Annotated in this window: 97 protein-coding genes and 1 riboswitch; of the genes, 77 read left to right on the forward strand and 20 right to left on the reverse strand. The window is 31.1% G+C overall.

Features of this window, described 5'->3' with window-relative positions; genetic code table 11:
- Positions 1-123: 123 nt before the first annotated feature.
- The gene (gene rpmB / locus L988_RS02135; RefSeq protein ID WP_047381107.1) at positions 124-381 is read right to left on the reverse strand and encodes a 50S ribosomal protein L28; all 258 of its coding nucleotides are present in this window, start codon (positions 379-381) and stop codon (positions 124-126) included.
- A 159-nt stretch (positions 382-540) separates the two neighbouring features.
- Here rpmB and L988_RS02140 point away from each other — a divergent pair, with 159 nt between their 5' ends.
- The 14 genes from L988_RS02140 to L988_RS02205 all read left to right on the forward strand — a co-directional run bounded on the left by L988_RS02140 (position 541) and on the right by L988_RS02205 (position 15523).
- Complete coding sequence (locus L988_RS02140; protein WP_047381110.1) at positions 541-2880, forward strand: endonuclease MutS2; 2340 nt, start codon at positions 541-543, stop codon at positions 2878-2880.
- On the forward strand, positions 2856-3539 hold the full coding sequence (ispD, locus tag L988_RS02145; RefSeq protein WP_047381112.1) for a 2-C-methyl-D-erythritol 4-phosphate cytidylyltransferase: 684 nt from the start codon (positions 2856-2858) through the stop codon (positions 3537-3539). The genes L988_RS02140 and ispD overlap by 25 nt, the downstream gene beginning before the upstream one ends.
- 17 nt (positions 3540-3556) lie before the next feature.
- Positions 3557-4381, forward strand: coding sequence for a nitrilase-related carbon-nitrogen hydrolase (locus tag L988_RS02150; RefSeq protein ID WP_047381113.1), 825 nt, complete (start codon positions 3557-3559; stop codon positions 4379-4381).
- A 21-nt stretch (positions 4382-4402) separates the two neighbouring features.
- A complete protein-coding gene (locus L988_RS02155) occupies positions 4403-5473 on the forward strand; it encodes a hypothetical protein (RefSeq protein ID WP_047381115.1) in 1071 nt (356 codons plus the stop codon).
- A 12-nt stretch (positions 5474-5485) separates the two neighbouring features.
- The gene (cysS, locus tag L988_RS02160; RefSeq protein ID WP_047381117.1) at positions 5486-6910 is read left to right on the forward strand and encodes a cysteine--tRNA ligase; all 1425 of its coding nucleotides are present in this window, start codon (positions 5486-5488) and stop codon (positions 6908-6910) included.
- On the forward strand, positions 6898-7269 hold the full coding sequence (locus tag L988_RS02165) for a Mini-ribonuclease 3 (RefSeq protein WP_047381120.1): 372 nt from the start codon (positions 6898-6900) through the stop codon (positions 7267-7269). The genes cysS and L988_RS02165 overlap by 13 nt, the downstream gene beginning before the upstream one ends.
- A gap of 16 nt (positions 7270-7285) precedes the next feature.
- Positions 7286-8320, forward strand: a complete 1035-nt coding sequence (locus tag L988_RS02170) for a rod shape-determining protein (protein WP_369797055.1) — start codon at positions 7286-7288, stop codon at positions 8318-8320.
- The gene (locus L988_RS02175; RefSeq protein ID WP_047381122.1) at positions 8320-9237 is read left to right on the forward strand and encodes a hypothetical protein; all 918 of its coding nucleotides are present in this window, start codon (positions 8320-8322) and stop codon (positions 9235-9237) included. The genes L988_RS02170 and L988_RS02175 overlap by 1 nt, the downstream gene beginning before the upstream one ends.
- Before the next feature lie 193 nt (positions 9238-9430).
- The gene (gene hemA, locus L988_RS02180; protein WP_047381123.1) at positions 9431-10426 is read left to right on the forward strand and encodes a glutamyl-tRNA reductase; all 996 of its coding nucleotides are present in this window, start codon (positions 9431-9433) and stop codon (positions 10424-10426) included.
- A complete protein-coding gene (gene hemC, locus L988_RS02185) occupies positions 10426-11325 on the forward strand; it encodes a hydroxymethylbilane synthase (protein WP_047381125.1) in 900 nt (299 codons plus the stop codon). The genes hemA and hemC overlap by 1 nt, the downstream gene beginning before the upstream one ends.
- Positions 11318-12796, forward strand: coding sequence for a uroporphyrinogen-III C-methyltransferase (gene cobA, locus L988_RS02190; RefSeq protein WP_047381127.1), 1479 nt, complete (start codon positions 11318-11320; stop codon positions 12794-12796). Before hemC ends, cobA begins: the two co-directional genes overlap by 8 nt.
- 1 nt (position 12797) lies before the next feature.
- The gene (gene hemB, locus L988_RS02195; protein ID WP_047381130.1) at positions 12798-13769 is read left to right on the forward strand and encodes a porphobilinogen synthase; all 972 of its coding nucleotides are present in this window, start codon (positions 12798-12800) and stop codon (positions 13767-13769) included.
- A 1-nt stretch (position 13770) separates the two neighbouring features.
- Entirely contained in the window at positions 13771-15078 is a 1308-nt protein-coding gene (hemL, locus tag L988_RS02200; protein WP_047381131.1) for a glutamate-1-semialdehyde 2,1-aminomutase, read from the forward strand.
- On the forward strand, positions 15068-15523 hold the full coding sequence (locus L988_RS02205) for a bifunctional precorrin-2 dehydrogenase/sirohydrochlorin ferrochelatase (protein WP_047381133.1): 456 nt from the start codon (positions 15068-15070) through the stop codon (positions 15521-15523). The genes hemL and L988_RS02205 overlap by 11 nt, the downstream gene beginning before the upstream one ends.
- Before the next feature lie 24 nt (positions 15524-15547).
- Here L988_RS02205 and L988_RS02210 read toward each other — a convergent pair whose 3' ends face one another.
- The 10 genes from L988_RS02210 to L988_RS02255 form a co-directional block, all read right to left on the reverse strand.
- Complete coding sequence (locus L988_RS02210; protein WP_197053368.1) at positions 15548-16288, reverse strand: tRNA1(Val) (adenine(37)-N6)-methyltransferase; 741 nt, start codon at positions 16286-16288, stop codon at positions 15548-15550.
- A 53-nt stretch (positions 16289-16341) separates the two neighbouring features.
- Complete coding sequence (locus L988_RS02215; protein ID WP_047381138.1) at positions 16342-16686, reverse strand: DUF1667 domain-containing protein; 345 nt, start codon at positions 16684-16686, stop codon at positions 16342-16344.
- 1 nt (position 16687) lies between these two features.
- The gene (locus L988_RS02220; protein WP_047381139.1) at positions 16688-17941 is read right to left on the reverse strand and encodes an NAD(P)/FAD-dependent oxidoreductase; all 1254 of its coding nucleotides are present in this window, start codon (positions 17939-17941) and stop codon (positions 16688-16690) included.
- Positions 17941-19368, reverse strand: coding sequence for an NAD(P)/FAD-dependent oxidoreductase (locus L988_RS02225; protein ID WP_047381141.1), 1428 nt, complete (start codon positions 19366-19368; stop codon positions 17941-17943). The genes L988_RS02220 and L988_RS02225 overlap by 1 nt, the downstream gene beginning before the upstream one ends.
- Positions 19369-19504: 136 nt before the next feature.
- The gene (glpK, locus tag L988_RS02230; protein WP_047381142.1) at positions 19505-20998 is read right to left on the reverse strand and encodes a glycerol kinase GlpK; all 1494 of its coding nucleotides are present in this window, start codon (positions 20996-20998) and stop codon (positions 19505-19507) included.
- A 47-nt stretch (positions 20999-21045) separates the two neighbouring features.
- A complete protein-coding gene (locus L988_RS02235) occupies positions 21046-21801 on the reverse strand; it encodes an MIP/aquaporin family protein (protein ID WP_047381144.1) in 756 nt (251 codons plus the stop codon).
- Positions 21802-21906: 105 nt separating this feature from the next.
- On the reverse strand, positions 21907-22473 hold the full coding sequence (locus L988_RS02240) for a glycerol-3-phosphate responsive antiterminator (RefSeq protein WP_047381145.1): 567 nt from the start codon (positions 22471-22473) through the stop codon (positions 21907-21909).
- A gap of 138 nt (positions 22474-22611) precedes the next feature.
- Positions 22612-24456, reverse strand: a complete 1845-nt coding sequence (locus L988_RS02245; protein ID WP_047381147.1) for a fructose-specific PTS transporter subunit EIIC — start codon at positions 24454-24456, stop codon at positions 22612-22614.
- Positions 24457-24470: 14 nt separating this feature from the next.
- Positions 24471-25385 carry a 1-phosphofructokinase gene (pfkB, locus tag L988_RS02250; protein ID WP_047381149.1) on the reverse strand — a complete coding sequence of 305 codons (915 nt, stop codon included), beginning with the start codon at positions 25383-25385 and terminating at the stop codon, positions 24471-24473.
- On the reverse strand, positions 25382-26125 hold the full coding sequence (locus L988_RS02255) for a DeoR/GlpR family DNA-binding transcription regulator (protein ID WP_047381151.1): 744 nt from the start codon (positions 26123-26125) through the stop codon (positions 25382-25384). Before L988_RS02255 ends, pfkB begins: the two co-directional genes overlap by 4 nt.
- A 149-nt stretch (positions 26126-26274) precedes the next feature.
- Here L988_RS02255 and L988_RS02260 point away from each other — a divergent pair, with 149 nt between their 5' ends.
- The gene (locus L988_RS02260) at positions 26275-26889 is read left to right on the forward strand and encodes a CoA pyrophosphatase (RefSeq protein ID WP_052191644.1); all 615 of its coding nucleotides are present in this window, start codon (positions 26275-26277) and stop codon (positions 26887-26889) included.
- A gap of 37 nt (positions 26890-26926) precedes the next feature.
- Here the strand turns inward: L988_RS02260 and citX are convergent, their stop codons facing one another.
- The 4 genes from citX to L988_RS02280 are packed head-to-tail and all read right to left on the reverse strand — an operon-like array spanning position 26927 to position 30535.
- On the reverse strand, positions 26927-28276 hold the full coding sequence (gene citX, locus L988_RS02265) for a citrate lyase holo-[acyl-carrier protein] synthase (protein WP_047381154.1): 1350 nt from the start codon (positions 28274-28276) through the stop codon (positions 26927-26929).
- 6 nt (positions 28277-28282) lie between these two features.
- On the reverse strand, positions 28283-29317 hold the full coding sequence (gene citC / locus L988_RS02270) for a [citrate (pro-3S)-lyase] ligase (protein WP_047381156.1): 1035 nt from the start codon (positions 29315-29317) through the stop codon (positions 28283-28285).
- Positions 29314-29832, reverse strand: a complete 519-nt coding sequence (locus tag L988_RS02275; RefSeq protein WP_047381158.1) for a hypothetical protein — start codon at positions 29830-29832, stop codon at positions 29314-29316. Before L988_RS02275 ends, citC begins: the two co-directional genes overlap by 4 nt.
- A 31-nt stretch (positions 29833-29863) precedes the next feature.
- Positions 29864-30535, reverse strand: a complete 672-nt coding sequence (locus L988_RS02280; RefSeq protein WP_047381160.1) for a chorismate mutase — start codon at positions 30533-30535, stop codon at positions 29864-29866.
- A 107-nt stretch (positions 30536-30642) separates the two neighbouring features.
- On the opposite strand from L988_RS02280, the gene accD reads away from it, so the two are divergent.
- The 5 genes from accD to recR are packed head-to-tail and all read left to right on the forward strand — an operon-like array spanning position 30643 to position 34468.
- Positions 30643-31548 carry an acetyl-CoA carboxylase, carboxyltransferase subunit beta gene (accD, locus tag L988_RS02285; RefSeq protein ID WP_047381163.1) on the forward strand — a complete coding sequence of 302 codons (906 nt, stop codon included), beginning with the start codon at positions 30643-30645 and terminating at the stop codon, positions 31546-31548.
- A 26-nt stretch (positions 31549-31574) separates the two neighbouring features.
- A complete protein-coding gene (locus L988_RS02290) occupies positions 31575-32525 on the forward strand; it encodes an acetyl-CoA carboxylase carboxyltransferase subunit alpha (RefSeq protein ID WP_047381165.1) in 951 nt (316 codons plus the stop codon).
- 34 nt (positions 32526-32559) lie between these two features.
- Entirely contained in the window at positions 32560-33525 is a 966-nt protein-coding gene (gene pfkA / locus L988_RS02295) for a 6-phosphofructokinase (RefSeq protein WP_047381170.1), read from the forward strand.
- Between the two features lie 16 nt (positions 33526-33541).
- On the forward strand, positions 33542-33862 hold the full coding sequence (locus L988_RS02300) for a DUF496 family protein (protein ID WP_047381172.1): 321 nt from the start codon (positions 33542-33544) through the stop codon (positions 33860-33862).
- A 12-nt stretch (positions 33863-33874) separates the two neighbouring features.
- Positions 33875-34468 carry a recombination mediator RecR gene (gene recR, locus L988_RS02305; RefSeq protein WP_047381174.1) on the forward strand — a complete coding sequence of 198 codons (594 nt, stop codon included), beginning with the start codon at positions 33875-33877 and terminating at the stop codon, positions 34466-34468.
- 45 nt (positions 34469-34513) lie between these two features.
- Here the strand turns inward: recR and L988_RS02310 are convergent, their stop codons facing one another.
- Positions 34514-35623 carry an alanine--glyoxylate aminotransferase family protein gene (locus L988_RS02310; RefSeq protein WP_047381178.1) on the reverse strand — a complete coding sequence of 370 codons (1110 nt, stop codon included), beginning with the start codon at positions 35621-35623 and terminating at the stop codon, positions 34514-34516.
- 229 nt (positions 35624-35852) lie between these two features.
- On the opposite strand from L988_RS02310, the gene L988_RS02315 reads away from it, so the two are divergent.
- Genes L988_RS02315 through L988_RS02325 form a run of 3 tightly spaced genes read left to right on the forward strand, consistent with a single transcriptional unit; the run spans position 35853 to position 40981 of the window.
- On the forward strand, positions 35853-36488 hold the full coding sequence (locus L988_RS02315; RefSeq protein WP_047381181.1) for a helix-turn-helix transcriptional regulator: 636 nt from the start codon (positions 35853-35855) through the stop codon (positions 36486-36488).
- A gap of 37 nt (positions 36489-36525) precedes the next feature.
- The gene (gene ppdK / locus L988_RS02320; protein WP_047381183.1) at positions 36526-39096 is read left to right on the forward strand and encodes a pyruvate, phosphate dikinase; all 2571 of its coding nucleotides are present in this window, start codon (positions 36526-36528) and stop codon (positions 39094-39096) included.
- A 1-nt stretch (position 39097) separates the two neighbouring features.
- Positions 39098-40981: a fructose-bisphosphatase class III gene (locus tag L988_RS02325; protein ID WP_047381185.1), complete on the forward strand. Its 1884-nt coding sequence runs from the start codon at positions 39098-39100 to the stop codon at positions 40979-40981.
- Between the two features lie 35 nt (positions 40982-41016).
- Here the strand turns inward: L988_RS02325 and htpG are convergent, their stop codons facing one another.
- The gene (gene htpG, locus L988_RS02330; protein WP_047381187.1) at positions 41017-42834 is read right to left on the reverse strand and encodes a molecular chaperone HtpG; all 1818 of its coding nucleotides are present in this window, start codon (positions 42832-42834) and stop codon (positions 41017-41019) included.
- 165 nt (positions 42835-42999) lie between these two features.
- Here htpG and L988_RS02335 point away from each other — a divergent pair, with 165 nt between their 5' ends.
- The 4 genes from L988_RS02335 to putP all read left to right on the forward strand — a co-directional run bounded on the left by L988_RS02335 (position 43000) and on the right by putP (position 46289).
- Complete coding sequence (locus L988_RS02335; protein ID WP_047381193.1) at positions 43000-43725, forward strand: ThiF family adenylyltransferase; 726 nt, start codon at positions 43000-43002, stop codon at positions 43723-43725.
- A 1-nt stretch (position 43726) separates the two neighbouring features.
- On the forward strand, positions 43727-44230 hold the full coding sequence (locus L988_RS02340; RefSeq protein ID WP_047381194.1) for a flavodoxin: 504 nt from the start codon (positions 43727-43729) through the stop codon (positions 44228-44230).
- A 10-nt stretch (positions 44231-44240) separates the two neighbouring features.
- Positions 44241-44537: a rhodanese-like domain-containing protein gene (locus tag L988_RS02345; RefSeq protein WP_047381195.1), complete on the forward strand. Its 297-nt coding sequence runs from the start codon at positions 44241-44243 to the stop codon at positions 44535-44537.
- 318 nt (positions 44538-44855) lie between these two features.
- The gene (gene putP / locus L988_RS02350; protein WP_047381196.1) at positions 44856-46289 is read left to right on the forward strand and encodes a sodium/proline symporter PutP; all 1434 of its coding nucleotides are present in this window, start codon (positions 44856-44858) and stop codon (positions 46287-46289) included.
- 16 nt (positions 46290-46305) lie between these two features.
- Here putP and L988_RS02355 read toward each other — a convergent pair whose 3' ends face one another.
- The gene (locus L988_RS02355) at positions 46306-46785 is read right to left on the reverse strand and encodes a methylated-DNA--[protein]-cysteine S-methyltransferase (RefSeq protein ID WP_047381197.1); all 480 of its coding nucleotides are present in this window, start codon (positions 46783-46785) and stop codon (positions 46306-46308) included.
- 116 nt (positions 46786-46901) lie between these two features.
- A riboswitch (cobalamin riboswitch) is annotated at positions 46902-47070 on the forward strand.
- A 27-nt stretch (positions 47071-47097) separates the two neighbouring features.
- Here L988_RS02355 and L988_RS02360 point away from each other — a divergent pair.
- The 47 genes from L988_RS02360 (at position 47098) to L988_RS02590 (ending at position 105049) form a co-directional block, all read left to right on the forward strand.
- Complete coding sequence (locus tag L988_RS02360) at positions 47098-48993, forward strand: TonB-dependent receptor (protein WP_047381280.1); 1896 nt, start codon at positions 47098-47100, stop codon at positions 48991-48993.
- A 63-nt stretch (positions 48994-49056) separates the two neighbouring features.
- The gene (locus tag L988_RS02365) at positions 49057-49911 is read left to right on the forward strand and encodes an ABC transporter substrate-binding protein (RefSeq protein WP_047381199.1); all 855 of its coding nucleotides are present in this window, start codon (positions 49057-49059) and stop codon (positions 49909-49911) included.
- Complete coding sequence (locus L988_RS02370) at positions 49908-50867, forward strand: TIM barrel protein (protein WP_047381200.1); 960 nt, start codon at positions 49908-49910, stop codon at positions 50865-50867. The genes L988_RS02365 and L988_RS02370 overlap by 4 nt, the downstream gene beginning before the upstream one ends.
- 126 nt (positions 50868-50993) lie before the next feature.
- Positions 50994-51920 (forward strand): stage 0 sporulation family protein, encoded by a 927-nt coding sequence (locus tag L988_RS02375; protein ID WP_047381281.1) that lies wholly within the window; start codon positions 50994-50996, stop codon positions 51918-51920.
- Positions 51921-51929: 9 nt separating this feature from the next.
- Entirely contained in the window at positions 51930-52604 is a 675-nt protein-coding gene (locus tag L988_RS02380; protein ID WP_047381201.1) for a tRNA1(Val) (adenine(37)-N6)-methyltransferase, read from the forward strand.
- A gap of 42 nt (positions 52605-52646) precedes the next feature.
- Positions 52647-54629 (forward strand): excinuclease ABC subunit UvrB, encoded by a 1983-nt coding sequence (gene uvrB / locus L988_RS02385; protein ID WP_197053931.1) that lies wholly within the window; start codon positions 52647-52649, stop codon positions 54627-54629.
- A gap of 9 nt (positions 54630-54638) precedes the next feature.
- Positions 54639-55838 (forward strand): exodeoxyribonuclease VII large subunit, encoded by a 1200-nt coding sequence (gene xseA / locus L988_RS02390; protein WP_047381205.1) that lies wholly within the window; start codon positions 54639-54641, stop codon positions 55836-55838.
- Entirely contained in the window at positions 55839-56459 is a 621-nt protein-coding gene (locus L988_RS02395) for a lipopolysaccharide assembly protein LapB (protein ID WP_047381207.1), read from the forward strand.
- Positions 56460-56474: 15 nt separating this feature from the next.
- The gene (gene dprA, locus L988_RS02400) at positions 56475-57539 is read left to right on the forward strand and encodes a DNA-processing protein DprA (protein ID WP_047381209.1); all 1065 of its coding nucleotides are present in this window, start codon (positions 56475-56477) and stop codon (positions 57537-57539) included.
- A gap of 63 nt (positions 57540-57602) precedes the next feature.
- Positions 57603-59897, forward strand: coding sequence for a type I DNA topoisomerase (gene topA / locus L988_RS02405; RefSeq protein WP_197053366.1), 2295 nt, complete (start codon positions 57603-57605; stop codon positions 59895-59897).
- A gap of 52 nt (positions 59898-59949) precedes the next feature.
- Positions 59950-61260 (forward strand): methylenetetrahydrofolate--tRNA-(uracil(54)-C(5))-methyltransferase (FADH(2)-oxidizing) TrmFO, encoded by a 1311-nt coding sequence (trmFO, locus tag L988_RS02410; protein ID WP_047381211.1) that lies wholly within the window; start codon positions 59950-59952, stop codon positions 61258-61260.
- 12 nt (positions 61261-61272) lie between these two features.
- Positions 61273-62175, forward strand: a complete 903-nt coding sequence (locus L988_RS02415; RefSeq protein ID WP_052191646.1) for a tyrosine-type recombinase/integrase — start codon at positions 61273-61275, stop codon at positions 62173-62175.
- Positions 62176-62215: 40 nt separating this feature from the next.
- Positions 62216-63328, forward strand: a complete 1113-nt coding sequence (gene yqeH, locus L988_RS02420; protein WP_047381213.1) for a ribosome biogenesis GTPase YqeH — start codon at positions 62216-62218, stop codon at positions 63326-63328.
- A gap of 21 nt (positions 63329-63349) precedes the next feature.
- Complete coding sequence (locus tag L988_RS02425) at positions 63350-63826, forward strand: hypothetical protein (RefSeq protein ID WP_052191647.1); 477 nt, start codon at positions 63350-63352, stop codon at positions 63824-63826.
- 21 nt (positions 63827-63847) lie between these two features.
- Positions 63848-65239, forward strand: a complete 1392-nt coding sequence (locus tag L988_RS02430; protein WP_047381215.1) for an NAD(P)/FAD-dependent oxidoreductase — start codon at positions 63848-63850, stop codon at positions 65237-65239.
- Positions 65240-65253: 14 nt separating this feature from the next.
- Complete coding sequence (ftsY, locus tag L988_RS02435; protein ID WP_047381216.1) at positions 65254-66414, forward strand: signal recognition particle-docking protein FtsY; 1161 nt, start codon at positions 65254-65256, stop codon at positions 66412-66414.
- A 134-nt stretch (positions 66415-66548) separates the two neighbouring features.
- A complete protein-coding gene (pta, locus tag L988_RS02440) occupies positions 66549-67547 on the forward strand; it encodes a phosphate acetyltransferase (RefSeq protein WP_047381220.1) in 999 nt (332 codons plus the stop codon).
- 93 nt (positions 67548-67640) lie between these two features.
- On the forward strand, positions 67641-68846 hold the full coding sequence (locus L988_RS02445) for an acetate/propionate family kinase (protein ID WP_047381221.1): 1206 nt from the start codon (positions 67641-67643) through the stop codon (positions 68844-68846).
- 174 nt (positions 68847-69020) lie between these two features.
- Positions 69021-72602, forward strand: a complete 3582-nt coding sequence (gene nifJ, locus L988_RS02450) for a pyruvate:ferredoxin (flavodoxin) oxidoreductase (RefSeq protein ID WP_047381222.1) — start codon at positions 69021-69023, stop codon at positions 72600-72602.
- A 124-nt stretch (positions 72603-72726) separates the two neighbouring features.
- Positions 72727-73515, forward strand: coding sequence for a glycosyltransferase family 2 protein (locus L988_RS02455; RefSeq protein ID WP_047381223.1), 789 nt, complete (start codon positions 72727-72729; stop codon positions 73513-73515).
- Complete coding sequence (locus tag L988_RS02460) at positions 73472-74497, forward strand: glycosyltransferase family 9 protein (protein ID WP_047381226.1); 1026 nt, start codon at positions 73472-73474, stop codon at positions 74495-74497. Before L988_RS02455 ends, L988_RS02460 begins: the two co-directional genes overlap by 44 nt.
- A gap of 2 nt (positions 74498-74499) precedes the next feature.
- Complete coding sequence (locus L988_RS02465) at positions 74500-75510, forward strand: glycosyltransferase family 9 protein (protein ID WP_047381228.1); 1011 nt, start codon at positions 74500-74502, stop codon at positions 75508-75510.
- A 3-nt stretch (positions 75511-75513) separates the two neighbouring features.
- Complete coding sequence (locus L988_RS02470) at positions 75514-76185, forward strand: lipopolysaccharide core heptose(II) kinase RfaY (protein ID WP_081990282.1); 672 nt, start codon at positions 75514-75516, stop codon at positions 76183-76185.
- 1 nt (position 76186) lies between these two features.
- The gene (locus tag L988_RS02475; RefSeq protein ID WP_047381229.1) at positions 76187-77185 is read left to right on the forward strand and encodes a glycosyltransferase family 9 protein; all 999 of its coding nucleotides are present in this window, start codon (positions 76187-76189) and stop codon (positions 77183-77185) included.
- A gap of 5 nt (positions 77186-77190) precedes the next feature.
- Entirely contained in the window at positions 77191-78264 is a 1074-nt protein-coding gene (gene recA, locus L988_RS02480; RefSeq protein ID WP_047381230.1) for a recombinase RecA, read from the forward strand.
- Complete coding sequence (locus L988_RS02485; protein ID WP_052191648.1) at positions 78254-78796, forward strand: regulatory protein RecX; 543 nt, start codon at positions 78254-78256, stop codon at positions 78794-78796. Before recA ends, L988_RS02485 begins: the two co-directional genes overlap by 11 nt.
- A complete protein-coding gene (locus L988_RS02490) occupies positions 78790-79530 on the forward strand; it encodes a lysophospholipid acyltransferase family protein (RefSeq protein ID WP_047381231.1) in 741 nt (246 codons plus the stop codon). The genes L988_RS02485 and L988_RS02490 overlap by 7 nt, the downstream gene beginning before the upstream one ends.
- Before the next feature lie 171 nt (positions 79531-79701).
- The gene (gene pflB, locus L988_RS02495) at positions 79702-81942 is read left to right on the forward strand and encodes a formate C-acetyltransferase (protein WP_047381232.1); all 2241 of its coding nucleotides are present in this window, start codon (positions 79702-79704) and stop codon (positions 81940-81942) included.
- A 32-nt stretch (positions 81943-81974) separates the two neighbouring features.
- Positions 81975-82700 (forward strand): pyruvate formate-lyase-activating protein, encoded by a 726-nt coding sequence (pflA, locus tag L988_RS02500; protein ID WP_047381234.1) that lies wholly within the window; start codon positions 81975-81977, stop codon positions 82698-82700.
- Between the two features lie 101 nt (positions 82701-82801).
- The gene (tsaD, locus tag L988_RS02505; protein ID WP_047381236.1) at positions 82802-83812 is read left to right on the forward strand and encodes a tRNA (adenosine(37)-N6)-threonylcarbamoyltransferase complex transferase subunit TsaD; all 1011 of its coding nucleotides are present in this window, start codon (positions 82802-82804) and stop codon (positions 83810-83812) included.
- Positions 83813-83969: 157 nt separating this feature from the next.
- Positions 83970-84905: a tRNA dihydrouridine synthase DusB gene (gene dusB / locus L988_RS02510; protein ID WP_047381237.1), complete on the forward strand. Its 936-nt coding sequence runs from the start codon at positions 83970-83972 to the stop codon at positions 84903-84905.
- 17 nt (positions 84906-84922) lie between these two features.
- Complete coding sequence (gene mutS, locus L988_RS02515; protein WP_047381240.1) at positions 84923-87547, forward strand: DNA mismatch repair protein MutS; 2625 nt, start codon at positions 84923-84925, stop codon at positions 87545-87547.
- A gap of 8 nt (positions 87548-87555) precedes the next feature.
- Positions 87556-90312, forward strand: a complete 2757-nt coding sequence (gene lptC / locus L988_RS02520) for an LPS export ABC transporter periplasmic protein LptC (protein WP_047381242.1) — start codon at positions 87556-87558, stop codon at positions 90310-90312.
- Positions 90313-90321: 9 nt separating this feature from the next.
- Positions 90322-91047, forward strand: coding sequence for an LPS export ABC transporter ATP-binding protein (lptB, locus tag L988_RS02525; RefSeq protein ID WP_047381244.1), 726 nt, complete (start codon positions 90322-90324; stop codon positions 91045-91047).
- Between the two features lie 38 nt (positions 91048-91085).
- Positions 91086-93692, forward strand: coding sequence for an alanine--tRNA ligase (alaS, locus tag L988_RS02530; protein ID WP_047381245.1), 2607 nt, complete (start codon positions 91086-91088; stop codon positions 93690-93692).
- Between the two features lie 15 nt (positions 93693-93707).
- Positions 93708-94127, forward strand: coding sequence for a Holliday junction resolvase RuvX (gene ruvX, locus L988_RS02535; RefSeq protein ID WP_047381246.1), 420 nt, complete (start codon positions 93708-93710; stop codon positions 94125-94127).
- A gap of 16 nt (positions 94128-94143) precedes the next feature.
- Positions 94144-95364, forward strand: coding sequence for a protein translocase subunit SecD (secD, locus tag L988_RS02540; protein WP_047381248.1), 1221 nt, complete (start codon positions 94144-94146; stop codon positions 95362-95364).
- Positions 95365-95368: 4 nt separating this feature from the next.
- Entirely contained in the window at positions 95369-96307 is a 939-nt protein-coding gene (gene secF, locus L988_RS02545; RefSeq protein WP_047381249.1) for a protein translocase subunit SecF, read from the forward strand.
- A 58-nt stretch (positions 96308-96365) separates the two neighbouring features.
- Positions 96366-97475: an alanine racemase gene (alr, locus tag L988_RS02550; protein ID WP_047381252.1), complete on the forward strand. Its 1110-nt coding sequence runs from the start codon at positions 96366-96368 to the stop codon at positions 97473-97475.
- A 12-nt stretch (positions 97476-97487) separates the two neighbouring features.
- Positions 97488-98672, forward strand: a complete 1185-nt coding sequence (locus tag L988_RS02555) for a class I SAM-dependent rRNA methyltransferase (RefSeq protein WP_047381256.1) — start codon at positions 97488-97490, stop codon at positions 98670-98672.
- Between the two features lie 17 nt (positions 98673-98689).
- Entirely contained in the window at positions 98690-99223 is a 534-nt protein-coding gene (locus L988_RS02560) for a CvpA family protein (protein WP_047381258.1), read from the forward strand.
- Between the two features lie 9 nt (positions 99224-99232).
- Positions 99233-100312 carry an LptF/LptG family permease gene (locus L988_RS02565; RefSeq protein ID WP_047381261.1) on the forward strand — a complete coding sequence of 360 codons (1080 nt, stop codon included), beginning with the start codon at positions 99233-99235 and terminating at the stop codon, positions 100310-100312.
- Positions 100309-101388 carry an LptF/LptG family permease gene (locus tag L988_RS02570; protein ID WP_047381264.1) on the forward strand — a complete coding sequence of 360 codons (1080 nt, stop codon included), beginning with the start codon at positions 100309-100311 and terminating at the stop codon, positions 101386-101388. The genes L988_RS02565 and L988_RS02570 overlap by 4 nt, the downstream gene beginning before the upstream one ends.
- Before the next feature lie 8 nt (positions 101389-101396).
- The gene (locus L988_RS02575) at positions 101397-102620 is read left to right on the forward strand and encodes a pitrilysin family protein (protein ID WP_047381266.1); all 1224 of its coding nucleotides are present in this window, start codon (positions 101397-101399) and stop codon (positions 102618-102620) included.
- Between the two features lie 9 nt (positions 102621-102629).
- Complete coding sequence (gene dut, locus L988_RS02580; protein ID WP_047381268.1) at positions 102630-103070, forward strand: dUTP diphosphatase; 441 nt, start codon at positions 102630-102632, stop codon at positions 103068-103070.
- Between the two features lie 9 nt (positions 103071-103079).
- Complete coding sequence (gene rodA, locus L988_RS02585; protein ID WP_047381270.1) at positions 103080-104183, forward strand: rod shape-determining protein RodA; 1104 nt, start codon at positions 103080-103082, stop codon at positions 104181-104183.
- A 2-nt stretch (positions 104184-104185) separates the two neighbouring features.
- Positions 104186-105049, forward strand: coding sequence for an RluA family pseudouridine synthase (locus L988_RS02590; RefSeq protein WP_047381272.1), 864 nt, complete (start codon positions 104186-104188; stop codon positions 105047-105049).
- An 11-nt stretch (positions 105050-105060) separates the two neighbouring features.
- On the opposite strand, the gene ftsZ is transcribed toward L988_RS02590, so the two are convergent.
- Entirely contained in the window at positions 105061-106020 is a 960-nt protein-coding gene (gene ftsZ / locus L988_RS02595) for a cell division protein FtsZ (RefSeq protein WP_047381295.1), read from the reverse strand.
- A gap of 87 nt (positions 106021-106107) precedes the next feature.
- A complete protein-coding gene (locus tag L988_RS02600; protein ID WP_047381274.1) occupies positions 106108-106722 on the reverse strand; it encodes a histidine phosphatase family protein in 615 nt (204 codons plus the stop codon).
- Positions 106723-106812: 90 nt separating this feature from the next.
- Between L988_RS02600 and kdsB the strand changes: the two genes are divergently transcribed.
- From kdsB to L988_RS02615, 3 genes are all read left to right on the forward strand, one after another.
- Positions 106813-107550: a 3-deoxy-manno-octulosonate cytidylyltransferase gene (gene kdsB / locus L988_RS02605; protein ID WP_047381275.1), complete on the forward strand. Its 738-nt coding sequence runs from the start codon at positions 106813-106815 to the stop codon at positions 107548-107550.
- Between the two features lie 14 nt (positions 107551-107564).
- Positions 107565-109124, forward strand: coding sequence for a SpoIID/LytB domain-containing protein (locus L988_RS02610; protein ID WP_047381297.1), 1560 nt, complete (start codon positions 107565-107567; stop codon positions 109122-109124).
- Positions 109125-109220: 96 nt separating this feature from the next.
- Positions 109221-109856: a TetR/AcrR family transcriptional regulator gene (locus L988_RS02615; protein ID WP_047381278.1), complete on the forward strand. Its 636-nt coding sequence runs from the start codon at positions 109221-109223 to the stop codon at positions 109854-109856.
- Positions 109857-109937 lie beyond the last annotated feature (81 nt).

The raw sequence follows: 109937 nt of genomic DNA on the forward strand, positions 1-109937 counted from the left end.
GAAATCTCCTATTATTTAGCTATTTTTTATTTTTTGTAATCTACCAGCTGAGTAGTTACATTTGAACCAAAAAATAAAAAAAAGACAGGCTTTGTTGTTTAAAGCTGTCTTTTTTTATAAGCATTATTTGCTTAATATTTTTCTAAGTCTAGCGCTTAGAGTATTAGCATTTGCTTTAAGGATTTGCATAACTTCAACTTCGTTAGCAGCCTTTAGAGATTTTAAAGTTTTAGTACAAACTTTAACTTTAACAGTAACACCGTTGATAACGATCTTAGTTGTTTGTAAGTTTGGTCTCCAAATTCTTCCAGTTACTCTGTGTGAGTGAGAAATTTGATTTCCGAAAGTTATTCCTTTTCCAGTAATTTCACATCTTTGCATTCTATTACACCTCTCTTTCGTTATAAACATGCAAATAATTATACCATTATCGAAAGAAAATATCAAGGTATTTTTTAAATTATTTGGAATAGTTTATAAAAAGTATTAAATATGCTATAATATTTGAGTAAAATATATATAGAAAAGGTGATATGTAGAATGAATATTCATAGCTATAAAGTATTAGAATTCAGTAAATTGAGGGAAGAACTGACTCAATATGTAACAATTGAAGAAAATCAAGAGAAAATTTTAGAGTTAGAACCGTTTAAAGATATAAATTCATTGAGAAAAGAGTTGGATATCGTTAATGATTTTATGGATTTTTTAAAGTTTGATGGTGGCTTTGATCCTGCAGGAATGAAAGATGTTAGAAATATAACAAGAAAATCTCAATTAGTAGGAATGTATTTAGAGCCAGAAGATTTGTGGTCATTAAATATAAATTTAAGAATTTTCAGAATATTCAAGGGAAGATTAGAAACTTTAGAAAAATATAAAAATCTTAGAGCAAGATTTGTTTCTATTCCGACTTTGAAAAATTTTGAAGATCTTATAAATAAAGCGATTGATCCAGAGAGAAATATAAAGGATGATGCATCAATCGAATTGAGAGAGTTAAGATTCCAAAAAAAGAATATGGTAACAAATATAAAGAGAAAGTTTGAAGATTTATTTACAAATCCAAACTTTGCAAAAGCAATCCAAGAAAAGATTATAACAACAAGAGATGGAAGAAGCGTAATACCTGTTAAAACTGATTTTAAGGGGCTTATAAAAGGAATTGAACATGATAGATCATCTAGTGGGTCAACTGTCTTTATAGAGCCTATATCGATTGTCTCGTTAAATAATAAAATGAGAGAGTTAGAAGTTAGAGAGAGAGAAGAGATTAGAAAAATTCTTTTAAGATTAACAGATCAAGTGAGATTAAACACTGCAGTTATAAATGAGATTGGAGCTGCAATAATGTACTTAGATATACTGAACGCAAAATCTCAGTATGGAGTAGAAAAAAAGTGTAGTATTCCAGAGGTAAATAATAAAGAGATGGTATCTTTAGTGAAGGCTAGACATCCGTTTATAAATCAAAATATAGTTGTGCCTTTAACATTTGAAATAGGAAGAGAGTATAATACTCTTTTAATAACAGGACCAAATACAGGAGGAAAAACAGTTGCTTTAAAAACAGCTGGATTATTAACTCTTATGACATTGGCAGGGATACCAATTCCAGCTGATGAAAAAACAAGTATTGGTTTCTTTGGAGGAGTTTATGCTGATATAGGTGATGAGCAAAGTATTGAGCAATCACTATCATCATTCTCGGCTCATTTGAAGAATATTCAAGATATACTAAACTCTGTAACAAAAGCGTCTTTAGTTTTATTAGATGAGTTAGGTTCTGGAACTGATCCGATGGAAGGATCAGCTTTTGCAATGGCTGTAATTGATTATCTAAAAGATAAAAAATGTAAGTCGATGATAACAACTCACTATAGTGAAGTAAAAGCTTATGGTTATAACGAGATTGATATAGAAACAGCATCGATGGAATTCAATGTAGAGACGTTATCGCCAACATACAAACTGTTAATAGGAGTACCCGGAGAGAGTAATGCTTTAACAATAGCTAGAAGACTTGGAGTATCTGAAGTTATTATAGAAAAGGCGAAGAGCTATATAAGTGATGAGGATAAAAAAGTAGAAAAAATGATTTCTAATATCAAGGATAAATCATTAGAGTTAGAGGCTAAACAGATTGAAGTTGACGCACTAAAGGCTCAAGCTCAAAAAGATAAAGAGGAATACGAAGAAAAATTAAGAGTTTTAGAAAAAGAGAAGAATCAAATCCTAAAAGAGGCTTATGAAAAAGCAGAATCTATGATGAGAGATATGCAAAATAAAGCAGCAGCTCTAGTTAATAAAATTCAAAAAGAAGATAAGACGAAAGAGGATATGAAAGAGGTTCAAAAGAAACTTAATATGCTTAGAACATCTTTACAAGAAGAGAAGAGTGAGAATGTTGAGGTAAAACCAAAGGTTGCAAGAAAAATTGATTATAAAGTTGGAGAAAGAGTATTTGTGAACAGTTTAAATCAATACGCTATAGTTAACAAGATTAACTTAAATAAAGAAACACTTAATATTCAAGCGGGAATTTTAAAATTAGAGGTTTCGATGGATGATGTTAAAGTTGTTGTTGAACCAAAGAAAAAAGAGTATAGACCAATAAATGCACATACAAAAACTAAGGTAAAAAATGAGGTTGATTTAAGAGGAAAACTTGTAGACGAAGGAATTTATGAGCTAGAAACTTATATGGATAGAGCATTAATGAATGGATATACAGAGATATATGTAATTCATGGTAAAGGAACAGGAGCTTTAAGAAACGGAATTATGGAGTTCTTAAAAACATCTAGATACGTTAAAAACTTCAGAGCTGGAGGACATAACGAAGGAGGAATAGGATGTACTGTGGTGACTCTAAAATAACTTTGATTCTTGCAGCAGCAGGAGTAGGAAAGAGAATGAATTTAGGGTATCCTAAGCAATTTTTAGAGATAGATGGAAAACCACTTTTTATTATTGCTTTAGAAGTAGCTCAAAAAAGTGATTTAATAGAAGATATAGTAATTGTAACAGGAGAAGACTCTATAGAATTTGTGAGTAAAGCTTGTGAAGAATATAAAATTTCAAAAGTTAGAAAAGTGGTAGCAGGTGGAAAAGAAAGACAATATTCTATAGAAAATGCGTTGGAATATTGTGAAGATAATAGTATAATAGCTGTACAGGATGGAGTTAGACCATTTTTAAAAGAGAGATATTTCTCTGAAAGTTTAGAGATTTTAGATAAGGATATAGAATTATCTGGAGTTGTTGTGGGAGTGCCATTAAAAGATACTATTAAAAGAGTAGATTTAAGTGGAGTTGTTGTAGAAACTCCAAAAAGAGAGCAATATATAGCAGTTCATACACCACAAATTTTCAGAGGTAAAGTATTGAAGGAGGCTTATAACAAAGCTAGACACGATAACTTTTTAGGAACGGATGACTCATCTTTAGTGGAAAGATTAGGTAAAGAGATAAAAGTTATTATAGGAGATTACGATAATATAAAAATTACAACGGTAGAGGATTTAAAATTTCTTTAAATGATAAGGAGAGATAGATGAACGTATTTTTGGCTCAAATAAAACCAATGTTGGGGAATACAGAGAAAAATTTAAGTAAAATGGTAGAGGTAATAGAAAGAGAGATAGAAAAAGGAACAGAGTTAGTGGTGTTTCCAGAGCTATCTTTAACAGGGTATTTATTAGAAGAAATGGTATATGATGTAGCTATAGAGAAGATACCTGAGATACTAATAGAACTATCTAAGAAAATCTCTATAATATTTGGAGCGGTTGAATTAGGAGAAGATTTATATCACTATAACACAGCATTTTACTTAGAAGATGGAGAACTAAAGCATAAACACAGAAAGGTTTATCTACCAACTTATGGTCTTTTTGATGAGGGAAGATATTTTAGAGAGGGAGATAGCATAAGAGCTTTTAATACAAAGTTTGGAAGAGTAGGGATGTTAATATGCGAAGATATATTCCATCAAAGTAGTTCGTATATTTTAGGTCAAGATGGAGCACATACCATTTTTGTTATAGCAAACAGTCCAACAAGATTTACAAATAAAGGACTAGAGATTGGAAATCTTTGGGAATCGATTTGTAAAACAACATCTGTAAGTAACGCGTGTTTCACTTTAATGGTAAATAGAGTTGGAGTAGAGGATGGAGTTAACTTCTGGGGAGGAAGTTTAGCGATAAATCCATCGGGTGATACAATAAAAAGATTAGAGTATTTTAATGAGGATGGAGCTAATATCTTAATAAATAAAAGAGAAGTAGCAAAGGTTAGATTTGCATCGGGATCGAGTAAAAATGAAAAAATAGATTTAGTACTAAGTGAATTAAAAAGAATTAAAAAAAGTAGATAGATTTATTGAAAGGGAGTACCGATGAATAGAACTTTAAAAGTAACACTGAGTATCTTTTGTGGATTATCTATTTTAGCAGGAATTTTTTATGCTACAAAAGAAAATCCAAGGGTTTATTTAAGCGATAGAATAAACTTAGCTTATGTAAATGAGGATATAAACCATAAAGATTTTGAAAATCTAATAGAACTTTTAAATAAAGCTGATTTTAATGTTGACGATAGTATGAAAGAGGGATTAAAATATATAAAAGGACTTTACATATTGTCGGATAGTAGTTTTATATCTGATAAAAAAACGGCTGTTGGAATAGTTGACTTTGGATATCTTTATCCTTTGATGAAATTTAGAGTAGAAACATATTTTGATAAAGCAGATGATATGTATCTATTAAAAGAGGAGTATAAAAAGAAATATTTCAATGGAGAGAGACTTTATTTAAAAATAGAAAAGGGAAATTTCTTAGTTGCAACAAGAGAAAAGGATATAGAGAAAGCATTAAAAAGTGAAAGATATTTTAATCAAAATATAATAAAGATATTGGATAGAGAAAATAACAATAACTTAGGAATGTTAATTTTAAATCTTGGAAAAAATCCTTTAGGAGGATTTGATGAACTTGTTTTAACAGGAGATGTAAATTTAAAAAACGAAGTAATATTAACTGCTAATATTGGTGGAAAAAATGATATTATAAAGAGTTTTAATGGAATTGAAGACGATAATTTATCAGGTGACAGAGTTGTTGAAAAAAATAAGTTATACTTAAGAAGTTCAAGAGATGCAGAGTTAAGATCATTTTTATTTTTCTTAAACTATTTCTTCAGAAATAGTTTTATAGATGGTGTTGCTTCAAAAGTAAATATAAATGTTCCTAAAGATGATAAGAGATTGGAGAGTTTACCAAAAGAAAATCTTATTGATGTAAATATCTCTTCGAAGCAGTTTATTTATAGTTATCTAGATATTAAGATCAAAGATAAAGAGATAGGGAAAGTTGAGTTGAAAGGATTAGCACAGGATAATAGATTAAAAATAAGTACAACTTTAGATGAAGAAACAACTCTTAATCTATTAAAGGCAGTTAAATAGGAGGCTAAAAAGATGATAAAAATATATAACACGCTTAAAGGCGAACTAGAAATATTTAAACCTCTAAAAGAGGGAGAGGTATCGATGTATGTTTGTGGTCCTACAGTTTATAACTATATTCACATAGGAAATGCAAGACCAGCAATATTCTTTGATACGGTTAGAAGATATTTTGAATTTAGAGGATATAAAGTAAAGTACGTTCAAAACTTTACTGATGTTGATGATAAAATGATAAAAAGAGCTAACGAAGAGGGAATAACTCTTGAGGATGTAGCTAAAAAATATATCGATGCTTATTTTGAGGATACAGCAAAAGTTAATTTAAAAGAAGAGGGAATGATTAGACCAAAAGCTACAGAGCATATCGGTGATATGATAAAAATCATAAAAACTTTAATCCAAAAAGGATACGCATATGAATCTCAAGGAGATGTATACTTTGATGTAAATAGCTATAAGAGTGAGTATGGAGAGTTATCTGGACAAAGTATAGATGACTTACAAAGTGGTGCAAGAATAGATGTATCTGAGATAAAGAAAGCTCCATTAGATTTTGCTCTTTGGAAAGCTGCAAAAGAGGGAGAACCGTTCTGGAACTCGCCTTGGGGGAAAGGTAGACCAGGTTGGCATATAGAGTGTTCAGCAATGTCTAACAAATACTTAGGACCAACGTTTGATATCCATGGAGGAGGACAAGATCTTATATTCCCTCACCATGAGAACGAAATAGCTCAATCAAAATGTGGAACAGGTGGAGAGTTTGCTAGATACTGGATACACAATGGTTACATAAATGTAAAAGGTGAAAAAATGTCAAAATCTCTAGGAAACTTCTTCCTTTTAAGAGAGGTTTTAGAGCAATTCGAAGGAAGAGTTGTTAGATTCTTTATTCTGAGTTCTCATTATAGAAAACCGATTGATTTCTCTGACAATGAATTAATTCAAAGCAAAGCAGGATTAGAGAGAATAGAGAATGCTGTAACTAGAGGAAAAGAGAAGTTAACATCTAAGCCAGTTGATGGTGGTTCTGATTTAACAGAACTAGCTCAAATGTTGGAAATATCAAAAGATAAATTTGTAAAATGTATGGACGAGGACTTCAATACAGCGGGTGGAATCGGAGCTATATTTGAACTTGTAAAAGAGTTAAATAAAGCTGCTGAAGAGGAGAAAATATCAAAAGCTGGATTTGAAGCTATTGAAGCAACAGTTGAATATATAAGAGATGTAATGGAAAATGTGTTTGGAGTTTTACTAAAAGTAGAGGTTCAAGTAGGAAATATGACAACTGAATTGATAGAGTTCTTATTAGAATTAAGAAGAGAAGCTAGAGACAATAAAGATTGGACTTTCTCAGATAAAGTAAGAGATAGACTTTTAGAGATGGGAATAAAAATAAAAGACGGAAAGGAAAAAACAACATGGTCAATTTAAATGTGCGTGAAGCAAATGGATTAGTTTTAGCATATTTAGGTGACTCTGTATGGGAACTTTCTATAAGAACATATTTTATAAATAAAGGTTATAATATAAAAAATCTAAATAGACTTGTTAAAGAACACGTAAATGCACAAGTTCAAAGCAAATATTTGAAAAATATAATTGATGACTTAGATGAAGAGAAGTTAGGACTTGTAAATAGAGCTAAAAATAGTAATATAAAAACATTCCCTAAGTCATGTACTGTCATGGAGTATAAAGAGGCTACAGCATTCGAAGCTCTAATTGGTGCTTTGTATGCCGAAGGAAAATTTGAAGAGATAAAAAAAATAGTTGAAAAAAACTTAGATTAAGGAGAAGTGATATTAAGTGGGATTCAAATTGAAACTACCTGGATTTAGCAGAAGTATAGGAATAGATTTAGGAACAGCAAATACATTAGTATATAGTAAAAAACATGGAAAAATAATATTAAATGAACCATCTGTTGTTGCAGTAGAAAGAGAAAGCAGAAAAGTTCTAGCTGTTGGAAATGAAGCTAAAGATATGCTAGGAAAAACACCAGACTCAATAGTTGCAGTAAAACCTTTAAGCGAAGGAGTTATTGCTGATTATGATATAACAGAAGCAATGATAAAATATTTTATAAAAAAAGTATTTGGAAAATACTCTCTATTCATGCCAGAAGTTATGATTTGTGTACCGATTGATGTTACAGGAGTAGAGAAAAGAGCGGTTTTAGAAGCTACTTTATCAGCAGGAGCTAAGAAGGCTTACTTAATAGAAGAAGCAAGAGCAGCAGCTTTAGGTTCTGGAATTGATATATCAGCACCAGAAGGAAATATGATTGTTGATATCGGAGGGGGATCTACAGACGTGGCTGTAATCTCATTAGGTGGAACAGTTGTAAGTAAAACAATTAGAACAGCTGGAAATAATTTTGATATGGATATAATAAAATATATTAAGAAGACTCATACTTTATTAATTGGAGATAAAACAGCTGAAAGTATAAAAATGCAAATAGGAACAGCTATTCCTTTAGCTGAAGAGGAAACTATGACAATAAAAGGAAGAGATTTAATAACAGGTCTTCCTAAGTCAGTTACAGTTGGTTCAGAGGAGATTAGAGAAGCTATAATGGATTCTTTAATGGAGATTGTAACATGTGTAAAAGATGTATTAGAGAAAACTCCACCAGAGTTAGCTGCTGATATAATTGATAGAGGAATAGTTATGGCAGGAGGAGGCTCTCTAATTAGAAACTTCCCTGAGCTTATATCTAAACACACATCATTGAATGTAAGATTAGCAGATTCACCATTAGAAAGTGTTGTAAAAGGTGCAGGAATGGCATTAGATCAAATCTCTGTATTGAGAAAAATTGAGAAGGCCGAAAGATAATGTTTAAAGATTTTAGCTCAAATAAAAAAGCTATCGATTTTCTTCAAAAAGAACTTAATTTTGGTAGAGAGGCAGGAACGTATCTATTTTATGGTGCTGATAGAGAGCTTTTAAAAAAGTTTGCAAAAGCTTTTGCAAAGAGCTTAAATTGCAGTAATTATATAGATGACTTTTGTGGAGTATGTGAGAGTTGTATCAGAATAGAGAGTGAAACTCATGGTGATTTAGAGGTTTTAGACGATATAACAGGAATTAAAATCGAAAAAATAAGAGAGCTTGCATATAAAGATTCTACGACTTCATACGAAGGAAAAAGAAGAATATATCTTATTAGAGATATTGAAAAGTTAAGAAAAGAATCAGCGAATGCTTTATTAAAACTTATAGAGGAACCAAATTCAGGAAGTTTCTTTATATTGATGTCATCTGGTTTAAACATATTACCAACTATAAAATCGAGATCGATTCTAGTAAATTTTATTCGTGAAACTTATTTAGAGATTGGAGTAGAGGAAGATGAATATAATTTCTTTTTAGGAAAATCAAAAGAGCTTGATTTTTATAAAAATTCAACTTCAATAGATTTGAAAGAAGGGTGTTCGTTTGAAAAAATAGGAAGTAATATAAAAAATTATATAGATACAGATGAATTTTATTATAAAGTTGAAATGTATAAATCGATAAGAGATTTTATAAATACAAAAGAGTATCTAACTTTAGTAGATAAGCTATATTTTATAGATGAGATTTTATTAAGTACAAATGACAGAGAGTTAATAAGAGATGTTTTAACTTACACTTTATCTTTAGTTGGAAATAGAAATAAAAATTTAGAAAAATTATTAGAATTAAAAAATATGGCAAAAAGCTCTATAAATTTAAAAAATCTGCTGACAATATTTTATACAAACATTTAAGAGAGTGATTAGAAATCACTCTCTTTCATTTATATTATTTATGTATCGTGCATACTTGTTATAATACTTATTGATGGTTTACATATTTTTCATTCAAAAATAATATGATTTTTTCGAAAATAGGCTTAAAATAATTTAAAAAAAGTATTATAATATATATGTAATTAATAAATCATGGAGAGAAGGAATCTAGATGTATTTTAAAAATTTTATTGTTTTTGGTATAACACATCAAAGTTTAGATTTATGCCAAAGAGAAAACTTTATACAAAATGATCCGACATCTTTAGTTGAACGATTGTTCAAGGATGGGAAGATTGTGGGATATGTAAACCTGTCTACCTGCTTAAGAGTAGAATATTATCTTCATTTAGATAAAAACTACTCATTAGAAAAGTTTAGAAAAGATGTTGGTCTAGAAGATATCTTTATAAAACAGGGGCATGAAGCTGTAAATTATCTGTTTAGAGTTACCTGCGGATTTGAATCTGTGATAAAAGGTGAGGACCAAATTCTAGCTCAGATAAAGAAAGCTCAACTTACAAGTATGGAAAATAAAATCTCGAGTTCGAATATAAATGTGATTTTTAATAAAGCTATTGAACTTGGAAAGAAATTTAGAAATAAAAGTAAGATATGCCATAATGCACTATCTTTAGAAGCGATATCATTGAAGTTTATAAAAAATAAAGTTACCGACTTAAAAGATAAAAAGATTTTGATATTAGGAGTCGGAGATTTAGCAAGAGATATAATGGAACTTATAACAAAAGAGGAGTATAGTAGTCTAACAATTACAAATAGAAGTTATCATAAAGCTTTAGAAGTGAGTAATATATACAATGCGGATGTTATTAGTTTTGAAAATAAATTAGAAGAGGTAGCAAAAAGTGATATAATAATATCTGCAACATCAGCACCTCATGCCATTATAAAGAAAGAGGAAATACTTCCACTTTTAAATGAGGATAAAGAGTATATATTTTTAGATTTAGCTGTTCCAAGGGATATTGAAGAGGAATTAAATGATTTAGGAAATATAAATTTATACAATATAGATGATGTTTGGGGAGTTTATTATGAAAATTTAGAAAATAGAGAGAATTTATTAACTAAATATGAATATATGCTTAGTGAACAGATGATAAACTTAAAAAAATGGTTTGAATACAAAGAAGGGATTGCATAATGAAAGAAAAAATCGTAATTGGAAGTAGAGGAAGTATATTGGCGTTAGCTCAAAGTGAAATGATAAAAGGAAGATTACAAAATAATTATCCAGAGCTAAAGTTTGAGATAAAGGTAATTGTGACGAGTGGGGATAAGGATTTAGTAAGTAACTGGAACAACAGTGATAAATCACTTAAAAGTTTCTTTACAAAAGAGATCGAGCATGAATTGTTAGATGGGACAGTAGATATAGCTGTACATTCAATGAAGGATATGCCGATAATATCACCATCAGGATTAATATGTGGAGCTACACCAGACAGAGAAGATAATAGGGATGTAATTGTATCTAGAACTGGAAAAAAATTATTGGAGTTACCAATTGGAGCGATAGTAGGTACAAGTTCTTTAAGAAGAACTATGGGATTGAAAACTCTAAGACCAGATTTAGAGATAAAGCAATTGAGAGGAAATATCCACACAAGATTAAAAAAACTTGATGAGGGACAATATGATGCTATCCTTTTAGCAGCGGCAGGACTTAAAAGAGTTGGACTAAAAGATAGAATAACTGAACAGTTAGATTGTGAACTAATGATGCCGGCACCAGCTCAAGGAGCTTTACACATTCAGTGTAGAGAAAATGATGAATATATAAGAACTATTTTAAAGAGTATTCATAATCCTGAAATAGAGGAGATTGTAGATATAGAAAGAGAGTTCTCAAAGATTTTCGATGGAGGGTGCCATACTCCAATGGGGTGTTCGGGAGAAAGAGTTGGAGATAAAATATCTTTAAAAGGTGTTTACTGCCATGAGGATATAATGTATAAAGCTGAAGTTTTAGAGGAGAGAGTTTTAGGTAAAGAGATTGCTCATAAATTAGCTGCGAAAATAAGGGAGAAAATAAATGGTTAATAAAAAAATGGGGAAAGTATACATAATAGGTGCAGGCTGCGGAAATATAGATTTATTGACACTAAAAGGAAAAAGATGTATAGAGGAAGCAGATTGTGTAGTTTATGATAGATTGATAGATCCAAAGGTTTTAAAATTAGCTAAGCCATCAGCAGAGATGATCTATTTAGGAAAAGGAAATACGGAAGGTGGAGTAATCCAAGATGAAATAAATAAGACTTTGGCTTCAAAAGCTTTAGAGGGTAAAGTGGTAGCGAGAGTTAAAGGTGGAGATCCTTTTGTATTTGGTAGAGGTGGAGAGGAGATAGAGGAGATAGTAAAACACTCTATTCCATTTGAAATTGTTCCAGGAATAAGTTCATCAATAGCTGTACCTGAATATGCAGGGATCCCTGTGACTCATAGAGGGCTAGCAAGGTCATTCCATGTATTCACAGGTCATACAATGGAAAATGGCGAGTGGCATGACTTTTCGACAATAGCAAAATTAGATGGAACTCTTGTATTTTTAATGGGAATTAAAAATTTAGATTTAATCACAGGAGATTTAATAAGTAATGGTAAAAATCCAGATACACCAGTGGCAGTTATAGAAAAAGGAACGAGTGAGAACCAAAGAGTTACAGTTGGAACTTTAAAAGATATAGTAGAAAAAGCAAAAGAGGAAAAAATTGTTCCGCCTGCAATAACTATAATTGGTGATGTTGTTAATATGAGAGAAACATTTAAGTGGTTTGAAAATCAATCACTTTCAGGAAAGAAAGTTTTAGTGACAAGAGATGAAAAACAAGCTACAGAGTTTTCTGAGAAATTAAGAGTTAAGGGAGCTACAGTAAGAGAGTTACCTTTTATAAATATTGAGAGTGCAGAATCTTTTGATGAAAGAGAGTTGAAAGAGTATAGTGCAATTTTGTTTAACTCACCAAATGGAGTTAAATACTTTATGGAAAAGGTAAAAGATATTAGATCATTAGGGCATTTGAAAATTGGTGTGGTTGGAGCTAAGACAGATGAACTATTAAGGGAGTATAAAATAATACCTGATTTTATACCAGAAAAATATATGGGTACAGAGTTAGCAAAAGAGGTTGTTAATTTTACGAAGGATGGAGATAAAGTTTTATTTGTAACTTCAGATATCTCTCCAGCAAAGTGTGAGAAATGGAGTGAAGACTACAATAGAGAGTTTCATAAGTTAGTAGTTTATAAAACTGGAAAAAATATTCATTCAAAAGATAAAGTGGAGTCTATGCTAAATGAAGTGGAGTATATTACATTTTTAAGTTCATCGACGGTTGAGGCTTTCCATGAAAGTATAGAGGGAGATTTATCGCTTTTAGATAGCAAAAAACTTGTATCGATAGGTCCTGTAACAACAAAGACTATGTTAGAGTTAGGTTATAAAGTATCTTTAGAAGCAAAAGTTTTTGATGTAGATGGTGTTATATCTATAATAGGAGATGAAAAGTAGTATGTTTAATAGAACCAGAAGATTGAGAGTTTCTCAAACTATGAGAGATTTAGTTAAAAATATAGATTTTTCTTTGGATAATCTAATCTATCCTTTGTTTATAGAGGAGGGAGAGAATATAAAAGTTGAAATTTCATCTATGAAAGGACAGTTTAGAATATCTATAGATAGATTAGAAGAGGAGTTAAAAGAGCTAAAAGAGTTAGGAATAAAATCACTGCTTCTTTTCGGAATACCGAAGAAAAAAGATTTAGTTGGTAGTGAAGGATACAATGAAACAGGAGTTGTTCAAGAAGCTATAAGATTCATTAAATCTAAGTATCCAGAATTTTTGATAGTGACAGATGTTTGTCTTTGTGAGTATACTTCTCATGGGCACTGTGGAATTTTAAGAGGAGAAGAACTTTTAAATGATGAAACGTTAAAACTTCTTCAAAAAGTGGCACTATCACATGCTAAGGCTGGAGCAGATATAGTTGCTCCTTCAGATATGATGGACGGAAGAATTGGTGCAATAAGAGAAATTTTAGATGAAAATGGATTTATAAATTTACCAATCATGTCTTATAGTGTTAAATACGCCTCAGCGTATTATGGACCTTTCAGAGAAGCTGCAGATTCAGCACCATCTTTTGGAGATAGAAAAAGTTATCAAATGGATTTCAGAAATTCTAAAGACTATATGATTGAGGTTCAAAATGATTTAGATGAAGGTGCAGATATAATAATGGTAAAACCAGGGATGCCATATTTAGATGTAGTTAAAGGGGTGGCAGACGCAATAAATAATCCAGTAGCTATTTATAATGTGAGTGGAGAATATTCGATGGTTAAAGCTGCAGCAGAGAATGGTTGGATAGATGAAGAGAAAGTTGTAATGGAAAATATGTATGCTATGAGAAGAGCAGGAGCAGATATAATAATAACATATCATGCTAAAGATGTGGCAAAATGGTTAAAAAGAGGAGTTTAATATGAGATACAGTAATTCAGAAAAGATATATGAAAGAGCTGTAAAGATTATTCCAGGTGGAGTGAATAGTCCGGTTAGAGCTTTTAAATCAGTAGATAAAACATACCCTATTTTTGTAAATAGAGGAAAAGGATCTAAAGTATATGATGAGGATGGAAATGAATATATAGATTATATTTGTTCATGGGGGCCGTTAATTTTAGGACACAATAATGAGATAGTTTTAAATGGTGTTAGAGAAGCTATTGAGCTTGGAAGTTCGTTTGGATTACCAACAAAGATGGAAGTAGAGTTAGCAGAGTTAGTTTGTAAGTGTTACCCATCTATGGATATGATCAGATTTACTACTTCGGGAACAGAAGCTACAATGGCTGCAGTTAGAGTCGCAAGAGCTTTCACAAATAGAAATAAAATACTGAAGTTTGAAGGATGTTACCATGGGCATTCAGATTCACTTTTAGTGAGCTCGGGTTCAGGACTTTTAACAGATGGATACCAAGATAGTAATGGAATAACAGAGGGTGTTTTAAAAGATACTTTAGTTGCTAAGTTTGGTGATGTTGAAGGAGTAAGAGCAATTTTAGAAAGTGAAGAGGTTGCAGCTTTAATAATGGAGCCAGTTCCAGCTAATATGGGATTGATAGATAGCTCGAAAGAGTTTTTAACAGCTATGAGAGATATTTGTACAGAGACAGGAACACTTCTTATATTTGATGAAGTAATATCAGGGTTTAGAGTAGCTCTTGGTGGAGCACAAGAGTACTATGGAATAACTCCAGATATAACAACATTAGGAAAGATAATAGGAGGGGGATATCCTGTAGGTGCTTTTGGTGGAAAAAAAGAGATTATGGATATGATTGCCCCTGTAGGAAGAGTTTATCATGCAGGAACCTTATCAGGAAATCCGGTAGCTGTAAGAGCCGGATTTGAAATGGTAAGCTATTTAATGAAAAATAAAGAGATTCTTTATAAGGAATTGGAAGAAAAAGTAGTTTATATAACTGATAAAATTGAAGAGTTAGGAGAGAAATATGAGGTGCCTATTAAGATAAACAGATTAGGTTCTCTATTTACGATTTTCTTTACAAATTTAGAAGAAGTGACAGCTTTAAATCATGTTATCGATTCTAATACAGAGCATTATTCAGTATATTTCAATACTTTATTAGATAATGGAGTTATAGCACCACCTTCAAAATATGAAGCCCACTTTGTTTCAATAGAACACTCTAAAGAGGATTTGGATAAAACTTTAGAAGTTATAGAGTTAGCATTTAAAAAAATTGGTGAACTTAATGGAAAGTAGAAAGTCTTTTTTTCCTTTATTTATAGATTTAACAAATAAAGAGTGTTTAGTTGTAGGTGGAGGAAATATAGCTTTAAGAAAGGTTAAAAGTTTGGTAGAGTATGGTGCGAGAGTTATTGTTGTAGCTCCTTATATCCTGCCTGAAATTGTTGAACTGGATATTGAAGCAGAAAAAAGAGTTTTTAAAGTTGAAGATATAAAAGATAAGTTTTTAGTTGTAGCAGCAACAGATGATGAAAATCTAAATGAGATGATAGTAGACCTTTGTGAAGATAATAATATTTTAGTAAATAATATAACATCAAAGGTTTATATGTCAGCTAGATTTACAGCACATATAGATACAAATGAGTATCAAATTGCAGTTTCAGCAAAAGGAAATCCAAGAGAATCTGTAAAATTGAAAAAAGAGTTAATAGAGTATTTGAAAAATAGAGTGAAATAAAAAAGACTAGTTTACCTAGTCTTTTTATTTTTTAAAGTCTTCAAATAGGCAAAGAACATCTTGGGAGTATTTACCATCATTATCATGAGAGATGAATGGAGGTAAAATGTTAAGAGCATCTTTTCCATTTCTAATTCCTTCAATTAGAAGTATTTTAGCTGGTTTATCAATTTTTGAATGACAGAATTGAACTCTTTTAGGTGCAATTCCATATTTTCTCATTGTATCAATAATCTCTAAAAAACGGTCAGGTCTATGAACCATAGCAAAATAGCCCTTATCTTTTAAAAGTTTTGATGCAACTTCAATCAATCCATCTAAATCTATAGTAATCTCATGTCTAGCAAGAGTGAGTTGATCAAGATCATTCAACTGGTTTTCATTGCCATGAAATTTGAAAAAAGGTGGATTTGTAACTACAACATCTTGAGAACCATGCTGTAAATATCTGTTCCAATTTTTCATATTGTCATGGATAATAGAAATTTGTTCGCTCAAATTGTTTAGCTCAACATTTCTTAAAGCTAAATCAGCTGAAACGTCTTGTATTTCAATTCCAGTAATTTTAGCATCTGTTCTTTGTGAAAGAAATAGAGGTATAGCTCCATTTCCAGTTCCTAAATCCAAAATTTTCTTAGTTCCTCTAGTTAAAGAGATGAAGTTTGATATCAGTAGAGAATCCAAAGAAAAATTAAAAAAATCAGGTCTTTGAATAATCTTTAAATTTTTATTTAATAAGTTATTTATAACTTCGTTTTCATTAATAATCATTTCCTACCTCCAAAGTTATTATAACAAAAAAGGTAGGAAAATAAAATCTATATATCTCTAGTTAAAACAATATTTGATCCAGTTCCTAAGATATTTTCTAAAACAACAGTTCCAACCTTTTTAGGAGACTCTATTTTTATATCTTTTAAGAGTTCCATACAATCAAAAACCAACTCTTTAGGTATAGGTTTATCCGTTTTTACAGGAACCATATGGTGGATTCCACCATAAACTCTGACAATAGATGTTACAACTCTTTTGGGAGCTATTAACTCCTCTTTTCCATAAACCTCTCCTTTAGGACAAGAGTTACCAGTAACTTTGTAGTTATTTTCAACATCTATATTTAAATGACATCCCATAGGACATAAAATACAAATCATCTCTTTCATCTTAAGCCTCCTGTAGCTCTATAATAATATCTTTAGAAATTCTCTTCAATAAAACTTCTGGTAACAGAACTTTTTCCATCTCTCCAGGAGCTAGATGAGCTCTTTTAAAACTTGCAATTACATTGTCACCCTCTCGAATCACAATTTTTTTATTTTTATAGACATTATTAACTCTCATAAAAATTTCAAGTTTGTTTTGTAGATTATCTAAATTAATAACTTGTGGAACAGTATAAACAATTCCATCTCCATTTTTAAGATTTGAAACATTCTCTATCTTACAATTCTCTTCTGCAATGTAACATGCAGCGAACTTTCCAGCTCTTTCACCCTCTTCACTTACAAAGTCAACTAAATCATGAACATGAACAACATTTCCACAGGCAAATACACCAGGAATACTTGTTTCCATTGAGTTACTAACAATAGGACCGCTAGTTCTATTGTCTAGAATAACTCCAGCTTCTTTTGAAAGGTCGTTTTCTGGAATCAATCCAACAGAAAGAAGTAAAGTGTCGCAGTCGTAATGAATCTCTGTTCCAGGAATTGGTTTTTTATTTTCATCTACTTTAGCAACAACAACTTTTTCTAATCTATCCTTTCCTTTAACATCGATAACTGTATGAGATAGGAGTAAAGGGATATCAAAATCATCAAGACATTGAACAATGTTTCTGTTTAGTCCACCAGAAAATGGCATAAGTTCAACAACAGCCTCAACTTTAGCTCCTTCTAAAGTTAGACGTCTTGCCATAATAAGTCCAATATCTCCACTTCCAAGGATGACTGCTTTTTTTCCAACCATATATCCTTCCATATTTATGTATCTTTGAGCAGCTCCAGCTGTAAATATTCCGGAAGGTCTTTCTCCAGGGATGGCTATTGCACCTCTAGTTCTCTCTCTACATCCCATAGCTAGGATAACAGAGCTAGCTTCAATCTCTTGGTAACCGTCGATAGGGTTAATCATAGAGATAACTCTCTCTTTAGATATATTTAATACCATAGTTTCTAATTTTATTTCAATCGGGTATTGTTTAACAAATTCAATATATTTTTGAGCGTATTCAGGACCAGTTAACTCCTCTTTGAATCTATGAAGACCAAATCCATTATGAATACATTGTTGTAAAATACCACCTAACTCTTTATCTCTTTCTAGAATTACAATATTTTTAGCGCCATTTTCATAAGCTGACTTAGCAGCTGCAAGACCAGCGGGACCTCCACCTATAACAACAACATCATATCTCATTATTTCTTCAACTCCTCTGTTAGAATGTATGAATTAGCTTTATCTAAGATAACATCTTTAATATCTTTATTTAATTCTCTAGCTATAATCTCTTGGACTCTAGGACCACAGAATCCGCCTTGACATCTACCAGATCCAGGTCTACATCTTCTTTTTACAGCATCCATAGTAGTGGCTTTAACTGGTCTATGTATAGCTTCAACTATCTCACCCTCTGTAATCATTTCACATCTGCAAATCATTCTTCCGAATCTATCATCCTCAGCTATTTTTTTAGCTTTTTCCTCTGCAGAAAGATGCATGAAAAGAGTATGTTTTCTTGGAGCTATAAAATTATCTTTTGGTGAAAGAGTAGCACCTGAATTTTTTAATAGCTCTATCGCTGCTAGAGTTATAGCAGGAGCAGCAGAAAGCCCTGGAGATTTTATACCAGCGATATCAAAGAAACCTTTTACAGAAGACTCTTCAACTATAAAATCACCTCTATCAGATTCAGCTCTTATTCCAGCAAAAGTTCTTATATTTTCTCTAAAGTTGATATCTTTAATAGAGTGACTACCTTTGAACTTAATATATTCAAGTCTGTCAGTTGCAGTTGAAACATCATATCTATTATCTATATCTTGAGCATCAGGGCCAACTAAAAGATTTCCGTGAACAGTTGGAGTAACTAAAATACCTTTTCCTAATTTTGAAGGACATTGGAAAACTGTTTGATTAACTCTTTTTCCTTGATTTTTATCAAGAACAAAATATTCCCCTTTTCTTGGTAGAATTTTAAATGATTCAGGAGCAATCATGTTGTGAATTAAATCTGCATGAACACCAGCACAGTTGAAAATATATTTAGTGTGGAATATTCCACTATCAGTGTGAACATCGAAAACTTCATCCTTTTTTACGATATTTTTAACTGTTGTATTTAGGAAAAGATCTACGTCGTTTTCAACAGCATTATCTATAAGAGCTTCTGCAAACTCCCAAGGAGAAACGATTCCTGCTGAAGCACAATGAAGAGCAGCAATAGCTTTATCATCCACATTTGGTTCTAATTCTCTTAGTTTTTCTTGAGTGATAATACTTAGGCCAGGAACTTTATTTATGATACCTCTATTGTAAAGAACATTTAAATGTTCTGCCTCTTCTTCATTGAATGCTAAAACAAGCGAACCGTTACGCTTGAATGGAACAGAAAGCTCATTGCACAAATCTTCATATAAAGAGTTACCTAAAACATTTAATTTTGCCATAAGTGATCCCTCTTTAGCATCGTATCCACCGTGTACTATAGCACTATTGGCTTTTGTTGTTTCATTAGATACATCTGTATCTTTTTCTAAAATTGCAACTTTAAGTTTATACTTAGAAAGCTCTCTTGCGATACCAGTTCCAACAATACCAGCACCAATGATTAAAATATCATACATAAAATTCCCTCCTAGTTTTTGATAGCAAAAAAGAGAGCACAAAAAGGTGGTAACTGCGTTACCAACACTTTTTAGCTCTCTTCATCTCTATTGCTAATATTTAATTTCTAATCTAACTATACTACTTTTTTTTTAATTAGTCAAGCTCCCAATTTAAAGATCTTTCAACAGCTTTTTTCCACTTTTTATGTTTTAAATTTCTCTCTTCTTCGTTCATGTTAGGAGAGAAAGTAGTTTCTAAACACCAGTTTTTCTTAATCTCATTTTTATCATTCCAGAATCCAACTGCAAGACCAGCAAGGTAAGCTGCTCCTAATGCTGTTGTTTCAACTGTAGATGGTCTATGAACTTCTTTACCTATTATATCGGCTTGGAACTGCATTAAGAAGTTATTAGCAGATGCTCCACCGTCGACCTTAAGTGCTTTTAATTCAATTCCAGAGTCAGCTTGCATAGTTTCTAAAACATCTCTAGTTTGATATGCTATAGATTCTAAAGTGGCTCTGATAATATGATTTTTATTAGCTCCTCTAGTAAGACCTAAGATTGCCCCTCTAGCATACATATCCCAGTGAGGAGTTCCTAATCCAACAAATGCTGGAACGAAATAAACGCCACCATTATCTTTAACTTTACTTGCAAAATACTCAGTATCTTTAGAATCTGTTATTAGTTTTAACTCATCTCTTAACCATTGAACAGCAGCACCAGCTACGAAGATACTTCCTTCAAGGGCATACTGTACTTTTCCATCTAATCCAATAGCGATTGTAGTTAGAAGTCCATTTTTACTTTGATACATTTTTTCACCTGTATTCATAAGCATGAAGCATCCAGTTCCGTAAGTGTTTTTAGCTTCTCCTTTTTCAAAACAAGCTTGACCGAATAAAGCAGCTTGTTGATCTCCGGCAACCCCACAAATAGGGATTCTATGTCCACCTTTTCCACCAAGATTAGCATAACCAAATGTTCCACTTGAATCCTTAACTTCAGGTAGCATAGATTTTGGAATGTTTAATTCGTCTAAAAGCTTTTCATCCCAGCAAAGATCTTTTATATTATATATCATTGTTCTTGATGCATTTGTATAATCTGTTGCATGTGATTTACCGTTAGTAAGTTTCCAAATTAACCAAGTGTCAACAGTACCAAAAAGAAGTTCTCCTCTTTCAGCTTGTTCTCTAGCTCCTTCAACATTATCTAAAATCCATTTAATTTTAGTTCCAGAGAAATAAGCATCAACAACTAATCCAGTGTTGTCTCTTATATATTCAGCTAATCCCTTAGCTTTTAAATCATCACAGATGTGGGCTGTTCTTCTACATTGCCAAACAATAGCGTTATAAACAGGTTTACCAGTAACTTTATTCCAAACGATTGTAGTTTCTCTTTGGTTTGTGATACCAATACCGATAACATCATGCTGAGATACTCCTGATTGAGCCATGGCTTCAGCTAAAACACCACTTTGACTAGCCCATATTTCCATAGGGTCGTGTTCAACCCATCCCTCTTTAGGATAGATTTGTTTAAACTCTTTTTGTGCACTTGCAATTATATTTTGTTGCTCATCAAAAATTATAGCTCTTGAACTAGTTGTTCCTTGATCTAATGCAATTATATATTTCATAAAAATCCTCCTAATATTTAGAAATTTAAAATTCAAAATAAAAACTATTAATTAAAAACAGCCACGAAAGTCAACGCTCCAATTATACCTCCAACAATAGGTCCAGCTACAGGAACCCATGAGTATCCCCAATCAGAATCTCCTTTATTAGCGATAGGTAAAATAGCATGTATAATTCTTGGACCTAGATCTCTCGCTGGATTAAGTGAATAACCAGTTGGACCACCTAAACTTAAACCTAAGCTCCAAATATAGAATCCTGCAAGTAAAGGACCTACAATTCCAGTGAAACCTTTAATTAATTCTCCGTTAGGTAGTGTAGCAGTAAAAGCTTGGTTATTAATATGACCGATAGCCAATAAACCAAAAACAAGCATAAAAGTAGCAATAATTTCAGTTATAAAATTCCATTTTAAATCTCTAATAGCAGGACCAGTAGAGAAAGAAGCTAAAATAGAACCTGCATCAGATGTTTCGTCGTAGTGTCTTTTGTAAGTTAAAAATACTAATAATTGCCCTAGCATTGCTCCTAAGATTTGTGCAATGACATAACCTAAAACAAGATTTTTAGGGAAAAGACCTGCAATAGCAAAACCAATAGTAAGTGCTGGATTCAGATGTCCACCACTAACCCATCCAACGGCATATGCTCCAGCCATAACTGCTAGTCCCCAAGCTGTAGTAATTACGATCCATCCTGAATTATTTCCTTTTGTTTTGTTTAAAACTACATTTGCAACAACACCATTACCTAGTAAAACCAGAATTGCAGTACCTATAAACTCAGCTACAAAAACATTCATGATACCCTCCCATATTATTTTTTTTATATTAAAAAAAGCCATTCAAAAAAAGAAGAATCTGAAATTCCTTTTGATTGAATAGCTTCTCTAATATCTCTAGCTAAATTAACTTATGATATTTAATTTTGTCGTGGATATTGCGACAGCTCCGCTCTTTAAGGCTAAATTTATATCGTCTTCATCAGATATAAGTCCACCAGCTATAATAGGAATTGAGCTTTGCTTTGAAATTTTTTCGATAATCTTTGGCATAACTCCAGGTAGAATTTCTATTGCATCAATATATGTCTCGTTAAAAAGTTTAAATGTTGTAGTCAATGAAAGTGAATCTATTAAAAAACATCTTAGAATAACTAAAAAACCTACTTTATGGGCGTATTTAGCCACGCCAGATTTAGTTGTAATAACACCATCGGCAAAAGTATTTTCTTTAAGATAGTCTATAGCAGAATTCTCTTTTGTGTTAAGGCCTTGTATCATATCTAAATGAACAAAACATATCTTTCCACTAGCTTTAATTAGACGAGTTGTTTCCTCGATAGAGCAGATATCGCTACTCAATAAAAATATGATTTTAGCAGTGCTAGAAAGAGCGTTATCTAAAGTTTGTTGATCTTTTACAGCAAGTATCTTATTGTTTTTGATTAAAATCTTTTCGAAATTTGAGTTCATTTTGATCTCCTTTTGTCTCTTATCAATAATAAGTATACTATATTAATTTCAAATGTCAAGATAAAAAACAGTTAAAAAAAGTGAAAAGATAAGAAGTATAAAAAAAGAGAGCTTTAAGCTCTCTTATAAATAAAGGAATTATATATTTTTAGATGGTTTAGTAATTCCTATTAAAACACATGTGATTAATGAACCGATTATAGCTGAAACAAGATACATTAATGGATTAGTAATGATAGGTAAAACGAATAATCCACCATGAGGAGCAGGAAGTTGACATTTAAATGCCATAGCAAGTCCACCAGCAACTGCAGAACCTATAACACAACTAGGAATTATTCTCATAGGATCAGCAGCAGCAAAAGGAATAGCTCCCTCTGTAATGAATGATGCTCCCATAATATAGTTAGTTAAACCAGCTTCTCTCTCATCTTTTGTAAATTTATGCTTAAAGAATGTTGTAGCAAGAGCGATTCCTAAAGGAGGAGTCATTCCACCAATCATAACAGCAGCATGAGGATAGTAGTTACCTGCAGCAATAGCAGCTATACCGAATGTAAATGCAGCTTTATTGATAGGTCCACCCATATCAATAGCCATCATACCAGCTAAAACAGCACCTAATAAAATTAAGTTTCCAGTTCCAAGACTATTTAAAAAACTTGTAATTCCATTGTTTATAGCAGCAACAGGAGATATAACAACAGTATACATAAGAAGTCCAGTTATTAAAATACCAAATAGAGGGTAAAGTAAAACAGGTTTGATACCTTCTAATTTTTCAGGGAGCTTAGCAAAAACTTTCTTTAAAAGAACAACTACATAACCACCAAGGAATCCTCCAACTAAACCACCAAGGAACCCACCGCCATTATTAGCAGAAATAAGTCCTCCAACCATCGCAGGAGCAAAACCAGGTCTATCTGCGATACTCATACCAATGAAACCAGCTAAAACTGGAACCATTAAGAAGAATGCGTTTCCTCCACCGATATCCATAAGAATCTTAGCTATTGGATTGAAACTAGGATCAGTTGGATTAGATGCATTAATTCCGAAGATAAATGATAAAGCAATTAATATTCCTCCACCAACAACGAATGGTAACATATTAGAAACTCCACTCATAAGATGCTTATAGAATCCTTTTCTATCACTAGGTGTAGACTTTGAAGTTTCATTAGAAGAGTATACAGGAGCTTTTTTATCTAAAGCGTTTTGTATAAGTTCTTGTGGTCTTTTGATTCCATCTTTAACAGGAACAATCTCGACATTTTTTCCATTGAATCTTGCCATATCGACATTTTTGTCAGCAGCAACAATGATACCTTTTGCATTTTTGATATCTTCATCTGTGATCATGTTTTTAACACCAGTTGAACCATTAGTTTCAACTTTTATTGTTACTCCCATCTCTTTAGCTTTTTTATTTAAAGCTTCAGCAGCCATATATGTGTGTGCAATTCCAGTAGGACAAGCAGTTACAGCTAGAACATCAAAGTTATTTCCAACAGATACGACTTCTTCTTTAGCAGGAGCATCTTTTAAAAGTATACTTAGAACCTCTTCTTCAGAAGTAACGTTTAAAAGTTGTTCTCTTACATCATCATCTAAAAGAAGAGATGTAAGCTGAGATAGAGTTTCTATATGAGAATCTGTAGCATCAGCAGGTGCAGCAATCATGAAGAATAGTGTTGAAGGTTCCCCGTCTAAAGAGTCATAATCGATTCCAGATTTTGACAATCCGAAAGCAACAGTAGGAATTTTAACAGAAGTTGATTTTCCATGAGGAATTGCAATTCCTTCTTCTAATCCTGTACTGCTTTGCTCTTCTCTTTTTATTATTGTCTTTTTAAATTCTTCTTTGTCATTAAGTCTTCCATTTGTGTATAAAACTTCAACAAGCTCGTCTATAACTTCAGATTTAGTTGTAGCTTTTAAGTTTAATTTCATACAGTTTTTAACTAACATTTTATCTAACATTTTTATCCTCCCAATTATAACTTATTAATTTTTATTTCTTTTAGTAAATTTTCCATTGTTTCGAAAGTAGCTAATCCTTTAGAGAAAGCTGTAGCACTACCAGATGCAATTCCTAATTCGTAACATTTATCAAGTGATAAATTTTTATTAAGTCCATATATGAAACCACCGATCATAGAATCTCCAGAACCGTTTGAACTGATTAAATTTCCTTTAGGAACTCCACTTATAAAAATCTCATTCTTTGTAATAAAGATAGATCCCTTAGCACCAAGAGAGATAAGAACATTTTCAGCTCCCATAGTTTGTAATTTTTTTCCAGCTTCAATTAATTCCTCATTTGTAGAGAAGTTTGAATGGAAAAACTCATTAATTTCATCTTGATTTGGTTTGATTAAAAATACACCTTTTTTCAAAGCTATTTCAAAAGGTAATCCTCTAGTATCTAAAATAACTTTAACATCTTTAGGGATAGCATCTATTATATCAGCATATATAGATGTAGGGATTGATGCTGGAACACTTCCTGAAAGAGCTAAAATATCTCCACTTTTTAGATTGTTTTTTAAGAAATAAAACAATTCATCAAGATTTTCCTTTGATATTGAAGGTGAAGTACCTGCAATCTCGCTTTCAAGTCCATTGTTGTTAATTTTTATATTGATACGCGTATCTTCTTTAACATTGAAGAATTTTGTTTCAAGTCCATCGTTTTCTAAAGTAGACTTGATAAAGTCCCCTGTGAATCCACCTATGAATCCAAGACAGATTGAATCTGTACTGAAATTTTTTAAAATTTTTGAAACGTTAATTCCTTTCCCTCCAGGCAATTTATAAGTCTCTCTAGGAGTATTAAGGTTTCCTTCAACAAAAGAGTCAAAGGCTAAAAAATAATCTATCGCAGGATTTAAAGTTAATGTATATATCATTTTACGACCTCCACTTTTACTAAATTTTGATATTCTTTAGGAAGGGGTTTATCTGTGATAATAGTTCCCTTATCTAAAGTCGAAAAAATTGTGAAACTATGTTTTCCTATTTTTGTATGATCACACAGGAAAAAAGTTTCTTGACCTCTATTGATTGCTTCAGATTTAATCATAGCTTCTTCAAAAGATGGGGTACTGTATCCATCAATATTAAAAGCATTTACTCCGATAAAAGCTGAATCGAAGTTGAAAGTTTTTAAATATTGAACAGCAGAAAATCCAACAGTACAACTTGTTTTACTTTTGATTTTTCCTCCGATTAAAAAACTTTCGATATCATATTTTTCTAATTCATCAATAAGATTTAAACCATTTGTGATAACTTTTACATTTAGATTTTTAAGGTATTTAATCATACAAAGAGTAGTTGTTCCAGCATCTAAAAAGATGCATGAATCTCTTTTGACAAAAGATGCAGCAAGTTGTGCAATTTTTTCTTTCTCCTCTTTGTTAAGATTTCTTCTAAATTGTATATTAAAATCCTTTGTAGTGTCCAAAGCATTATTTAAAATAGCTCCACCATGAACTCTCTTAACAAGTTCTTTTTTTTCTAAAGCAGCTAAATCTCTTCTAGCAGTAGCTTCAGAAACATTTAGAATATCAACGATTTCTTGGATTTTTACAACCTCTTTTTGCTTTAATAGTTCTAAAATAGAATTTTCTCTCTCTATATTTAACATAAAATCACTTCCTTTTATATGAAGTATATTATCATAGTATAAAATAAAAATCAATCATTTTCTTTCAAAAACTTTCAAAAACAATCAAAAATAAAAAAATGAAGGATTTTTTATAAAAAAGAGTTAAAATAAAGAAGGAGGAGATAGAGATGAAAAAACTTGATTTTACAGAAAAGATAATAGGGAAAGATAGATATTTTAATTCAGCGGTAATAGCTTTGGTTGTTGAAAAAAGTGATGGAAAATATTTTTTATTTCAAAAACGAGCAAAAGGTATCAGACAAGCAGGAGATATATCATTTCCAGGGGGACGAGTAGAAGAGCATGAAACTGCTTTAGAAGCTTCTTTGAGAGAATCTTTTGAAGAGATAGGGATAAAAAAGATTGATATAAAAGGAAAAATTGGGACATTGGTTATACCTTCGGGAGTTATGGTCGAAGCTTTCCTTGGGTTTATGAAAGAGAGCGAATTGATTAATATAAAAATTAATGAAGATGAAGTAGAGGAGTGCTTTTTAGTTCCAGTTCAATTTTTTATGGAAAATGAACCTCGAGTGGAGAAGTTAGAAGTAGAAACACGACCGTATTATGAAGAAAATGGAGTTAAATATATATTTCCAGCTATAGAGTTAAATCTTCCGAAGATGTATCATTCACCTTGGAAAAGTTCTCCTAGAGAAGTATTTTTATATATTTATGAAGACAAGGTTATTTGGGGATTGACTGCAGAGATTGTAAAAGCTGCAATAGAGTATATAGATTAAAAAGTAGGAAATAAAAAAAGAGGTTATACCTCTTTTTTTATTCAAAACTATTTTGTATAAAAGCTAGAAACATGGTGATAGCTAGTAAGTCAGCAGCTCCACCAGGACTGATTCTTTTACCAATAAAATCTTGTTCGATTTCTGTTAAGATTTCTATATTTAATGGTTTGTCATAAAATTTCTCTTTTAGATGTATTGCTGTTTGTTTAACTTGATTTAATACTTCGATATCGTGCCTATGCAAAATAGTGGTATCCTCTAAAATACTCATTAGATATATCAATGTTCTAATCATGGCATGATTGATATGTTCATCGTTAGCAATAGACTTTTTAAAAATAGAGATTCCGCCATTGAAAACCATATCCAAACCATTTTTAGCAACACCTCTAACACCCACAATTCCATGATTGATAAATAGTTTTTCTCCATGAGTAAGAGTTTTCTTTAGATGAATATTGTCAAAATCTTTTAAGATATCTTTACACATCTCTTGAATAAAAATAGAGATATTTTCAAAAGTTAAATTTTGAGATTTGGCTTTAGCAGCACAAGTAGCTGTAATTCCCATTAAAAAAATTAATCCTTTATGTGTATTTACATTATTTGTAGCTAAAAACATATTTTTTTCAGCAACTTTTCCCATATATCTAATTTTTTTAAAAATTAAATCGATTGGAAGTTTTGAGCAACCAGCTTTTACGACTTCTCTAAAGTAGGTATTTAATGAGAAACCACTATTGATAAATGTAAAGAAGTCCATATCATTATGAGAGCCGGTACTCTGAGGAGAAACTAAACCAAACGATGGAAAGGCTGAAACCTCTAGGATAACAGATTTTAAAGCAAGATTTGAAAATGTATTGACAATACTATCTGTTATTTTTTGATTTTCTAAATATAACTCTAATTTTTTTTGAATAGCAGATTGAACTTCAATTTGAGTATGATTTTTCTTACGTGCACAAACGAATGCCATCTCTTCACAAAGAAGACATTTTCTTTTTTCGCCGTTGAAATCTTTTCTAGAGAAAGCGTATCCATCAGAGTCAAAAACATCAATATCTACACATCTTCCAAGATCGTGATTTTCTTCAATTAGCATGGCTATTTTTTTTATTTCTTTTCCAGAGTTTTTTATAACGTATATATATGTTGGACCTTCAATTGATTCTATTTTTTTTGAAAACAGAATCTCAGAATTGAAAATCTCAACTACTTCATCTTTTATAATTTCTATAATATATTTTGGAACAAAGTTGTTTTTATCTTCACCAGGATAGTTTGCTCTTAAAACCAAAATAGGTTGATTGAACTCCTTTATAATTTCGTTTTGAATATCAACTCTTTTTTCTCTCATTAATAAAAATTCTTCTAAATTAAACATAGATAATTAGTGAACAGAGTCAGAATTTTTAATTCTCTCTGTAACCTCCCTTCCTTTTTCAGAGATTAGATAATCTAATGTAGATTTAGGAACTAGACTTTTAATTTCATCAATCTGGTCATTTTTAAGGAGTTCTCTAACTCGTGAGGCACTAATAGCTTTTTCTCCCATCTCTTTTCTAGGTATGATTAAGATATTTAGATTGAAATTTTTAAAAGTTTCAATCATAGTTTCGTTATATTTTTGAGTAATTTTGCAATAAGGTTCCTCTCCAACAAATCTTGTATTGATATTTAGTTTTTTGCAAAAATGTTCAGCAGTGATAAGTGTATCAAGTTTCATAAATTCAACAAGAGAATCATCCTCTTTTCTAAGGAAATAATTAGGAAATGTTGCTGAAGATATAACATACTCAGTACTAGGTAGAACAGTAACATTATTTAAATGAGAGGTTCCTTTTTTTACTAACTCCATCCTATCTATAAAAGGGAATGAAGATTTATTTTCCTCAACTACTAAAATTAAAATATTATCCATTTGTTTAGAAGCATATTCGATTAAGAATTGATGGCCTAATGTAAATGGATTGCAATTCATTATTAGAAGACCATTGTTACTATTTTCTTGCCAATTGAGTTGGGATTTTATTTTATTTATAGTTTTGTCGATAGAGTTCATTCCAATTTCAAGTAATGCAACTTTATCTGTTTTTGAAATAGATTTGAATCCGACACCTTTAAAAATATCTTCATTAGAAGGTTTCGTGAATACAAAGCTATGGAATATCCCTTCGTCGAAAGATTTATTTAGAAGTGTTGTAACTAAAGTGTTTGTAACTCCTTCTCCTCTTAAAGAATCGTCGATAGCAAAACATTTAATGATATCCTTACTTTTTGATGCTGTTGCAACAATCTCTTCATCTTTTCTAATGACTAAAGAGTAGTCTATAGCTTCATCAAAAGTTAAATCAAATTTTTTTAAAAAATCTTTTAACTCATTTTTTTGATAGTTACTTTTTAGATTAAGTGTTTCTATATTCATTGTGATTGATTCACTCCCTCTTTTATAAGTTGAAACTTACTAGTTATATCATCAAGATATTGAATAAATATATTTTGAGATTCACTTAAAATCTCACTTTTTGACATACTATAAACAATATAAACTTTGTTGTTCTCTGTCCATGTATCTTTTTCAGCAGCTCTTTGTACTAATTGCGTAGCTGTATAATCCATTAAATCAGAAAGTGCTGGTGAAAGAATTTTTTTTGTATATGGGTCAGCAGGAACTAAAAATGACTTGAAGATGATATCTTCTTCGGCTAAAATTCTAGATTTTAATCGATCTTTTGCTTCACGGGAAGCTTTCCCATTAGCTACTAATGTTCCGCTGCTACTGATTTTTGCAGATCCTATTCCTATTACTTCATTTTCAGAATCAACAGAAGTTGTAGCACGATCATTTGATTCTGAATTTTCTATAGGATTTGGAATAGATAGACTATTACAACCTAAAAATAAAATAGAAAAAAGTATTGCTATTATTTTTTTTAACATGTTCCCTCCCCCTGTTATTTTAATAGTTTTATTAGTTATTAGGTATGACTCCTAAAATAGTAGAGTCACTAAAAAGTTCGATATTTTCGTAAGGTATCAAACTTATAAAGGTTTCATTATTTATTTCGATAAAATCATCTGAAAGTTTCGTCGATTCTAAAATCATCGCGATATCGTTATCCTTAAATATTTTATTTTCGAAACTTGAAAATAAATAAAGTGTTTCATTATTTATATGAGCTCTGTTTATAACAGACCAACCTTTTTTTTGAATAAAATCTAATATTTCTTTATTAAATGGAGCCAAAATATATTTTATATCTGTATTGATGTCTTCAAAACTTTCAACAAAAATGGAGTTTACATGCTCACCGAATAGTTTTTTAACACCAAGTAAAGAATAAGAATCCTTTTTAATAGCTACATCTAAAATTCCTTCAAGTTTTCTACAAAATGAGATAATCTCTGTATAAAAATTTGAGATGTCTTTATTTGAAATTCCAGAGAGTACACTGAGTTTTTTATAAATAGCAATTTCTCTTTCAGGAACATATATTCGACTATTATCTTTAGATTTTGTAACTCCAACTTGATGAACAATTTCCATTCTTTTTAATATCAACTTGATTATCTCTTTATCAATACTATCAATTTTCTCTCTTAATATGTTAATATCGTTTGTAATTTTAATCACCCATTTCATGAATATTATCAATAGACATTTTATAATATAAAAGTGTCAAAATCAAATAATTATTGAAATATAGTGAAAAATCTTATAGAATGAGATATTGAAATATTAAAAAAATAATGAAGTTTCAGGAGGAAAATATGAAGTTTTTTTCTTTGAATAAAAAAAAGTATGCGACTTTAACTGTTAAGGAAAATAAATCAGAAAATAAAAAAGTTGAAGAAAAAGAGGAAAAAATAATAAAGAAGACCAAAATAACTGGTTTGTGGGAGAAATGCCCAGAGTGTAATGAGATTATCTATAAAAATGATATTGAGCAAAATTTACAAAAATGTCCACATTGTGATTATTATTTCTCGATGAGTGCAAAAGAAAGAGTTGCACTATTGATTGATGAAGATACGTTCCAAGAGATGGATAAAAATTTAGTTTCAGAAAATCCATTAGATTTCCCAGGATATAAAGAAAAATATGAAGCAGCAGTAGAGAAAACAGGGATGTTTGAAGGTGTAGTAGCAGGAATTGGAGATATTTTTGGAATAAAAGTAAGTATAGCTGTTATGGATTTTGATTTTTTAGGTGGAAGTATGGGATCAGTTGTTGGTGAAAAGATAACTAGAGCAATAGAAAGAGGAATTAAGTTTAAGATTCCTGTTGTAGTTGTATCTTCATCGGGAGGAGCTAGAATGCATGAAGGGATACTATCACTTATGCAAATGGCAAAGACTTCAGCTGCATTAGAGAGATTAAGAGCGGCAGGACTACCATTTATATCTATACCAGTAAATCCTACAACAGGAGGAGTTACTGCCTCGTTTGCAATGCTAGGAGATATTATAATGACAGAGCCAGATGCACTGATAGGATTTGCAGGTCAGAGAGTAATTGAGCAAACAATAAAACAAAAATTACCTAATGGATTCCAAAGAAGTGAATTTTTACAGGAATGTGGAATGGTAGATGTTATTGTAAAAAGAGAGGATATGAAGAGAACTCTTCATAAAATTATAGATAATATAATCTAGAAATAGCTTATTTATAGGAGAGTGTCATGAAATTTAATAACGAAATTTTGGATTTAGAAACGAAAATATCGGAACTTAAAAATTTTTCGAAAGAAAAAAAGATAGATTTGAGCTTAGAGATAGAAAAACTGACAAAGCAAAGAGATGAGTATTTAAAATCGGCATATGAAAATTTAAATGACTGGGATAGAGTAGCTATTGCTCGTCATCCAGAGAGACCATATACATTGGATTACATAAAAAATATGACGACAGACTTTGTAGAACTGCACGGAGATAGATTGTGCAAAGATGATCCAGCAATTGTTGGTGGACTTTGCAAAATTGATGGAAAAAAAGTGATGATTATTGGTCATCAAAAAGGAAGAAGTATAGAAGAAAATCTGCATAGAAACTTCGGAATGGCTAGCCCTGAAGGATACAGAAAAGCATTAAGATTGTTTAGAATGGCTGAAAGATTTTCGATACCAATAGTAAATTTAATAGATACAGCGGGTGCTTATCCAGGAATAGAAGCTGAAAAACATGGACAAGGAGAGGCAATTGCTAGAAATCTATTAGAGATGGCAGGTATAAAAACTCCAATAATCTCGATAGTAATAGGTGAAGGAGGGTCAGGAGGAGCATTAGCACTAGGGGTAGCAGATAAAGTTTATATGCTAGAAAATTCGGTTTATTCTGTTATATCACCAGAAGGCTGTGCAGCAATTTTATACAAAGATTCATCTAAGGCACCAGAGGCTGCAAATAACTTAAAAATATCAGGTAAAAGTTTACAAAGTTTAGGTATAATTGACGGCATTGTAAAAGAACCATTAGGTGGCGCTCATAGGGATTATAAGTGTGCAGCAAATGACCTTAAAAGTGTTATTTTGTCATCACTTTCAGAGTTATCTAAATTAGATGTAGATACTTTACTAAAAAATAGATATAATAAGTTTAGAAAAATGGGAAGTTTTATAGAGAAAACAATCTAAATTTTAATAGAAAGTGTCGGAGGTGCAAGTCTTTATGAAAAGAATAGCGGTTTTAACAAGTGGAGGAGATGCTCCAGGAATGAACGCTGCAGTAAGAGCGGTAGCTAAAGTAGCTTTAGCAAAAGGAATGGAAGTATTTGGAGTAAAAAGAGGATACTTAGGAATGTTACACGATGAGATATTCCAAATGAATGGAAGCCATGTATCAGGAATAATTGATAGAGGTGGTACGGTTCTTTTAACTGCTAGATGTTTAGAGTTTAAAGATCCAAAATTCAGAGCTATAGCTGCAGAAAATCTTAAGAAAAGAGGAATCGAAGGACTAGTAGTAGTTGGAGGAGACGGTTCTTATAGAGGAGCAGACTTACTATCTAAAGAGCATGGATTTAAAGTTGTAGGATTACCTGGAACAATAGATAACGATATAATCGGAACAGATTACACAATAGGATTTGATACTTGTTTAAATACAATATTAGATGCTATATCAAAATTAAGAGATACAGCAACTTCTCATGAAAGAACAATCTTGATGGAAGTTATGGGAAGACATGCAGGAGATTTAGCTCTTCATGCAACACTAGCAGGTGGAGGAGATGGAGTTTTAATTCCAGAAATCGACGAACCAATTGAAATGTTAGCTTACCAAATTAAAGAGAGAAGAAGACAAGGAAAATTACATGATATAGTACTTATAGCTGAAGGTGTTGGAAGCGTTCTTGAGATTGAAAAACAATTAAAAGAAAAAGTAACAACTGAAGTTAGAAGTGTTGTTTTAGCTCACGTTCAAAGAGGTGGAACTCCATCAGGATTTGATAGAGTACTAGCAACTAAAATGGGTGCAAAGGCAGTAGAACTTCTTGAAGCTGGAGAAGGTGGAGTTATGGTTGGAATTGAAAGCAACGAATTAGTAACTCATCCAATATCATTTGCTTGGGAAGGTACAAGAAAATACGATATTACTAAAGATTATGAATTAGCATTAACACTTTGTAAATAGGAGCTGGTGAAAAGTTATGATTACAGTTTTAGATGTTGTTAGAAAAGAAAGAAGAAAAAATAAAATAAAAAGAGAGATTGAAGATAACGATAGAAAAATTAGAGATAATAGAAAAAGAGTAGATCTTCTATCAAATTTAAAAGAATACTTAAAGCCTGGAATGACTTATGCTGAAATTATTGATATAATTGAAAACATGAAGGGTGACTACGAGGATAGAGTTGATGATTATATCATAAAAAATGCTGAGTTAGGAAAGGAAAGAAGAGAAATTTCTAAAAGCATAAAAGAGATTACAAGATCATTAGCTCAAAAGACTACAGTAGAAAAAAAGTAGTAAGGAGTTTAAATGGCAACTAAGTCATTAGAAATATTGATTGATGAGTTTAATAGATTACCTGGAATCGGAAGAAAAAGTGCTGTAAGATTAGCATTTCACGTTTTAGAAATGAGTGATACTGAGGTAGAAAGATTTTCCAAAGCGTTGAAAGATGTAAAGGAAACTGTTAAAAAATGCTCAGTGTGTGGAAATTTTAGTGAGAATGAAACGTGTGATATTTGTAGAGATGAATTTAGAGAAAAGGATATCATCTGTGTCGTAGAGGATAGTAGAGACATTATTCCATTAGAAAAAACAAAGAGATATAAAGGTACATACCATGTTTTAAATGGAAAAATTGATCCATTAAATGGAATGACACCAGACAAGCTAAATTTGAAATCTCTATTAGAAAGAGTAGCGAAAGATGAGATAAAAGAGGTTATTCTAGCTTTAAATCCAGATTTAGAGGGAGAAACAACAGCACTTTATTTAACTAAGTTACTAAAGCCGTTTGATGTAAAAATAACTAAGATTGCAAGTGGAATTCCAATGGGAGGAAATATAGAGTTTGCAGATGTTGCAACAATATCAAGAGCCTTAGATGGAAGACAAGAGATATAAAAAATTAAAAGTCGGCATATTTTGCCGACTTTTTTTATTGTATGATTATTTTAAATCGATAATGGCCTTTTCTAAACAGTCTAAAGTGAAACGAACTCTATCTTCACGAGCGTTTTCACCCATATGTCCAATTCTTATTACCTTACCGGCTAAAGGACCGTAAGAACCTGAAAGTAAAATATTGTATTTAGTTCTTAAATGAACTAAAAGATCTTCAGCTCTTATTCCTTCTGGAGGATAAAAGGCTGTAACTGTAGGAGAGAAATTATCTTCAAGATATAAAGTACACCCAAGTTCTTTTAGTCTTTCAATACAAAGATCTCTCATCTCTTCGTGTCTATCAAAAGTTCTATAAAGAGTTTCTGACAAAAGATTATCAATAGCTGTACCTAAGCTGATAATATCGCTTGCAGGCATAGTGTATGGGAATGATTTTTTCTCTTCAATATTTTTCCAATGTAAAAGATTACAATAGAAAGATGGAATTGGAGTACTTCTGTTTTCCATAGCTTTCCAAGCGTCATCACTAACAGCAACGATAGTTAATCCAGGAGCTGCTGAAAAAACTTTTTGAGATGCAGAAAGTGCAATGTCAACACCCCATTCATCCATTCTGAAATCTACTCCACCAAGAGCAGCAACAGTGTCTACAACAGTTAAAATTCCTTTTGATTTTAGCAGTTGACAAACAGGTCCGATATCATTTAAAAGTCCACTAGGAGTATCACAGTGTATAATAGTGGCGTATTTGAAATCAGAATCTTTTTCTAAGAAAGATTTTAAACTTTCTAAATCAATTGATTTTTTCCAGCTTGATTCAAAAATTGTAACATTCCCACCATAAGGCTCGATAAGTTCTTTAAATCCTTCGCCAAAAAATCCGTTTGAAATAACAAGAACTTTGTCTCCTTTTTCAGTTAGAGATGCACATGCGGCATCAAGTCCAAGCATACCTTCTCCACTCATAATAAGAATTTTAGATTCTTCAGAGCCGATAAAGTTTCTAAGTCTGTGACAAACAAACTTATAGTAACTTAAAAAATCTGGATCAAGATCAGGATTACCAAAAACTTTACTTCTAGCGTGTAGAGCATTTCCAGAAACAGTTGTTGGCCCAGCTGTCATCATAAGGTAATTAGGTCTGTAAAATAACATTATAAAAATCCTCCTTCAACTAATTATATTTGAGATTATTATACCTAAAAAGTAAAAAAAAAGCCATCAGAATTGGAAAAAGTAAAAACACCTTGTAAAGTTATACTTGAATTTAATTGTGCACTTATTAATAAATATTGCAATTTTTGATCTTAGGTGTTACTATATTTCTATAAAAACATAGAAAAAACTTATTTTTAAATGTGCACAAATTAAAAAAGGAGTTAATATGCAGTTAACAGAAAGACAAAAAGAGATTGTGGAAATTATTAAGAAACATGGACCAATAACAGGAGACGAAATAGCAAAGATGATATACATAACTAGATCGGCTCTGAGAACAGATTTTTCTATTTTAAGAAAAATGTCAATAATAAAATCTAAACAAAAAGTTGGATATACTTATAATGAAGCTTTTGTGGAGTCAAATAATAAGACTTTAGTAAAACATATTATGAGTATGCCGATAACAATTGATGAGAGTTACTCAGTGTATAAAACGGTATTACTTATGTTTGAAAAGGATATTGGAACAATTTTTATAACAAAGGATGGGAACCTTGCTGGAATTGTTTCAAGAAAGGATTTGCTTAGAATCGCTATTGGGAAAAGAGATATTGAGCAAATTCCTATAAATCTTATAATGACAAGAATGCCAAACATAGTTTTTGCCACAGAGGATGAAACTATAGAAAGTTGTGTAAAAAAAATAATCGAACACCAAATAGATTCAGTTCCTGTGGTTAGAATAACTGAGAAAAATGGAAGAGAGAGTTACAAAGTAGTTGGAAGATTTACTAAAACAAATGTTAGTAAATTACTTCTTGATATAGTTGCGAATCAGAATAAAGAGAAAAGTGAATAGTTCAGTAAAATAAATTAGGAAATACAGGAGAGAAAGTATGAAAAATATTTACTTGTTCAGTGAGGGAAATGGTTTAGGAAAAATGATACTAGGTGGAAAGGGAGCCAACTTAGTTGAAATGAAAAGAATAGGATTACCTATTCCAAATGGAATGATTGTTACAACAACAGCTTGTAAAAATTATTTTGAGAGTGATAACTCTTTATCTAAATCAATGATTGATGAGATTGAGAAATCACTTCAAAAACTTCAGGAGGAAACGAAAAAGAGTTTTGAGGGAGAAAACTCTTTATTAGTTTCTGTGAGATCTGGAGCACCAGTTTCAATGCCTGGAATGATGGATACGATATTAAACTTAGGATTGAATGATATTGTAGTTGAGAAATTGATTGAAAAAACGAAGAATGAAAAATTTGTATATGAAATTTATTTAAGATTTATTGAGATGTTTAGTGAGATTGTAAAAGGAGTTCCAAGAGAAAAATTTTTAAAGATTAAAGAGTTTTCAAATGGAAAATCAGAAAAAGAGATTGTTGAGATATTCAAAAATATATATTGGATAGAAACAGGGGAGTTTTTCCCAGAGAATCCAAAAGAGCAGATAAAAATGGCAATAGAATCAATATTTAATTCTTGGAATAACGATAGAGCTAAAATATATAGACAACTTCAAGGGATTGATGAAAGTATGGGAACTGCCGTTGTTATTCAAGAGATGGTATTTGGTAATTATAATGAACTTTCGGGAACAGGAGTTGCATTTACTAGAAATCCATCGACAGGAGAAAATGTATTGTTTGGAGAATATTTATTAGAAGCTCAAGGAGAAGATATCGTAGCAGGTATAAGAACACCGAATTCAATTCAGAGTATGAAAGAGCAATTACCTAAAATCTATGAAGAGTTTTCAAAGATTGGGAAACTTTTAGAGAATCACTATGGAGATATGCAAGATATCGAATTTACAATAGAAAATGAAAAACTTTTCATACTTCAAACAAGAAGTGGAAAAAGATCACCAAATGCAGCTATAAAAATAGCTGTAGATATGGTAAAAGAAGAGATTATAACAAAAGATAAAGCTATTTCAATGATAGATACAGAACTTTTACCTCAAGTTTTTAATGGTACTTTTGAGGAGAGTGATTTAGTAGGAAAAAAGCTTCTAGGGAAAGGGTTACCGGGTTCAGCAGGGGTTGCAGTAGGAAAAGTAGCTCTTTCCACAGATATGGTGAAAGAAGGAGAATCTGTAATTTTAGTAAGAGTGGAGACATCCCCAGAAGATATCAAAGGCATGAGTTTAGCAAAAGGAATAGTAACGGTTAAAGGTGGAGCGACATCTCATGGAGCTGTAGTAGCTAGAGGAATGGGTAAATGTTGTGTAACTGGATGTGAAAGTATAAAAATAGATTCGAGTGAAAAGTTTTTCCAAATAGATGGAGAGAAGATTTTTGAAGGAGATATTATATCTATAAATGGATATAATGGTGAAATATATAAAGGTGAAGTAAAACTTAAAAAAGGTGAGATAAGTCAAGAGTTGAAAGAGCTTCTTGAGTGGTGTAAGGAGTTTAAGACTTTAGAGATTAGAATGAATGCAGATACACCAAATGATGTTTTGGTGGGAAGAGAGTTTGGAGCTGAGGGAATAGGTCTTTGTAGAACAGAGCATATGTTTTTTGAAGATGAAAAAATCTGGAGTGTTAGAGAGATGATAATAGCTAATACAAAAGAGGAGAGAGAAAAAGCCTTAGAAAAACTTTTGGAACTTCAAAAGAAAGATTTTAAAAATATGCTTCACAAAATGGGTGGAATGCCTATGAATATAAGATTGCTAGATCCACCTTTTCATGAGTTTCTACCTAAAACTGAAAAAGATGTAAATAGATTAGCTCAACAATTAGAGAGATCACCTTCTGAAATAGCAAGCAGAATAAAAGAATTAAAAGAAGAAAATCCTATGTTAGGTCATAGAGGGTGTAGATTGGCAATAACTTTCCCAGAGATATATGAGATGCAAGCAAGAGCTATAATGGAATCTGCGATTGAATGTAGTCATGAGGGAGGTAGTTGTGAGATTGAAATCATGATCCCTTTTATTGGAGGAATTAGTGAGTTTAAGTATATTAAAGAGGGAATTTTAAAAGAGATTGAAAAAGTATTTGAAGAGAAACAGAAAACTATAGATTATAAATTAGGAACTATGATGGAACTTCCAAGAGCGTGTTTAATTGCGAATGAAATAGCTGAAGAGAGTGCATTCTTTTCGTTTGGAACAAATGACTTAACTCAAACAACATATGGTATTTCAAGAGATGACTCAATAAAATTTATAGATCACTATAAAGCTAAAAATATAATGAAAAGAGATCCGTTCCAGTCAATAGATACTCGTGGAGTTGGAAAGCTTATAGTGTTAGCAAAAGAACTAGGGCAATCGGTGAAGCCAGACATAAAAATAGGAGTTTGTGGTGAACATGGAGGAGATCCGAAAAGTATAGAATATTTTAACGAATTAGGATTTAGTTATGTAAGTTGCTCGCCATTTAGAGTTCCAATTGCTATAGTAGCTGCTGCTCAAAGTGCTATACAAAAAAGGATGGGATAGAATGAATTTAAAAGAGGAAGAAATAAAATATTTAAAACTTTTATCGAAGAGTTTTCCAACAATTTCTGAAACGGCAACAGAGATAATAAATTTAGAAGCAATTTTATCTCTACCAAAAGGAACAGAACATTTTATAAGTGATATTCACGGTGAATATGAGGCATTCAATCATGTTTTAAAAAACTGTTCAGGAGTTATAAAAGAAAAAATTGAGAATCTATTTCCTAACATAATAGAAAAAGAGAGAAATCAGTTAGCAACAATAATTTATTATCCAAAAGAAAAAGTTGAGCTTATTCAAAGTTCGGGAATAGATATGCAGGAATGGTATAAAAAAACTATTCCCAGAGTTTTAGAAGTTTTAAAGATTGTTTCCTCAAAGTATACTCGTTCAAAAGTAGGAAAGGCTATGACAAAGGAGTTTTCATATATAATACAAGAGTTATTATATGAACGAGTTGAAGAAAAAAATAAAAAAGATTATGTTGAAGGTATAATTAAAACAATTATAGATATAAATCAAGGAAAAGAGTTCATAATAAATGTAAGCACTTTAATTCAGAAATTAGTGGTAGATAATCTTCATATAGTAGGGGATATATATGATAGAGGGCCGTATCCACATAAGATAATGGATAAGTTAATTAAATATCATAATGTAGATATTCAGTGGGGGAATCATGATATCCTATGGGTTGGGGCAGCATGTGGTCATGAGGCCTGTATAGCAAATGCGATAAGGATATGTCTAAGATATTCTAATCGTGAGATTTTAGAGGATGGATATGGAATAAATTTACTGCCATTGGCAACGTTAGCTATGGAGTATTACAGTGAAGATTCTTGTATAGAGTTTCAACCCAAAGGAAAAACAGAAAACAAAGAGACACAGTTATTATCTAAAATGCATAAGGCGATATCGATTATTCAATTTAAATTAGAGGGAGATATTATCAAAAGAAATCCAACTTTTGATATGCAAGATAGACTTCTTATGCATACTTTAATTGGTAAGAATAAGACTGTGGATTTGATTAATCCATATCTTTTGAATGAAGATGAGAAAGAGGTTGTAGAAGGCTTAGTTAGAAGTTTTAGAAACAGTGAAAAACTTCAGGAACATATAAAGTTTCTTTTAGAAAAAGGAAATGTGTATTTAAAAAGAAATTGTAATTTACTGTTTCATGGATGTATGCCTTTAGATGAAAAGGGTGGATTCAGAGAAGTAGATATCTTTGGAAAAAAATACTCAGGAAAACGATTGTTTGAAAGATGTGATCAACTTTGCAGAGAGGGATATTACGATGAGAATATTCAAGGCAAGGATTTTATCTGGTATCTTTGGTGTGGAAAAGATTCACCATTGTTTGGAAAAGATAAGATGAGAACTTTTGAAAGATATTTTTTTACTCAGAAAGAAACTCATAAAGAGGTCTATGATAACTATTATGAGTTTTTCGATAAAAAAGAGGTTGCTGAAAGAATTCTAAAGGAATTTGGAATTGAGGATGAGTATTCTCATATAATAAATGGTCATGTTCCAGTCAAAGTTAGAAAAGGAGAGACTCCAATAAAAGGGGACGGAAAAGTAATTCTAATTGATGGAGGCTTTTCAGAAGCCTATCAATCAACTACAGGAATAGCTGGTTATACTTTAATTTTTAATTCTCACGGAAAAAGATTGGTATGTCATAAACCCTTTGAAAATATAGGGGAATCTATTCAAAAATGTTTGGATATTCAGTCTACAACTGAGATTGTAGACAGTCGCTATGAAAGATTAAAAGTTAGAGATACAGATGTGGGGAAAGAGTTAGAAGGTCAAGTGAAAGAGTTGAAAAAATTATTATTTTGTTATAAAAAAGGTATTATAAAAAGTTTGTAATAAAAATGGAAGAGTCAACTCTTCCATTTTTTAGTTTATTTACTTAAAATTTTATTTAAATTTGTAACGAATTCTAAAGGATTTTCTAAAGAAAAACCTTCAAGTAAAAGACCTTGATTATATAGAATATTAGAAAGTTCTTTTAGGTCAGTTTCATTTGCTACTTGTAATTTATTAAATAGGGGGTGGTTTGGATTTATCTCTAGAACTTTTTGAGCTTTAACTCCCTCATTTCCAGGAATTTGAGATAAAAGCTTTTCCATCTCTAAAGATACTTCGCCTTTAGAAGAAAGAGAAATTGAGCTATCTCCAAGTTCTGGATTAAGTTTTACTTCAACAACTTTTTCATTTAAAGTAGATTTTATTTTATCTAATAGAGATTTGTTGATTTCTGAAAGTTTTTTTAATTCCTCTTTTTCTTGTTCGCTCTCAAAAGAAACTTCGTAGACAGATTTAAACTCTTTTTCAGAGAAATTTTGCATAGTTTTTAAAGCAAATTCATCAGCAGCTTCTGTTAAATATAAAACTTCAAAATCTTTACTTAAAACATTAGAAACTTTAGGCATTTTTTCTAAAATTTCAATATTTTCACCAACAGCATAATAGATTTCATTTTGCTCAGGTTTCATTCTTTCTACATACTCTTTAAGAGATATAAAATCTTTATTTTTAGAACTTTTAAACATAAGTAGGTTTTGTAGTTTATCTTTGTTTAATCCGAAATTTTCATGAACTCCGAATTTTATATGTCTTCCGAAAGTTTCCCAGAATTTTAGATATTTATCTCTATCATTATTCATAAGTTTTTCAAATTCTGAGATTATTTTCTTTTCTAAATTTTTAGATATATTTTTTAATTGTTGAGTTTTTTGTAGAATCTCTCTAGAAATATTTAGAGAAAGATCATCGGTATCAACAAGTCCTTTTATAAAGTTGAAATATTGCGGAATAAGTTCTTCGCATTTATTCATAATAAAAACATTTTTTGTATAAAGTTGTAATCCTCTTTTATATTCACGAGTATATAGATCATATGGCGGAGTAGTAGGAACAAATAAAATCGCATTATACTCTAAGCTACCTTGAATATTAAAGTTAAAGTGTAATAAAGGATTTTGCCAATCATGGAAGTTTGACTTATAAAACTCATTGTAATCCTCGTCTTTTAGTTCGTTTTTAGGTGTTTTCCAGATAGGTTTAGTAGAGTTAAGCCTTTCATCTTTAAAAAGAATTGGGTACTTAACATAATCTGAATATTTTTTAATAAGAGCTCTAAACTTATGTTCATTTAAAAACTCTTTATCTTCATCGTTATCTTTTATATGTAAAATAATAGAGGTTCCTATCTCAGCTCTATCAATCTCTTCGATATCATAGCTTCCTTCACCAGCTGAAATCCATCTAACTCCTTTATCAGAGTAAGGAGACTTTGTCTCTAAAATAATTTTGTCCGCTACCATAAAAGCAGAGTAAAAACCGACTCCAAATTGACCGATTATATTTAAATCACCACTTTTTTTAGCTTCCTCTAAAGAGTTTAAAAAAGCTTTTGATCCAGATTTTGCGATTGTACCAATGTTTTCAACGACTTCATCAAAAGTCATTCCAATACCCGTATCTTTGATAGTTAATGTTCTAGAATCTATATTTGGAATGATAGATATACTAAGTTCTTTAGAAGAATCTAAAATATGGGTATCTGTAAGAGCCTTGAATTTTAGTTTATCAATTGCATCGCTAGCATTAGAAATTAACTCTCTTAAAAAGATCTCCTTGTGAGTGTAGATTGAATGAACCATAAGGTTCAGAAGTTCTTTAGTTTCTGCTTGAAATACTTTAGTTTCTTTTTTCATCTTGTCCTCCTTAAAATAGCACTCCACACTTCTTGTGGCTAAGAAAATATATATCATATACTCTAAAAAAATGTCAAGAACTAAAAGAAAAACTTGTATTTTATAGTTCTTTGGTATATAATCTTTATGGAATTAGTAAAGAATTAGAAAAAGGTTGGTATATAGATGATTTTTCAAAGAACAGAACTATTGATAGGTAAAGAGAATCTAAATAAACTGAATAACTCACATGTACTTGTTTTTGGAGTAGGAGGAGTGGGAGGATTTGTAGTTGAGTCTTTAGTAAGAGCCGGAGTAGGTGAACTTACAGTTGTTGATTTTGATACTGTAGATATAACAAATTTAAATAGACAGGTTATTGCAACACAAGATACTATTGGTCAGGATAAGGTTGAAGTGATAAAAAAGAGAGCTCTTTCAATTAATCCAGAAATAAAGGTTAATGCCTATAAAGAAAAGTTTTTTAAAGATAAAAAAGAAGTGTTCTTCTCAGAAGATAAAAAATATGATTATATAGTTGATGCTATTGATTTAGTTACAGCTAAGTTAGATTTGATAACAATAGCCAAAGAATCAAAAATTCCAATAATCTCATCGATGGGAACTGGAAATAAAATAAATCCGACGATGTTAGAGATTGCAGATATTAGTAAAACGTCAGTGTGTCCTTTAGCGAAAGTCATGAGAGCGGAATTAAAGAAAAGAAGAATAGGAAAAGTTAAAGTATTATTCTCGAGAGAGTTACCGATGAAACCTAAAAGTTCAGAGGGCGATAGAGCAAAACAAAATAATGTAGGAAGTATATCATTTGTACCTTCAGTTGCAGGACTTATTATAGCAAGTGAAGTGATAAAAGATATAACTGGTTTAAAGAATGGTGGAGGAAATTAATATGAAAAAAATAGGAATTTTTTATGGAACAACTTCAGGAATAACTGCTGGGATTGTTGATGAAATAGAGTTTTATTTAAGAGGACAAGATTATGAAGTTTTTGACGTAGCCAACGGAATAGATGAGATGGCAGGATTAGATAATCTTATCTTAGTTTCTCCAACTTATGGTGTAGGAGAGTTACAAAGAGATTGGGAAACTGTTTATGAGACTTTTAAAACACTTGATTTTACAGGAAAAGTTGTAGGAATTGTAGGAGTAGGAAATCAATTTGCATTTGGAGAGTCTTATGTTGGTGCTATGAGAAAACTTTATGATGTTGTAGAGAAGAATGGAGCAAAAATAGTAGGATTTACTTCAACAGTAGGATATTCTTATGAAGAAACAGAGGCTATAGTAGGAGATCAATTCGTAGGATTAGCCCTAGATGAGAGTAATCAAGATAATGAAACTCCAGATAGAATAAAAGCTTGGATAGAGGAGATTAAACCTTTATTTAATTAAGAGGAAAAAGATGCAGAAAAGAAATTATAAAACATTGATAAAAGAGGAAGTTAAAAATCTTCTTAAAGATAAAGATACTGTACTTTTAGACGTTAGAACAGAAGAGGAGTATTGGGATGAATCTTTAAATGAGACAATTAATATTCCACTTCATGAACTAGGAGAGAGAATTACCGAGTTAGATAAAAATAAAACATATATAACTTTTTGTAGAAGTGGAGTTCGTTCAAAGTCTGCAGCTCTGATTTTATTAGAAGAGGGATTTGAAAATGTGTATAATTCTGAAGAGGGAATTTTAACTTGGTAACAAAAATTTGACAAAATTATTTTCATATGGTAATATAAATAAAATAAAAATTCAAGGAGAGTTCTAATGAAAAAAAATCAAGTTATTTCTAACAATGTAAATAGACAACCCATCCCCCCTAGATAGGGATTTGTGTTTTAAGCATTAGTTTATGTTTAGATACAGATCCATTTTGTGTTACAAATTTGGATCTGTATCTAAGGGGAAATAACTTTAAAAAAAGATTATTTTTATAGGATTCTTTTAATGAGGGTCACTTAGGTACAGTTGTACTTAGGTGACCCTCTTTTTATTTAAAAAAAATTTCGGAGGAGAAAAATGATAGGAGTAGAAACATTTATAACATTTGGAGCGTATTTAATATTTTTAATAGGAGTGGGAGTTTACTTTTATGGTAAAACCTCCAGTTCAGAGGATTACTTAATCGGTGGAAGAGGAGTAGGAAGTTGGGTAACTGCATTATCGGCACAAGCTAGTGATATGAGTGGTTGGTTGCTTATGGGTTTACCTGGAGCTGTTTATCTTTCAGGATTTGGGGAGATTTGGGTTGTAATAGGTCTTGCAATAGGGACTTATTTAAACTGGAAGTTTATAGCACCAAAATTAAGAGTAGAAACAGAGATTGAAGATACATTGACTTTACCAACATTTTTAGAAAGAAAATTAAAAGATGATAAGGGAACTATTAGAAAAATTTTGGCTGTAGGAACACTATTTTTCTTTACAATATACTCTTCATCTGGATTAGTAGCTGCTGGAAAATTATTTGAGTCGATACTTGGAATAGATTATAAGGTGGCAGTTGTAGTCGGAGCAGTAACAATCGTTGTGTATACATTTATGGGTGGATATTTGGCATCGTGTTGGACAGATTTCTTCCAAGGAGCTCTTATGTTTATGGCAATAATAGCTGTTCCAGTAATGGCTTATTATAAAATAGGAGATTTAGAAACTGTGAAGCAAGGAATAGAGTTAAAGGGAATAACTTTTGATATATTTAAACAAGGTGGAAAGAATATTGGAGTTATGGGTATCTTATCATCTTTAGCTTGGGGATTGGGTTATTTTGGACAACCACATATTTTAGTTAGATTTATGAGTATAAGTGATGTAAAAGAGTTAAAGAAATCTAGAAGAATAGCTATGATTTGGGTATTAATATCACTAATTGGAGCTATAGCAATTGGATTATTAGGAATTCCTTTATTTAAAGAGGTAAGTCAACTTGGTGGAGATGCAGAGAAGATATTTATTTATATGATAAAAGAGTTATTTAACCCTTGGGTGGCTGGAATTTTATTAGCAGCAATACTATCTGCAATAATGTCTACAATAGATTCTCAACTATTAGTATCATCAACAACATTAACTGAAGATTTTTATAAATATATAAAAAGAGATGCTACAGATAAAGAGATTATGTTTGTAGGTAGAGTTTGTGTAGTAGTGATTGCATTACTAGCTTTATTATTTGCTCTTAATCAAAATGCTAAAGTTTTATCGCTAGTTGCATATGCTTGGGGAGGATTTGGGACAATATTTGGACCAGCAATAATAGCTGTTTTATATTTAAAAGATGTAAGTGCAAAAAGTGTTTTATCAGGAATTTTAGTGGGGACATTTGTGTTTTTAATCTGGAAAGTTATTGGATTAGATGCTTATATGTATGAGCTATTACCAGGATTTATGACAAATTTAATAACAGTTTATATAGCTGAGAAAGTATTCTGTAAAAGGGTAGTTGAAGCATAATGAAAAAGGTACAAAATTATTTTGTACCTTTTTTTTCTAAATGTAATAATTCATCCTTTAAAGTTAATCCATACGCGTAACCTGTTAATTTTCCATTACTACCAATAACTCTATGACAGGGAATAACTATGGGAATTGGATTTTTATTATTTGCCATTCCGACAGCTCTACAAGCCTTTGGATTTCCAATAGCGATGGCAATATCTTTATATGATTTTACTTCACCATAAGGTATTTTTAAAAGAGCATTCCAAACAGATTTTTGAAATTCTGTTCCTGATGGATTTATTTTAAAAGTGAAGTATTTTCTTTTTCCGTTTAAAAACTCTTCAATCTCTTTAAAAGCTTTTTCTAAAAGTTTTGTAAGTTTAAAGGTTCTATTTGAAGAGGGATTGTTGAGTTCTATTTTTGTGACTTCTTCTTCATTTGCTTCTATTTTAAGTAATCCGAGTGGAGTATCAAAAATATAAAAATAACCTGGAACTATATTTTTCATAAGACCTCCTATTAAAACATAATTTTAGATTATACTGAAATAATAGAAAAAAATCAAGATTATTTAAAAAAACATGTTCGTTAAAAGGTTAAAACTTTTAAAAACAAAATAATTGTAGTATAATAAATTAGTATGGTTTTGAAATTAAAAGGGAATTAAGTGAGAATCTTAAACGGTCACGCCACTGTGAAATGGACGAAGATAGTAAAACCACTGGGAAACTGGGAAGGGCTATTGTTAGGATGAAGTTGAGTCAGGATACCTGCCATAAAATTTAAATCTGCGAGTGACAGAATGGGAGGATTAAAAAAAGTGAATAAAAAATTTTTATTAGGAGCATTAGTTGTTGTAGCTAATCTAGCTGTGGCAGAACAAAAAGTTGTAAAGCTAGAAGAAAGTGTTATAACGAGTGAAAATACTTTTGCAACAGTAGCAGATATTCCAAAAAATATAACTGTTTTAACGGCCGAAGAGATAGAGCAAAGAGGAGCGAAGACAGTAGCGGAAGCTTTAAAATTAGTATCGAGTGTAACTGTTAAAGAGATGGGTGGAGCAGATGCGGCTTTTGATATGAGAGGGCAAGGAGCAACAGCAAAATCAAATGTAATAGTTCTTGTAGATGGGGCACCGATAAACTCAATAGATTTATCAGGATATAAAACAAGTTCAATCCCTGTAGATAATATAGAAAGAATAGAGGTTATTCCTTCGGGAGGTTCTGTTTTATATGGAGATGGAGCGATTGGTGGAACAATAAATATTGTAACTAAAATGCCAAAGGATAAAAAGAACTATGGTAGCTTAAATAGTGAAATAGGATCATATGGTTTAAAGAAACAGCAGGCTATATATGGAACTAAGATTAACGACAAATTATCATTAGAATTAGATTATTTAAAAAAAGAGAAAGATGGATATAGAGATTATGCTAAGGATGATTTAGAAAGTTTTGGACTTAGAACAAGATATAAGTTAGCAGATGGAGAGTTTGGATTTAAATATAATTATTCGAATAATGAGTTTAGAGCTCCTGGAAGTTTAACAAGAGAAGAGGTTGACGGAGATAGAACTCAAGTTTCTAATGATCCAAATACATGGAAAGTTGATGGGAAAACAGAGAAAAATGATTTTGTAGGAGATTATGTATATAATATTGATTCTAATTTAGAATTTAAATTATTAGGAACATTTACTCATGAAAGATACTCTTCAAATGGAAGTAACTATAAAACCGAGATAAAATACTTAAAACCACAATTGAAATACTCTTACTTAGATGATAGTTATGTTGTTATAGGGGGAGAAGTTTTTGAAGGAGAAACAAGAAATTTTTCAAATTATGGAGACAGTAAAGTTGAAAAAGAATCAATAGCAGGATTCTTAATAAATAGTTATACAGTTGATAAATTTAGATTTACTCAAGGATATAGAAGACAAAACATAGAGTATACAGGAAAAAATAAAAAATTCTCAGAAAAGAAATTTAAAGAAGATTCAGTTGAGCTGACAGGAAGTTATCTTTACTCAGATTCAGGATCGACTTATGTAAGTTATACAACAGGATTTAGAGCTCCAAATACGGATGAGTTAAATTCTTGGGATGGAGAATATAAACCTCAAAGAACAGAAACTTATGAAGTTGGAATAAAGGATTACATAGGAAATACTTATGTTTCAACATCTGTATTCTATATTGAAACTGAGAATGAAATATATTTAGATCCAACAGCGATAAAACCTGAAAATCCATGGGGAAGTAATAAAAATTTAGATGGAACAAGTAAAAGAAAAGGAATCGAGTTTTCATTAGAGCACTACTTTGATAAGTTAACAATTTCAGAATCATTGACATATATGGAAACAGAGTTTAAAGATGGAAAGGATATTCCAGGGGTTCCAAATGTAAAGGGAGTATTGAACTTTAATTATAGATTTAATGATAAGTTAACTTTAAATAACTCTTGGGAATACTATGGAAAAATGTATGCGAATGGAGATGAAGAAAATTTAGGCTCTAAAGTAGATAACTATATTTTATCAGGAGTTTCATTTTCATATGATTTCAAAGATGGTTTAATTGTAAGTGCGGGAATAAATAATTTATTCAATGAAAAATACTATGATTATGTAGGTTATAACAATGGGACACTAAGTTATTATCCAGCAGCAGAAAGAAATTATTATTTAGGAGTTAAGTACAGCTTCTAAGAAAGAGATGCTCTTTTCAAAGTTTGAAAGGGGCATTTTTCATATTATTTGAAGGAGAGGGTAATGTTAAAAAAAATAATGATATTAAACACTTTCATTTTCACAATTTGTTTTTCAAGAGTATTAGTAGATAGTACAGGAAGAGTAATTGAAATACCAGAAAATATTGAAAGAGTAATATCGACTGTACCATCTAATACAGAGATTATTGTAGACATGGGTTTAGTAGATTTGCTAATAGGGGTAGATAGTTATTCAGAAAAAGTAGATGAAAGATTAAAGGGAAAAGGTTTTTTAAGAAGTGATGATTTGAATGAGGAAAAGATAGTAGAATTAATGCCAGACTTAGTAATTTCATCTCATCATAATTTGAAAAAAGGAAAAGAAAGTTTAAAATTTTTTGATGAAGTTGGAATTCCAGTGTATGTTATTAAAAGTCCAAAATCACTTTCTGAAGTAGCGGATTCTGTAACAGAGATAGGTGAAGTTTTAAATAGAAAAGATGAGGCCCAAAAATTGAAGGATAGATTTCTTGAAGAGTTGAAGATGATAGTTTCAAATAGAAATTTAGAAAATAAAAGAGTTTATTTTGAAATTTTGGATAGCCCTATATATACAACAGGAGCTGAAACTTTTTTAAACGATGCTTTAGAAAGTATAGGTGGAAGAAATATTTTTAAAAGTGAGAAGGGATGGATTTCACCACCATTAGAATCTATTCTAGAAAAAAATCCAGAAATTATATTAGTAGGCGAAGATAGAAAATATATGATAGAAGAGATATTAAAAAGAGTTGAATGGCAAGAGGTAGATGCTATAAAAAATAGAAATGTTTATTTTGTTGATGAAAGCATTAATAGACCATCAACAAGGGTTTTAAAAGCTTTAAGAGCATTAAAGGAAGTGTTGAAGAGATGATAACATTTAGTTTTGTACCCAAGAAAAATGAGCAGCAGGAGTTTGAAGTTATATATAGTCAACTTAGTCAAAAAGGTATATCGGGAATAGAAACAATTATTGGAGATCACTTGGATTTTTCAGAGTACCGAAATTATCCAGTAAAAGGAGTGCATCTTTTATATTATCCAACGTGGTTGGAATTTTGGAAAGGTGACTGGAAGAAAGTTAAAGAGGATTTTTATAATGATGAAGGGATAAAAAATTATTATAGAGGCTTTGATAAAAATATTTTGTTAGAAACATTTAAAGAGCAATTTGAAAACGCTAAAAGAATAGGAGCTAAATACATGGTTTTTCATGTGTCACATGTTCGACCTAAAGATATATTTGATTTTGATTTTGAGTATACAGATTTAGAAGTTTTAAATGAGTGTATAAAAATAATAAATGAAGTTTTTGAGGGGGAAGGTCCGTTGTTGTTATTTGAAAATCTACCTTGGCCAGGATTAAATTTTAGAAGTTATGAGATGACAAAATATTTTATTGAAAAGGTGAACTATCAAAATAAAGGGCTTCTTTTAGATTTTTCACATCTAATTTGTTTAGAGAGATCAGTAACAAATTTTAAAGAAGCTGATGATTTTATAATTGATAGAATTGAGAGGATGAAAGAGTTGAAAAACTATATATTTGGATTACATGTAAATGGAGTGAAGTTTGGAAACTATTTGGATAGTGATTTCAAAACTGAAGTTTCTAAGTGGAAAGAAGGAGATCGATTTGAAAAATTTCAAATAGAACTAAAGCACATGAAAAATATAGATCCTCATTTAGTGTATGAAGGTGGTCTAAATAAAATAATGAAACACTTACCTAATTTGAAATATATAAATTTAGAGTTAGGTTTTACATCTCTGTTAGACTTAAAAGAGAAAGTTTTAGAGCAGTTAAATTATCTCAAAATAAATTCTTAAAAGATGAAAAATATGATATACTCTATATTATAGAACGTTAAGATTTTCGCGGGAGGAAATATGGCACAAGGAAATTTAGAAATAGATAAAAATATAGATGAAACAACATTAGCAAAAGTGGATGAAATTCAAAACGAAGAACAAAAAGAACAAGAAGAGATCGTATCAGATCCAAATAAACTTTACAATATACTAGGTGTTATGTTTGAAACTACAAAGAAAAGATATAGTTTTGAAATTGTAGATGATATAGAGTATAAAAAAGGTGACAGGGTAATCGTTGACACTATAAGAGGAAAAGAGATTGGTATTGTTTATGGTGGACCTATGCAGCTTCCAGAAAGAGTATTGGTTTTACCACTAAAACCAGTTGTAAAAAAAGCAAGCGAAGAAGAGATTAAAAAATATGAGACACTTCGTTTAGAAGCGAATGAAGCTTTTAAGGTATGTAAAGAGAGAATAAATCATCATAAACTTCCAATGAAGCTTATTGAAACTGAATATACATTTGATAAAACAAAACTTATATTTTATTTCACAGCTGAAGGAAGAATTGATTTCAGAGATTTAGTAAAAGATTTAGCAAATATCTTTAAATTAAGAATAGAGTTAAGACAAATTGGTGTGAGAGATGAAGCTAGAATTCTTGGAAATATAGGAGTATGTGGAAAGGAACTTTGTTGTAGAACATTTATCAATAAGTTTGATTCAGTATCAATAAAAATGGCAAGAGACCAAGGGCTGGTAATTAATCCAACAAAAATTTCAGGAGTATGTGGAAGATTACTTTGCTGTATCAATTATGAATATAAACAATACGAAGAAGCATTAAGAGTTTATCCAGCTGTAAATCAGTTAGTTAAAACAACTAAAGGTGAGGGGAAAGTAATGAGTATCAGTCCTCTAAATGGATTCTTATATGTTGATGTTGAAGGAAAAGGAATCATGAAAGTTCTTATCGATGAAATAAAATTCAATAAAAAAGAAGCTAAAAAATTACAAAATGTTTTATCGACTGAAGAATTGCAACATAAAGTTTTAGAAAAGGAGTAGTAAACACAAATGGTTTTAGAAAATGAAGATATAGCTAACATCTGTGATGGATATAGCTTAATTCAAAAAAAAGATGGATTTAGGTTTGGAACTGATGCAGTTCTACTGTCTAATTTTTTCAATGGGAAAAAGAATGCAAAAGTTTTGGAGATAGGCACAGGAAACGGAGCTATTCCAGTACTTTTATGTGCTAAAGATAAAATTACTAAAATGAAAGCTGTAGAAATTCAAAAAGAAATTGCTGAGTTGGCAGTAAGAAATATAAAGAGAAATAACTTAGAAGAAAAAGTTGAAATTGTGAATATAGATGTAAAAGATCTTGGAGAGGGAAATACATATGATTATATAATTTCAAATCCGCCATATATGGTTTTAGATGGCAAAGAGATTAACGAAAAAGATATAAAAAGTATAGCTAGACACGAGATAAAACTAAATTTAAAAGAGTTTGTTGAAAATGCAAAAAGGCTATTGAAGCCAAGAGGCGAACTATTTATGGTTCACAAAAGTTACAGATTTTTAGAGATATCAGAGGAACTTGGAAAATGTGGATTTTCTGTAAAAAGAGTAAAATTTGTTCACTATTCAAAAGACAAGGATTCAAGTATAGTTTTAATTGAAGCTAGTAAAGGGAGAAAAAATATATTAAAAATTGAAACTCCTATTTTTTTAAACGATAATTAAAGAGATTTTATGGGAGAGGATAATAAACCTCTCCCTATTTTAATGGAGGCGATTATGTTTAAGATAAGTTCTAAATATACTCCTACAGGAGATCAGCCAGAAGCTATCAAAAAATTAGTTAAAGGATTGAAAGATGGAATTAAAGATCAGACTCTTTTAGGGGTAACAGGATCTGGAAAAACATTTACTGTAGCAAATATAATAAAGGAAAGTGGAAGACCAGCCTTGATTTTAGCACCAAATAAAACCTTAGCAGCTCAATTGTTTTCAGAATATAGAAGTTTTTTTCCAGATAATGCAGTTGAGTATTTTGTATCATACTATGATTATTATCAACCAGAAGCTTATATAGCAACAACTGATACCTATATAGAAAAAGATTCATCTATAAATGATGAGATTGATAAATTTAGAAATGCTGCAACGGCGGCACTAATAAATAGAAAAGATGTAATAATTGTAGCTTCAGTTTCCGCGATATACGGATTAGGATCCCCAGATATATATAAGAAATTAACGATTGCAATTGATAAAAAAACAGGATATAGTAGAAAAAAATTGATATCTAAATTAATAGAGCTAAGATATGAAAGAAACGATTTAGCTTTTGAAAGAGGTAAATTTAGAGTAAAAGGGGATGTAATTGATATATATCCATCTTATATGGAGAATGGATATAGAATAGAGTTTTGGGGAGATGACATAGAAGATATTTCAGAAATAAATACTTTAACAGGTCAGAAGGTCAAAAAGAATTTAGAGAGAATAGCTATATCGCCAGCAACTCATTATGTTACGGAAGAGAGTGAGCAAGAAGCGATAGTAGAAAGAATAAAAAGTGATTTGAAAAATGAAGTTAAAGAATTTGAGACTAAAGGAAAACTTTTAGAAGCCCAAAGATTGAAGCAAAGAACAGAGTATGATTTAGAGATGATAAGAGAAGTTGGATATTGTAAAGGGATTGAAAACTATTCACGATACTTAACAAATAAAAATCCAGGGGACAAACCAGATACTTTGATGGATTATTTTCCAAAGGATTTTGTGGTATATATAGATGAGTCTCATATTGGAGTTCCTCAAATAAGAGGGATGTACAATGGAGATAGAGCTAGAAAAACATCATTAGTTGAAAATGGATTTAGAGTAAAATCAGCTTTAGATAATAGACCTCTTACATTTGAAGAATTCAGAGAGAATTGTAAGCAAACTATATTTATATCAGCAACCCCAGGAGATTTTGAGATTGAGCATTCCAAAGGATATATAGCTGAACAGTTAGTTAGGCCTACCGGTATTTTAGATCCTGTAATTGAAGTTAAAGAGACTAAAAATCAAGTGGATGATTTATTAGAAGAGATAAGAAAAAATGTATTGAAAAAAGAGAGAGTTCTTGTAACAACGCTTACAAAAAAAATGGCAGAAGAACTTTCTGAATATTATATGACTTTAGGTGTCAAAGTGAAATATATGCATTCAGATATAGACACTCTTGAAAGGATAGAGATAATCAAAGGATTAAGAAAAGGAGAGTTCGATGTTCTTGTTGGAATAAATCTTTTGAGAGAGGGGCTAGATATACCAGAAGTTTCATTAGTTGCTATCTTAGAAGCAGATAAAGAGGGATTCTTAAGAAGCAAAAGATCTTTAGTTCAGACAATAGGAAGAGCGGCAAGGAATGTTGATGGAAGAGTAATTTTGTATGGAGATGTAATAACAGATTCTATGAAATACGCTATCGATGAAACAAATAGAAGACGAAAGAAGCAACGAGAGTACAATCTATTGAATGGAATAGAACCTAAAACAATATATAGAGAAGTATCTGAATCTCTATTTACGTGGGATAATGGAGACAAAGATGAGCAAAGCTCTAAACATTTCAGCAGTAAAGAGGATATTGAAAAAGAGATAAATATCCTGCTGAAAGAGATAAAAATATTATCAGAAGAGTTAGATTTCGAGAAAGCGATACAAAAAAGAGATGAGATGAATAAGTTAAAACTAATGCTTTTAGAGATATAGGAGATATTTATGGATGAGATAGTTTATAGTGTAACAGAGTTCAATAAAATGGTAAAAGGGTATATAGATGAAAATCCAAATTTTCAAGAATTTTTTTTGAAAGGAGAGTTATCAGGAGTAACTTACTATAAGAGTGGACATCTGTATTTTACATTAAAGGATAAAAGTAGCCAAATAAAGTGTGCTGCATTTAACTATAAATATAAAAGAATTCCTGAGGATTTGAAAGAGGGGGATTCTATAAAAATATTTGGTGATGTAGGATTTTATGAGGCTAGAGGAGATTTTCAAGTATTAGTTAGACATGTTCAAAAAGAAGATAAGCTTGGAGAGATGTTTGCAAAATTGGAAAAACTAAAAAATGATTTAGAAAAAGAGGGGTTATTTTCACCCTTATTTAAAAAAAGACTTCCTAAATATCCAAATGCAATTGGAATTGTAACAGCATATACAGGAGCAGCTTTTCATGATATAGTAAATACAACTAGAAAAAGATTTGAAAATATAGATATCTATATTTATTCGGCTAAGGTACAAGGAATTGGGGCTAAAGAGGAGATTGTAAAAGGGATCGAAACATTAAATAGAATTCCTGAAGTTGATTTGATAATAGCTGGACGTGGTGGTGGAAGTGTTGAGGATTTGTGGGCCTTTAATGAAGAAGAGGTAGCAAGAGCTTTTTATAGAAGTGAAAAACCGATAATATCAGCTGTAGGTCATGAGATTGATAATTTACTTTCAGATTTGGTTGCAGATGTAAGAGCAGCAACACCAACTCAAGCTGTAGAGATAGCCATACCTGTAAAATCGGAAATAGAAAAACAGATACTAGATAGAGAAAAGAGAGTGAGAAGCTCTATTGATAGAACTTTAAGGTTGAAAAAAGATGAGTTAGAAAAACTAAAAAACAACTATGTTTTAAAAAATTTTATTAGAACAATAGAGGAGAAAAATCAAAATTTAGTATATTTAGAAGAAAGATTAGAAAAATCGTTAAATAACATTTTTAAAGAAAAGAGACACGAGTTAGAACTAAGAACAGAAAAAATAATTGGATTAAATCCATTAGCAGTTTTAAGTAGAGGGTATTCTATAACAAAATCTAAAAATAAATCTTTGAAAAATTTATCAGAGATAAAAGTTGGAGATGAGATAGAAACAATATTAAATTTTGGAAAAATAATAAGTGAAGTAAAGGAGATAAAATAAATGAAAAAGATATTTTGTTTAATATTTATTTTTTTGAGTTTAGGAAGTTTTGCTGAAGAAAGACCGGCTCAAATTCAAAACTTAGAAGCTCAAATAGCGAGAGAGGATGATAGGGATAAAGCTGCAGTTCTTATAAAAGAATATGAAAGATATTTTAAAAGTTATTTATCATCGATAAGTAGCAACGAGAATAGTATTTTTTATTTAGGAGATCAGTACTTTAGAAATAGGAAATATGAGAGAGCTGCTCAGATTTTTAGCAGTAATATAGATAGTTCGAGAAATCTATTTGGAGCAGCAACAAGTTATAGATTTATAGGGGATTATAATAAAGCAATCGATTTTTATAGTGTGGCAATAACAATTGAACCGAGTATGAAAGAGGCTTATTTAGGGAGAGGGTTAGCGTATAGAAATTTAGGGCGATATAATAAAGCTATAGAGGATATTCAGATATATATGAACTATTCTCCAACAGTAGAAGGCTTCTTGGCGTTAGGTGATATTTATTTAGCGGAAAAAAAGATAGATAGAGCAAGAGAGATACTTCAAGAGGGAAGAAGAGTTTACCCTCAATCAAAAGAGATCAGCAATATGTTGACATCTACTTATTCTAGATAATTAGAGAGGTGAAAGATGGAGTGGTATCGATTAAAGTTAATAGGATTGAAAAGTAGTAAGATTAGAGTTTTGATGAATCGTTATAAAAGATATAAAGATATTTTTACTAATCTAAATGAACTGCAAAATATATTAAGTTTAACCTCGGAAGATACCGAACTTATTGCCAACTCACATAATTGTGAAAAATACCTGGAGGTTATGGATTATTTAGAAAGAAACAGGATAGGGTTGATAGACTTAAACGACTACAGATATCCAGAAAGCTTGAAGAATATTTCAAAACCTCCACTTTTTCTTTTTTATAAAGGAAATATAGAGCTTTTAAGTAAAAAAAGAATAATCTCTGTTATTGGGACAAGAAGAGCTACAAAATATGGAGAGCTAGGATGTCAAAAGATAATAAAGGGATTAGTAGATGGTGAAGTTGTTATTGTTAGTGGATTGGCTTTAGGAATAGACTCTTTTGCTCATAGTGAAACTTTAAAATTGAATGGTAAAACAGTAGCAGTTTTAGGGTGTGGAATAAATATAGATTATCCTCGGAGTAACATAAAACTAAGGAAAGAGATAGAGAAAAAAGGTTTAGTTATATCAGAATTTCCGTTAGGAGCAGAACCTAGTCCTGAAAAATTTCCTATTAGAAATAGAATTATAGCAGGTCTTAGTGTGGGAACAGTTGTTATTGAAAGTTCTATGAAAGGTGGAAGTTTAATAACAGCAAATTTAGCATTGGATGAAGGAAGGGATGTATTTGCAATTCCAGGAGATATAACATATCCTCTTTCTCAAGGGTGTAACGAGCTTATAAAAAACTCTCAAGCTAAATTAGTAACCCATGGAGATGATATATTAAAAGAGTATGAATGGAGTAAAAAAACAGAAACTGGTGAAGAGTTAAATCGTTTAACTGGAATAAAATTAAAAATTTATAGTGTATTAAAAACGAAAATGCACTTAGAGGAAATTAAAAGAGAAGTTGAGTGTCAAACTAGTGAATTACTGAGCAATTTAATGGAGTTAGAAATAGAGGGGTATGTTCAAAGTCTTCCAGCAGGTCATTATCGAAGGCGTTTGTAAATGGGAAACTTGGTGCCCTTAGTTGATTTTTTTAGTATTTTCTAATATAATTAAGAGCGAATAATGTATATAGAGAAAAAATTAGGGGTGAAAGTAGTGGCGAAAAAAAATTTAGTAATAGTGGAATCTCCTGCAAAAGCGAAAACAATTGAAAAAATATTGGGGAATAATTTTCATGTAACAGCTTCATTTGGACATGTAAGAGATTTACCTAAGAGTAAAATTGGAGTAGATGTGGGGGACGGATTTAAACCAAGCTATTCAACAATAAGAGGAAAAGGCGATGTAATAAAAACCTTAAAAGATTTAGCTAAGAAGTCGAATAAAGTATATCTAGCATCCGATCCGGATAGAGAAGGAGAGGCTATAGCTTGGCATATAGCTCAAACATTGAAATTAGATGAGAATGAAGCTAATAGAATAGAGTTTAATGAGATTACAAACACTGCCATAAGAGAAGCTATAAAAAATCCTAGAAAAGTTGATATTAATAGAGTTAATGCTCAACAAGCAAGAAGAATTTTAGATAGATTAGTTGGATATGAGATAAGTCCTTTATTATGGAAATCAATATCTTCGAATACAAGTGCTGGAAGAGTTCAATCGGTTGCATTAAAGTTAGTTTGTGATTTAGAGGATAAAATAAAAAAGTTTATACCTGAGAAGTTTTGGGATATAAAAGGGGAGTTCAAAAATAAAATGAATCTTTCTCTTTATAAAATAGCAGGAAAAAGATTTGAAAGAGTTACAGATGAAGATGTGGTGAAAGATATACAATTAACTCTAAATTCTGAGTATGCTGTTATAAACTCAAAAGTTAGTAAAAAATCAAAAAATCCACCTTTACCATTAAAAACAAGTACATTACAGCAATTATCATCTTCGTATTTAGGGTTTTCTGCATCAAAAACAATGTCAGTAGCTCAAGGTTTATATGAAGGAATAAGTATTGAAGGAAACCAAAAAGGTTTGATAACATATATGAGAACGGATTCAACAAGAGTTTCAGAAGAGGCTAAAGGTATGGCCAAAAGCTATATATTAGAGATGTTTGGTAAAGAATACCTAGGAAAAGAAACTACAAAAAAGAAAAAAGATGAGAAGATTCAAGACGCCCATGAAGCGGTAAGACCAACGGATATATATTTAGAGCCTGATAAAATAAAGAAGGATTTAACTCCAGATCAATATAAATTATACAAACTTATTTGGGAAAGATTTATGATTTCGCAGTTAGCTCCTATGGAATATGAGCAATTTGAAATAATTTTAGAAAATGGAGATTATCAATTTAGAGGAACTCTAAATAAAATAACATTTGATGGTTATTATAAAGTTTTTAAAGATGAAGAGGAATTGCCGCTAGGAGAGTTCCCAGCGATAAATGAGGGCGATTTCTTACAGTTAAAGAAATTAAATATAAAAGAGGATTGGACAAAACCGCCAGCAAGATTGACAGAATCGTCATTAGTTAAGAAACTAGAAGCTGAAGGAATAGGAAGACCATCTACATATGCTTCGATAATTGAAACTTTAAAGAAAAGAGAGTATGTTGTATTAGAAGGAAAAAGTTTCGTACCTACAGAGCTGGGATATGAAATAAAATCAATTTTAGAGAAAAACTTCAAAGATATAATGGATGTTAAATTTACAGCTTCTTTAGAGGATGGATTAGATTTAGTTGAAGAGGGTGAAAGAGATTGGATAGGTATTTTAGAAAATTTCTACTCAAAACTTGCGAAAGATTTAGAACTTTATAAAGTTAAAGTTGAAGAAGAAACAAACAGAATTATAACATCAGATGTACCTTGTCCTTGTGGAAAAGGAAATATGATAATGAAAAATGGAAGATTTGGAAGATACCTGTGTTGTGTCGATGAAGAGTGTAAAGAGAAATACTCTCTAAAAGGGATAGATATTCCTTTAGATGACATAAAAAAAGGTGATATAAAGGTAAAGGAACTTTTAGAAGAGCAACTGAGAGTCAAACAAGGAAAGTTGACAGATGTTTATTCTGAAAATGGAAGTAGATTACTTTTAAAGCTTGGAAGATTTGGAAGTTATTTAGAAAGCGAAAACTTTAAAGACGACAATGAAAGAGTTTCTTTGCCAGCTGAAGTAAAAAAACTTTTAATGAATTCATCAATAGAAGAGATTGATGGTGTTGTTCAATTGAATTGGATAATGGAGAGAATTCAGAAAGAAGAAAATGAGATTTTAAAAAATGCTGGAAATTGTGAAAAGTGTGGAAAACCATTTAAAATCGGAAGAGGAAGATGGGGAAAATTCTTAGCATGTACAGGATATCCAGAGTGTAAAAATATAAAAAAATTAGAAAAAGAAAAAAAAGATAAATAAAAGGACTCGCCTTTTTAGGCGAGACTTTTGTATGTATAAAAAAGGAGAATAGATGAGAAACAAGGAAGTTATAGTAATAGGAGCTGGACTAGCCGGTTCAGAAGCAGCATATCAATTAGCGAAAAATGGAGTAAAAGTAAAATTATATGAGATGAGACCAAAGGTTTCAACAGAAGCTCATAAGAGTGATAAATTTGCAGAGTTAGTATGTAGTAATTCATTAGGTGGAGATCATTTAGGAAATGCCTCGGGACTAATGAAAGAAGAGTTAAGAAGAATGGGTTCTTTATTGATAGAGATTGCAGACGAAACTAAAGTACCTGCAGGACAAGCTTTAGCAGTAGATAGAGAAGGGTTTTCAGAAATAGTAACAAAAAAGTTACAATCTATGGAAAATATAGAGATTGTATATGATGAATTAAAAGAGATACCAAAAGATAAAATTGTAGTTGTAGCAAGTGGACCATTAACTTCTGAGGATCTTTCTAAAAATATAGCAGAGATGTTAGAACAGGAATATCTATATTTCTACGATGCAGCAGCACCAATAGTGACATTAGAATCGATTGATAAAGATAAGGTTTACTTCCAATCAAGATATGATAAGGGAGAGGGAGAGTATATAAACTGTCCGATGGATAAAGAGCAATATCAAGCCTTCTATGATGAATTAATAGCTGCAGAAAGAGCTCCTATGAAAAAGTTTGAAGAGGAAAAACTGTTTGAAGCATGTATGCCAGTTGAGAGAATAGCTCAAAGAGGGTTTAAGACACTATTATTTGGACCATTAAAACCAAAAGGTTTAACAAATCCTAAAACAGGTAGAGAGGATTTTGCTGTAATTCAATTAAGACAAGATGACAAAGATGGTAAGCTTTATAACTTAGTTGGATTCCAAACTAATTTAAAATGGGGAGAACAAAAAAGAGTATTTTCTATGATCCCTGGATTAGAAAATGCAGAGTTTATAAGATATGGTGTAATGCATAGAAATACATTTATAAATTCAACAAAACTATTAACACCTGCACTAAATTTAAAATCGAATGAAGATATATATTTTGCTGGACAAATAACAGGTGGAGAGGGATATGTTTGTGCTATTGCAACAGGAATGATGGCAGCTACAAATATTTTAAGAAAAATGGATGGAAAACAACCTTTAATTTTAGATGATAGAAGCTCAATTGGTGCAATAATAAAATATATAACAGAAGAGAAGAAAAATTTCCAGCCGATGGGACCAAATTTTGGAGTAATAAGATCTTTAGAGGAAAGAATAAAGGATAAAAAAGAAAAATATAATAAAATTTCTAAAATAGCTTTAGATTATTTAGATGAAAAGTTAAGCCAAGATAAGTAAAAGGAGTTTGGGATGGGTACTCTTAATTTATTAAGTGATATAAAAGAATTTTTATATCACTGTGAATTTGCAAAAGGGAAAAGTTTAAATACAATTAAATCGCTTAAAATAGATTTATATAGATTCAATGAGTACATTATAAAATGTAATGACCTTGAGAAAATTTCAGATATAGATGGATTTAATTTTAGAGAGTTTTTGATAGAGCTTCAAAATGAAGATATAGGAAAAAGATCTTTGAATAGAAAAATTTCATCTTTAAAATCATTTTTTAAATATTTAAAAGATGTTGAGAAAATAAAAAGTAATCCAGCTCAGTTGATAGTGGCTCCTAGTTACGATAGAGGAGTGCCTGAAGCTTTGAGCTTAAAAGAGATAAAAGATTTAAGAAAAGCAATCGAGTTAAAAAATTATCATAGTTTAAGAGATAGACTGATAGTTGAACTTTTATATTCAAGTGGTATAACTTCTCAGGAGTTATTAGGTTTAGGAGAAGAAGTTTTTGAAACTGAAAAAAGAGAGGTTATTGTAAGCAGCTTTAAAAAATATAGAACAGTTTTTTTTAGCGAGAGAACAAGAGAGTTTTTAAAAAGATACATTCAGGCAAAAAAAGAAAAGCTAGGAGAGCGTTATAAAAAAGAGATTCTTTTTGTTAATGGGTCAGGTGGAAGACTGACAGACCGTTCTCTTAGAAGATTGATAGATAGATACGCTTTGAGAGCAGGAATAACAAAAGAGATTAGTCCCCATAGCTTTAGACACACATTTGCTGTTCATATGCTAGAGAATGGTATGACTTTAAATCAACTACAAAAATTGTTAGGGCATACAAATTTAGATTCAACAAAAATTTATATAGAAGCATTAGAGAGAAAGAAAAGAAAAGAGTTAGCTAAAGAGTTAAGTGCAGAATAGAGTATAGAAATATTAATATTATATAATTGAAGGAGTGTTTATGACGAAAAAATGTATAGGATGTGGAATTGAACTTCAAGGTGAAAATCCTAGTTCTAATGGATATTTACCTAAATCTGTTTTAGAAGGAGATAACAAAGAGTTACTTTGCCAAAGATGTTTTAAAATAAAAAATTATGGACAATATATACCTATAAAAATGACGAAAGAAGACTATAGAGCTGAAGTTAAAAAGAGTTTAGAAGAAGCGGATGTAGCTATTCCTGTGTTTGATATAATAGACTTCGAAGGTTCATTTGATGACGAGATACTTGATGTATTGAGAGAGATGGATTCAATAGTAGTTATAAATAAGTTGGACTTAATACCGGATGATAAGCATCCATCAGAAGTTGCTGATTGGGTAAAAGGAAGATTAGCAGAAGAGGGAGTTGCACCTTTAGATATCGCAATTGTGAGTTCAAAGAATGGATATGGAATAAATGGAATATTCAAAAAAATAAAGCATTTTTATCCAAATGGAGCTAAAGCATTAGTTTTAGGAGTAACAAATGTTGGAAAATCAAGTATAATCAATAAACTTATTGGAGCCAAAAGAGTAACTGTTTCTAAGTTCCCAGGAACAACTTTAAAAAGTGTAAAGACAGAGATACCTTTCTCTAAAATTACATTAATAGATACTCCAGGATTAATTCCAGAGGGAAGATTCTCAGATTTTGTTTGTCAAGAGTGTAATCAAAATATAATCCCGGCAAATGAGATTTCTAGAAAGACTTATAAAGTTCAAAAAAATAGAGTAATCTTAATTGGTGGAATGATTCAAATGAAGATATTAAATGAAGATGATTTAAAACCGATATTCTCAGTATATGCTTCAAAAGGAGTTACATTCCATGAAACTAATATTGATAAGGCTGAAGAGTTAATGAATGGAGCAGATTTCATAGCACCACCATGTGATGACTGTAGAGATGAGTTTAATTCTTTAGAAAAAGAATCGGAAATCTATACTGTAGAAACAGGAGAGGAACTAGTATTCAAAGGATTAGGATGGTTATCTGTAAAAAGAGGACCTCTTTATGTAGAAATCACATCACCAAAAGGTGGAGAGATAATAATAAGAGATGCATTTATAAAACCAAGAAGATCATAAAATAAGAGGGTTGCAAGGTATATGGAAAGAGATGGGAGAATAACTACTTTAAACTGGATTGTAAATATAGCAGTAACAATTCTATTTATCTATTTGGCTATGAGAGGAATTGATGACTTAACAGGAACATATAAAATAGATGAAACTATAAGAAATACAAAAGAACTTAGAATAGCATTAGAGAGATATTATCAGCTAACAGGTGATTATCCAGAATTAACAAAACCTGGAGTAAATTTAAATCTACATCTCTTAGACTATACAAATAGCAAGGGACAGAAGATCTCTTTTGCAGAGATTTATGGAAGAAAAACACTGGCAAAAACTTATGGAAGTAATTCTATTATTGCATCAAATGAAGTTTATGATATACAAGACTTTGAAAAGGGAAGTAAAAATGGAGGATGGAATTACAATTATTCTCAGAAAACTGGAGAGATACATCCAAACTTGCCAGAAGATATATATATAGAAAAAATAAACTGGAATAGACAGTAGTAACAAAAATGGAGGAAAGAGATGTACGATATTATATTTTTAGGTGGCGGACAAGCCGGAGTTTTTGGAGCATATGAGGCGATAAAAAAGAATAAGGATTTAAAAGTTTTAGTTTTAGATAAAGGAAGAATGTTAACTCAAAGAGTTTGTCCAAAGGAGAAGTTAGGAACATGTGTTAAGTGCCCAACTTGTGCAATAATATATGGTGTTTCAGGAGCAGGAGCTTTCTCGGATTCTAAATTCAATATGGATTATAGAGTTGGAGGAGATGTTCATGTTCTAACTGGAAAAACGATTGTAAATGAAACTATTCAGTATGTAGCTGATATATATAAGGATTTTGGATTTGATGAAAAACCATCAGGATTAGAATATAACCAAACTATGCTAGATATAAAAAAGAGATGTATTGAAAATAATGTACAATTAGTTGATACTCCAACAATGCATTTAGGAACAGATGGTTCGAGAGAGTTATATACGAAATTAGTAAATGAGCTTTTAGAAAGAGGAGTAGAGTTCATAACTGAAAGATCAGCAGAGGCTTTAATTATTGAAAATGGAACTATTAAGGGAGTAACTGTAAAAAATAAAAAAGGTGAAGATGAGAACTATTACGCAGATAACGTTGTAATAGGATTAGGAAGAAGTGGAGCTAAAAAGCTTATGGAGATGTGTGAAACATCTGGTGTAACTTATGAGACTGGAGCTGTTGATTTAGGAGTTAGAGTTGAGATTCCTGATTTGGTAATGAAAGATATCAATGAAAACTTCTATGAAGCTAAAATGATATACCACACTACAAAATATAGAGATAAGATGAGAACGTTCTGCTCGAATCCAAGTGGATTTATTGCAGCTGAGAAACATAGTGATGACGTAGTTTTAGCTAACGGTCATGCATATAAAGATAAAAAATCACAAAATACAAATTTAGCGTTATTATGTACAAAGACGTTCACACAACCGTTTAAGCAACCATTTGAGTATGCAACAGCAATAGCGAAAATGTCATCGATGTTAACTGGTGGAAAAATATTAATGCAATCTTATGGAGATTTAAAAGTTGGTAGAAGATCGACAGATGAATCAATAGCAAGATTAAATATAGTTCCTACAACGGAGGATTATGTAGCAGGAGATATCGCCTTAGCTTGTCCAAAAAGAATTTTAGACAACATTATAGAGTTCATTGAAGTACATGATAAAATAACTCCAGGATTTGCTTCGAGCGATTTATTACTTTATTTCCCAGAGATTAAATTTAGAAGTACTAGAATAACGATAGACGCTAACATGGAGACAAATGTAAAAGGATTATATGCAGCAGGGGATAGCTCAGGATATGGAAGTGGATTAAATATAGCTGCTGTAATGGGGATCTTAGCAGTAAGACACATAATTTCTAAATAATTTGGAGGAGCACAATGGGATTTTTTAATAAACTTTTCGGTAGAAAAAAAGAAGAGAAAATAGAAGAGCAAAAAGAAAAGTTAGAGCAAGAGGTTATAAAAGAAGAGATAGAGCAACCGATTTCTGATGAGTTGGTTGAAGAAAAAATAGAAGAGGGACAAAAAATTGATGAAGCTGTTGAAACAGCTTTAGAAAATGAGTCGCAAGAAGAAGAGAAGATAGAGGAAGAGATAGTTTATGTTGAGAAACCTAAAGTTGAAAAAAGAAGCTTCTTTACATCTTTAAAAGAAAAACTATTCAAATCTAGAGAGGGGCTTTTTGGAACCTTAAAAAATATTTTCACAGGAAAATCAATAGTGGATGGAGAGATGTATGAAGAGTTAGAAGATACATTAGTTCAGTCTGATATTGGAATAGAGATGACTTTGAAAATAGTTAAAGACTTAAAGGCTGAAGTAAAAGCAAGAGGAGTTAAAAATCCTGAAGATGTTTATCCGGTATTAAAAGATGTTTTAGAAAGTTATTTAATAACAGAAAATACAAACCTAGATATTCAACCGGGAAGAATGAATGTAATTCTAATAGTAGGTGTAAATGGAGTTGGAAAAACAACTACAATTGGAAAAGTAGCATCAAAATTAGTTAAAGATGGGAAAAAAGTTGTTATAGGTGCAGCAGATACATTTAGAGCGGCAGCAGTTGAGCAATTAGAAGAATGGGCTAAAAGAGCTGGAGCAGAACTTGTAAAGCATCCAGATGGAGCAGATCCTGGAGCAGTTGTTTTTGATACACTAAAAGCTGGAGAAGATAAAAATGCAGATGTTGTAATTATCGATACAGCTGGAAGACTACACAATAAAAATAACCTAATGAAAGAATTAGAAAAGATTAATAATATTATAAAAAGAAAGATAGGAGACCAACCATACGAGTCTATACTAGTTTTAGATGGAACAACTGGACAAAATGGTCTAATTCAAGCAAGAGTATTTAATGAGGTAACAGAATTAACAGGATTTGTAGTTACTAAATTAGATGGAACAGCGAAGGGTGGAATTTTATTTAGTATCTCCGAAGAACTTAAAAAACCTATAAAATATATAGGTGTAGGAGAGGGAATAGAGGATTTAAGAGAGTTTAACAGTAAAGAGTATATACAGGCAATTTTTGACTAAGATATTAAAAAAAATAGAATTTCTGTTGTAAATATATATAAAATTTGTTAATATATAGTTGAAAATTATGAGCACTATTACAGTATGATTAAAAAAGTGCGATTTTATTTAATAAAAATCAAGGAGGACTTAAAGTGAGCATTATAGTTCAAATTAAAGAAAAAGCAAAAACTTTAGGAAACAAAATAGTTCTTCCTGAGGCTACTGATGAGAGAGTAATCAGAGCAGCAGCAGGAGTAGTTGAGGAGAAGTTGGGAACTCCTGTACTAGTAGGAGATGCAGAGACAATTGAAAAATTCGCTGCAAACCTAGGAGTATCATTAGAAGGTGTAGAAATAATTGATCCAAAAACTACTGAGAAGTTATCATCTTATGTAGAGAAGCTTTGTGAATTAAGAGCGAAAAAAGGAATGACTCCAGAAGAAGCAGAAAGATTATTAACGACAGATGTTAACTTCTTTGGTGCTATGATGGTTAAAATGGGAGATGTAGCTGGAATGGTTTCAGGATCAGATTCACCTACAGCAAACGTATTAAGAGCTGGATTACAAGTTGTTGGAACTAAAGCAGGAGTAAAAACTGTATCATCAGTATTCTTAATGGAATTAAAGCATAACATAGAAACTTATGGAGAAATCTTAGTATTCGGTGATTGTGCTGTAATACCAGAACCAACTTCAGAGCAATTAGCTGATATCGCTTCAGAAGCAGCAATAACAGCATCTACAGTTGCAGGATTAGATCCAAAAGTTGCACTTATGTCATTCTCTACAAAAGGATCTGCAAAGCATGATTCAGTAGATGTTGTAAAAAGAGCAGGAGAAATCTTAAGAGAAAGAAATGCAGAGTTCGCATTTGAGGAAGAGTTACAAGCTGACGCGGCTTTAGTTGCAGCAGTAGGATTAAAGAAAGCTCCAGAATCAAAAGTTGCAGGACATGCTAATGTATTAATATTCCCTAACTTAGCAGCAGGAAATATTGGATATAAATTAGTTCAAAGATTAGCTAATGCAGAAGCTTATGGTCCTTTAATTCAAGGATTAGCAGCTCCAATCAACGATTTATCAAGAGGATGTTCAGTTAAAGATATCGTAGATTTAACTGCAATAACTTCAGTTCAAGCTGGAAAATAATCGTCTAAACAAGATTAAGGTTAAAAATCAGTGAGAGTGGCTCTCTCACTGAATAAAATATATTATAAAATAAAAATTAAGGTGGTAAATTTAATGAAAGTTTTAGTTATTAACTGTGGTAGTTCGTCTCTAAAGTACCAATTATTAAACCCTGAGTCTGGAGAGCTTTTTGCAATCGGACTTTGTGAGAGAATCGGAATCGAAGGATCAAAAATGGAATATGAAACTCCAGCAAACGACTTCGAAATCGAAATAAAAGAAGCTATGCCTACTCATAAGGAAGCTTTAGAATTAGTAATAAAAGCTATTACTAATCCAGAGTACGGAGTAATCAAATCAGTAGAAGAGATCGATGCTATCGGTCACAGAGTTGTACATGGAGGAGAAAAGTTCGCTTCATCTGTATTAGTAACTCCAGAAGTTATGGAGGCTATGGAAGAGTGTTCAGAATTAGCTCCATTACATAACCCTGCAAACCTATTAGGAATCAGAACAATGCAAGAGTTAATGCCTGGAAAACCAAACGTAGGAGTATTCGATACGTCATTCCACCAAACTATGCCTAAAGAAGCTTACATGTATGCATTACCATATGCAGATTATACAGAGTTAAAAGTTAGAAAGTACGGATTCCACGGAACATCTCATAAGTTCGTTTCAGGAGTAGCTCAAGAGTTATTAGGAAACCCTGCTGAATCAAAAATAATCGTATGTCACTTAGGAAACGGTGGATCAGTATCTGCAGTTAAAAATGGTGTATGTATTGATACAACAATGGGATTAACTCCATTACAAGGTATAATGATGGGAACTAGATGTGGAGATATCGATCCAGCAGCAGTTTTATTCATCAAGAACAAAAGAGGATTATCTGATAAAGAGATGGACGACAGAATGAACAAGCAATCTGGAATCTTAGGAGTATTCGGAGAGTCATCAGACTGTAGAGATATGGAAATGGCAGCAGCAGCAGGAAATGAAAGAGCTATATTAGCAGAAAACATGTTCGCTTACAAAATCAGAGGATATGTAGGAAACTACGCTGCACAAATGGGTGGAGTAGATGCAATTTGCTTCACTGGAGGAATCGGAGAGAATTCTGGAAAAACTAGAGAAGATGTTTTAAGAGGATTAGAGTTCTTAGGACTTGAGTTAGATAAAGAAGTTAACTCTAAGAGACAAAAAGGAAATGTTCTTTTAACTAAAGAAACTTCGAAAGTAAAAGCTTTCAAAATTCCTACAAACGAAGAGTTAGTAATAGCTAGAGATACTTACGAAATAGTAAACGCTACAAAGTAGTTTTGTGTCGAAGGTTGTTTTAAAAATAAACATATTAGTCAGTAAAAAATTATATTTGGTTGAATTAGTTTAAAAATTTCTTAAAAAAACTTAGAAGTTTAATTGACAATTTAGAGTAATATTCGTAAAATAGAGTTAACTTTAGAGTCAATTAAAAAAGGGAGGACAATTCAAATGGCTAAAAAAATGCAAACTATGGACGGAAACCAAGCTGCAGCATATGCTTCATATGCTTTTACAGAAGTAGCAGGAATCTATCCAATAACTCCATCATCGCCAATGGCTGAGTACACTGACGAGTGGGCATCAAGAGGAATGAAAAACATGTTTGGAGTTCCAGTTAAGGTTGTGGAAATGCAATCAGAAGCTGGAGCAGCAGGAACAGTTCACGGATCGTTACAAGCGGGAGCTTTAACTACTACATATACAGCATCTCAAGGATTACTATTAAAAGTTCCTAATATGTACAAAATAGCTGGAGAGTTATTACCATCAGTTATTCATGTATCTGCGAGAGCATTAGCAGCACAAGCATTATCAATCTTTGGAGATCATCAAGACGTTTATGCAGCTAGACAAACTGGATTTGCTATGTTATTTGAAAGCTCAGTACAAGAAGTAATGGATTTATCAGGAGTTGCTCACTTAGCAACAATTAAATCTAGAGTACCTTTCATGAATATATTCGATGGATTCAGAACTTCACACGAAATCCAAAAAGTTGAAGTAATGGACTTTGAAGTATTTAAAGGTTTAGTTGACATGGACGCTATAAAAGCTTTCAGAGAAAGAGCATTAAACCCTGAGCACCCAGTAACAAAAGGTACAGCTCAAAACGATGATATCTACTTCCAAACAAGAGAAGTACAAAATAAATTCTACGACGCAGTTCCTGCAATCGTAGCTGGATACATGGAAGAAATTTCAAAAGTAACTGGAAGAGATTATAAGCCATTTAATTATTATGGAGCAGCAGATGCAGAGCATATTGTTATTGCTATGGGATCTGTTTGTGAAACATTAATAGAAACTGTTGATTACTTAGTAGCAAAAGGAGAAAAAGTAGGACTTATAAATGTACACTTATATAGACCATTCTCAGCTGAGTACTTCTTCAACGTATTCCCTAAGACAGTTAAGAAAATCGCTGTATTAGATAGAACAAAAGAGCCTGGATCATTAGGAGAGCCATTATATATGGACGTAAGAGGACTATTCTACGGAATGGAAAACGCTCCAGTAATCGTAGGTGGAAGATATGGATTATCTTCTAAGGATACAACACCAGCACAAATGAAAGCTGTATTCGACAACTTAAAGCAAGATGAGCCAAAGAATGGATTCGTAGTAGGTATTAACGATGACGTTACTTTCAAATCATTAGAAGTAGGACCACACATTGAAACAGGAGCAGAAGGAGTAAGAGAGTGCTTATTCTTCGGACTTGGATCAGATGGAACAGTTGGAGCTAACAAAAACTCAATTAAGATCATCGGAGATAAAACAGATTTATATGCACAAGGATACTTTGCATATGATTCAAAAAAATCTGGAGGATCAACTAGATCTCATTTAAGATTTGGAAAAAATCCAATTAAATCAACTTACTTAGTATCAGCACCTAACTTCGTAGCTTGTTCAGTACCAGCGTACTTAACTCAATACGATATGATTGGTGGATTAAAGCAAGGTGGAACATTCCTATTAAACTGTGTGTGGGATAAAGATGAGGTTGTTGCTCACTTACCAAATTCAGTTAAGAAAACTTTAGCAGAGAAAAATGCTAAATTCTATATTATAAATGCTAATAAGTTAGCTACAGAAATTGGATTATCAGGAAGAACTAATACAATAATGCAATCAGCATTCTTTAAATTAGCTGACGTTATTCCATTTGAGGATGCACAAAGCTATATGAAGCAATATGCGGAAAAATCTTACGCTAAGAAAGGTGACGCTATTGTTAAGATGAACTACGAAGCTATCGATAAGGGAGCTGGAGAGTTAGTTGAAATAGCTGTTGATCCATCATGGGCTAACTTAACAACAGAAGTTGTAGCAGAAGAAAAAGGAGCTTGCTCTTGTACAGGATGCGGATGTGGAACGACAACTAAGTTAGAAGCATTCGTAGAAAAAATTGCTAAACCAGTAAATGCTTTACAAGGTGAAAACTTACCAGTTTCTACTTTCTTAGGATATGAGGATGGAACATTTGAGAACGGTACAACTGCTTTTGAAAAGAGAGGAGTTGCAGTAAACGTTCCTGAGTGGAAATCAGAAAACTGTATCCAATGTAACCAATGTTCTTATGTTTGTCCACATGCAGTTATTAGACCATTCTTAATGACAGCTGAGGAAAAAGCAGGAGCACCAAACGAGTTAAAAACAAAAACTCCAATTGGAAAAGGTTTAGAAGGACTAGAGTATAAGATTCAAGTATCTCCATTAGATTGTACAGGATGTGGACTATGTGCTAACGTATGTCCAGCTAAAGAGAAAGCTTTAGTAATGGTACCAATTGGACAAGAAGTTGAAAAAGGTGAGCAAGAAAATGCAGATTACCTATTCAATGAAGTAACTTATAAAGATAACTTAATGCCAAAATCATCAGTAAAAGGATCGCAATTTGCACAACCATTATTCGAGTTCCACGGAGCTTGTGGAGGATGTGGAGAAACTCCTTACATTAAGGCAATAACTCAATTATTTGGAGACAGAATGATGATAGCTAACGCTACAGGATGTTCTTCAATATATGGAGGATCAGCACCATCAACTCCATACACAACAAATAGCTGTGGAGAAGGTCCATCATGGGCTAACTCATTATTCGAGGATAACGCAGAGTTTGGATATGGAATGGCAACTGCTGTTGAAGCTATGAGAGATAGAATTGCAACAATCATGGAAGAAAACATGAACAATGTTTCTGAAGAGGTTGCAGCAATGTTCACTGAATGGCTTGCTAATAGAGCAGATGGAAACAAAACAAAAGAGATCAGAGATAGATTAGTACCAGCTTTAGAAGCTTGTGATTGTGCAGTAGCAGCAGAACTTCTAGAGTTAAAACAATACATTGTTAAAAAATCACAATGGATATTTGGAGGAGACGGATGGGCTTATGACATCGGTTATGGAGGATTAGACCACGTTTTAGCTTCTTCAGATGATGTTAACGTTTTAGTAATGGATACTGAAATCTATTCTAACACTGGAGGACAAGCATCTAAATCAACTCAAACAGGAGCAGTAGCGAAATTCGCGGCTGCAGGAAAACCTAATAAGAAGAAAGATTTAGCTGCAATTGCTATGTCTTATGGACATATATATGTTGCTCAAGTATCTATGGGAGCTAACCAAGCTCAATACTTAAAAGCAATCGCTGAAGCTGAGGCTTATCCAGGACCATCATTAATCATAGCTTATGCACCTTGTATCAGTCATGGATTAAAGAACGGAATGGGTAACAGTCAACTTGAGATGAAAAAAGCTACTGAGTGTGGATACTGGCCAATCTTCAGATACAATCCATTATTAGAAGCAGAAGGTAAAAACCCACTTCAAATTGATTGTAAAGAACCAAACTGGGACAACTACAATGACTACTTAATGGGAGAGGTTAGATATGCTACATTAGCTAAATCTCAACCAGAACATGCATCAGTACTGTTCGCTAAGAATAAGTCAGAATCTCAAAGAAGATGGAGACAATACCAAAGACTTGCATCATTAGACTTCACATCAGAAGCTAAGTAATTCTTTGAACTATAGAGATAAGGTAGAGATACCTTATCTCTTTTTTTATTACAAAACTTTTTTGTAAATTAACGTATAATTTGATATAATTAAAAGTAAGTAGTAATAAAGAGAGGGTGGAAAAATGAAGATATCTGTTGCAATGATAACCTTTAACGAAGAGAAAATTTTAAGAAAAACATTAGAATCGATTAAAGAGTTAGCAGATGAGATAGTTATTGTTGATAGTGGATCAACTGATTCAACAGAAGCGATAGCAAAAGAATTTGGAGCAAAGTTTCACACTGAATCTTGGAAAGGATATGGACCTCAAAGAAATTCGGCTATAGAAAAATGTGAAGGGACTTGGATTTTAAATATAGATGCAGATGAAGAGATTTCAGAAGAATTGAAAAGAAAAATAAAAGAGATAGTAGCAAATGAAGATGATAAAAAAGAGATATATAAAATAAATAGATTATCTGTGTGTTTTGGAAAAGAATTGAAACATGGTGGATGGGGAACTTCTTACGCTATTAGGTTATTTAAAAAAGGATCTGGAAAATTTAATGATAATATGGTCCATGAAGCTTTTGAAACAGATAAAGAGATATATAAAATAAAGGAAGATATTTTGCATCATTCCTATTTAACAATGGAAGATTATTTTAATAGATTTAATAGATATACAACAGAAGGTGCTAAAGATTACTATAAAAAAGGAAAAAAAGCAAGTGTGTTTGATATCGTAATTAATCCTCTATATAAATTTTTAAGAATGTATATATTTAGATTAGGTTTTTTAGATGGAGTTGAAGGATTTGTTATAGCATCAACAAGTTCTTTATATTCGATGGTTAAATATTTTAAATTAAGGGAGATGTATAAAAATGGCTCGTACTTACAAAAAAATAATAATAGCAAGAACGGATAAAATAGGCGACTTAATTTTATCAATCCCAAGTTTTTTTATGATCAGAAAGATGTATCCGGATGCAGAAATAACTTTATTAGTTAGAAATTATAATTATAACATAGTAAAAAATCTACCTTATATAAATAGAGTAGTTCAAATAGATAGATATAGACAAAAAGAATTATTAGAAAAAATCGAGTATTTTAATGCAGATGTTTTTATAGCTTTATATGTAGATGATTTTGTTATGCAATTAGCAAAAGCGAGTAAAGCAAAGGTTAAGATAGGACCTCTTTCAAAATTAAAATCATTTTTTACTTTCAATAAAGGTGTTCTTCAAAAAAGATCAAAATCTATAAAACATGAAGCTGAGTATAATCTAGATTTAATAAAAAAATTAGACAAGAAACTTTTCGAAGAAAGATTTGAGATAAATACAGCGATTTATTTAGATAAAAATAATATTGAGTCAGCGGAAAAATTTTTTAAAGATAATAATATAGGGAAAAAAGTGCTAGTTGTAAATCCTTTTATGGGAGGTTCAGCTAAAAATATAACAGATGAACAGTATGCTAATATTTTAACAAAAATTATAGATAGAGTAGAAAATTTAGATGTAATAATAACAGCACATATCTCAGATGAAGAGAGAGGTTTAGATCTAATAAAAAAGATAGATAGAGATAGAGTTTATTTATTTGCAAATGGTGGAGAACTTTTAAATATTGGCGCGGTGATAAACAAATCAAAAGTTTATTTTGGTGGATCGACAGGACCTACTCATATAGCTGGCTCTTTACAGAAAAGTATAGTTGCACTATACCCTAAAAAGCCAACTCAGAGTCCAACAAGATGGGGAGTATATGGAGATGAGGACGTAACTTATGTAATTCCGGATGAGAATAGTAAAGAGAACTATAAACATAAAAACTTTGATTCATATACAGATAAAGTTGAAGAAAGAATTGTTCAAGAGATAATAGATAGATTGGAGAGATAATAGTGAAGATATTGATTATACATACAGCTTTTATTGGGGATATTGTACTGTCTACACCACTGATAAAAAGAATAAAAGAGGTGTACCCTGAATCTAAGATTACATATGTAACAACTCCAGTTGGTGCAAGCATTTTGAGAAATAATGAGGATATAACAGAGATAATAGAGTATGATAAAAGAGGAACTCATTCAGGATTTAAAGGACTTATTGCATTGGGAAGAAGATTGAGATATGAGAACTTTAATTTAGTTTTGACTCCTCATAGATACTTGCGTAGTTCTATACTTTCGTGGTTAACAAGATCTCCAAAAAGAATAGGTTATGATACTGCAAGTGGAGCAATCCTCTTTACGGACAAAGTTAAGTACGATAAAGAAAAGCATGAAGTAGAAAAGTTACTTTCATTTATGGGAGAGATACCTAAAAATTCGAGAGAGGATTATCCGATAGAATTATATCCAAGTAAAAAAGACACTGAAATCATAAATAGAATTTGGGAAGAAAATGGATTAGAAAATGAAGATGTTGTAGCTATAGCTCCTGGAAGTAAGTGGTTTACTAAAAAGTGGCCTTTAGAATATTTTAATAAAGTTATAGATTTGTTGATAGAAAATAATAAAAAAGTAATAGTTATCGGTGGAAAAGATGAGATGTTTTTAAATGTCCACACATCTAAGGGAGTTATTGACTTGAGAGGAAAAACAACACTTTTAGAATTAGCTGAAGTCTTAAGAAGAGTGAGGGTTGTACTGACAAATGATTCATCTCCGATTCATATAGCATCAGCCTTTAAAAATACGAGAATAATAGCTTTGTTTGGACCGACAGTAAAAGAGTTTGGATTTTTTCCTTGGAGTGAAAATAGTGAGGTTTTAGAAATTGAAGGCTTACCTTGTAGACCATGTGGAATTCATGGTGGAAATAAGTGTCCAAAGGGGCATTTTAAATGTATGTTGGAAATAAAACCAGAAAAGGTATTTGATAAAATTTTACAAGCTTTAAAGAGGTAATCTATGGAGAAAGTTGTTTGTAACAGTTCTATAAAGTTTAATTTACCAAATAGAATAAAAAATAATGAGTTTACTATTTTGAAAGTTTTAAAAGATGATAAAAGAAGCTATGTTCTTTTGATAAAAGTTGATGAGGAACAATATGTTTACAAAGTTCCTAAAGAAAAAAATAAAAGAGTTTGGCAAAGAATATTATCATTTTTTAGAGGAAGTGAAAGTAGAAGAGAGTATTCTAATTGTTTAAGAATATCAGAGTTAGGATTTAAAGGTGCGACTCCAATTATGTATTGGGAAAAAAGAGTGTTTGGAATGTGTTTTGATTCATTTTTTATAAGTTCCTATTTAGAAGGAAAAACAGCAACGATCAATGAGCTTTTTTTTGTTAAAAATGAATTAGAAAAAATTCATAAAAAAGGATACTTACATGGAGATTCACAACTTGATAATTTTATGATATTAAAAGATGAAGTCTATTTAATAGATGTGAAATTGATAAAAAATAAATATGGTAAAGCAGGAGCGGCTTATGAATTTATATATTTAGAAGAGAGTTGTCATAAGGAGATTGACATCTATGACAAAACCTCATTAAGTTATAAGTTAGCTAAATCTTTAAATATTTATCTACATTGGATTGGGAGAATGAAGAAAATTATTCGAAGAAAGGAAAGATAAATTGAGAGTTTTGATTATAAGACTAAGTTCGATAGGGGATGTCATCCTAACGACACCGGTACTGAAAGAATTGAAAAAAAAGTACCCTGATATAGTTATAGACTTTTTGGTTATGGAAAACTTTAAAGATTCTATTTCAGGGTGTCCTTATATAGATAATTTAATATTGTTTAATAAAGAGAAACATGATGGGTTAAAAAATATGATAGCCTTTGGTAAAGAATTAAAGAAAAATAATTATGATTACGTTTTTGATTTACATTCAAAAGTAAGATCAAAAATTATAAGTAGTGTTATTTCTAAAAATGTGTATACATATAAAAAAAGAGGATTTTTAAAAACAATATTAGTTAAAACAAAAGCTACAAAATATAAAGTTGATAATACGATAATTAAAAATTATTTTGGTGCTTTTAAAGTTTTGGGTTTGGAGTATCAGGGTGAGGATTTAACATTTAGTTTCGAACAAAAAGATGTGGAAAAATTAAAAACATTATGTATAGAATATGAAAATGTTCCGATGATAGCCCCAGGCGCATCAAAGGAAACTAAAAAGTGGACAAAAGAAGGGTTTGCAGAATTGTCAAAACTACTTTATAATAAATATGGGAAAAAACCTATTATAATAGGCTCTGCTGCAGAGTATGAGATGTGTGAGAAAATAAAGAATCTAAGTGGTGGAATAGCAATAAATTTAGCAGGAAAATTAAATCTTAAAGAGAGTGGAGCTTTACTATCTAAAGCTAAGTTTTTAGTAACAAATGATTCTGGACCATTTCATATTGCTAGAGGTGTTAAATGCCCAACATTTGTAATCTTTGGACCAACTAGTCCCGAGATGTTTGAATATGATGAAAATAATAAATTGATTTATTTAAATGAACCTTGTTCACCTTGCAGTTTACACGGAGACAAAAACTGTCCACAAAAACATTTTAATTGTATGAAAAAACTGAGTGCGACAAGAGTAATGGAGATAATAGAAAAAAATGGGAGGTAGTTGAAATGGCAAAAAAGTCAGTAGAAACAACAGATAAGTCAAAAGCATTAGAGACAGCGTTAAAGCAGATTAGAAAAGACTTTGGTGATGGTTCAATAATGAAACTAGGTGAAAACCAAGGAATGAACATTGAAGTAATTTCAACGGGAAGTATAAACTTGGATTTAGCTCTTGGATTAGGAGGAGTACCTAGAGGTAGAATAATTGAGGTTTATGGAGCTGAAAGTTCAGGTAAAACTACAATAGCATTACATGTTGTGGCTCAAGCTCAAAAGCTTGGAGGAGTAGCAGCATTTATAGATGCTGAGCATGCATTGGATCCAGTTTATGCAAAAGCTTTAGGTGTAGATGTAGACGAGTTATTAATCTCTCAACCAGATTTTGGAGAACAAGCGTTAGAGATTGCGGATATGTTAGTTAGATCGGGAGCTATAGATGTTATAGTAGTCGATTCAGTAGCGGCATTAGTTCCAAAAGCTGAGATAGATGGTGAGATGTCAGATCAACAAATGGGACTTCAAGCAAGATTAATGTCGAAAGCTTTAAGAAAGTTAACAGCGTCAATAAACAAATCAAAAACAACTATGATATTTATAAACCAAGTTAGAGATAAGATTGGTGGATTCAGTTTTGGACCTCAAACAACTACAACAGGTGGAAAAGCTTTAAAGTTCTACTCTTCAGTTAGAATGGAAGTAAAGAGAATTGGAAGTGTAAAACAAGGAGAAGAAATCATAGGAAATGAAACAGTTGTAAAAGTTACTAAGAATAAAGTAGCGCCTCCATTTAGAGAAGCTAAATTCCAAATTATGTATGGAAAAGGAATATCTAGAGTTGGAGAGATAATGGATATGGCTTTAGATAATGATATCGTAGCAAAATCAGGAGCATGGTTTAGTTTTGGAGATATCAGATTAGGGCAAGGTAAAGAAAATGTAAAAGCTAGATTAGAAGCTGAACCAGAATTATTAGCAGCTATTGAGGAAAAAGTAAATCAACTTTTAGAGAAGAACACTATTGTACTTCATACATCAGAAGGAGAGGGCGATATTGAAACTGAAGAGGCTATTGAAGAATAATTATCTCTTTGAAAATGGTTTAAATATTGGCTTGAATAATGAAATAGTAAATAAATATGATTTAAAAAAGAGAGAGGAGCTATCTCACGAGGAATACTTACAAGTGTTAGAGTTAGCTGCTCTCTCTACTTCATATTATTATTTAGCCAAAAGAGATTATAGTAAAAAAGAGATTTATACAAAACTTGTACAAAAATATTGGGAAAAAGCAGTAGTTTTAAAAGTAGTAGAAAGATTAGAGGAGCTAGATTATATCAACGATATAGAATTTGCTCAAAATTTTGTTAAAAATAGAAAAGGTGGAAGAAAAAAGCTTGAATATGACCTCAGATTAAAAGGTATTTCACCAGATATAATAAAAGAAAGTTTAAATATATATGAAGATGATGATGAATTAGAGGAGTTATCGAAGGCTTGGGATAAGCTTGGAAATAGAGATGATCAAAAAAAGATAGCTTCATTAATGAGAAAAGGTTATTCTTACGGAGATATAAAAAAGATTATGACTAGAAAACAGGAGGAAGAATGTTAACATTGATAAAAGTTACGTTTGTAGCGCTACTTAATTTTGCATATATAACTATATTTAAAGCTGGAAAGATAAAGAAAATGTCTAGTGAGAAAGCTCCGTTAGAAGCAAGAAAAGTTTTAAGAGAGCAACTGTGTATGAGTTTGATAAAAGCGGCAAAGATAGATTTAGAGGTTACTTATTTAGATGAAAAAGCATATAGAAAATTAAAAAGAGAAGATGGGGTTGTTGTAGTTGCAAACCATGAAAGTAACTTAGACATTCCTGTTTTAGTTACAGCACTAGATCTTCCCTTAGGATTTGTGGCTAAAAAAGAGATGGAAAGTTGGCCATTTTATTCTATGTGGATGAAAATGAGTAAATGCATATTTTTAGATAGATCTAATCCAAGAGAAGGAATAAAAAGTATAAAGAAAGCTGTTGATATAGTTAAACAGGGATATCCAACAGTTATATTTCCAGAAGGAGAAAGAACATTAACTGGAAAAATGGGAACTTTTAAGAAAGGAAGTTTTAAATTAGCAACAGAAACTAATGGAATTATTTTACCTGTAACAATTGATGGAACTTTTTTTGTTCAAAGTAGAAAAAGTATAAAAATTAATCCAAATAAAAAGGTTCGTGTAACTGTAGGAAAACCGATAGATTTGAAGAAAATGTACTTAGAAAATGGCAAAAATATTAGTGAGATTGTTCAAGAATTGGTAGGTAATGAGAAAATTGTAAAAAATAATTAAAAAATAACCACTAATTTAGTATAAAATTAACCGCTAAAAAGTCTGGAAAAGTTTGACACTAATTATTATTTGTGCTATAATCTCCTTGAAAATTAAGTGAAGCTTAACAGAGCTTTAACCAAAAATATAAGTGGAATATATAAAAATTATAATCCATTCAGGAGGAAAAAGATGGAAAACTTACAATCTTACTGGTCAGAATTCAAAGGAAACTTATGGAAGAAAGAAATCAACGTTAGAGATTTCATTCAAAACAACTACACACCATACACTGGTGACGAAGCTTTCTTAGCAGGAGCTACTGAAAATACAAAAGCTGTTTGGTCAAAATTAACAGAAATGTTCAAAGTAGAAATTGCAAAAGGAGTTTACGATGCAGAAACTAGAACTCCACAAGCTATCGATACTTATGGACCTGGGTACATCTCAAAAGAAAACGAATCAATCGTTGGATTACAAACAGATGCACCATTAAAGAGAGGTATTTATCCAAAAGGTGGATTAAGAATGGTTGAAAACTCTCTTAATGCTTACGGATACGAAATCGATCCAATAACAAAAGAAATATTCTCAAGATACAGAAAAACTCATAACGAAGGAGTTTTCTCAGCTTATACAGATGATATGAAAGCTGTAAGAAAATCAGGAATCGTAACTGGATTACCAGATGCTTACGGAAGAGGAAGAATAATCGGAGACTACAGAAGAGTAGCTCTATACGGAGTAGACAGATTAATCGAAGAAAGAAAATTCGAATTAAAGAAAGCTGAATCTCCAGAATTAACTGAAGAAATAATCAGAAAAAGAGAAGAAATCACTGAGCAAATCAATGCGTTAAAATTATTCGTAAAAATGTGTGCTTCTTACGGATTCGACGTTACAAAGCCAGCTACAAATGCAAAAGAAGCTGTACAATGGGTATACTTCGCATACTTAGCAGCAACTAAAGATCAAGATGGAGCTGCAATGTCAGTTGGAAGAACTGCTACATTCTTAGATATCTTCATCGAAAGAGACTTAGCTAAAGGATTAATCACTGAAACTGAAGCTCAAGACTTAATCGACCAATTTATTATAAAATTAAGAATCATTAGATTCTTAAGAACTCCAGAGTACAACGAGTTATTCTCAGGAGATCCTACTTGGGTAACAGAAGCTTTAGGAGGAGAAGGAGTAGACGGAAGAACTTTAGTTTCTAAAACTGCGTTCAGATACTTAAATACTCTTTACAACTTAGGACCAGCTCCAGAGCCAAACTTAACAGTATTATGGTCACAAAAATCTCCAGAAAACTGGAAGAACTTCTGTGCTAAAGTTTCAATAGATACATCAGCTATCCAATACGAAAACGATGATTTAATGAGACCAGACTTAGGTGACGACTACGGAATCGCATGTTGTGTTTCTCCAATGAAAATAGGAAAGCAAATGCAATTCTTCGGAGCTAGAGTAAACTTACCAAAAGCTTTATTATATGTAATCAACGGTGGAAGAGATGAGAAGTCAGGAGCACAAGTTGCACCTAAATTCGAAGGAATCACTTCTGAGTACTTAGATTTCAATGAAGTTATGGAAAAATATGACTTAATGTTAAAATGGTTAGCAGGAGTATACATCAATGCTCTTAAAGTTATCCACTACATGCACGACAAATATTCTTACGAAGCATTCGAAATGTCACTTCATGATGTAGATGTTTTAAGAACTCAAGCATCAGGAATTGCAGGATTATCAATCGTTGCTGACTCGTTAGCAGCTATCAGAGATGCAAAAGTAAGAGTAATCAGAGATGAAAGAGGAATCGCTGTTGACTTCGTAAGAGAAGGAGAATACGTAGCATTCGGAAACAACGATGACAATACAGATAAATTAGCAGTTGAAATTATGGAGAAATTCATGAACTACATCAGAACTCATGAAACTTACAGAAATTCAAAAGCAACTCAATCTATCTTAACAATTACTTCAAACGTAGTTTACGGAAAGAAAACAGGAACTACTCCTTGTGGAAGACCAGCAGGAACTCCATTCTCTCCAGGAGCTAACCCAATGAACGGAAGAGATAAGAGAGGAGCTGTAGCAGCACTTGCTTCAGTAGCTAAGTTACCATTCCACCATGCAGAAGATGGAATTTCTTACACGTTTGCTATCACTCCAGGAGCTTTAGGAAAATCTAGAGAAGAAAGAGTAGAGAACTTAGTAGGATTAATGGATGGATACTTCACAGCTGATGGAGGACAACATTTAAATGTTAACGTGTTCGATAAGGCTTTATTAGAGGATGCAATGGCTAACCCTGAGAAGTACCCTCAATTAACAATCAGAGTTTCTGGATACGCAGTTAACTTCGTAAGATTAACAAAAGAGCAACAATTAGACGTTATTTCAAGAACAATTAACGGAAATATGTAATTAATAAAGTAATATAAAGGATGTGCTAAGAAATGAAAAAGGGATTTATACACTCACACGAGAGTTTTGGAACTGTAGATGGACCAGGTATTAGATATGTAGTATTTACTCAAGGATGTCCTTTGAGATGTAAATATTGTCATAACTGTGATACTTGGAAAAAAGAGGAAGCGAAATCTCTGGAGACTCCTGAACAAACTTTCTTAGAAATCTGTAAATATAAAAACTTTATAAAAAAGGGAGGAGTTACGGTTACCGGTGGGGATCCGTTAACTCAACCCGAATATGTGAAAGAACTATTGAAACTTTGTAAGAAAGAGGGAATACACACAGCGATCGATACTTCTGGATATTTATTTAACGATAAAGTTAAAGAAGCTTTAGAATATGCAGATCTTGTATTACTAGATATAAAATCAATAGATCCTATACAATATAAAGAGTTAACTGGTGTTGACTTAGAACCTACTTTAAAATTTGCACAGTATTTAAAAGAGATTGGAAAACCGATGTGGGTAAGACACGTTGTTGTTCCAGGGATCACTGATAATGATGAATTATTAGGAAAATTAGCTGATTACTTAAAAGATTTTGATAATCTTGAAAAAGTAGAAGTTTTACCATATCACTCTTTAGGAGAGTATAAATGGCAAAAGATTGGTCTAGAGTACCCTTTAAAAGGAGTAGAGCAACTTTCAGCTGAAAGATTTGAAAATGCTAAAAACATATTCAAAAGTAGAGGTTTATCAGTTAAATAATAAAGTTTTGACTACCTTAGAGCTAATTTGTTCTAAGGTAGTTTTTTATATACTTTGGTAAAAAATATGATATAATTAAGTAAAAAAAGAAGGAGAATCCAATGATAATATTAGGAATAGAAACATCTTGTGATGAAACGTCGATAGCTGTTTTAAAAGATGGTAAAGAGGTTTTATCTAATAATATCTCTTCTCAAATAGATATACATAAAGAGTATGGTGGAGTTGTTCCAGAAATAGCTTCAAGACATCATATAAAAAATATAGCTACAATATTAGAAGAGAGTTTAGAAGAAGCTAAAATAACTATGGATGATGTAGATTATATAGCTGTAACATATGCTCCAGGACTGATTGGGGCTTTACTGGTAGGAATATCTTTTGCAAAAGGATTAGCATATGGAAATGATATACCATTAATCCCAGTTCATCATATAAAAGCACATATATATGGAAACTTTATAGAACACAACATAGAGTTACCATGTATCGCTTTAGTTGTATCTGGTGGTCATACTAATATAGTTTATATAGATGAAAATCATAATTTTATAAATTTAGGTGCAACACTAGACGATGCGGTAGGTGAAAGCTATGATAAGGTAGCTAGAGTAATGGGAATAGGATATCCTGGTGGACCTATTGTAGACAAGCTTTATTATAAAGGAAATAAGGATGCTTTGAAAATACCTGAACCGAAAGTAGATGGATATGATTTTAGTTTCTCAGGAATAAAAACTTCAGTTATAAATGCTGTAAACAAAGCAAGAATGAAGGGAGAAGATTTTAAACCTGAAGACTTATCTGCGTCATTCCAAGAGAAAGTCGTAGATATTCTTTGTAAAAAAACTTTAAAAGCAGTTCAAGATAAAGGCGTTAAACAGATTGTAATAGCTGGAGGAGTTGCAGCTAACTCATTATTAAGAACAGAGCTGACAAAAAGAGCAGAAAAAATAGGAGTGAAAGTTAACTATCCATCGATGTCATATTGTACAGATAATGCTGCAATGATAGCAGCAGCAGCTTATTACAAATTAAATTATGGAAAAGGCGAAATTTTTGCAGATTTAACTTTAAATGGAAAAGCTACATTAGATATAATGAAAGATTAAAAAATACCCCAAATCTTTGGGGTATTTTAATTTTTATGGTATAATTTTTATATATAAAAAGAGTTAGGGAGAGTAATTCTAGAACCTATTTAACATTGAAAAACTCTTGAAAATATGGTAAAATTTTTGGATAACAATGTGTTATTTTGGAGGTAAAATGAAGATATATATTGCTCCACTAGCGGGAGTTACAGATTATACATTTAGAGGAATTTTAGAAGAATATAAACCTGATCTTATGTTTACGGAGATGGTAAGTATAAATGCCTTAGAGATGGAAAATGAAAAGACATTGAATCAAATATTAAGAATAAGAGAGGGAGAGGCTGTTCAAATATTTGGAAGAGATGTTGATAAAATGGTTCATAGTGCAAAATATATAACTGAGAAGTTAGGTGTAAAACATATAGATGTGAATGCAGGTTGTCCAGTAAATAAGATAATAAAAAATGGATATGGAGCCGCTCTTTTAGAAGATCCAGATCATATAAAAAAAATCCTGTGTGAGATAAGAGCTAATATAGCTGATGATGTTGATTTATCATTAAAAACAAGAGTAGGTTATAAAGGATTAAAACAGCATAAATTGGTAGGACAAATAGCTGAAGAAGCGGGATGTAAACATATTACTATACACGGAAGAACAAGAGAACAGATGTATAGTGGAACTGCAGATTGGGAACTGATTAAAGAGGTTAAAGAAAGTGTAAATATAGAGGTTATAGGAAACGGAGATATATTTACTGCAGATGATGCCTATGAAAAAGTAAAATATTCAGGTGTGGATGGAATAATGTTGGCAAGAGGAATATGTGGAAACCCTTGGTTAATTAAGCAAATAAAAGAAAAATTTGAAACTGGAGATGTTCAAACTGTTTTAACTCCAGAGATGAGATTAGATATGGCTATCAAACATACTCTTCAAGCCAAGTTAGATAATCCTGATAAAAAATTTCTATTTGAACTAAGAAAACATCTGTGTTGGTACTTAAAAGGAATAAGAAATGGAGCTGTATTGAAAGGGGCTATAAATCAGATAGATAATTATGATGAGTTAGTAGCTCTATTAGAGAAAGCTAAGGAAAATTTATAATAAGGAGAAGTGATTTTTTGTCAGCAGATACGCCATTAATGGCTCAATATAAAGAGATAAAAGAACAGAATCAAGATAGCATTTTATTTTTTAGATTAGGTGATTTCTATGAAATGTTCTTCAATGATGCAGTAATAGTGTCAAAGGAATTAGGATTAACGTTAACAAGTAGAAACAAAGAGAAAGGTATAGAGGTTCCCTTAGCGGGAATCCCATACCATTCATCGGCAGGGTATATAGGAAAGCTTGTAGCCAAAGGATATAAGGTAGCTATCTGTGAGCAAGTAGAAGACCCAAAAGCAACTAAGGGATTAGTAAAAAGAGAAGTGGTTAGAGTAATAACTCCAGGAACAATAATTGATACAGAATATTTAGATGAAAAAAGTAATAATTATTTAATGGGAATCGTCTTGAAAAAAGATGGTATAGGATTAACATATATAGATATAACTACGGGAGAATTTATAGCGACAGAAAAACCTAGAACCGAAGACTACATATATAAAATATTGGGCGAAATAAATAAGGTTTCTCCAAGAGAGGTTTTAATTGATGAAGTTTCATATCCTGAACTAGAAAAAGAGTTGAAGCAATTTGCTCAATTAAATAAAATAAATATTAGTCCATGTTTAAAAATAAAAAAGAGTGAAGAATATTTAAAAGAGTACTTTAAAGTGATTTCTTTAGATAGTTTTGACTTGAATGGAAAAATTATAGCTGTTGAAGCAGCTGCGATGGTGCTAGATTATGTTTTGGAGTTACAAAAAGGAAATGATATTCCAGTAGATAAAATAGTATATACTGGTAGTGAAGATATAATGGAACTGAATTTAACAACTCAAAGAAATTTAGATATTGTAGCTTCTACTAGAGAAAATGGTGTTTTAGGTACTTTACAATGGGTTTTAGATGGGTGCAAGAGTTCAATGGGAAGTAGACTGTTAAAACATTTTTTGAAAAATCCATCGATTTCTGAAGAGATAATATTAGAAAGACAAAATGATATTGATTTTTTCTATGAAAATGTTCTTTTGAGAGAGGAAGTTAGAGATAGACTTAAAGATATATATGATATAGAAAGAATAATAGGTAAGTTAGTTTTAGGAAATGAAAATGCAAGAGATTTAGTGGCTTTGAAAAAATCTATTATAAATAGTTTAGATATATACAAGGTATTGAAAGGCGCTCCGATTTTTGAAATAGCTTTAGATGAATTAGTAAAAATATATAACTTGATTGAAAGATCGATAAAAGATGAGGTTCCGTTCTCTGTTAGAGAGGGAGGAATGATTAGAGAAGGTTATAATTCAGATTTAGATGAACTACATAATATTTCTAATAATGGAAAAGATACGATTTTAGAGATTGAAAATAGAGAAAGAGATAGAACGGGTATTAAAGGATTAAAAATAAAATATAATAAAGTTTTTGGTTACTTCATAGAGGTTACAAAAGCTAATATTCATTTAGTACCTGATGATTATATAAGAAAGCAGACATTAGCAAATGCAGAAAGATATATTGTAGAAGATTTGAAAATTTATGAAGAGAAAGTGTTAAATGCGAAAGATAAGATTGAAAACTTAGAGTATTTATTATTTAAAGAGATTTCGGAAGAGATAAAAGTATTCAGAAAAATTCTTCATGAATTAGCGTATAAGATTGCATATTTAGATGTTATTTCAAACTTTGCTCATATTGCAACTAAGAATGGATATGTTAAGCCGGAAATAACTAAAGATGGAGAGTTAGAAATTATAGGTGGAAGACATCCGATTGTTGAGCAATTAGTTGGAAGAGAAAACTTTATAAAGAATAGTATTGTTTTAAATAATGATAAGAATCTAATAATTTTAACAGGACCAAATATGTCTGGAAAATCGACATATATGAAGCAAGTAGCGCTAATTTTAATTATGGCACATATGGGGTGTTATGTTCCTGCAGAATATGCTAGAATAGGGATAGTGGATAAAATATTTACAAGAATTGGAGCTAGCGACGATTTAGTAACTGGTCAATCGACGTTTATGTTAGAGATGAGTGAGGTTGCGAATATTGTAAATAGTTCAACAAAAAATTCATTTATAATTTTAGATGAGATAGGAAGAGGGACATCAACATTTGATGGAATTTCTATAGCTACGGCTATAACAGAGTATATCCACGATAATATAGAAGCAAAAACTATATTTGCAACGCATTATCATGAATTGACTCAGCTAGAATCAAAGTTAAATAAATCAGCAAACTTTAGAATCGAAGTAAAAGAGGATGAAAAAGAGATTACCTTTTTAAGAGAGATTGTAAAAGGTGGAGCAGATAAATCTTATGGAATCGAAGTTGCAAGATTAGCAGGACTTCCAAAAGAGATTTTGGATAGAGCAAAAGAGATGCTAAAAGTTTTAGAAAATAGAAAAATGATTATAGAGAAAAAAGTAAAAAAAGAGCAATTGATATTATTTGGAGATTTTGAAGCGGAAGTAAAAGAGGAACCTGTAAAAAAAGTGGAAGAAAATATTGTACAATTAGAAAATGAGGAAAAAATAGTTTTACGTCTTTTAAAAGAGGTTGAATTAGATAAAATGACACCTTTAGACGCCTTTTTAAAGTTAAATGAATTAAAACGTATCTTAAACTAGGAGGCAGTATGGATAAGAAGAAGTTGACTTATAGAATTGTTATAGCAGCAGCATTGGTTTTGGGATATTTCAATTATTTTGGTGATGAGAAAAAAATAGAGAAAAAAGAGGAAATTGTTGAAACGACAGGAGCAATATATGATACAGAGGGGTATCATATAGAAGCTGATAAACAAAAAGACTTTATAGGAAAAAATGAAACAACATTTGAAAAAGCAAAAGCAGTTTTAGATGGAATGGTTTTAACAGGAGATAATGCGATTTTAGATGCCGGAAAAAACCTTTTATTAAAATCTAATATTTTAGGAAAAAGTTTAAATGGTTGGGAATTTGAAACTCAAGAAGCAAAATATACAAAAGCAAATGGAGAGATTGAGTCAACAATAGGTGTAACTGCAATCAATAAAGAGGAAGGGATAGAGGTTTCAGGTCAAAATTTTAAAAGTGATTTAAAAATGGAGAATGTGACTTTATCAGGGGATGTAAGTTTTAAAACAAAAAATATAACATTGTCAGCCCAGCAAGCAAAGTATAATGATAAAGATAAAATAATGAATATAGAGGGACAAGCATTTTTGTCAGGAAGTAATCTAGGAGATGGGTCAGGTATTTTAAGTGGTAATTTTAAAGGATTAAAATATGACACGAAAACAAATCTATTAACTAGCTCAAATCCTTTCGAATTAGATTATAATGGAATAAAGCTATATGGAGAAGATTTAACTTTAAACGATAAAACAGAATCCTTTAAAATTAGCAAAAATGTTTATATATTAGCAGATGGATATAAAATTGATATGGAAAGCATAACATCGGATGGAGGAGACAATATTAACTTTAATGGAAAAATTAAAGGAAGTAATGGAGTATACTCTTTTATAGGTGATGATGGTATCTACAATAAAATAACTAAAAAGTTAATAGTGAAGGGAAATGTAAACGGGACAGATAAAGATGGCGGTAAATTAAAGGCTGATATGGCGATATACTCAACTGATACAAAAGATCTTGAACTAATAGCCGATAAAAATATAGAATATACAAGCCCAACGAATAATATTTTAACAAAAAACTTAAAATATCAAACAGTTACAGGCGAGCTTTATTTAAAAGATGGGTACACATATTTTAGTGAACAATATGACAGTAAGGGAGAAAGTTTCTTTTATAATAAATTAACAGGAAAAGGATATGTAGTAAAGGGGACAATAAGAGATATAGTAGAAAATCAATCTGCCTCAGGAGATAGAGTTGATTTCGATAGAAATGAGGATAGCTATTTAGTTGATGGTGATGCCTATTTTGAAGATAAAAGATATATTTTTGAAAGTTCAAAAGTTGATTATTTAGGAAAAAAAGGGTTTGTATACCTTCCTGAGAAATATCTTTTAAAAAGAAAAGCGGAAAAAGATAGTTTTGAAGGCCTGAAAGGTGAGTATAATTTAACTACAGAAGTATTCAAATCATTTGGTGCATTTAAATATGTTAGCACAAATAACAGTGTTCAAGGAACTAATCTAGAATTTAATCAAAAAACAGGAATCGGTGTAGTTGAAAAAGACTTAGTAGCTTTTGATAAAAAAGGTGATACTAAGGTTATTTCAACAACAGGAGAGTTTAAGGAAAATGAGTTTGTAAAAATAAAAGATAAATTGATTTTGACGAGTGGAGATGTTGTAGCGAATGCAAATTCGGCAGATTATCAAATAAAAGATCAAAAGATTTATATACCTGGAGAGATTGTATTTGAAGATAAAATAAAGAAAAGTAATGGGAAAATGTATAACGGTATCTATGAAACTGAGAAAAAATTGTTCACTGGAGAAAATTTTAGTGGAAAAGATGTGAAGAATGCTTCAAAAAGTGATATAATAAAGTACTTTGTTTCTCAAGGAGAGTTTATACTTGAAGGGAATGCAGAGATTAAAGATGACATATCTACTTTAAAAGGACAGCGTTTACAATATAATCAAAATACAGAGATTGCTAAATCAAATCTTCCTGTAAATATACAATATATGGATTATGATATAACTATGAGTAGTGGAGAGTTGAATAAAAAAAGCAGTCACTTAAGTGGAAATAATGTAGTTATAAAATCTAAAATAAATGAAGAATTCAAAGGGGATAAGGTTGAAGGGACTTTGGACAATATGAATTTAGATTTCATTGGGAATGTTTCTGGTGTAATTTATCAAGATGGTATCCCAGTTAACTTCAAAGGAGACTTTGTAAGAGCTTATTTTAAAAAGAATGCTCAAGGTAAAAATGAGATTCAAAGAGTTGAAATTAGAAAGAATGCTGTTATTGTAAAAGAGGGAACAACTCTGTATTCAGATTATTTAGAGATACAACCAGAAAAAAAATTGGTATTTGGAAAAGATAATACAAAAGCTGTCATGAAAGATCAAAATGGAGTTGTAACAACTGTAACTTCAAATATGATGACAGGGAATTTAAATACTGAAGTAATTGATCTAGTTGGAAAAGTTGTTATCGTTAGAAAAGATAAGGATAAAACTTTAAATGCTACATCGATAAAAGCTAAGTTAAAAAATAAGGAAAACTTAGCTGAGTTAAGAGGTGATGTATTTGTAGATGATGGTGATTCAATAATAACTGCAGACGAAGTAGACTATGACATGAAAACAAACAAGGCTAAAGCTAGAGGAAATGTATTTGTTGATTACAAAGCAAACGAGAGTAAAAGCATCACTAATAAAAATCAAATAAATTCAGGATATAACAAAATTATGAAAAAATAAGGAGAATCTATGAGAAGTATAGTTGCTCAAGGATTATGTAAAAGTTATAAAAAGAGAAAAGTTGTTAATGAAGTGAGTTTAGAAGTAAAAAAAGGTGAAATTGTAGGACTTCTAGGACCAAACGGAGCTGGAAAAACAACAACATTTTACATGATAACCGGTATTGTAAAACCTGAAAAGGGTGAAGTTTTTATAAATGAAGTGGATATAACAGATTATCCGATGTATAAAAGAGCTGATATGGGAATTGGATACTTAGCCCAAGAACCGTCAATTTTTAGAAATCTATCAGTTGAAGATAATATATTAGCTATATTAGAGATGAAAGGTTTACCTAAAGCTGAACAGATGAAAAAAATGACAGAACTTTTAGAGGAGTTCAAACTTACTCATGTAGCAAAATCAATGGGATATTCTCTTTCTGGAGGAGAGAGAAGAAGGGTTGAAATAGCTAGAACAATAGCAAACGATCCAGATTTTATTCTATTGGATGAACCATTTGCAGGGGTAGACCCAATAGCTGTTGAGGACATTCAACAAATCATTAGATATTTAAAGCAAAGAGGATTGGGAATATTGATAACCGATCACTCGGTTAGAGAGACGTTGTCTATTACTGAAAAAGCTTATATAATGGCTAATGGAAAAGTTTTAATAAGTGGAACTCCAGAAGAGATAGCTAATAATGAAATGGCTAAAAAGGTATATTTAGGAGAAAACTTTAAATTAGATTAAATAAAAATTTTTAAAAATATAGCGGAGGAAACAAAAACATGTTAACAGGTAATCAAATTAGAAGTAAATTTATAAAGTTTTTTGAAGAAAAAGCTCATAAGCACTTTGAAAGTGCATCACTTATTCCTGATGATCCAACTCTTTTATTAACAGTTGCAGGGATGGTACCGTTTAAACCTTATTTCTTAGGACAAAAAGAAGCCCCAACTCCAAGAGTAACAACTTATCAAAAATGTATCAGAACTAATGACTTAGAAAATGTTGGAAGAACAGCTAGACACCATACATTCTTCGAAATGTTAGGAAACTTCTCATTTGGAGATTACTTTAGAGAGGAAGCTATAATTTGGTCTTGGGAGTTTATAACTGAAGTGCTAAAATTAGAGAAGGATAAATTATGGGTTTCAGTTTTCACAACAGATGATGAAGCTGAGCAAATTTGGATTGAAAAATGTAATTTCCCTAAAGAAAGAATAGTAAGAATGGGAGAGTCAGAGAACTGGTGGGCAGCAGGACCTACAGGTTCTTGTGGACCATGTTCAGAAATACATGTTGACTTAGGATCAGCTTATGGAGGAGATGAAAACTCTAAACTAGGTGATGAAGGAACAGACAACAGATTTATTGAAATATGGAACTTAGTATTCACAGAGTGGAATAGAATGGAAGATGGTTCATTACAACCATTACCAAAAAAGAATATAGATACTGGTGCAGGATTAGAAAGAGTAGCTGCAATGGTTCAAGGTAAATCTAATAACTTTGAAACAGATTTATTATTCCCAATTGTTGAAGAAGCAGGAAGATTAACTAATACACAATATGGTGTAGCACCTGAAAAAGATTTCTCACTAAAGGTAATAACAGATCATTCAAGAGCTGTAACATTTTTAGTAAATGACGGAGTAATTCCATCTAACGAAGGAAGAGGATATGTTTTAAGAAGAATCTTAAGAAGAGCCGTAAGACATGGAAGACTTTTAGGAAGAAAAGAGTTATTTATGTATGAGATGGTAGATAAAGTTGTTGAAATAATGGAAGAAGCATACCCAGAGTTAAGAAAAAATATTGAACACATCAAAAAAGTTGTAAAAATAGAAGAGGAAAAATTCTCTAATACTCTAGATCAAGGAATGCAATTAGTAACAAATGAAATAAATTCAGTAAAAGCTAAAGGTGAAACAAAACTTTCTGGAGATATCACATTTAAACTTTATGATACTTATGGATTCCCATATGAACTGACAGAAGAGATTTGTGAGGAAAATGGTATAGAGGTTTCAAATGAAGAGTTCGTAGAAAAGATGGAGGAGCAAAGAGAAAAAGCTAGATCATCTAGAACTGTTGTAATGGAAAAAGGGCAAGATAGCTTTATAGAGGAGTTCTACGACAAGCACGGTAAAACAGAGTTTACTGGATATTGTGATTTAATGACTGCTGCAACTCTTTTAAGCGTAAGAGCTTTAGAGGATAATAGATATGCTTTAATATTCGATCAAACTCCGTTCTATGCTGAGTCGGGAGGACAAGAAGCTGACCACGGAATCGTAGAAGGAGAAAACTTAGTAGCTAAAGTTTTAGATGTTCAAAAGCAAAAAGAGATATATACTCATATTGTTGAAATTGAAAGTGGAATGGAAGAGTTAGTAGAGGGAACTTTACTAAACTTAACTGTAGATCCAGTAAGAAGAGAGGAAGTAGCTAAAAATCATACTGCAACTCACTTATTACATCAAGCTTTAAAAGATGTATTAGGAACTCATGTTCAACAAGCTGGATCATCTTGTGGAGCAGATAGATTAAGATTTGACTTCAATCACTATGAAGGATTAACAGTTGAAGAGTTAGAAAAAGTAGAGAAAGCTGTAAACGAAAGAATCTTTATGGCAACAGCTGTAAATGCAGATGTAATGTCTATGGATGATGCTAAAGCTAAAGGAGCGACAGCTTTATTCGGAGATAAATATGGAGATGAAGTTAGAGTTGTAACTATTGGAGACTATTCGATGGAACTTTGTGGTGGAACACATATAAATAATATCAGTAAAATTGGTATATTTAAAATAGTTTCAGAAGCTGGAGTAGCTGCTGGAGTAAGAAGAATAGAAGCTCAAACAAGTTATAAAGCTTACTTAGCTATTTTAGAGATGGAAAAAACAATGAAAAGAGTAGCTAAAAATTTAAAAACGGATGTAAACAAAGTTGAAGAGAGATCTGAAAAAGTTGTTGAAGAAGTAAGAGATTTAGCGAAAGAAGTTGAAACTTTAAAAGCTAAAGTGGCAACATTTGAAGCAAACTCTCTATTTGATCAAGTTGAAGAGATAAACGGAGTTAAAGTTTTAGTACAAGACTTCACAGATAAAGAAGCTGATTCATTAAGAGAAATCGTTGATAAAGCAAAAGATAAATTAGGAAGTTGTGTAATTGCTTTAGGATCAAATAATGATAAAGCTATATTCGCAATTGGAGTAACAAAAGATTTAATTGGAAAAGTAAAAGCTGGAGATTTAGTAAGAGAAGCTGCTAAGATAGCTGAAGGAAATGGTGGAGGAAGACCTGACTTCGCACAAGCTGGAGGAAAAAATGGAGCAAAAGTTAAAGAAGCTTTAGCTGCAGTTAAGGAGATTTTAGCAAGTTCATTATAATTGGAGGAAGATTATATGTATAAAAGATATCTTTCTTTAGATGTAGGAGATGTAAGAATTGGAGTGGCGAAATCAGATCTAATGGGGATGGTAGCCACTCCCCTAGAAGTTATAGATAGAAGAAAGACAAAAGCAGTAAAAAGAATCGCTGAACTTTGTAGAGAGGAAAATACTAAATCCATAGTAATTGGAATCCCTAAAAGTTTAGATGGAACAGAGAAGCGTCAAGCCGAAAAAGTAAGAGAATTTATGGAGAAACTAAATAAATCTATCGAAGGATTAGAGTTCTTCGAAGTAGATGAAAGACTTTCCACTGTTTCAGCAGATAGAATGTTAAACGAAACAAATTTAAGGGGAGCCAAAGAGAAAAGGAAAGTAGTTGATAAGGTAGCAGCAGCAATCATATTACAAACCTTTTTAGACATGAAAAAATAACTAAGTGGAGGCGAACATGAATTTTAAGGGGATGACAAAACTATTTTTTGTATTAGTTATACTAGTTTGTTCTTGGTGGTTAGCAGTGATGAGACCGACTAAGTTAGGATTGGATTTAAAAGGTGGAGTTTATGTAGTATTACAAGCTCAGCCTGAGTCTGGAGCACAATTGGATGATGATGCAATGAATAGATTAATAGAGGTTTTAGATAGAAGAATAAACGGTCTTGGAGTGGCAGAATCAGTTGTTCAAAGAGCAGGTATGGATAGAGTTATAATAGAGTTACCTGGAATTACAAATTCAGAAGAAGCGGTTAATATGATAGGTAAGACAGCTTTAATGGAGTTTAAAATAATGAATGATGACGGTTCATTAGGACCAACACTGCTAACAGGTGGAGCTCTAAAAAAAGCAGAAGTATCTTATGATAACTTAGGTAGACCTCAGATTCAATTTGAAATGAGTATAGAGGGCGCTAAGGAGTTTGCAAGAATAACAAGAGAAAATATAGGAAGAAGATTAGCTATAACTTTAGATGGTGAAGTTCAAACCGCTCCATCAATCAATAGTGAAATTCCAAGTGGAAATGGAGTGATAACAGGAAACTATACTCCAGATGAAGCTAAGAAAACAGCGACACTTTTAAATGCAGGAGCACTGCCAGTTAAGGCTGAAATAATTGAAACAAGAATAGTTGGAGCATCTTTAGGAGATGAATCAATTGCTCAGAGTAAAACAGCAGCTATGGTTGCTGTTGGACTAATTGGAGTTTTCATGTTGTTCATGTATAGACTTCCAGGATTCGTTGCAGATTTAGCTCTATTAAGCTTTGGACTTGTAATGTTCGCAATGTTAAACTTTATAGATGCAACTTTAACATTACCTGGTATAGCAGGTATGATTCTTTCGGCAGGTATGGCAGTAGATGCGAATGTTATTATATTTGAAAGAATAAAAGATGAATTGAAATTAGGAAATACTATAGCAGGAGCAATAAAACTTGGATTCAGTAAGGGGATAGCTTCAATAATCGATGCTAACGTTACAACGTTATTAACAGCTCTTGTGTTATTTATGTTTGGTACTGGAACTGTAAAAGGGTTTGCAGTAACTTTAACGATAGGAACAGTAGCTTCAATGCTTACAGCTATTTTTATAACAAAAGTTCTGTTAACAACTATTGTAGATCTATTCAAAATAAAAAGAACAGAGTTCTTCGGTGTGAAAAGGGGGTAAGTAGATGTATATTGAGGTAATAAAGCATAGTAAAAAATGGGTAATGTTATCAACAATATCTTTTATGGTATTCCTAGGAATGTTCTTTGCTAAAGGATTAAATTATGGAATAGATTTTACTGGTGGAAGTTTAATTCAATTAAACTATACAAATAATATAACTTTAGCTGAAGTTAATAAAGAACTAGATGGATTAGCTGTAGAAATCCCGCAACTAGCATCAACAGCAAGAAAAGTTCAAGTTTCTCAAGCTGATAATAATGTAATAATAAGAACAGCTGAGATGAGCGAAGCTCAAACTCAAGAGTTACTAACGAAACTTAAAGATATAGGTGATTATAAGTTAGAAAGAGCCGAAAAAGTTGGAGCAACAATAGGTCAAGAGTTAAAAACTTCAGCTATCTATGCTTTGGTAATTGGAGGATTATTAATAGTTCTATATATAACTATGAGATATGAATTTAAATTTGCAATAGCTGGAATATTAACACTATTACATGATGTAACGGCAGCTTTAGGAGTAATCGCACTATTGGGTTATGAAGTAGATACTCCATTTATAGCGGCGATATTAACAATATTAGGATATTCTATTAATGATACAATCATTATTTATGATAGAATTAGAGAGAGTTTAAGAAAAAAATCGGATATGACTTTTGGAGAAGTACTAAACAGAAGTTTAAACCAAGTTTTAGTAAGATCAATTAATACTTCAGTTACAACGTTATTAGCTTTAGTAGCAATTTTAGTTTTCGGTGGAGATAGCTTAAGAACATTCACAACAACTCTATTAGTAGGGATAGGTGTTGGAACATATTCTTCGCTTTATATTTCAGCTCCGTTAGTATATCTTTTTGAGAAAAAAAGAGATGAAAAATACGAACCTAAAAAAGATGATGACGATGATAATTCAGATCCTGAAGAAAAGATTGTAGTATAATAAAAAAAGCCACCTGAAAAAGGTGGCTTAATCTACTTAATAAGAGTTGGAGGAAGCAATGAGAACGTGGGCAGAGATAGATCTAGATAACTTAGAATATAATATAAAAAAAATAAAAGAACTATCTCATGACAGAGACATAATGGCAATTATAAAAGCAGATGCCTATGGAATGGGAGCAGTTACAGTAGCGAAAGAACTATCAAATATGGGAGTAGAAATATTTGGTGTTTCATCTTTAGAAGAGGGGATCGAACTAAGGAACAGCGGTTTTAAAAAAGAAGTTTTAATTTTAGCTGGAACTTTTAACGAAGAGTTGAAAAATGCCCAAGAGAAAGATATTCAAGTAACTTTAACTGATTTCACTCAAATAGAGTATATTTATGAGAACAATCTTTCATTGAAAGTCCATATAAAAGTAGATACAGGGATGGGAAGAGTAGGATTTACAGTAGATGAAGCTAAAAAAGCTATTGAAATATGTAAGGCGAAAAATATTGATGTAGTTGGTGTGTATTCTCATCTATCGGTTTCAGATGAGTCAGATGACGAATCGGTAAACTATACAAAAATACAGTTAGAAAAATTTAAATATTTTGAAAAGTTGAAAGAGATAAAATATATCCATATTCTTAATAGTGGTGGAATATTAAAGTTTTCTAAAATTCCTCAAAGTAACTTAGTTAGAGCTGGAATAATAATGTATGGTGTTTATGGAGAGGGAGTAATAGAAGGTTTAAAAAGAGTATTTACTTTAAAAAGTAGAATTCTTTTCATTAAAGAACTAAAAGAGGATATAGATATATCTTATGGAAGAGTAGGAAAAGGGCATAAGGGTGACTTAATAGCAACGATAACTGTAGGATATGCAGATGGCTTTAGAAGAGAGCTGTCAAATAAGGGAACAGTTGAAATTCATGGGGTAGAGTGCAGTATAGTTGGAAGAGTATGCATGGATATGTTGATGGTAAGAATACCAAAGGAGTTAAAAGATAAGGTAAAAGCAGGAGATGAAGTGGTTGTTATGGGAGAAGATATTTTTGAAAAATCAAAAATAGTAGGCTCATCAATCTATGAGCTTTTTACAGGCTTAAGTAGAAGAGTTAGCAGAGTTTACTTAAGAGATGGAAAACCTTATTTAGTTAATAGTTTAATAGGAAAAGTTTAAAGGAGAAAATAAATGGCAAAAGTAATATTAGAATCAGGAAAAGAGAAAAAAATTAGGAATTTTTATCCGAATGTTTTCAAAGATGAAATAGCAGATACATTTGGAAAAATTGAAAATGGAGATATAGTTGAAGTTTGTACAACGGATGGAGAGATTGTTGGAAAAGGATATGTTGCAGAATCAACAAATGCTTATGTAAGAATGTTAACAACAAAAGATGTAGCTGTAGACAAAACTCTTATTTTAGAAAAAATAAAAAGAGCTTATGAAAAGAGAAAACATATCTTAGCAGAAACTAACTGTGTAAGAGCGTTTTATTCAGAGGCAGATGGAATTCCAGGATTAATTATTGATAAGTTTGATAAATATGTATCTGTTCAATTTAGAAATTCAGGATTAGAAGTAGCTTTTAGACAAGAGATAATAAATGCAATTAAGAAAGTTATGAAACCAAAGGGAATATATGAGAGAAGTGATGTTGAAAATAGAACTCACGAGGGAGTAGAGCAACAAACAGGAATTATATATGGAGAAATTCCAGATAGAATAGTTATGGAAGATAATGGATTAAAATATTTAGTAGATATAGTTGATGGACAAAAAACAGGATTCTTCTTGGATCAAAGAGATTCTAGAAAATTTATTAGACCATTTTTAAATGAGAATACAAGATTCCTTGATGTTTTCTCAAGTAGTGGTGGGTTCTCAGTTGCTGCATTAAAGGAAGGATGTAAAAAAGTTGTTGCGATTGATAAAGAACCACATGCGTTAGAGTTATGTAAAGAGAACTATGAGTTAAACGAATTCACTAATGAATTTGAAACAGCAGAGGGTGATGCGTTCTTAATGCTAAAAATATTAGCAAATAGAGGAGAAAAATTCGATGTAATAACATTAGACCCACCATCTTTAATAAAGAAAAGAATAGATGTTCCAAGAGGAAGAGATATGTTCTTTAGTCTTTGTGATGAGAGTTTTAAATTAATAGAAGATGGAGGAATTGTAGGAGTTATAACATGTGCATACCATATGAGTCTTCAAGATTTAATAGAAGTTACGAGAATGGCAGCTTCAAAAAATGGAAAGCTATTACAAGTAATCGGAATTAACTATCAACCAGAAGATCATCCATGGATATTACATGTTCCAGAAACTTTATATTTAAAAGCTTTATGGGTAAGAGTAGTAAATAATTAATTTAAGGGGGAATAATTATGTACTTAGATATTTTAATAGCAATAATACTTATATTTGCAGTAATTGAAGGATTGAAAGATGGATTTTTATTACAATTTTTTTCAATATTTGGAATCTTTATAGATTTTATAATAGCTCAAAAATTTACACCAATTGTTATGAACAAGTTATCAATAAGTCATAATGAAAACAATTTTTTACTAACATATATAGGAGTTTTTATAGCTTCTTATTTTGCAATAGCTATTTTGATGTTCTTCATAGGGGTTATTTTAAAAAATCAAAATAAAGGTTTTTTATCAAGAGGACTTGGAGGAATATTTGGTTTAGTAAAAGGGCTAGTAGTTGCAGTAATTGTACTGTTTATTTTTAATTATTCAGCTCAGAAGTATACTGCTTTAAAAAAATATGGGATTGAAAGCAAAACGAATGAAGTTTTCTTAGAAAAATCTCATTATATAGAAGAGTATCTGCCAAAGGAACTTAAATCAGAGTTGAATTACATTAAAGGAAAAGAACTGGTAGAAAAGTATTTTAATAAAATGTTTTAGGAGAAAAAAATGAAAATAATAGAGAAATATATATTGGAAGATGTAAAAATGCCAATAATATTTGGAGTTTCACTATTTACGTTTATTTTTTTAATAGAGATAATAGTTTCTCTTATGGAAAATATAATAGTAAAAGGGATATCTATGATAGATGTATTAAGAATATTATCATTTTACCTTCCTCCAATTTTATCTCAAACAATACCCATGGGTGTATTTTTAGGAGTTATGATAACTTTTTCTAAATTTACTAGAACAAGTGAAGCTACAGCAATGAGTTCAATAGGAATGTCGTTAAAAGATATATTGAAGCCAATAGTATTATTGGCTTCAATAATAACAATATTTATTTTCTTTTTACAGGAAAGTATTATTCCAAGATCATTTACAAAGCTAGAAGAGATAACTATGAAAATAGCGTATGAAAATCCTGTTTTTCAATTAAAAGAAAAGATATTGATAGATGAAGTAGATGAATATAGCTTGTATATTGATAGAATAGAAAGAAAAACTAATGAAGCTCAAAATGTTCTTATCTTTCAAAAAGATGACAAGAGTACATATCCAACAATATTATTAGGTGATAAAGCATATTGGAAAAATGTAAATATGGTATTAGAGGATTCGAAGTTCTATACTTTTAATCCAGATGGTACGCTAAAGTTAGAAGGTGAATTTAAACAAAAGAAAATTCCTTTAAGTTCATACTTCCAAGAGATAAGTATTGAAGTGAAAGATATAGAAGCGATGTCGATAAAAGATCTATTTAAAGGACTAAAAGATAAAAATAAAATTGAAAAAATACCATATTTGGTAGAGATTAATAGAAAAATAGCGATTCCACTTTCAACAGTTGTTTTAGCAGTACTTGGTGTTCTACTTTCAATTGGGCATCATAGAAGTGGTAAAGGTGCAAGTTTTGGAATTAGTTTAGCAGTTATATTTACTTATATTGTATTTTTGAATGTTGGAATGGTAATGGCAAATAAGGCGATAGTGTCACCTTATGTAGGAGTTTGGCTACCAAATCTATTATTAGTTGGTGGAACATTATTACTATATAAAAGAAAAGCAGGTGGTGCTAGATGAAGAAGTTAGATATATATATAAGTAAAAATTTTTTAAAATCATTTTTTCTAAGTTTGATTGCATTTATTAATATATTTATATTGAGTCAATTGTTTAAAATAATAAGATATATAACAGCAGGAAGAATGAGTATATCAGAATCAATAACGTACATATTATATCTATTACCTAAAATATTTATAGAGGTTACACCTTTGGCAATACTTTTAGGATCGTTGATGTGTATAAATAGAATGGCATCTAATTTAGAGATAATTTCATTGAAAACATCAGGAATAAGTTTTAGAAGAATTGTAAGATTTCCTATAATATTATCATTTTTAATATCTTTAGTTGTTTTTCAGGTAATGAATAGAGTTCATCCTTTTGCATTGAGTAAAAGTCGAGCATTAAGAGCAGGAAGAGATATTTCAACAAGAGTTTTACCAACAACAAAAAACAATGCTTTTTTAAGAACTGAAAAAAATATAGTTTACTATATAAAAGAGATTGATAGAATAAAAAATATGGGAAACACTTTAGAGATTATAAAATTAGATGAGGAGTTTCAAAATATTAAAGAGATAATAACTGCGAAGAGTGGAGTTTTTGATAATGATAAAAATACTTGGATTTTAAAAGATGTAGTTATTAATAATTTTGAAAATAAAGCTCAGAAAGTTGAAAAAAGTTATATTGATTTAGAATTAGATAAGGCTCCAGGAGATTTTATAACTATACAAGGAGATCCTGATGAGTTGACAAATGCTGAGATAACCAAAACAATTAGAGATATTCGTATAACAGGTGGAGATATAAAAGAATCACTTGCAGTTTTAGGAAAGAGATATTCATTTCCTTTTGCTAGCTTTATAGTTTCGTTTTTAGGATTATCTTTAGGAAGTAGATATGTAAGAGGAGCTTCGGCAATAAGTATTGCATTAAGTGTAGGATTGGGATATTCATATTATATAGTTCAAGCATCATTTGAGGCTTTAAGTGTAAATGGGATATTGAACCCGTTTATAAGTGGATGGATTCCAAATATTATATTTTTATGTTTGGGGATATACTTCATGAGGAAAGCTGAATATTAAGGAGGAAAATGAGTATAAAAGTTGAGAAGTTAGATAATGGAATAACATTGCTAACAGAGGATATAAAAAGTATAAATACTGCAAGCTTAGGTTTTTTTGTAAGAGCTGGAGTAAAAAATGAATTGCCTGGTGAAGAGGGAATCTCTCATTTTATAGAGCATTTATTATTTAAAGGGACAACAAATAGAACAGCTAAAGAGATTTCAGAAGAGATTGATGATCAAGGTGGAATGATAAATGCATATACAAGTGTTGAAAAAACAGCTTATTATATTCAAATGACATCAAATACCCTACATAAAGGAATTGATATTCTAAATGATATGTTTCTAAACTCAACGTTTACGGATGAAAACATTGAAAAGGAAAGAAATGTAATCATAGAAGAGATTAGAATGTATGAGGATATTCCAGAAGAGGTTGTACATGAGGAGAATTTGGCTTTCGCAATAACAGGTGTTCAAAGTAAGAAAATAGCCGGTTCAATTGAGAGTTTAAAAAAGATAGATAGAAAAGCCATTTTAAAATATTTTAATGATATGTATAAACCTGAGAATTTAATAGTTGCAGTTGCAGGAAATATAGATCATGATAATGTATTTAAACAGCTGAATAATGGGATAGGGCAATTGAAAGATAATAGTACTCCTAGAGCGTATGATGGTGGTATGCTTATAAATTCAGGTGAAAAAGTAATCTCTCAAGAAACAAATCAAGTACATCTATGTTTAAATACTCCTGGAGTTTCAAATGTTGATGAAGATAGGATTGCAATGTCAGTTATATCAAATGTTTTAGGTGGAAACATGAGCTCGAGATTATTCCAGAAAATAAGAGAAGAAAGAGGATTGGCTTATTCTGTTTATTCATATACTTCTAATTTTGACGAAGGTGGACTATTCACTGTATATGCAGGAACTACACATGAGGATTATAAAGAGGTTATATCTATAATCGAAAGTGAATTAAAAGAACTGAAAGAAAATGGAATAACAGAAAAAGAATTAAATAGAGCAAAGAATCAATTCTTAAGTATGGTTACATTTGGACTTGAAAGTAGTAAGGGGAAAATGACTAGAATGGCAGGATCATATTTAGTTCATGGTTATGTGAAAGATATTGATTCAGTAATCAAAGAGATTGAAGACGTAACACTTGAAGATATAAAGAGAGTTGCAAAAAAAATATTTATAGAAGATAAACTATCTAAAACTATTTTAGGTAATATATAAGGGGATAAAATGGAAAAAGTTATTGTGAAATTAGTGTTAGAAAATGGAGTAGAAGCGCCAAAGTATATGACAGAAGGTGCAGCTGGAATGGATGTAAAAGCAAATATAACAGAACCAGTAACACTAAAAACATTGGAAAGAAAATTAATTCCAACAGGAATAAAAATGGAGATTCCTTTTGGATATGAAGTTCAGGTAAGACCTAGAAGCGGATTGGCATTGAAGCATGGAATCACTTTAGTTAATACACCTGGAACAATTGATTCTGATTACAGAGGAGAAGTTGGAGTTATATTAATTAATTTAAGTAATGATGAATTCATAGTAAACCCTGGAGAGAGAATTGGACAATTAGTTCTTCAAAAGGTTTATAAAATGGAATTTGAGGAAGTAGAAGAGTTATCTACAACTGTTAGAGCTGAAGGTGGATTTGGTCATACAGGGAAATAGGAGAAATTGATGGGAAAAAATCATGATTTAGTAGTAACAGTTAAAAGAATAAAAAAAATGAAAAATATGATTTTATATATGGCACTTTGCATAGTCGTGATAAGTTTACTGACAGTTTACAGTGCGACTATTCATAAAGGAACATCATTTTTTTATAAAGAGATTGTTTGGATAGGATTAGGTATAGTTACATATTTTACCTTTGCTTTTATAGATTATAGAGTCTATGGAAAATATTATAAAATTATTTATCTGATAAATGTGATCTTCCTGTTATTAGTTTTTATTATTGGAGATAAAAGATTAGGAGCTCAAAGATGGATTGACTTAGGGTTTATAACAATACAGCCATCTGAGTTTTCAAAGTTATTTATAGTACTAACATTTTCCGAAGTTTTAGCTACTAAATTTAATAGTAAATTTTCAGGATTAAAAAATATTGTGGCAACAAGTTTTCATATTATTCCAATATTTTTACTTATAGCTGCTCAACCAGATTTAGGAACATCTTTAGTTATAGTTTTCTTATATTTAGTTTTAGTTTTTATAAACGGAATAGATTGGAAAACTATAATTTTATTAGGAATAGCAGGAATATCAATGGCACCAATAGGATACTTTTTTCTATTAAAAGATTACCAAAAAGAAAGAGTATTAACATTTTTAAACCCAGAAGCAGATTTATTAGGCAGTGGATGGAATGTAACTCAATCAATGATAGCGGTAGGATCAGGTGGAGTTTTCGGGAAAGGATTCTTGCAAGGAACTCAAAGTAAATTGAGATTTTTACCAGAATCACATACAGATTTTATAGCGGCAGTGTTTTTAGAAGAGAGAGGTTTAGTAGGTGGATGTGTTCTACTAGTTCTTTATGTGTTACTTCTATGGGGAATTTTAAGAATAGGAGATAAATCTGAAGGATTTGGAAAATTAATTTGCTATGGAATTTCTGCAATATTCTTTTTCCACATCGTAATAAATGTTGGAATGGTAACAGGTATAATGCCAGTTACAGGGCTTCCTCTTCTTCTTATGAGTTATGGAGGAACATCATTTTTGTTTGCATTTGCTATGCTAGGAATCGTTCAAAGTATAAATGTTTATAGGGAGTAGTTATGGAATATGTAATAGACTCTAGTTTTCATGAAGTTAGATTAGATAGATTTTTAAGAAAAAAATATGAAAATACTCCATTGACTGAAATTTTTAAAGGGATTAGAACTGGAAAAATAAAAGTTAATGGGAAAAAATCTAAAGAAAACTATAGATTAAAAGAGGGCGATATAGTCAAGGTTTTACTATCTGGTGGAGAAACAGAGATAAAATCATTTATGAAGATATCAGCTAAAGATATGGAAAGTTTAAAAAAAGGTATTGTTTATGAGGATGAAAAAGTAGTTATATTTAACAAAGAGGCAGATATGGTTATGCACAAAGGAAGTGGTCATGAATACGGTCTTTCAGAGTTATTTAAGAGCTACTATAAAACTGATGAATTTAATTTTGTAAATAGAATTGATAAATCTACATCTGGGTTAGTAATAGGTGCGAAGAATCTAACTGTAACAAGAGAATTAGCTGAAGAGGTTAGAGAGGGAAATACCGAGAAAAAATACTATATTCTTGTAGATGGTTTGGTTTTAAAAGATAGTTTCACTCTTAAAACATATCTAAAAAAAGAGGAAACAAAGGTTGTTGAACTTGATTCTTATGAAGATGGAGCGAAAGAGAGCATATCTTATTTCAAAATCTTAAAAAGAGGAAAGAAGAAAACTATTTTAGAAGGAAGATTAGAAACAGGAAGAACACATCAATTGAGAGTTCAACTTTCAAACCTAGGTCATCCTATAGTTGGAGATGGGAAATATGGAAAAGCTGGAAAAAATATGTTCTTATTCTCTTATTATTGTGAAATACCAAAATATGGTTTAAAAATAGAGTTACCTCTACCAAAAGAATACCTAGATAAATTAGATTAAAAAAAGGACTTTTAAAGTCCTTTTTTTATATTTGAAAATGAATTAGCTACTAAAATAACTTTTAAAGTATCTAAAGAGTTATCATCAATGGAAACTCCAAATAGAACGTCATCTATGTCAGCGGCACACTCTTGCTTCATAGTGTCAACAATTATACTAGATTCAATTAAATTTAAATCTTTAGGGCCAACAATATTAACTAGAAGTTTTGTTGCTCCTGTCATTGTCCTTTCAAAAAGAGAAGAGTCAACGGCAGCCATAGCAGCTTTATACGCTCTATTTTCTCCAGAGCCTTCACCAAAACCTAAGATAGCTTCTCCAGAATTTAAAAGAAGAGATTTTATGTCAGCAAAATCTAGGTTGATAAGTCCTTTTGCTAGCATTAAATCCGTCATTCCTTTTACTGCAGTGAGAAGAACATGGTTACTTTTTTTAAAGGCTTCTTGAACTGTTATATTTGGTTTTGAGTTATCTAAAAGTTTATCATTGGGAATAACAATAAGTGAATCAACAAATGGAGTAAGATTTTTTATCCCTATTTCTGCAATTTTCATTCGCCTTTTTCCTTCAAAAGAAAAAGGTTTAGTGACAATAGCAACAGTTAGAATATTCATCTCTTTAGCAATTTTAGCAATTAGAGATGTTGCTGCACTTCCAGTTCCACCACCCATTGTAGATGTTAAAAATAAGAAGTCTGTTCCTCGAAGAATATTTTTTATAAATGAGAGGCTTTCTTTTGTTGCTTTTTCACCTAGTTCCAAATTTCCTCCACAACCTAGACCTTTTGTTGTCGTTGGTCCAAGTTGAATTTTATGAGGAGTTTTGGAGCTATTTAAATCTTGAAGATCGGTATTAAGTGCAAAAAAAGTAACTTCATCAATATCAGAATTTACAATCTCATCAAGAGCATTTATACCACCGCCACCAATGCCCATTACTTTTATATTGACATTAAATTTGCTATTTCCCAAAAAATTCACCCCCTGATTAAAATAGATAACAATATACAGTTTAGTACTTTAATACTACATAAATTCCTTTGTGTCAATATCAAAAAATTATTTTAAATGATCTGTATCTGAAAACTTAACAATTTTAAATCCAGTTGTATCATATTCAACAATAGTTGTGCTTGTATTTTCAGGAACAGCTTGTTTTGAAAACTCATCAATTCCTTTTTCATTAATAATATTGAAAATAGCTTTTAGCGTAACTCCATGACTTATAACTAGAATATTTCCAGAAGAATTTTCATTTATAAGTTTATTTAATCCAATTTGAACTCTTTCAAGAATCTCTTGATAGCTTTCACCTTCGTATGCGCTTGGATTATAATCTATAGCATTATTCCAGAAATTGTGATATTCAATAGGATAATTCTTTTCAAAATCTTCCCTTGGAATACCTTCAACTTTTCCCATATTAATCTCTTGAAACTCATCAATTGAAACGATATCAATATTTCTATCTCCTAAGATAAGTTTAGTTGTTTGCATAGCTCTCTCTTGAGGTGAAGAATAAACTTTATTAAACTCTATATCCTTTAAAAAAACAGAAAGTTTCTTCGCCTGCTCAATTCCTAACTCAGTTAAAGGTGAGTTAGATCTTCCTTGAAATATTTTAAGTGTATTCCAAATTGTTTCACCGTGTCTTACAAAATAAATACGTAACATAAATTTCTCCTTTTTAAGTATAAAAACTCTTTTTTTTAAAATGATATTCTTGTATAATCTTATTATACATTGAATTTTGGAGGTTGTAAAATGAAGTTTTTAGGAGTAATTCCAGCAAGATATGAGTCAACAAGATTACCAAGAAAGCCATTAAAGGATATTTGTGGTCATACAATGATAGAATGGGTTTATAAAAGAGCTATGAAATCAAATTTGGATAGAGTTGTTGTAGCAACAGATTCTCAAGAAGTTTTTGATGTAGTAAAAAATTTTGGTGGGGATGTAATTATGACAGATACTAACCACTTAAATGGAACTAGTAGAATAGCAGAGGTTTGTGATAAGATAACAGATTATGATGTAGTAATAAATATTCAAGGTGATGAACCATTGATTGAAGCAGATATGATAAACTCTTTAATAGAGGTTTTTAAACAGGAAAATGATTTGAAAATGGCAACATTAAAACATAAATTAAATAAAAAAGAGGATATAGAAAATCCGAATTTTGTTAAAGTTATTACTGATAAAAAAGATTATGCAATTTATTTTTCTAGAAGTGTAATTCCATATCCTAGAAATGAAAATTTAGACATATATTTTAAACATGTAGGAATATATGGATATAAAAGAGAATTTGTACTAGAGTATTCGAAGTTAGAAAGTACACCTTTAGAAAATTCAGAATCTTTAGAGCAGTTGAGAGTTTTAGAAAATGGTTATAGAATAAAAGTTTTAGAAACACCTTATGAGATCATAGGAGTTGATACAGCTGAAGAGTTAGAAAGAGTTAGAAAATATATTTTAGAAAAGGGAATTAAAATATAATGAAAATGACTAAAATGAAAACAATAATAAGTACAAGTTTTATCTTATTAGCTCTTGCGGGATGTAGTAGTACTTCGAAGCAGGATTATTATAAACGAGTTGAAAGTGGAAAAGCATCAAGTAAAGGAAGCAATTTAAAAGGAGATAGAGTAGATTTATACGGAATTCACAAGAAAGATAATCTCCCAATAGCGAATTCGATACCATATTTAAAATATGTAAATGATATGGAATCTCCAAAGACTCCTTTTAAAGTATATTCAGAAGCTGAATTTTTAGCATTTTATAAAAATACTAAAGCAAGAGGAAATGGTGATGCTTCTAGTTATTGGAGATGGAAATTAAGCTTAAGTAAAAAAGAGATGAGCAATATTTTAAATAAGAACTTAGTATCATTAGCAAATAGAAGACCAAAAGAGGTACTTACTCACTCTAGTGGTCAGTGGATATCAAAACCATTACCATTAAATCCAATTGGTGAAGTTACAGATATAAGAGTACTTCAAAGAGGAAAATCTGGATTAGTTATAAAATTGATGATAAAAGGGACTAGAGGTCAATATATTGTAGCAAAAGAAGGGAATGTGAGAAGTGTCTTAGGGGTTAGCAAAAGTAGTACGACATCTCAAATAAATATATATGGTGCTAAAGGTGGAAGTTTATCTTATTTAGATAAACCGATTTCGAGAAATCCATCTCTTCTTCCATCTGCATTTTTATCTATTGAAAGATCTAGTAATGGAGCATATAATATATATGGTGGTGGATTTGGACATGGAGCTGGGGTTCCACAGTGGTCTGCAATGGATTTAACTAAGAATAAAGGTTATTCTTATAAAAAGGTTTTAGATAGATATTATGCTGATACTAAATTAAAAAGCATAAGATCAGTGAGTGGAATTAATGAAAAATTAAGAGTAGGAATAATGACAACAGGATTTTCTACGATAGATCATACAAAGATATCAATGTATTCTCTAGGGTCGATAAAAATTAGAAGTAAAGATGGAAATGTAAATCTAAATCCAAGAACAGCTGTAGATTTTATAACTAAAGATGGATTTACTCATGTAATAGTTGCTGGGAAATTAAGGTTGAAAACTAAAAACTATATATCTATCTCATCTAATAGAATGGTATCTTTAACAAATATAAAAAGAAATGTAAAAAATTATACTCATCCAACTTATAGAGGTAATTTTGAAATAAGATTAGCTAAGGGTGGAACAAGATTAAATCTAATAAATGAAATAGATATTGAAGATTACTTATTACAAGTTGTACCAAGTGAAATGCCAAAAAGCTTTGGGATGGAAGCTTTAAAAGTTCAAGCTGTTGCAGCAAGAACCTATGCCGCAAAAGATATTTTAAGAAATAGATACGGTAAATCAGGCTTTCATATTTTAGATAGTACACAAAGTCAGGTTTATAATAATCTTGATGAAAATGATTTAGCGACTGGAGCAGTTAAATCAACTAAAGGTTTGATATTAGTACACGAAAACAAACCAATAGATGCGAAGTATTACTCGACATCATCTGGATTTAATTCAAATGCACACAATGTGTGGTAAAAAAAAGAAAAAAACCATTGACTAAATAGTCATTTTAGATTAGAATGTGCTGTATGACTATTTAGTCATTTTATATTAGAAAAAAAGGGGGGCTTAATGTTAAACCAAAAAAAAGAGCAAATTTTAGAAGCTGCCAAAGGGGTATTATTAAAAAAAGGTATTTTTAAAACAAGAGTTGAGGATATTACTAACGATTTAGGAATAGCTAAAGGAAGTTTTTATACATACTTTAAATCTAAGGATATATTGTTAGAAGAGATTATAGAAAGAGTTTATAAAATAAGAGAAGAAGAGTTAAAAGTATTGTTAAAGCAACCATTAGATTATAAAGAGCAATTAAAATTATTTATAATAAAAAGATTTACAATATCTTCAGAGAATTTACAATCTCACTTAATTTTAATAAATTTAACAAGAAATTTAGAACATCTAACACCTGTTTTGAGAGAAAAATTGTTAAAAATAGAATTTTTAAATAGAAAATTTTTAAAAGAGATAATAAAAAATATTCAAAATAAAAATTTCTCAGATGAAGAGATTGATATAATGGTTATATTTATTATGGGTGGAATAAAATCTTATAGATTAGAAAGACTTTTCTTTAAAAATGCAGATGATTATTTTATAAGTGATATTGATGAATTTAAAGATAGAATAAAAGCAATTAATTTAGAGGAAGAAGTAGAATTAGTTGTAAATAGTATTTTAAAATTACTAACAGGAGGAAATTAATGAAAAAGTTATTAGGATTACTGGTATTACTTTCGACAGCAGCCTTTTCTAGAGAGTTAACGTTAGAGAGTGCAATCGATT

This window comes from Cetobacterium sp. ZWU0022, from assembly GCF_000800875.1.
Classification (GTDB): Bacteria; Fusobacteriota; Fusobacteriia; order Fusobacteriales; family Fusobacteriaceae; genus Cetobacterium_A.

What these genes read in the sequence shown, in the direction of transcription:
- dusB (WP_047381237.1), top strand. Translation starts at nt 83,970, where the DNA reads ATGAAGATATATATTGCTCCACTAGCGGGAGTTACAGATTATACATTT.
- lptB (WP_047381244.1), top strand. Translation starts at nt 90,322, where the DNA reads ATGAGAAGTATAGTTGCTCAAGGATTATGTAAAAGTTATAAAAAGAGA.
- L988_RS02260 (WP_052191644.1), top strand. Translation starts at nt 26,275, where the DNA reads ATGAAAAAACTTGATTTTACAGAAAAGATAATAGGGAAAGATAGATAT.
- tsaD (WP_047381236.1), top strand. Translation starts at nt 82,802, where the DNA reads ATGATAATATTAGGAATAGAAACATCTTGTGATGAAACGTCGATAGCT.
- L988_RS02315 (WP_047381181.1), top strand. Translation starts at nt 35,853, where the DNA reads ATGCAGTTAACAGAAAGACAAAAAGAGATTGTGGAAATTATTAAGAAA.
- pflB (WP_047381232.1), top strand. Translation starts at nt 79,702, where the DNA reads ATGGAAAACTTACAATCTTACTGGTCAGAATTCAAAGGAAACTTATGG.
- hemL (WP_047381131.1), top strand. Translation starts at nt 13,771, where the DNA reads ATGAGATACAGTAATTCAGAAAAGATATATGAAAGAGCTGTAAAGATT.
- L988_RS02255 (WP_047381151.1), bottom strand. Translation starts at nt 26,125, where the DNA reads ATGTTAAATATAGAGAGAGAAAATTCTATTTTAGAACTATTAAAGCAA.
- L988_RS02220 (WP_047381139.1), bottom strand. Translation starts at nt 17,941, where the DNA reads ATGAGATATGATGTTGTTGTTATAGGTGGAGGTCCCGCTGGTCTTGCA.
- hemC (WP_047381125.1), top strand. Translation starts at nt 10,426, where the DNA reads ATGAAAGAAAAAATCGTAATTGGAAGTAGAGGAAGTATATTGGCGTTA.
- dut (WP_047381268.1), top strand. Translation starts at nt 102,630, where the DNA reads ATGGAAAAAGTTATTGTGAAATTAGTGTTAGAAAATGGAGTAGAAGCG.
- L988_RS02155 (WP_047381115.1), top strand. Translation starts at nt 4,403, where the DNA reads ATGAATAGAACTTTAAAAGTAACACTGAGTATCTTTTGTGGATTATCT.
- L988_RS02370 (WP_047381200.1), top strand. Translation starts at nt 49,908, where the DNA reads ATGATAACATTTAGTTTTGTACCCAAGAAAAATGAGCAGCAGGAGTTT.
- L988_RS02445 (WP_047381221.1), top strand. Translation starts at nt 67,641, where the DNA reads ATGAAAGTTTTAGTTATTAACTGTGGTAGTTCGTCTCTAAAGTACCAA.
- L988_RS02240 (WP_047381145.1), bottom strand. Translation starts at nt 22,473, where the DNA reads ATGAACTCAAATTTCGAAAAGATTTTAATCAAAAACAATAAGATACTT.
- L988_RS02460 (WP_047381226.1), top strand. Translation starts at nt 73,472, where the DNA reads ATGGCTCGTACTTACAAAAAAATAATAATAGCAAGAACGGATAAAATA.
- L988_RS02570 (WP_047381264.1), top strand. Translation starts at nt 100,309, where the DNA reads ATGAAGAAGTTAGATATATATATAAGTAAAAATTTTTTAAAATCATTT.
- L988_RS02565 (WP_047381261.1), top strand. Translation starts at nt 99,233, where the DNA reads ATGAAAATAATAGAGAAATATATATTGGAAGATGTAAAAATGCCAATA.
- kdsB (WP_047381275.1), top strand. Translation starts at nt 106,813, where the DNA reads ATGAAGTTTTTAGGAGTAATTCCAGCAAGATATGAGTCAACAAGATTA.
- ftsY (WP_047381216.1), top strand. Translation starts at nt 65,254, where the DNA reads ATGGGATTTTTTAATAAACTTTTCGGTAGAAAAAAAGAAGAGAAAATA.
- rpmB (WP_047381107.1), bottom strand. Translation starts at nt 381, where the DNA reads ATGCAAAGATGTGAAATTACTGGAAAAGGAATAACTTTCGGAAATCAA.
- L988_RS02560 (WP_047381258.1), top strand. Translation starts at nt 98,690, where the DNA reads ATGTACTTAGATATTTTAATAGCAATAATACTTATATTTGCAGTAATT.
- L988_RS02215 (WP_047381138.1), bottom strand. Translation starts at nt 16,686, where the DNA reads ATGAAAGAGATGATTTGTATTTTATGTCCTATGGGATGTCATTTAAAT.
- hemB (WP_047381130.1), top strand. Translation starts at nt 12,798, where the DNA reads ATGTTTAATAGAACCAGAAGATTGAGAGTTTCTCAAACTATGAGAGAT.
- yqeH (WP_047381213.1), top strand. Translation starts at nt 62,216, where the DNA reads ATGACGAAAAAATGTATAGGATGTGGAATTGAACTTCAAGGTGAAAAT.
- L988_RS02335 (WP_047381193.1), top strand. Translation starts at nt 43,000, where the DNA reads ATGATTTTTCAAAGAACAGAACTATTGATAGGTAAAGAGAATCTAAAT.
- glpK (WP_047381142.1), bottom strand. Translation starts at nt 20,998, where the DNA reads ATGAAATATATAATTGCATTAGATCAAGGAACAACTAGTTCAAGAGCT.
- ruvX (WP_047381246.1), top strand. Translation starts at nt 93,708, where the DNA reads ATGTATAAAAGATATCTTTCTTTAGATGTAGGAGATGTAAGAATTGGA.
- L988_RS02225 (WP_047381141.1), bottom strand. Translation starts at nt 19,368, where the DNA reads ATGTATGATATTTTAATCATTGGTGCTGGTATTGTTGGAACTGGTATC.
- L988_RS02395 (WP_047381207.1), top strand. Translation starts at nt 55,839, where the DNA reads ATGAAAAAGATATTTTGTTTAATATTTATTTTTTTGAGTTTAGGAAGT.
- L988_RS02310 (WP_047381178.1), bottom strand. Translation starts at nt 35,623, where the DNA reads ATGTTATTTTACAGACCTAATTACCTTATGATGACAGCTGGGCCAACA.
- hemA (WP_047381123.1), top strand. Translation starts at nt 9,431, where the DNA reads ATGTATTTTAAAAATTTTATTGTTTTTGGTATAACACATCAAAGTTTA.
- L988_RS02615 (WP_047381278.1), top strand. Translation starts at nt 109,221, where the DNA reads ATGTTAAACCAAAAAAAAGAGCAAATTTTAGAAGCTGCCAAAGGGGTA.
- htpG (WP_047381187.1), bottom strand. Translation starts at nt 42,834, where the DNA reads ATGAAAAAAGAAACTAAAGTATTTCAAGCAGAAACTAAAGAACTTCTG.
- alr (WP_047381252.1), top strand. Translation starts at nt 96,366, where the DNA reads ATGAGAACGTGGGCAGAGATAGATCTAGATAACTTAGAATATAATATA.
- L988_RS02455 (WP_047381223.1), top strand. Translation starts at nt 72,727, where the DNA reads ATGAAGATATCTGTTGCAATGATAACCTTTAACGAAGAGAAAATTTTA.
- secF (WP_047381249.1), top strand. Translation starts at nt 95,369, where the DNA reads ATGTATATTGAGGTAATAAAGCATAGTAAAAAATGGGTAATGTTATCA.
- alaS (WP_047381245.1), top strand. Translation starts at nt 91,086, where the DNA reads ATGTTAACAGGTAATCAAATTAGAAGTAAATTTATAAAGTTTTTTGAA.
- L988_RS02600 (WP_047381274.1), bottom strand. Translation starts at nt 106,722, where the DNA reads ATGTTACGTATTTATTTTGTAAGACACGGTGAAACAATTTGGAATACA.
- L988_RS02415 (WP_052191646.1), top strand. Translation starts at nt 61,273, where the DNA reads ATGGGTACTCTTAATTTATTAAGTGATATAAAAGAATTTTTATATCAC.
- L988_RS02205 (WP_047381133.1), top strand. Translation starts at nt 15,068, where the DNA reads ATGGAAAGTAGAAAGTCTTTTTTTCCTTTATTTATAGATTTAACAAAT.
- putP (WP_047381196.1), top strand. Translation starts at nt 44,856, where the DNA reads ATGATAGGAGTAGAAACATTTATAACATTTGGAGCGTATTTAATATTT.
- pfkA (WP_047381170.1), top strand. Translation starts at nt 32,560, where the DNA reads ATGAAAAGAATAGCGGTTTTAACAAGTGGAGGAGATGCTCCAGGAATG.
- L988_RS02365 (WP_047381199.1), top strand. Translation starts at nt 49,057, where the DNA reads ATGTTAAAAAAAATAATGATATTAAACACTTTCATTTTCACAATTTGT.
- L988_RS02470 (WP_081990282.1), top strand. Translation starts at nt 75,514, where the DNA reads ATGGAGAAAGTTGTTTGTAACAGTTCTATAAAGTTTAATTTACCAAAT.
- L988_RS02355 (WP_047381197.1), bottom strand. Translation starts at nt 46,785, where the DNA reads ATGAAAAATATAGTTCCAGGTTATTTTTATATTTTTGATACTCCACTC.
- L988_RS02150 (WP_047381113.1), top strand. Translation starts at nt 3,557, where the DNA reads ATGAACGTATTTTTGGCTCAAATAAAACCAATGTTGGGGAATACAGAG.
- dprA (WP_047381209.1), top strand. Translation starts at nt 56,475, where the DNA reads ATGGAGTGGTATCGATTAAAGTTAATAGGATTGAAAAGTAGTAAGATT.
- trmFO (WP_047381211.1), top strand. Translation starts at nt 59,950, where the DNA reads ATGAGAAACAAGGAAGTTATAGTAATAGGAGCTGGACTAGCCGGTTCA.
- secD (WP_047381248.1), top strand. Translation starts at nt 94,144, where the DNA reads ATGAATTTTAAGGGGATGACAAAACTATTTTTTGTATTAGTTATACTA.
- L988_RS02425 (WP_052191647.1), top strand. Translation starts at nt 63,350, where the DNA reads ATGGAAAGAGATGGGAGAATAACTACTTTAAACTGGATTGTAAATATA.
- pflA (WP_047381234.1), top strand. Translation starts at nt 81,975, where the DNA reads ATGAAAAAGGGATTTATACACTCACACGAGAGTTTTGGAACTGTAGAT.
- L988_RS02430 (WP_047381215.1), top strand. Translation starts at nt 63,848, where the DNA reads ATGTACGATATTATATTTTTAGGTGGCGGACAAGCCGGAGTTTTTGGA.
- L988_RS02610 (WP_047381297.1), top strand. Translation starts at nt 107,565, where the DNA reads ATGAAAACAATAATAAGTACAAGTTTTATCTTATTAGCTCTTGCGGGA.
- recA (WP_047381230.1), top strand. Translation starts at nt 77,191, where the DNA reads ATGGCAAAAAAGTCAGTAGAAACAACAGATAAGTCAAAAGCATTAGAG.
- L988_RS02275 (WP_047381158.1), bottom strand. Translation starts at nt 29,832, where the DNA reads ATGTTAAAAAAAATAATAGCAATACTTTTTTCTATTTTATTTTTAGGT.
- L988_RS02490 (WP_047381231.1), top strand. Translation starts at nt 78,790, where the DNA reads ATGTTAACATTGATAAAAGTTACGTTTGTAGCGCTACTTAATTTTGCA.
- rodA (WP_047381270.1), top strand. Translation starts at nt 103,080, where the DNA reads ATGGGAAAAAATCATGATTTAGTAGTAACAGTTAAAAGAATAAAAAAA.
- accD (WP_047381163.1), top strand. Translation starts at nt 30,643, where the DNA reads ATGAAGTTTCAGGAGGAAAATATGAAGTTTTTTTCTTTGAATAAAAAA.
- uvrB (WP_197053931.1), top strand. Translation starts at nt 52,647, where the DNA reads ATGGAGGCGATTATGTTTAAGATAAGTTCTAAATATACTCCTACAGGA.
- L988_RS02140 (WP_047381110.1), top strand. Translation starts at nt 541, where the DNA reads ATGAATATTCATAGCTATAAAGTATTAGAATTCAGTAAATTGAGGGAA.
- L988_RS02245 (WP_047381147.1), bottom strand. Translation starts at nt 24,456, where the DNA reads ATGTTAGATAAAATGTTAGTTAAAAACTGTATGAAATTAAACTTAAAA.
- citX (WP_047381154.1), bottom strand. Translation starts at nt 28,276, where the DNA reads ATGTTTAATTTAGAAGAATTTTTATTAATGAGAGAAAAAAGAGTTGAT.
- L988_RS02280 (WP_047381160.1), bottom strand. Translation starts at nt 30,535, where the DNA reads ATGAAATGGGTGATTAAAATTACAAACGATATTAACATATTAAGAGAG.
- ispD (WP_047381112.1), top strand. Translation starts at nt 2,856, where the DNA reads ATGTACTGTGGTGACTCTAAAATAACTTTGATTCTTGCAGCAGCAGGA.
- nifJ (WP_047381222.1), top strand. Translation starts at nt 69,021, where the DNA reads ATGGCTAAAAAAATGCAAACTATGGACGGAAACCAAGCTGCAGCATAT.
- topA (WP_197053366.1), top strand. Translation starts at nt 57,603, where the DNA reads ATGTATATAGAGAAAAAATTAGGGGTGAAAGTAGTGGCGAAAAAAAAT.
- L988_RS02235 (WP_047381144.1), bottom strand. Translation starts at nt 21,801, where the DNA reads ATGAATGTTTTTGTAGCTGAGTTTATAGGTACTGCAATTCTGGTTTTA.
- recR (WP_047381174.1), top strand. Translation starts at nt 33,875, where the DNA reads ATGGCAACTAAGTCATTAGAAATATTGATTGATGAGTTTAATAGATTA.
- L988_RS02575 (WP_047381266.1), top strand. Translation starts at nt 101,397, where the DNA reads ATGAGTATAAAAGTTGAGAAGTTAGATAATGGAATAACATTGCTAACA.
- L988_RS02340 (WP_047381194.1), top strand. Translation starts at nt 43,727, where the DNA reads ATGAAAAAAATAGGAATTTTTTATGGAACAACTTCAGGAATAACTGCT.
- L988_RS02300 (WP_047381172.1), top strand. Translation starts at nt 33,542, where the DNA reads ATGATTACAGTTTTAGATGTTGTTAGAAAAGAAAGAAGAAAAAATAAA.
- ppdK (WP_047381183.1), top strand. Translation starts at nt 36,526, where the DNA reads ATGAAAAATATTTACTTGTTCAGTGAGGGAAATGGTTTAGGAAAAATG.
- L988_RS02175 (WP_047381122.1), top strand. Translation starts at nt 8,320, where the DNA reads ATGTTTAAAGATTTTAGCTCAAATAAAAAAGCTATCGATTTTCTTCAA.
- L988_RS02165 (WP_047381120.1), top strand. Translation starts at nt 6,898, where the DNA reads ATGGTCAATTTAAATGTGCGTGAAGCAAATGGATTAGTTTTAGCATAT.
- citC (WP_047381156.1), bottom strand. Translation starts at nt 29,317, where the DNA reads ATGAATATAGAAACACTTAATCTAAAAAGTAACTATCAAAAAAATGAG.
- L988_RS02290 (WP_047381165.1), top strand. Translation starts at nt 31,575, where the DNA reads ATGAAATTTAATAACGAAATTTTGGATTTAGAAACGAAAATATCGGAA.
- L988_RS02345 (WP_047381195.1), top strand. Translation starts at nt 44,241, where the DNA reads ATGCAGAAAAGAAATTATAAAACATTGATAAAAGAGGAAGTTAAAAAT.
- lptC (WP_047381242.1), top strand. Translation starts at nt 87,556, where the DNA reads ATGGATAAGAAGAAGTTGACTTATAGAATTGTTATAGCAGCAGCATTG.
- L988_RS02325 (WP_047381185.1), top strand. Translation starts at nt 39,098, where the DNA reads ATGAATTTAAAAGAGGAAGAAATAAAATATTTAAAACTTTTATCGAAG.
- L988_RS02555 (WP_047381256.1), top strand. Translation starts at nt 97,488, where the DNA reads ATGGCAAAAGTAATATTAGAATCAGGAAAAGAGAAAAAAATTAGGAAT.
- pfkB (WP_047381149.1), bottom strand. Translation starts at nt 25,385, where the DNA reads ATGATATATACATTAACTTTAAATCCTGCGATAGATTATTTTTTAGCC.
- L988_RS02380 (WP_047381201.1), top strand. Translation starts at nt 51,930, where the DNA reads ATGGTTTTAGAAAATGAAGATATAGCTAACATCTGTGATGGATATAGC.
- xseA (WP_047381205.1), top strand. Translation starts at nt 54,639, where the DNA reads ATGGATGAGATAGTTTATAGTGTAACAGAGTTCAATAAAATGGTAAAA.
- cysS (WP_047381117.1), top strand. Translation starts at nt 5,486, where the DNA reads ATGATAAAAATATATAACACGCTTAAAGGCGAACTAGAAATATTTAAA.
- L988_RS02590 (WP_047381272.1), top strand. Translation starts at nt 104,186, where the DNA reads ATGGAATATGTAATAGACTCTAGTTTTCATGAAGTTAGATTAGATAGA.
- cobA (WP_047381127.1), top strand. Translation starts at nt 11,318, where the DNA reads ATGGTTAATAAAAAAATGGGGAAAGTATACATAATAGGTGCAGGCTGC.